This is a genomic window from Mesobacillus jeotgali, from assembly GCF_900166585.1.
In the GTDB taxonomy this organism is placed as follows: domain Bacteria; phylum Bacillota; class Bacilli; order Bacillales; family Cytobacillaceae; genus Mesobacillus; species Mesobacillus jeotgali_A.
The window spans coordinates 634,387-749,729 of the sequence record NZ_FVZC01000008.1; the positions used below are offsets into that span (position 1 = coordinate 634,387).

120 protein-coding genes, 3 riboswitches and 1 other annotated feature (2 of these 124 only partly in view) are annotated in these 115,343 nt (G+C 44.2%); of the genes, 77 read left to right on the plus strand and 43 right to left on the minus strand.

Features of this window, described 5'->3' with window-relative positions:
* The 5 genes from B5X77_RS08200 to B5X77_RS08220 all read right to left on the minus strand — a co-directional run.
* On the minus strand, positions 1-73 hold the 5' end (the start) of the coding sequence (locus tag B5X77_RS08200; RefSeq protein ID WP_079506953.1) for a YwaF family protein. Its footprint begins 656 nt before the window's first position; only the first 73 of its 729 coding nucleotides appear in the window; it begins with the start codon at positions 71-73; its stop codon lies beyond the left edge, outside the window.
* 118 nt (positions 74-191) lie between these two features.
* A complete protein-coding gene (locus B5X77_RS08205) occupies positions 192-824 on the minus strand; it encodes an ABC transporter permease (protein ID WP_079506955.1) in 633 nt (210 codons plus the stop codon).
* A gap of 14 nt (positions 825-838) precedes the next feature.
* On the minus strand, positions 839-1,732 hold the full coding sequence (locus tag B5X77_RS08210) for a glycine betaine ABC transporter substrate-binding protein (RefSeq protein WP_079506957.1): 894 nt from the start codon (positions 1,730-1,732) through the stop codon (positions 839-841).
* 24 nt (positions 1,733-1,756) lie between these two features.
* Positions 1,757-2,413 (minus strand): ABC transporter permease, encoded by a 657-nt coding sequence (locus B5X77_RS08215; RefSeq protein WP_257391753.1) that lies wholly within the window; start codon positions 2,411-2,413, stop codon positions 1,757-1,759.
* Positions 2,414-3,565: an ABC transporter ATP-binding protein gene (locus tag B5X77_RS08220; protein ID WP_079506959.1), complete on the minus strand. Its 1,152-nt coding sequence runs from the start codon at positions 3,563-3,565 to the stop codon at positions 2,414-2,416.
* A gap of 313 nt (positions 3,566-3,878) precedes the next feature.
* On the opposite strand from B5X77_RS08220, the gene B5X77_RS08225 reads away from it, so the two are divergent.
* Positions 3,879-4,442 carry an FAD-dependent oxidoreductase gene (locus B5X77_RS08225; RefSeq protein ID WP_079506961.1) on the plus strand — a complete coding sequence of 188 codons (564 nt, stop codon included), beginning with the start codon at positions 3,879-3,881 and terminating at the stop codon, positions 4,440-4,442.
* Between the two features lie 70 nt (positions 4,443-4,512).
* Here B5X77_RS08225 and B5X77_RS08230 read toward each other — a convergent pair whose 3' ends face one another.
* The 4 genes from B5X77_RS08230 to B5X77_RS08245 form a co-directional block, all read right to left on the minus strand.
* On the minus strand, positions 4,513-4,779 hold the full coding sequence (locus tag B5X77_RS08230) for a DUF2188 domain-containing protein (RefSeq protein ID WP_079506963.1): 267 nt from the start codon (positions 4,777-4,779) through the stop codon (positions 4,513-4,515).
* 116 nt (positions 4,780-4,895) lie between these two features.
* The gene (locus tag B5X77_RS08235) at positions 4,896-5,336 is read right to left on the minus strand and encodes an Hsp20/alpha crystallin family protein (protein WP_079506965.1); all 441 of its coding nucleotides are present in this window, start codon (positions 5,334-5,336) and stop codon (positions 4,896-4,898) included.
* 24 nt (positions 5,337-5,360) lie between these two features.
* Positions 5,361-5,603 carry a spore germination protein gene (locus B5X77_RS08240; protein ID WP_079506967.1) on the minus strand — a complete coding sequence of 81 codons (243 nt, stop codon included), beginning with the start codon at positions 5,601-5,603 and terminating at the stop codon, positions 5,361-5,363.
* Positions 5,604-5,706: 103 nt separating this feature from the next.
* On the minus strand, positions 5,707-5,976 hold the full coding sequence (locus B5X77_RS08245) for a spore germination protein (protein WP_079506969.1): 270 nt from the start codon (positions 5,974-5,976) through the stop codon (positions 5,707-5,709).
* 246 nt (positions 5,977-6,222) lie between these two features.
* On the opposite strand from B5X77_RS08245, the gene B5X77_RS08250 reads away from it, so the two are divergent.
* The 4 genes from B5X77_RS08250 (at position 6,223) to B5X77_RS08265 (ending at position 10,753) form a co-directional block, all read left to right on the plus strand.
* Complete coding sequence (locus B5X77_RS08250; protein WP_373887803.1) at positions 6,223-6,504, plus strand: spore coat protein; 282 nt, start codon at positions 6,223-6,225, stop codon at positions 6,502-6,504.
* A gap of 103 nt (positions 6,505-6,607) precedes the next feature.
* A complete protein-coding gene (locus tag B5X77_RS08255) occupies positions 6,608-7,036 on the plus strand; it encodes a cell wall hydrolase (RefSeq protein ID WP_079506971.1) in 429 nt (142 codons plus the stop codon).
* Positions 7,037-7,178: 142 nt separating this feature from the next.
* Positions 7,179-7,640: a MarR family winged helix-turn-helix transcriptional regulator gene (locus B5X77_RS08260; RefSeq protein ID WP_079506973.1), complete on the plus strand. Its 462-nt coding sequence runs from the start codon at positions 7,179-7,181 to the stop codon at positions 7,638-7,640.
* The gene (locus B5X77_RS08265) at positions 7,637-10,753 is read left to right on the plus strand and encodes an MMPL family transporter (protein ID WP_079506975.1); all 3,117 of its coding nucleotides are present in this window, start codon (positions 7,637-7,639) and stop codon (positions 10,751-10,753) included. The genes B5X77_RS08260 and B5X77_RS08265 overlap by 4 nt, the downstream gene beginning before the upstream one ends.
* A gap of 34 nt (positions 10,754-10,787) precedes the next feature.
* On the opposite strand, the gene B5X77_RS08270 is transcribed toward B5X77_RS08265, so the two are convergent.
* Positions 10,788-11,420 carry a DsbA family oxidoreductase gene (locus tag B5X77_RS08270; protein ID WP_079506977.1) on the minus strand — a complete coding sequence of 211 codons (633 nt, stop codon included), beginning with the start codon at positions 11,418-11,420 and terminating at the stop codon, positions 10,788-10,790.
* A 218-nt stretch (positions 11,421-11,638) separates the two neighbouring features.
* On the opposite strand from B5X77_RS08270, the gene B5X77_RS08275 reads away from it, so the two are divergent.
* Entirely contained in the window at positions 11,639-12,181 is a 543-nt protein-coding gene (locus B5X77_RS08275) for a GNAT family N-acetyltransferase (protein ID WP_079506979.1), read from the plus strand.
* Between the two features lie 281 nt (positions 12,182-12,462).
* Positions 12,463-12,927 carry a hypothetical protein gene (locus tag B5X77_RS08280; RefSeq protein WP_079506981.1) on the plus strand — a complete coding sequence of 155 codons (465 nt, stop codon included), beginning with the start codon at positions 12,463-12,465 and terminating at the stop codon, positions 12,925-12,927.
* A 139-nt stretch (positions 12,928-13,066) separates the two neighbouring features.
* Here the strand turns inward: B5X77_RS08280 and brnQ are convergent, their stop codons facing one another.
* Positions 13,067-14,398, minus strand: coding sequence for a branched-chain amino acid transport system II carrier protein (brnQ, locus tag B5X77_RS08285; protein ID WP_079506983.1), 1,332 nt, complete (start codon positions 14,396-14,398; stop codon positions 13,067-13,069).
* Between the two features lie 97 nt (positions 14,399-14,495).
* Positions 14,496-14,737, minus strand: a binding site (T-box leader).
* Between the two features lie 292 nt (positions 14,738-15,029).
* Here brnQ and B5X77_RS08290 point away from each other — a divergent pair.
* The 3 genes from B5X77_RS08290 to B5X77_RS08300 all read left to right on the plus strand — a co-directional run bounded on the left by B5X77_RS08290 (position 15,030) and on the right by B5X77_RS08300 (position 16,782).
* Positions 15,030-15,923, plus strand: a complete 894-nt coding sequence (locus B5X77_RS08290; RefSeq protein WP_079506985.1) for a selenium metabolism-associated LysR family transcriptional regulator — start codon at positions 15,030-15,032, stop codon at positions 15,921-15,923.
* A gap of 312 nt (positions 15,924-16,235) precedes the next feature.
* The gene (locus tag B5X77_RS08295; protein WP_079506987.1) at positions 16,236-16,508 is read left to right on the plus strand and encodes a ubiquitin-like small modifier protein 1; all 273 of its coding nucleotides are present in this window, start codon (positions 16,236-16,238) and stop codon (positions 16,506-16,508) included.
* A 1-nt stretch (position 16,509) separates the two neighbouring features.
* The gene (locus B5X77_RS08300) at positions 16,510-16,782 is read left to right on the plus strand and encodes a hypothetical protein (RefSeq protein WP_079506989.1); all 273 of its coding nucleotides are present in this window, start codon (positions 16,510-16,512) and stop codon (positions 16,780-16,782) included.
* A 226-nt stretch (positions 16,783-17,008) separates the two neighbouring features.
* Here B5X77_RS08300 and B5X77_RS08305 read toward each other — a convergent pair whose 3' ends face one another.
* A complete protein-coding gene (locus B5X77_RS08305) occupies positions 17,009-18,850 on the minus strand; it encodes an aldehyde ferredoxin oxidoreductase family protein (RefSeq protein WP_079506991.1) in 1,842 nt (613 codons plus the stop codon).
* A gap of 142 nt (positions 18,851-18,992) precedes the next feature.
* Between B5X77_RS08305 and B5X77_RS08310 the strand changes: the two genes are divergently transcribed.
* Positions 18,993-20,021, plus strand: coding sequence for a ThiF family adenylyltransferase (locus tag B5X77_RS08310; RefSeq protein WP_079506993.1), 1,029 nt, complete (start codon positions 18,993-18,995; stop codon positions 20,019-20,021).
* Between the two features lie 87 nt (positions 20,022-20,108).
* Positions 20,109-21,476 carry an FAD-binding oxidoreductase gene (locus B5X77_RS08315; protein ID WP_079506995.1) on the plus strand — a complete coding sequence of 456 codons (1,368 nt, stop codon included), beginning with the start codon at positions 20,109-20,111 and terminating at the stop codon, positions 21,474-21,476.
* A 214-nt stretch (positions 21,477-21,690) separates the two neighbouring features.
* Here the strand turns inward: B5X77_RS08315 and B5X77_RS08320 are convergent, their stop codons facing one another.
* Positions 21,691-22,710 (minus strand): YeiH family protein, encoded by a 1,020-nt coding sequence (locus B5X77_RS08320; RefSeq protein ID WP_079506997.1) that lies wholly within the window; start codon positions 22,708-22,710, stop codon positions 21,691-21,693.
* A 175-nt stretch (positions 22,711-22,885) separates the two neighbouring features.
* On the opposite strand from B5X77_RS08320, the gene B5X77_RS08325 reads away from it, so the two are divergent.
* From B5X77_RS08325 to B5X77_RS08335, 3 genes are all read left to right on the plus strand, one after another.
* Positions 22,886-24,091: an MASE3 domain-containing protein gene (locus B5X77_RS08325; RefSeq protein ID WP_079506999.1), complete on the plus strand. Its 1,206-nt coding sequence runs from the start codon at positions 22,886-22,888 to the stop codon at positions 24,089-24,091.
* Between the two features lie 292 nt (positions 24,092-24,383).
* Complete coding sequence (gene nagE / locus B5X77_RS08330) at positions 24,384-25,760, plus strand: N-acetylglucosamine-specific PTS transporter subunit IIBC (protein WP_079507001.1); 1,377 nt, start codon at positions 24,384-24,386, stop codon at positions 25,758-25,760.
* Between the two features lie 167 nt (positions 25,761-25,927).
* On the plus strand, positions 25,928-26,119 hold the full coding sequence (locus tag B5X77_RS08335) for a hypothetical protein (protein WP_079507003.1): 192 nt from the start codon (positions 25,928-25,930) through the stop codon (positions 26,117-26,119).
* 53 nt (positions 26,120-26,172) lie between these two features.
* On the opposite strand, the gene B5X77_RS23260 is transcribed toward B5X77_RS08335, so the two are convergent.
* From B5X77_RS23260 to B5X77_RS08345, 3 genes are all read right to left on the minus strand, one after another.
* Positions 26,173-26,328, minus strand: coding sequence for a hypothetical protein (locus B5X77_RS23260; protein WP_176167269.1), 156 nt, complete (start codon positions 26,326-26,328; stop codon positions 26,173-26,175).
* A gap of 110 nt (positions 26,329-26,438) precedes the next feature.
* The gene (locus B5X77_RS08340) at positions 26,439-26,741 is read right to left on the minus strand and encodes a hypothetical protein (protein WP_079507005.1); all 303 of its coding nucleotides are present in this window, start codon (positions 26,739-26,741) and stop codon (positions 26,439-26,441) included.
* 50 nt (positions 26,742-26,791) lie between these two features.
* Positions 26,792-28,141, minus strand: coding sequence for a sensor histidine kinase (locus B5X77_RS08345; protein WP_079507007.1), 1,350 nt, complete (start codon positions 28,139-28,141; stop codon positions 26,792-26,794).
* Between the two features lie 139 nt (positions 28,142-28,280).
* Between B5X77_RS08345 and B5X77_RS08350 the strand changes: the two genes are divergently transcribed.
* On the plus strand, positions 28,281-28,829 hold the full coding sequence (locus tag B5X77_RS08350) for an STM3941 family protein (RefSeq protein WP_079507009.1): 549 nt from the start codon (positions 28,281-28,283) through the stop codon (positions 28,827-28,829).
* 143 nt (positions 28,830-28,972) lie between these two features.
* On the opposite strand, the gene B5X77_RS08355 is transcribed toward B5X77_RS08350, so the two are convergent.
* The 6 genes from B5X77_RS08355 to B5X77_RS08380 form a co-directional block, all read right to left on the minus strand.
* On the minus strand, positions 28,973-29,725 hold the full coding sequence (locus B5X77_RS08355) for a (S)-benzoin forming benzil reductase (RefSeq protein WP_079507011.1): 753 nt from the start codon (positions 29,723-29,725) through the stop codon (positions 28,973-28,975).
* A gap of 107 nt (positions 29,726-29,832) precedes the next feature.
* Positions 29,833-30,564 carry an ABC transporter ATP-binding protein gene (locus tag B5X77_RS08360; RefSeq protein ID WP_079507013.1) on the minus strand — a complete coding sequence of 244 codons (732 nt, stop codon included), beginning with the start codon at positions 30,562-30,564 and terminating at the stop codon, positions 29,833-29,835.
* Entirely contained in the window at positions 30,561-31,259 is a 699-nt protein-coding gene (locus B5X77_RS08365; protein WP_079507015.1) for an ABC transporter permease, read from the minus strand. Before B5X77_RS08365 ends, B5X77_RS08360 begins: the two co-directional genes overlap by 4 nt.
* A gap of 45 nt (positions 31,260-31,304) precedes the next feature.
* Positions 31,305-32,165: an ABC transporter substrate-binding protein gene (locus B5X77_RS08370; RefSeq protein WP_079507017.1), complete on the minus strand. Its 861-nt coding sequence runs from the start codon at positions 32,163-32,165 to the stop codon at positions 31,305-31,307.
* A 14-nt stretch (positions 32,166-32,179) separates the two neighbouring features.
* Positions 32,180-33,091, minus strand: coding sequence for a helix-turn-helix transcriptional regulator (locus B5X77_RS08375; protein WP_257391754.1), 912 nt, complete (start codon positions 33,089-33,091; stop codon positions 32,180-32,182).
* Between the two features lie 748 nt (positions 33,092-33,839).
* Entirely contained in the window at positions 33,840-34,622 is a 783-nt protein-coding gene (locus B5X77_RS08380; protein WP_079507019.1) for an undecaprenyl-diphosphate phosphatase, read from the minus strand.
* Between the two features lie 290 nt (positions 34,623-34,912).
* Here B5X77_RS08380 and B5X77_RS08385 point away from each other — a divergent pair, with 290 nt between their 5' ends.
* Positions 34,913-36,088, plus strand: a complete 1,176-nt coding sequence (locus tag B5X77_RS08385) for an FtsW/RodA/SpoVE family cell cycle protein (RefSeq protein ID WP_079507021.1) — start codon at positions 34,913-34,915, stop codon at positions 36,086-36,088.
* A gap of 31 nt (positions 36,089-36,119) precedes the next feature.
* On the opposite strand, the gene B5X77_RS08390 is transcribed toward B5X77_RS08385, so the two are convergent.
* The 3 genes from B5X77_RS08390 to B5X77_RS08400 are packed head-to-tail and all read right to left on the minus strand — an operon-like array spanning position 36,120 to position 39,838.
* Positions 36,120-37,187 carry a Ger(x)C family spore germination protein gene (locus B5X77_RS08390; RefSeq protein ID WP_079507023.1) on the minus strand — a complete coding sequence of 356 codons (1,068 nt, stop codon included), beginning with the start codon at positions 37,185-37,187 and terminating at the stop codon, positions 36,120-36,122.
* Complete coding sequence (locus tag B5X77_RS08395; RefSeq protein ID WP_176167270.1) at positions 37,177-38,274, minus strand: GerAB/ArcD/ProY family transporter; 1,098 nt, start codon at positions 38,272-38,274, stop codon at positions 37,177-37,179. The genes B5X77_RS08390 and B5X77_RS08395 overlap by 11 nt, the downstream gene beginning before the upstream one ends.
* 19 nt (positions 38,275-38,293) lie before the next feature.
* Entirely contained in the window at positions 38,294-39,838 is a 1,545-nt protein-coding gene (locus B5X77_RS08400; protein ID WP_079507027.1) for a spore germination protein, read from the minus strand.
* 233 nt (positions 39,839-40,071) lie between these two features.
* Here B5X77_RS08400 and B5X77_RS08405 point away from each other — a divergent pair.
* Positions 40,072-41,420 (plus strand): IS1182 family transposase gene (locus tag B5X77_RS08405; protein WP_139378312.1). Its coding sequence is split into 2 segments (ribosomal slippage): positions 40,072-40,636 and positions 40,636-41,420, totalling 1,350 coding nucleotides; the frame shifts between segments, so codons are not numbered across the junction.
* Between the two features lie 360 nt (positions 41,421-41,780).
* Here the strand turns inward: B5X77_RS08405 and B5X77_RS08410 are convergent.
* Entirely contained in the window at positions 41,781-42,743 is a 963-nt protein-coding gene (locus B5X77_RS08410; protein WP_079507029.1) for an ABC transporter substrate-binding protein, read from the minus strand.
* Between the two features lie 260 nt (positions 42,744-43,003).
* Here B5X77_RS08410 and B5X77_RS08415 point away from each other — a divergent pair, with 260 nt between their 5' ends.
* The 5 genes from B5X77_RS08415 to B5X77_RS08435 are packed head-to-tail and all read left to right on the plus strand — an operon-like array spanning position 43,004 to position 46,925.
* Positions 43,004-44,008 carry a FecCD family ABC transporter permease gene (locus B5X77_RS08415; RefSeq protein WP_079507031.1) on the plus strand — a complete coding sequence of 335 codons (1,005 nt, stop codon included), beginning with the start codon at positions 43,004-43,006 and terminating at the stop codon, positions 44,006-44,008.
* Positions 44,005-45,060, plus strand: coding sequence for a FecCD family ABC transporter permease (locus B5X77_RS08420; protein WP_079507033.1), 1,056 nt, complete (start codon positions 44,005-44,007; stop codon positions 45,058-45,060). Before B5X77_RS08415 ends, B5X77_RS08420 begins: the two co-directional genes overlap by 4 nt.
* A 24-nt stretch (positions 45,061-45,084) precedes the next feature.
* Positions 45,085-45,906, plus strand: a complete 822-nt coding sequence (locus B5X77_RS08425) for an ABC transporter ATP-binding protein (protein WP_079507035.1) — start codon at positions 45,085-45,087, stop codon at positions 45,904-45,906.
* Positions 45,903-46,661, plus strand: a complete 759-nt coding sequence (gene fhuF, locus B5X77_RS08430) for a siderophore-iron reductase FhuF (RefSeq protein WP_079507037.1) — start codon at positions 45,903-45,905, stop codon at positions 46,659-46,661. The genes B5X77_RS08425 and fhuF overlap by 4 nt, the downstream gene beginning before the upstream one ends.
* Positions 46,662-46,679: 18 nt before the next feature.
* On the plus strand, positions 46,680-46,925 hold the full coding sequence (locus B5X77_RS08435; protein WP_079507039.1) for a DUF2573 family protein: 246 nt from the start codon (positions 46,680-46,682) through the stop codon (positions 46,923-46,925).
* Between the two features lie 1,500 nt (positions 46,926-48,425).
* Here the strand turns inward: B5X77_RS08435 and B5X77_RS08440 are convergent.
* On the minus strand, positions 48,426-48,773 hold the full coding sequence (locus B5X77_RS08440; RefSeq protein WP_079507041.1) for a spore coat protein: 348 nt from the start codon (positions 48,771-48,773) through the stop codon (positions 48,426-48,428).
* Between the two features lie 26 nt (positions 48,774-48,799).
* Positions 48,800-49,084 (minus strand): hypothetical protein, encoded by a 285-nt coding sequence (locus B5X77_RS08445; RefSeq protein WP_079507043.1) that lies wholly within the window; start codon positions 49,082-49,084, stop codon positions 48,800-48,802.
* Between the two features lie 218 nt (positions 49,085-49,302).
* On the opposite strand from B5X77_RS08445, the gene B5X77_RS08450 reads away from it, so the two are divergent.
* A complete protein-coding gene (locus B5X77_RS08450) occupies positions 49,303-50,220 on the plus strand; it encodes a proline dehydrogenase family protein (RefSeq protein ID WP_079507045.1) in 918 nt (305 codons plus the stop codon).
* 158 nt (positions 50,221-50,378) lie between these two features.
* On the opposite strand, the gene B5X77_RS08455 is transcribed toward B5X77_RS08450, so the two are convergent.
* Entirely contained in the window at positions 50,379-50,510 is a 132-nt protein-coding gene (locus B5X77_RS08455) for a YuzL family protein (protein ID WP_079507049.1), read from the minus strand.
* Between the two features lie 293 nt (positions 50,511-50,803).
* On the opposite strand from B5X77_RS08455, the gene B5X77_RS08460 reads away from it, so the two are divergent.
* The 8 genes from B5X77_RS08460 (at position 50,804) to B5X77_RS08495 (ending at position 58,502) form a co-directional block, all read left to right on the plus strand.
* Positions 50,804-53,185 carry a 3-hydroxyacyl-CoA dehydrogenase/enoyl-CoA hydratase family protein gene (locus tag B5X77_RS08460; RefSeq protein WP_079507648.1) on the plus strand — a complete coding sequence of 794 codons (2,382 nt, stop codon included), beginning with the start codon at positions 50,804-50,806 and terminating at the stop codon, positions 53,183-53,185.
* A 57-nt stretch (positions 53,186-53,242) separates the two neighbouring features.
* Positions 53,243-54,418: an acetyl-CoA C-acetyltransferase gene (locus B5X77_RS08465; RefSeq protein ID WP_079507051.1), complete on the plus strand. Its 1,176-nt coding sequence runs from the start codon at positions 53,243-53,245 to the stop codon at positions 54,416-54,418.
* Positions 54,419-54,476: 58 nt separating this feature from the next.
* Positions 54,477-56,261, plus strand: a complete 1,785-nt coding sequence (locus B5X77_RS08470; RefSeq protein WP_079507053.1) for an acyl-CoA dehydrogenase family protein — start codon at positions 54,477-54,479, stop codon at positions 56,259-56,261.
* 196 nt (positions 56,262-56,457) lie between these two features.
* Complete coding sequence (locus B5X77_RS08475; protein ID WP_079507055.1) at positions 56,458-56,814, plus strand: arsenate reductase family protein; 357 nt, start codon at positions 56,458-56,460, stop codon at positions 56,812-56,814.
* Between the two features lie 53 nt (positions 56,815-56,867).
* Positions 56,868-57,248, plus strand: a complete 381-nt coding sequence (gene gcvH, locus B5X77_RS08480; protein ID WP_079507057.1) for a glycine cleavage system protein GcvH — start codon at positions 56,868-56,870, stop codon at positions 57,246-57,248.
* Positions 57,249-57,286: 38 nt separating this feature from the next.
* The gene (locus B5X77_RS08485; protein ID WP_257391755.1) at positions 57,287-57,619 is read left to right on the plus strand and encodes a YusG family protein; all 333 of its coding nucleotides are present in this window, start codon (positions 57,287-57,289) and stop codon (positions 57,617-57,619) included.
* Between the two features lie 202 nt (positions 57,620-57,821).
* A complete protein-coding gene (locus B5X77_RS08490; protein ID WP_079507059.1) occupies positions 57,822-58,178 on the plus strand; it encodes a toprim domain-containing protein in 357 nt (118 codons plus the stop codon).
* A 6-nt stretch (positions 58,179-58,184) separates the two neighbouring features.
* On the plus strand, positions 58,185-58,502 hold the full coding sequence (locus tag B5X77_RS08495) for a thioredoxin family protein (RefSeq protein WP_079507061.1): 318 nt from the start codon (positions 58,185-58,187) through the stop codon (positions 58,500-58,502).
* Between the two features lie 114 nt (positions 58,503-58,616).
* Here B5X77_RS08495 and B5X77_RS08500 read toward each other — a convergent pair whose 3' ends face one another.
* Positions 58,617-59,975 carry an IS1182 family transposase gene (locus B5X77_RS08500; RefSeq protein ID WP_079505720.1) on the minus strand — a complete coding sequence of 453 codons (1,359 nt, stop codon included), beginning with the start codon at positions 59,973-59,975 and terminating at the stop codon, positions 58,617-58,619.
* Positions 59,976-60,344: 369 nt separating this feature from the next.
* Complete coding sequence (locus B5X77_RS23010; protein ID WP_139378323.1) at positions 60,345-60,851, minus strand: hypothetical protein; 507 nt, start codon at positions 60,849-60,851, stop codon at positions 60,345-60,347.
* Between the two features lie 116 nt (positions 60,852-60,967).
* Between B5X77_RS23010 and B5X77_RS08510 the strand changes: the two genes are divergently transcribed.
* The 21 genes from B5X77_RS08510 (at position 60,968) to B5X77_RS08610 (ending at position 83,663) form a co-directional block, all read left to right on the plus strand.
* Positions 60,968-62,233 (plus strand): MFS transporter, encoded by a 1,266-nt coding sequence (locus B5X77_RS08510; protein WP_079507063.1) that lies wholly within the window; start codon positions 60,968-60,970, stop codon positions 62,231-62,233.
* Positions 62,234-62,415: 182 nt separating this feature from the next.
* Positions 62,416-62,757 carry a hypothetical protein gene (locus B5X77_RS08515; protein ID WP_079507065.1) on the plus strand — a complete coding sequence of 114 codons (342 nt, stop codon included), beginning with the start codon at positions 62,416-62,418 and terminating at the stop codon, positions 62,755-62,757.
* Between the two features lie 92 nt (positions 62,758-62,849).
* Positions 62,850-62,952: riboswitch (SAM riboswitch) on the plus strand.
* Positions 62,953-63,034: 82 nt separating this feature from the next.
* Entirely contained in the window at positions 63,035-64,351 is a 1,317-nt protein-coding gene (locus B5X77_RS08520; protein WP_079507067.1) for an O-acetylhomoserine aminocarboxypropyltransferase/cysteine synthase family protein, read from the plus strand.
* A gap of 110 nt (positions 64,352-64,461) precedes the next feature.
* Positions 64,462-64,576, plus strand: a riboswitch (SAM riboswitch).
* Positions 64,577-64,835: 259 nt separating this feature from the next.
* A complete protein-coding gene (locus B5X77_RS08525) occupies positions 64,836-65,861 on the plus strand; it encodes a methionine ABC transporter ATP-binding protein (protein ID WP_079507069.1) in 1,026 nt (341 codons plus the stop codon).
* A complete protein-coding gene (locus B5X77_RS08530) occupies positions 65,854-66,522 on the plus strand; it encodes a methionine ABC transporter permease (protein WP_079507071.1) in 669 nt (222 codons plus the stop codon). Before B5X77_RS08525 ends, B5X77_RS08530 begins: the two co-directional genes overlap by 8 nt.
* A 14-nt stretch (positions 66,523-66,536) precedes the next feature.
* Positions 66,537-67,376: a MetQ/NlpA family ABC transporter substrate-binding protein gene (locus tag B5X77_RS08535; RefSeq protein WP_079507073.1), complete on the plus strand. Its 840-nt coding sequence runs from the start codon at positions 66,537-66,539 to the stop codon at positions 67,374-67,376.
* 114 nt (positions 67,377-67,490) lie between these two features.
* The gene (locus B5X77_RS08540; protein WP_079507075.1) at positions 67,491-67,862 is read left to right on the plus strand and encodes a carboxymuconolactone decarboxylase family protein; all 372 of its coding nucleotides are present in this window, start codon (positions 67,491-67,493) and stop codon (positions 67,860-67,862) included.
* Positions 67,863-68,127: 265 nt separating this feature from the next.
* Positions 68,128-68,280: a hypothetical protein gene (locus tag B5X77_RS23265; RefSeq protein WP_176167272.1), complete on the plus strand. Its 153-nt coding sequence runs from the start codon at positions 68,128-68,130 to the stop codon at positions 68,278-68,280.
* A gap of 833 nt (positions 68,281-69,113) precedes the next feature.
* A complete protein-coding gene (sufC, locus tag B5X77_RS08545) occupies positions 69,114-69,899 on the plus strand; it encodes a Fe-S cluster assembly ATPase SufC (protein ID WP_079507077.1) in 786 nt (261 codons plus the stop codon).
* 18 nt (positions 69,900-69,917) lie between these two features.
* A complete protein-coding gene (gene sufD, locus B5X77_RS08550; protein ID WP_079507079.1) occupies positions 69,918-71,225 on the plus strand; it encodes a Fe-S cluster assembly protein SufD in 1,308 nt (435 codons plus the stop codon).
* Positions 71,225-72,454, plus strand: a complete 1,230-nt coding sequence (locus tag B5X77_RS08555) for a cysteine desulfurase (RefSeq protein ID WP_079507081.1) — start codon at positions 71,225-71,227, stop codon at positions 72,452-72,454. Before sufD ends, B5X77_RS08555 begins: the two co-directional genes overlap by 1 nt.
* Positions 72,444-72,890: a Fe-S cluster assembly sulfur transfer protein SufU gene (gene sufU, locus B5X77_RS08560; protein ID WP_079507083.1), complete on the plus strand. Its 447-nt coding sequence runs from the start codon at positions 72,444-72,446 to the stop codon at positions 72,888-72,890. The genes B5X77_RS08555 and sufU overlap by 11 nt, the downstream gene beginning before the upstream one ends.
* Positions 72,891-73,001: 111 nt before the next feature.
* Complete coding sequence (sufB, locus tag B5X77_RS08565; RefSeq protein WP_079507085.1) at positions 73,002-74,399, plus strand: Fe-S cluster assembly protein SufB; 1,398 nt, start codon at positions 73,002-73,004, stop codon at positions 74,397-74,399.
* 339 nt (positions 74,400-74,738) lie between these two features.
* Entirely contained in the window at positions 74,739-75,587 is an 849-nt protein-coding gene (locus B5X77_RS08570) for a DUF72 domain-containing protein (protein WP_079507087.1), read from the plus strand.
* Between the two features lie 65 nt (positions 75,588-75,652).
* A complete protein-coding gene (locus tag B5X77_RS08575; protein ID WP_079507089.1) occupies positions 75,653-77,035 on the plus strand; it encodes a bifunctional metallophosphatase/5'-nucleotidase in 1,383 nt (460 codons plus the stop codon).
* Between the two features lie 68 nt (positions 77,036-77,103).
* Positions 77,104-77,406: a YunC family protein gene (locus tag B5X77_RS08580; protein WP_079507091.1), complete on the plus strand. Its 303-nt coding sequence runs from the start codon at positions 77,104-77,106 to the stop codon at positions 77,404-77,406.
* Positions 77,407-77,915: 509 nt separating this feature from the next.
* Entirely contained in the window at positions 77,916-79,025 is a 1,110-nt protein-coding gene (locus B5X77_RS08585) for an HD-GYP domain-containing protein (protein WP_079507093.1), read from the plus strand.
* Positions 79,026-79,084: 59 nt separating this feature from the next.
* On the plus strand, positions 79,085-79,843 hold the full coding sequence (gene yunB / locus B5X77_RS08590; RefSeq protein WP_079507095.1) for a sporulation protein YunB: 759 nt from the start codon (positions 79,085-79,087) through the stop codon (positions 79,841-79,843).
* A 66-nt stretch (positions 79,844-79,909) separates the two neighbouring features.
* A riboswitch (Lysine riboswitch) is annotated at positions 79,910-80,092 on the plus strand.
* A 142-nt stretch (positions 80,093-80,234) separates the two neighbouring features.
* Entirely contained in the window at positions 80,235-81,821 is a 1,587-nt protein-coding gene (locus tag B5X77_RS08600) for a Na+/H+ antiporter NhaC family protein (protein ID WP_079507099.1), read from the plus strand.
* Between the two features lie 226 nt (positions 81,822-82,047).
* Positions 82,048-83,556, plus strand: coding sequence for a sodium-dependent transporter (locus B5X77_RS08605; protein ID WP_079507101.1), 1,509 nt, complete (start codon positions 82,048-82,050; stop codon positions 83,554-83,556).
* Positions 83,556-83,663: a methionine/alanine import family NSS transporter small subunit gene (locus B5X77_RS08610; RefSeq protein ID WP_079507103.1), complete on the plus strand. Its 108-nt coding sequence runs from the start codon at positions 83,556-83,558 to the stop codon at positions 83,661-83,663. Before B5X77_RS08605 ends, B5X77_RS08610 begins: the two co-directional genes overlap by 1 nt.
* Positions 83,664-83,695: 32 nt before the next feature.
* Here the strand turns inward: B5X77_RS08610 and B5X77_RS08615 are convergent, their stop codons facing one another.
* Positions 83,696-84,667, minus strand: a complete 972-nt coding sequence (locus B5X77_RS08615; RefSeq protein WP_373887806.1) for a M23 family metallopeptidase — start codon at positions 84,665-84,667, stop codon at positions 83,696-83,698.
* Positions 84,668-84,933: 266 nt separating this feature from the next.
* Here B5X77_RS08615 and lipA point away from each other — a divergent pair, with 266 nt between their 5' ends.
* Entirely contained in the window at positions 84,934-85,848 is a 915-nt protein-coding gene (lipA, locus tag B5X77_RS08620; protein ID WP_176167273.1) for a lipoyl synthase, read from the plus strand.
* A gap of 121 nt (positions 85,849-85,969) precedes the next feature.
* On the opposite strand, the gene B5X77_RS08625 is transcribed toward lipA, so the two are convergent.
* Positions 85,970-86,668, minus strand: a complete 699-nt coding sequence (locus tag B5X77_RS08625) for a YhcN/YlaJ family sporulation lipoprotein (protein ID WP_079507105.1) — start codon at positions 86,666-86,668, stop codon at positions 85,970-85,972.
* 145 nt (positions 86,669-86,813) lie between these two features.
* Between B5X77_RS08625 and B5X77_RS08630 the strand changes: the two genes are divergently transcribed.
* The gene (locus B5X77_RS08630; protein ID WP_079507107.1) at positions 86,814-87,107 is read left to right on the plus strand and encodes a YutD family protein; all 294 of its coding nucleotides are present in this window, start codon (positions 86,814-86,816) and stop codon (positions 87,105-87,107) included.
* 44 nt (positions 87,108-87,151) lie between these two features.
* Here B5X77_RS08630 and B5X77_RS08635 read toward each other — a convergent pair whose 3' ends face one another.
* The 3 genes from B5X77_RS08635 to glpX form a co-directional block, all read right to left on the minus strand.
* Entirely contained in the window at positions 87,152-87,439 is a 288-nt protein-coding gene (locus B5X77_RS08635; RefSeq protein WP_079507109.1) for a cytosolic protein, read from the minus strand.
* 77 nt (positions 87,440-87,516) lie between these two features.
* The gene (locus B5X77_RS08640; protein WP_079507111.1) at positions 87,517-87,783 is read right to left on the minus strand and encodes a DUF3055 domain-containing protein; all 267 of its coding nucleotides are present in this window, start codon (positions 87,781-87,783) and stop codon (positions 87,517-87,519) included.
* Positions 87,784-87,820: 37 nt separating this feature from the next.
* Complete coding sequence (glpX, locus tag B5X77_RS08645; protein ID WP_079507113.1) at positions 87,821-88,789, minus strand: class II fructose-bisphosphatase; 969 nt, start codon at positions 88,787-88,789, stop codon at positions 87,821-87,823.
* 163 nt (positions 88,790-88,952) lie between these two features.
* Between glpX and B5X77_RS23270 the strand changes: the two genes are divergently transcribed.
* The 4 genes from B5X77_RS23270 to B5X77_RS08660 all read left to right on the plus strand — a co-directional run bounded on the left by B5X77_RS23270 (position 88,953) and on the right by B5X77_RS08660 (position 92,757).
* Entirely contained in the window at positions 88,953-89,114 is a 162-nt protein-coding gene (locus B5X77_RS23270) for a hypothetical protein (protein ID WP_176167274.1), read from the plus strand.
* A 952-nt stretch (positions 89,115-90,066) separates the two neighbouring features.
* The gene (locus B5X77_RS08650) at positions 90,067-91,356 is read left to right on the plus strand and encodes an EAL domain-containing protein (RefSeq protein ID WP_079507115.1); all 1,290 of its coding nucleotides are present in this window, start codon (positions 90,067-90,069) and stop codon (positions 91,354-91,356) included.
* A gap of 22 nt (positions 91,357-91,378) precedes the next feature.
* Positions 91,379-91,816, plus strand: a complete 438-nt coding sequence (locus tag B5X77_RS08655; protein WP_079507117.1) for a DUF86 domain-containing protein — start codon at positions 91,379-91,381, stop codon at positions 91,814-91,816.
* 176 nt (positions 91,817-91,992) lie between these two features.
* Positions 91,993-92,757: a TIGR01457 family HAD-type hydrolase gene (locus B5X77_RS08660; RefSeq protein ID WP_079507119.1), complete on the plus strand. Its 765-nt coding sequence runs from the start codon at positions 91,993-91,995 to the stop codon at positions 92,755-92,757.
* 85 nt (positions 92,758-92,842) lie between these two features.
* On the opposite strand, the gene B5X77_RS08665 is transcribed toward B5X77_RS08660, so the two are convergent.
* Positions 92,843-93,352: a phosphatidylglycerophosphatase A family protein gene (locus B5X77_RS08665; RefSeq protein ID WP_079507121.1), complete on the minus strand. Its 510-nt coding sequence runs from the start codon at positions 93,350-93,352 to the stop codon at positions 92,843-92,845.
* Between the two features lie 589 nt (positions 93,353-93,941).
* Here B5X77_RS08665 and yutH point away from each other — a divergent pair.
* From yutH to thrB, 5 genes are all read left to right on the plus strand, one after another.
* Complete coding sequence (yutH, locus tag B5X77_RS08670; RefSeq protein WP_079507123.1) at positions 93,942-94,949, plus strand: spore coat putative kinase YutH; 1,008 nt, start codon at positions 93,942-93,944, stop codon at positions 94,947-94,949.
* Positions 94,950-95,023: 74 nt separating this feature from the next.
* Positions 95,024-96,001: a 2-hydroxyacid dehydrogenase gene (locus B5X77_RS08675; protein ID WP_079507125.1), complete on the plus strand. Its 978-nt coding sequence runs from the start codon at positions 95,024-95,026 to the stop codon at positions 95,999-96,001.
* Between the two features lie 184 nt (positions 96,002-96,185).
* Entirely contained in the window at positions 96,186-97,484 is a 1,299-nt protein-coding gene (locus B5X77_RS08680; RefSeq protein ID WP_079507127.1) for a homoserine dehydrogenase, read from the plus strand.
* Complete coding sequence (thrC, locus tag B5X77_RS08685) at positions 97,481-98,542, plus strand: threonine synthase (RefSeq protein ID WP_079507129.1); 1,062 nt, start codon at positions 97,481-97,483, stop codon at positions 98,540-98,542. Before B5X77_RS08680 ends, thrC begins: the two co-directional genes overlap by 4 nt.
* Entirely contained in the window at positions 98,539-99,492 is a 954-nt protein-coding gene (thrB, locus tag B5X77_RS08690; protein ID WP_257391756.1) for a homoserine kinase, read from the plus strand. The genes thrC and thrB overlap by 4 nt, the downstream gene beginning before the upstream one ends.
* Positions 99,493-99,519: 27 nt before the next feature.
* On the opposite strand, the gene B5X77_RS08695 is transcribed toward thrB, so the two are convergent.
* Positions 99,520-99,756 (minus strand): NifU family protein, encoded by a 237-nt coding sequence (locus B5X77_RS08695; protein WP_023626615.1) that lies wholly within the window; start codon positions 99,754-99,756, stop codon positions 99,520-99,522.
* Between the two features lie 151 nt (positions 99,757-99,907).
* On the opposite strand from B5X77_RS08695, the gene B5X77_RS08700 reads away from it, so the two are divergent.
* The 3 genes from B5X77_RS08700 (at position 99,908) to B5X77_RS08710 (ending at position 101,699) form a co-directional block, all read left to right on the plus strand.
* Positions 99,908-100,234 carry a YuzD family protein gene (locus B5X77_RS08700; protein ID WP_079507131.1) on the plus strand — a complete coding sequence of 109 codons (327 nt, stop codon included), beginning with the start codon at positions 99,908-99,910 and terminating at the stop codon, positions 100,232-100,234.
* 65 nt (positions 100,235-100,299) lie between these two features.
* Positions 100,300-100,872 carry a helix-turn-helix domain-containing protein gene (locus tag B5X77_RS08705; RefSeq protein ID WP_139378283.1) on the plus strand — a complete coding sequence of 191 codons (573 nt, stop codon included), beginning with the start codon at positions 100,300-100,302 and terminating at the stop codon, positions 100,870-100,872.
* Positions 100,773-101,699, plus strand: coding sequence for an IS3 family transposase (locus tag B5X77_RS08710; RefSeq protein WP_257391731.1), 927 nt, complete (start codon positions 100,773-100,775; stop codon positions 101,697-101,699). The genes B5X77_RS08705 and B5X77_RS08710 overlap by 100 nt, the downstream gene beginning before the upstream one ends.
* A 258-nt stretch (positions 101,700-101,957) precedes the next feature.
* Here B5X77_RS08710 and B5X77_RS08715 read toward each other — a convergent pair whose 3' ends face one another.
* On the minus strand, positions 101,958-103,025 hold the full coding sequence (locus B5X77_RS08715; RefSeq protein ID WP_079507133.1) for an NAD(P)/FAD-dependent oxidoreductase: 1,068 nt from the start codon (positions 103,023-103,025) through the stop codon (positions 101,958-101,960).
* A gap of 245 nt (positions 103,026-103,270) precedes the next feature.
* On the opposite strand from B5X77_RS08715, the gene B5X77_RS08720 reads away from it, so the two are divergent.
* Positions 103,271-103,510 (plus strand): YuzB family protein, encoded by a 240-nt coding sequence (locus B5X77_RS08720; RefSeq protein ID WP_079507135.1) that lies wholly within the window; start codon positions 103,271-103,273, stop codon positions 103,508-103,510.
* 70 nt (positions 103,511-103,580) lie between these two features.
* Here the strand turns inward: B5X77_RS08720 and B5X77_RS08725 are convergent, their stop codons facing one another.
* On the minus strand, positions 103,581-104,276 hold the full coding sequence (locus tag B5X77_RS08725) for a DUF2225 domain-containing protein (protein ID WP_079507658.1): 696 nt from the start codon (positions 104,274-104,276) through the stop codon (positions 103,581-103,583).
* A gap of 294 nt (positions 104,277-104,570) precedes the next feature.
* On the opposite strand from B5X77_RS08725, the gene B5X77_RS08730 reads away from it, so the two are divergent.
* Entirely contained in the window at positions 104,571-104,933 is a 363-nt protein-coding gene (locus B5X77_RS08730; protein ID WP_079507137.1) for a HesB/IscA family protein, read from the plus strand.
* Between the two features lie 37 nt (positions 104,934-104,970).
* Here B5X77_RS08730 and B5X77_RS08735 read toward each other — a convergent pair whose 3' ends face one another.
* The gene (locus B5X77_RS08735; protein ID WP_079507139.1) at positions 104,971-105,966 is read right to left on the minus strand and encodes an NAD(P)/FAD-dependent oxidoreductase; all 996 of its coding nucleotides are present in this window, start codon (positions 105,964-105,966) and stop codon (positions 104,971-104,973) included.
* Between the two features lie 375 nt (positions 105,967-106,341).
* Between B5X77_RS08735 and B5X77_RS08740 the strand changes: the two genes are divergently transcribed.
* From B5X77_RS08740 to B5X77_RS08755, 5 genes are all read left to right on the plus strand, one after another.
* Positions 106,342-107,559, plus strand: coding sequence for an NAD(P)/FAD-dependent oxidoreductase (locus B5X77_RS08740; RefSeq protein ID WP_079507660.1), 1,218 nt, complete (start codon positions 106,342-106,344; stop codon positions 107,557-107,559).
* A 147-nt stretch (positions 107,560-107,706) separates the two neighbouring features.
* Positions 107,707-108,189, plus strand: coding sequence for an NUDIX domain-containing protein (locus tag B5X77_RS08745; protein ID WP_079507141.1), 483 nt, complete (start codon positions 107,707-107,709; stop codon positions 108,187-108,189).
* 157 nt (positions 108,190-108,346) lie between these two features.
* A complete protein-coding gene (locus B5X77_RS23275) occupies positions 108,347-108,472 on the plus strand; it encodes a YuiA family protein (RefSeq protein ID WP_176167275.1) in 126 nt (41 codons plus the stop codon).
* A 147-nt stretch (positions 108,473-108,619) separates the two neighbouring features.
* The gene (locus B5X77_RS08750; protein ID WP_079507143.1) at positions 108,620-108,940 is read left to right on the plus strand and encodes a YuiB family protein; all 321 of its coding nucleotides are present in this window, start codon (positions 108,620-108,622) and stop codon (positions 108,938-108,940) included.
* 194 nt (positions 108,941-109,134) lie between these two features.
* Positions 109,135-109,845, plus strand: coding sequence for a 3D domain-containing protein (locus B5X77_RS08755; protein WP_079507145.1), 711 nt, complete (start codon positions 109,135-109,137; stop codon positions 109,843-109,845).
* Between the two features lie 481 nt (positions 109,846-110,326).
* Here the strand turns inward: B5X77_RS08755 and B5X77_RS08760 are convergent, their stop codons facing one another.
* Positions 110,327-111,094: a cobalamin-binding protein gene (locus B5X77_RS08760; RefSeq protein ID WP_079507147.1), complete on the minus strand. Its 768-nt coding sequence runs from the start codon at positions 111,092-111,094 to the stop codon at positions 110,327-110,329.
* 9 nt (positions 111,095-111,103) lie between these two features.
* Positions 111,104-111,583 (minus strand): divergent PAP2 family protein, encoded by a 480-nt coding sequence (locus tag B5X77_RS08765; RefSeq protein WP_079507149.1) that lies wholly within the window; start codon positions 111,581-111,583, stop codon positions 111,104-111,106.
* Positions 111,584-111,709: 126 nt separating this feature from the next.
* On the opposite strand from B5X77_RS08765, the gene B5X77_RS08770 reads away from it, so the two are divergent.
* From B5X77_RS08770 to B5X77_RS08780, 3 genes are all read left to right on the plus strand, one after another.
* Positions 111,710-112,084 (plus strand): DUF309 domain-containing protein, encoded by a 375-nt coding sequence (locus B5X77_RS08770; protein ID WP_079507151.1) that lies wholly within the window; start codon positions 111,710-111,712, stop codon positions 112,082-112,084.
* Between the two features lie 85 nt (positions 112,085-112,169).
* Positions 112,170-113,681: a leucyl aminopeptidase gene (locus B5X77_RS08775; protein ID WP_079507153.1), complete on the plus strand. Its 1,512-nt coding sequence runs from the start codon at positions 112,170-112,172 to the stop codon at positions 113,679-113,681.
* 365 nt (positions 113,682-114,046) lie between these two features.
* Positions 114,047-115,343, plus strand: the 5' portion of a protein-coding gene (locus B5X77_RS08780; protein ID WP_079507155.1) for a Na+/H+ antiporter family protein. The gene runs 14 nt beyond the window's last position; the window shows 1,297 of its 1,311 coding nt (coding positions 1-1,297); the start codon lies at positions 114,047-114,049; its stop codon lies beyond the right edge, outside the window.

Below are 115,343 nucleotides of genomic sequence, written 5' to 3' on the forward strand. Positions count from 1 at the left end.
TTAGAGTAATAAGATGAGCGGTTGAAAACAGCTGAAAGACATTTTCCTTGCCTGGATCAAAGTATTGGCTCATACCCGTTCTCCATTCTTAATAAGTTCCGGTTTGATTCCTCTTACTTTAACATATTCACATAAAGCATATGCATACCAAAGCAAAAAGCAGCATCGGTGTTCGATGCTGCTTCTTAAAACTATAGCTTTAATTTTCTCTCGATTGTACCCAGGCTCAAATCAGCGATGATCGCCAAAATAGATGCTGGAATAGCTCCGACATAAATGCGAATGTCATTTCTAGAATTGATGCCAGAAAATATTTCGCGTCCCAGCCCATCTCCGCCTACGAATGGAGCAAGTGTGGCGACGCCGACTGCAATGACTGCGGCGATACGCAGGCCAGCCATAATGAAAGGCATTGCCAGAGGAAGCTGGACTTTAGTCAACAGTTGAAAATACGTCATTCCGATTCCATGCCCGGCTTCAGTGATGGATCGGTCGACCTGTTGCAGGCCAACATAGGTATTCCGGATGATCGGCAAAAGTGAGTAGAGAAAAAGTGCGACTACTACAGTATAAAAACCTAGCCCGAAATAAAGCATCAACAATGCAAGCAGGGCTAAACTGGGGATAATCTGAATGATATTTGCAACTGATAGGATAACAGGTGCGAGCTTAGGGTATCGATTGCAGAGGATTCCCAGCAAGGTTCCAACAATTAGGGCGGCTGCTACCCCGCAAAGTACCATCAGCAAATGTTGTCCAGTATATAGTAAGATCATATCAAGGTTATCCTTGATATAAGTGAATAGTTCCTTTAAAAAAGTCATTTTCTTCACTCCATTTATTTTTTAAGGAGGCCCTTTTGCTGTAAGAATTCTCGTGCTACATCTCGTTCACTTCGATTATTGATATCTACTTCATAATTAAGCCTGGTGATTGTTTCTTCATCAATCTTGCCTGTAAGTTCCTCGATGATTTCGTTCAATTCCGGATGAGCTTCCAATATTTCATTCCTTGCCACCATCGAAGCATCATATGGCGGGAAGAAGCGCTTGTCATCCTTTAAGGTTTTTAATTTGTATTCAATCAACCTCGGATCAGTAGAGTAGGCAAGGACAACATCGACATTTTTGCTGGCTACTGCTTCATAGACAAGGTTAACATCCATTGAATAGGCCTTTTGAAAATTGAAATCATAATGCTTAATAAATGCCGGATAACCATCCTGCTTCCTCTCCATCCATGATGAATCCACTCCAAACTCCATATCAGATTGATATTTTTGCAGATCTGATACATTGTTAAGGCCCTTTTCCTTCGCCACATCCTCTCTGACGGTAAGGGCATACGTATTTTCCCAGCCAAGCGGATCAAACCATTTTAAATTATAGTGGCGGTCGAAACCCTCCTGCGCCTGCTTCAGCACAGCTTCCCGGTCAGTGGTTTGTTTTACGGGAAAAAAATTATTAAAGATAACGCCAGAATACATTAAGGCCATATCGATATCATCTCGGCCCATCGATTTTAAGATCATGGAATTCGATAGCAGGTCTGGTATGACATCGACCTTTAAATTTGTACGGTCTTCAATGAGTTCTTTATAAATCGCAGCCATGATCTTTGTCTCTGTGTATGTGGCGGCGCCGATTTTAATCGTATCTTTTGAACTGCAGCCTGATAGCGATAAAAGCAAAGCCAAAAGGGCAGCAGCTAGAATAGTGATAGCTTTAGGCATATTTTTCTCCCCATTTTTAGAATTTTACATTGCCTGCCGGCTTTGTTCTCTATTTTTTCGCGTAATGAACCCAAGAATGAAATCTACAAGAAGTGCTAGGATAATTGCGCTGATTGTACCTGTGAAAATAAGAAAGTTATCATTATTCGCCATTCCGGCAATAATTAAATCTCCAAGTCCCCCAGCACCGATCAAAGCGGCAAGTGTGGTCCAGCTAATGATATAAACGGTAGTAAGACGGATACCGGACAGAATGAACGGAAATGCGAGAGGCATTTCGATTTTCCACAATCGCTGCATGGAACTGTAACCAATCCCTCTTGCTGATTCAATGACCCCCTGGTCGACCTCTTTAATGCCCGAATACGTATTCCGCAATAAAGGGAGGAGGGAGTATAGGAATAAGGCAAACACGGCAGGTTTTAAACCAATTCCCATCAGCGGGATTAACATAGCCAGAAGGGCAATGGTTGGTACTGTTTGGAATATATTGACGATGCCGAAAACAAGGGCTGAAATAGGTCCCTCTTTAATGCGGGTAAGGATAATACCTGTTGTGATGGCAACCAGGCACCCCAAAGCAACGGCAAGGCCGACAATCATTAAATGCTCCCCCGACCGGGCAGCAATATCAGGCATACGCAGCTGCAAAAATTCAAAATAATCCTGAAGGAGCTTCACTTAAACCACCTCATGTTCATTAGGAAAGATTTCTTCGATTGGGAAGACCTCCGCCATCAGCCGTACCATGCTGCCGCGGGTAATGATTCCCACCAGCTTCTGTTCATTCGTTACTACTGGAACATAGGGAAGATTATGCTGGCTCATGTATTCGAGTGCGACGGTAAAGGGAATATCAGGCTCTACGGTATAGGTAAATGGAAGCATCACATCTCCTAATGTTTTCGTTTCGTCCTGGTAGTGGCCAAGAACATTTAGGATTGGAGTATATCCCAGCAGCCGTCTTTTTTGGTCGACAATAATAAGGGAATCCACTCTTCTTTGTTCCATTAGCTTTAATGCCGCGGCCAATCCCCGCTCAGGATAGGCAGTTGCCGGATTATCAGTCATTACTTCTTTTACTGTGGGGATTTCCTGCTTTTCCCGCAGCCTGTCCTTACCGATGAAGTCTTTAACAAAGTCATTTGCGGGATGTCGTAAAATATAGTCTGGTGATCCAACCTGAACGACTTCACCATCCTTCATGAGGACGATATTATCGGCAATCTTGATCGCTTCATCCATATCATGCGTTACAAAAACAATGGTCTTTTTAAGTTCCTCTTGAACGTTGACTAATTCGTTCTGCAGCTGTTCTCTGCTTATAGGATCGAGAGCGCTAAATGGCTCATCCATTAAAATGATTTCAGGTTCTGCGGCAAGGGCTCTGATTACTCCTACTCGCTGCTGCTGGCCTCCGCTAAGCTCGCGCGGTTTCCTGTCCCGATATATGCTTGGATCTAAATGAACCATGGAAAGCAGTTCATTGACTTTTGTCTGGGTTTTTTGTTCATCCCACTTCAAAAGCCTTGGTACCGCGGCAACATTATCCGCAATTGTCATATGCGGAAATAACCCTATGTTCTGAATGACATATCCGATTTTGCGGCGGAGCTGGACTGGATCAATTTTTGAAATGTCTTCGTTATTGATAAACACATTTCCATTTGAAGGTTTGATCAAGCGGTTGACCAATTTCATGGTTGTTGATTTTCCACAGCCGCTTGGCCCGATTATGGCGTGGATCTTTCCAGACTCGAGTTCCAGATCTATATTTTTCAATGCTTGGAATCCATCATTGTATTTCTTGGATACATTTGCAAACCGTATCATGTTAGTTCCTCCATCTCAGTCTGATGTACTAGTTCTTAGAAGTTACTTAGCAACCTAGTTAGCATTTAATACCCCTTTTTAGGGAGGCGAAACAATTTCAGGACTCTTACCGATAATTCCCTGACGTGGGAATCATACTTGAAAAAGTGAGAAAGGGACCGGGGATAGCAGATTTATAGTAATCAGAAATCACAAAAATTGGCCAACCAATTAGAAGACTATAATATGGCCAAACTGCTAGTTTTAAAATATTCGCTTATGGAAACAAATTTGATATGATAATAGTGGATCAAATAAAAGGAGGAATTTTCCTATGTATGATGTGGCAATTATCGGAGCTGGCCCTGCAGGCGGAAGCGCAGCCATTTTCGCAGCGAAGGCTGGCAAGAAAACAATCGTATTGGACAACAATAAAAGTGTGACAAAGCGCGCATGGATGGAGAACCATTATGGCGCTCCTGAAATCGCTGGTCCTGACTTAGTCGAAACTGGCATCAAGCAGGCCAAGAAATTTGGTGCTGAGTTCGTTGAAACTACTGTAACCTCTGTGAGCAAAACAGAAAGCGGCCTTAAAATCGTTACTGAAAATGGCGAGTATGAAGCAAAGCATGTGATCATCGCTTCAGGCATGATGACGGATGTAGCTGAAGCATCAGGTCTTGCCACAAAAGATGGCACAGAGCCAAGAATCAAGACCATTTTCGATGTGGATGCTGCCGGAAAAACAAATGTTGACGGTGTTTGGGCTGCAGGCACTTGCGCAGGCGTAAGCATGCACACCATCATCACAGCTGGCGACGGCGCGAAGGTTGCGATCAATGTGATCAGTGAACTGAACGGTGAGCGTTATGTGGACCACGATGTTCTAAAAGCTTAATGGTTAAAAGCCTTGCAGTAATCTGCAAGGCTTTGATTATATTATAGGTTTTGCCAATCAGGGTTAAAATCTAGTTGCTATAATTAAACTGTTCCTCAATCTTGCCATCTTCATCATGAATATAAGCCATTGTGCCGGCTTCTTCAGCCATTCGTTTGGCTTCATCTGCAGCCTCGGATTTTGAGCCTGAAGTAAATTCAGGGTCATCTTGTCCCTCTTTTTTGACTGCCCACCCCTCTTCATCATGGGGTACGGCATGGAATCTTGCTTCATCAGTCCCAGCCCGGTCCTTGAAATATTCCTCGCGTTCCATACTATCATTCTTATTTTGAGCCATCTTAATACCTCCTTGGTTGTATTAGTTTTTACCTGAGAAAGGTATTAAGACTTTACCCGCAAATAATCCCTAAAAACGCATCGGCACATGATGGATATTTTTGGAGTTAAAAAGGTTTATAGTATTCTATCATCCTGGCTGTCTGCATTTGCAGCAAACTGCCGTGGATAGGTAATCTGTAAAATGCCATCCTGGAAGCTGGATTGAATGAACCTGGCCTCGGTAGGTTCGGGAAGCGGAATCAAGCGTTCGAATTCACCGTAAAACCTTTCCCTTTTGACCTCCATATCAGGCGGAAATAAAGATCTCACTTTTCCTTTTACCACCAGAGTGTCTTCCTGCCTTAGTGCAACAGACAGATCGCTTCTGCTTAAGCCTGGAACCTCGATGACCAGGCAGATGGCGGATTCATTTTTATAAATATCGTATAAAGGGAAATCATCACTTGCATGAACCACTCTCTCCGGGATCCCATGATTGAATAACCCCCGCCAAAAATCATCTTTTGGATATTTATTCGTCAACTCGAGCCACATTTTCACTTTCTCCATATCCATGTCATGGCCCTCCCATAGAAGTTTCTATATTTGATTCGCAATAGGAGCTGAAGGGTTCGCGATTTGATCCTGGTCGCTGACATCTGGATCCAAAATCCCGGTATTCTGCAAAGAAGATGATGGCGAGAAATCACCTAGAGAAAAATTGACTCCGAAGTTCTTGCTGTTAGACGTGTGGCTATTATGGACGGTAGGTCCTATATCCAGGTTTCCGTTTTGAGTGATTCCATTGACTTTGATATTGAAAATATTTATTTGGTAAGGCATCGAAAACCTCCTTGTTTTACTCATGACAGCTGTTTGTCTTCTTGCTGCTCCAGGTTAATTTAATCAAGAGGCGGCAATGAACCCCTCATTTAGACCAGGGAGACTATATGATGGGTTCATCGACCGGGACCAGAGGGACTCCCTGGAAGGTTGAATCCGCAGTGGCAATCGCTGCTTGATCATTTACATCCGGATCAATATAGACATTATCCAGTAATGCTTCAGTTGGTGATGCATCTCCAAAAGAAGAATTTATTCCTTGTGACTTATCGTTAGCAGTATGGCTGTTATGGATGGCTGATCCAATGGTGATGGAGCCATTTCCCGATACGCTGTTCACTTTGAAATAAAAGAGATTGATCGTGACTGGCATAGCATTTCATCCTTATTTCGTCTTTGAGGTACTATATGCAGTCCTCTGCCCAAATGTTCTTTTGCATTAAAAGAGGGGGATTATCCGGGAAACTGGATAAATACCTAAATAATCCATTCTTCAGATGGATAAACACCCAGGAAATTTCTTTGTTTTTGCATAATCTTTAGTAACCTTTTGTAAAAAGGAACATTTCTTGCTGTTTAAACTGTAAGAAGACTACAAAAAATAGAGGAGGAAAATGCAATGACTGTTTCAAATCAGTATTCACATGCAATCAACCAGGTGCCATTTGATCAAAATGATATGAGGTTTGGAAGGCCGTTTGGCTTCGGAAGGCCGTTTTTTGGCCGGCCATTTTTCGGAAGACCCTTCTGGGGGAGGCCATTCTTCGGAGGGCCATTTTTAGGCGGGCTAGCCGCAGGATTGCTGGGTGCGGCATTGTTCAGTCCGTTTTATGGATATGGATTCGGCTATCCATATTATGCCCCGTACCCATACTATGCTCCATACCCTTATTATTGGTGAAAAATAAGCCCCTTCCTGGTTTTCTGGGACTAAAAATAATATTATGTGATGGCACAAGCTGTTTGGAAATAAAATGTAATATTAACTAGCGGAGGTTTAAACCATGGCAGTAGTAAAGCATACAGAGGCAGATATAGACCTGCTGGCGAGACTCCTCAGGGCGGAGGGTGAGGGGGAAGGCCAGCAGGGAATGCTGATGATAGGAAATGTGGGAATCAACCGAATCAGGGGGAATTGTTCTGACTTTAAAGGATTAAGGACGATTCCTCAGATGGTCTACCAGGAACATGCATTTGAGGCTACCCAGAAGGGCTATTTTTACCAGAGGGCCAGGGAATCGGAAAAGAGGCTTGCAAGGCGTGCAGTAAAAGGCGAACGGATATGGCCGTCCAAATTCGCTCTCTGGTATTTCAGGCCGCCGGGAGATTGCCCGCCCACCTGGTACAATCAGCCGCATGCGGGGCGTTTTAAGCTGCATTGTTTCTATGAACCTACTGGCGAAGAATGCGAAAATATTTATAATACCTTTTAATGGGCTGGCGATAATATTCGCCATCTTTTTTTTGCTATCTTGACTTCAAAACCAATAAGGAGTAAAGTTTAAAAAGGTTAATAGTTAAACAGTTTAACAGTTAAACGATAGAATTAAATAAAGGCGAGGTGAATACATAAATATGAGTGATAAATTAATAAAGGATTTGGTTGATCACTATATCGATGTTTCCTTTTCGGTCAATAAGGTTGCAGAGGGGATGATCAAGGAAGAAATTGGGTCTGACCTGACGAATGATCAGCATTATACATTGCGTTATATCAACAAGGTAGGCTCTTGTACATCATCCGAGCTGGCTGAGGTTTTTGATGTCAAAAAAAGTGCCATAACAGCCATTATTACAAGGTTATGGGAAAAGGGGCTCATCCAGAGAACAAGGGATGAACATGACCGTCGTCTGGTCTATCTGGCTTTGACGGATAAAGGAAATGAACTATTCCAGAGGACAGAGGAGCGGATTCATGCACTGGTAGAATCGATTATAACAAGATTCGATCAGGATGATATCATCCAGTTCTTAAAGGTATACGACAAGTTGAATGAAATTTTAACAGAAAGAAAGAGTAGGGTGGAATCATCATGAAATTCATTATAAAGCAAAAATGGTTTGTCATTATTGCATGGATACTTGTAGCTGCAGGCTTGTTCATGGCTGCACCAAATATGGCAGAACTTGTGAGGGAAAAGGGACAAATTACTGTGCCTGACGAATACTCCTCGACGCTGGCCGGCAAAATTATGGATGAAGTCAGGGAGCAGGAAGGAGGAGGCGATGAAACCCAGGTCGCACTCGTCTTCCATAGCGAAAAAAAGTTGACGGAAGAAGAAATCAAGGAAGCGGAAACAGCAATCCGTAAGCTTGAAGATAATAGGGAGAAAATCGGGATTACCGATATCCTGACACACTTCAATGAGGAGAGCCTTAAGGAACAGCTTGTTTCAGATGATGGTAAGTCAATCCTGACATCTGTGACAGTCAGCTGGAACGATCGTGAACCAAGTGAAATAAGGCAACTGCTTTATGAAACCATTGAAGACGTAAAAGTAGACCACTATTACACGAGCCAGTGGCTGATCAATGAGGATCTGATGACCAGCTCAGAAGAAGGCTTGAAAAAAACAGAGGGAATCACGGTTGTTTTTATTCTTGTTGTTCTCCTTCTAGTGTTCAGGTCGGTCATCGCTCCGGTCATTCCGCTGCTGACAGTCGGTATGGCATACCTTGTGTCACAGTCGATCGTAGCAGTGCTCGTTGATCAATTCAATTTCCCGCTTTCAAACTATACGCAGATTTTCCTTGTTGCCGTATTGTTCGGAATCGGAACGGATTACTGTATTTTACTGCTCAGCCGCTTTAAGGAAGAGCTGGCACATCATGAAACTGTTGGGGCGGCAATTGTCGCGACTTATAAAAATGCAGGGCGCACCGTATTTTTCAGCGGTGTAGCCGTTATGATCGGCTTCGCCGCAATTGGATTCTCACAATTCATTTTATACCAGTCCGCTGCTGCCGTAGCGATTGGTGTAGCCATGCTTTTGCTGGGATTATTTACTATTGTCCCGTTCTTCATGGCGGTATTAGGACAAAAGATTTTCTGGCCTTCAAAGCAAAGCGCGGAGCATGGTGAAAGCAAGTTATGGGGAACAGTCGGAAGATTCTCACTGGCACGACCATTCCTGAGCCTGCTGATTGTCGCTGCAGTTTGCGTACCGTTCCTGATTGCTTACGACGGAGACCTTAGCTATAACTCGCTGGATGAAATCAGCGGAGATGTAAACTCCATTAGGGCCTTCAACGCTATTGCCGACAGCTTCGGCCCAGGCGAATCCATGCCGACTCAGGTCATTTTGAAAAATGACGAGAGAATGGACTCAGCAGAATACATTGAATTAGCTGAAAAAATCAGCACCGAGCTTGAAAAAGTAGACCTGGTTGACACGGTCCGATCAGTCACCAGGCCAACAGGAGAGCCAATTGAAGACTTCTTCGTTTCCAAACAGGCCGAAACACTAGGTTCAGGACTTGGAGAAGGAAAAGAAGGGCTAGATAAAATCAGCGAAGGACTTAACGAGGCTGAAACTGAATTGTCAAAGTCCGCTCCAGAATTGGAGGGAGCAGCTGACGGCATCAATGAGCTTATTAATGGAACAACCGCAATCAAGTCCGGCCTTGGGGAAATCCAGACGAACCTTGCAAAAATCGAGGACGGCATCCGCCAGGGCTCTGCGGGCTCCGATCAGATTCAGGCGGGGCTGGCAGAAGCGAAGACTGGAGCTGAGGAGTTGCTCGCCGGGTATAAACAGCTGCAATCCAAGTATGTGGAGATGCAGGCAGGCCTGGCGCAGCTTGAGGCTGGTTATAAAGAGGCTGGTAATGGCTTATCAGGGTTATCAGCTGGAATATCACAGGCACAACTATCATTATTTAACCACTTAGAAAACAGCTACGATGTAGAAAGTGATGGAAAGTATCAGGAGCTAAAATTAACCCTTGCAAAATATCAGGAGGGGCTAGCTCAAACATCCACTGGAATAAACCAATTAAACCAGAAGCTTCCGTTGATTACCGGCGGCATGGCCCAGGCAAACGAAGCCTTTGCAGGAGCACTGGCCCAGCAGGCTAAGTTCAGCCCAGGGCTCGAACAGCTCATCAACGGAATCGAGAAACAGCAGGCAGGGCTTAATCAGCTTGCTGACGGCCAGGGGCAAATTGTTGATAATTTCCCTAAGCTGACAAATGGATTAACAGGAATCAACGCAGGCCAGCAGCAGCTTTTGGCTGGCTTTGGCGGACTGGGGACACAGCTGAACCAGCTCACAGACGGACTCAGCCAGAGCACCGATGGTTTGAATCAGGTGTCTGAAGGCCTTGGCTCGGCTCAGGAATATCTCGATGGCCTGGCAAGCTCAGATTCCAATGGTTTCTACCTGCCGGAGGATGTACTGGAAAGCGAGGACTTCGCACAGGTATTTGATGTCTATTTTTCAGAAGACCGCAAAGTCATGACGATGGATGTCATTTTTGAAGCAAATCCTTACTCTAACAAGGCGATGGCACAGATTCCAGAACTCAAAGATGCAGTGGATCGCGCTACGAAAGGAACAAAGCTGGAAAACGCCGATGTAGCCATTGGCGGGATCACGAGCACGAATGCCGACCTTGACACGATGTCCGGCCAGGATTATTCCCGTACTGTGATTCTGATGCTGCTGGGGATTGGCATCATCCTTGTATTCTTGTTCCGTTCGATAATCATGCCAATCTACATTATTGGTTCATTAATTCTAACGTACTATACTTCAATGGCGGTCAACGAAGTCATCTTTGTTGATATCCTTGGATACACAGGCATCAGCTGGGCGGTTCCATTCTTCGCCTTTGTCATCCTGGTTGCCCTTGGTGTCGACTACAGTATCTTCCTGATGGACCGTTTCAATGAATATAAGGACCTGTCAATCTCGGAAGCCATGCTGCTTTCGATGAAAAAGATGGGGACGGTCATTATCTCGGCTGCCGTCATTCTTGGCGGAACTTTTGCTGCGATGATGCCTTCCGGAATGATGTCATTGCTGCAGATTGCATCGATTCTCCTCGTAGGATTGTTCCTGTACGCATTCATCATGCTGCCGCTGTTCATCCCGGTATTGGTGAAGAACTTTGGTGAAGCAAACTGGTGGCCGTTTAAAAGAGTATAATTAATAAGAGGCAGCCATTTGGCTGCCTCTTTTTTTAACAACCATCCACTCCGCATGACATCCCTTCATCCGGGTCATCCATTTGTGAAAGGATGATTTGCTCCAATGCCTTTTTTGACCTCATCCCTGGAACCACCCGGTCTCCGACAATGAAAGTTGGAACGGCAGTGATGTCCACCTCATTATAAGCATGGTTCAAAGCTTGTTGATGTGCTTTTTTATACTGCCTTGTTTCCAGCGCATGGCGATATTTATCCTGATCAAGACCAACTTCACCAGCAAGCAATGTTAAAACCTCGACATCCCCGATATCTAACCCTCTCTGGAAAAATGCCCTGAGCATATGGTCATTGTACTCATTTCCTTTTCCTTTTTCCTTCGCAAACTGGTAGCCCTCAAATGCAAGATGCGTATATGGCTGGGGAGACACATCCGGAAGGACAATCTCTACTCCCATCCGCTCGGCCATAGGATAAACCGATTGCTCCCAAGTGCTTTGCAAATAATGTTCTTCAGGCTTCAGCGTTTTGTTTGGATATGGCCTTAATTCAAAAGGCATCCATTCCAACTCGACATCCTTCCCCTTAATGGCTTCCTTCAGCGGAAACTCCGCCAAAAAGCAAAACGGTCAAACATAATCAGAATATATTTTGATTTTGAGTGTCATGATTTCCTCCTTAAAAATAGTAACGATAATAGGTTTCGTTTGAATTTTACCTTTATGCACCAAGGTTAAACTTGAAGTGAACATTTCATTGCTAAAAATCAGGCTAAACCATATGATGGAAATATCATACTTCAAAGGGGATAGAATATTGCGTACATATAAATTGGTTTTTTCATATGAAGAGGTGAAATTTTTATAAAAGAATGGGAGACTAAAAAATGACAACAAATCTTTTTCGCGGAAAAAACTTAAAGCTAACAGCAAAAAAAGAAGGGGATATAGAAATCATCGCTTCCTGGGATGAAGATCCCGAGTACTTGAGAAATGTGGACACTGATATTGCAGTACCCCGTCCGGCTGAGCATTTTGAAGGTGAGGGTGATCCTCGGTCAAATAGCTTCTACTTCCGCTTAAGGACAATTGAGGATGACAGATTAATCGGATTTATCGTCATCCACAGTATTGAATGGAATAACAGAGCAGGTATGCTTGCGATGGGCATCGGCAATGCCAATGACCGTGGCAAAGGATATGGATCGGAGGCCTTGCAGCTTATCCTTCGTTACGCCTTCCATGAACTCAACCTGCATAGAGTGGGCCTGGATGTAATTGAGTACAATAAACGGGGAATACGTGCCTATGAAAAAGCCGGCTTTCAGGTCGAAGGCAGGATGAGGCAGGCTGTGCATAGAGATGGCAAGATTTATGACCGAATTACGATGGGAATCCTGCGGTCAGAATGGGAGAAAAATCAACTATAGCTTTAAAAATAGTTAACAGAATCGCTATTGAGGTTCCGTTTTCGGGATAATTAGATATTGGCATTAGAAATGGCATGTGTATGGGCACACATCATTTTGCTAATTAAATAGGCCTTTTTTTCAGCTTATCAATTAACCATATGCAGATATAACATGGCTGTCCAGTGGCGGGCGAAGCCAAAGATCCTGGAAAAAGAAAGGCACAGAAGACAAAAAAATTATACAGCTGAATATTATTAGAGTACAGAAGAAAGCTATAGGTTAAAAAGGAGCCCTTACATATGTTTGGACTTATAGCTGCAATTATCCTTTTTAACTTAATTGCTTTTATGACAAATAAGAGGCTGACAAAAAATCAAATTGTACATATCTGGATGTTTACAATTGCTTTCCAGGCTGTTGCAGAGACATTCATAGACTTTAAATACCTGGGCTACTGGTACTTCTATAAAGAAATAAATTGGGGAGTACTTCCGGCTCTAACGGTTTTGATTCCCCCCGTTAATATGATATTTCTGAATTTCTACCCGTTTGGACATCGTTTTTATAAACAACTACTATATATCGCTATATGGGTTTTAGCCATTACGGGTTATGAAGCGATCACCTTATTACCCGAACCATGGGGGTATTTTAACCATGGGTGGTGGAACCTGTGGTACTCGGCAATAGTTAACCCTTTCTTGCTGGGCATTGTCGCGCTTTATTATAAATGGATATGCAAAATTGAAAAGGGAATTTACTAGGCATATCGATTAGCAAGGGTAAGGTAGGGAAAAGCTTCTGAAGAAAATTATTGAACTAAATGGAGCTTTTGCTGATAAAATAACAAAAAAACTCGCCTTTGTGGGCGAGTTTTCTAATTATATGGGATTTGATCTGAGGTTACTCAGATGCCGGATTCAATTCTTTTGCAGATATAAACTTATCGAATACCCATCCAGCGAGGCCGCCGATCAAAGCTGGCAGAAGCCAGCCCAGTCCTTCAGCATAAAGCGGAAGCGATTGAAGCAGGGCCATAAGTGCTTCTGATTCAACGCCAAATGTTTTCAGTCCATCCACAACACTGACCATTCCAGCTGCCAGAACAGCTCCAACATAGACTCCTCGTGCACCTTTGAAAAAACGGTCCAGGAAGGAAAGGATGACAAGGACAATCGTTATTGGATAAAGCACAATCAATACTGGTACTGAGATAGAGATAATCTGGTTCAGGCCAAGGTTTGAAATCAATAAGCTGACCAATGTCACGGCTAATGTGAAAGTTTTATAAGAAACGTTTGGTATCATCTTGTTGAAGAATTGACTAGTTGCCGCAACAAGACCCACAGCTGTTGTGAAACAGGCAAGCGTTACAATCAAACCCAAAAGCAGCATTCCCGGTACACCAAAAATCAACTCGGCAGCTGCCGTTAAAATTTCACCGCCATTTTCGAATTGGCTGCCTGAAGCCATTTTAGCTCCAAGCAATCCCACTGTTACATAGACAAAAGACAAACCGACCCCAGCAATGATGCCTGCCTTTAATGTTTCTCTTACAACCATCCTGCGCTCCAACGCTTTTTTCTGCTGGACAGCTCCAACTACTATAATTCCGAAGGCGAGTGCTGCGATCGTATCCATGGTTAGGTACCCCTCCAGGAATCCGGTAGCAAACGGTGCATTCGTATACTTTGCTGAAACCTCTCCAAATGACCCCTCAAGCTTGAAAACGCTTCCGAGTACCAGCAGAAGAATCGCAGCCAGCATAACAGGCGTTAAAATACTTCCAATCCGTTCCACCATTTTTGACGGATTCAATGTCACCCAGTATACAAGAGCAAAAAACACAACAGTGAACAATAAAAGAAACGCAGTATGTGAGCCGCCTTCTGCCAAAAATGGCTTAAGGGACATTTCAAAAGCAACGTTCGCACTTCTCGGGATTCCAAAGAATGGCCCAATCGACAGGTATACCGCTGCGCTGAAAACAACCGCAAAAACAGGATGTACCCTTGAACCAATTTCTTTAACACCATCCTTCGCCATTGAAATGACAACGACAGTCAATAGAGGCAGGCCAACTCCAGTTACAATGAAACCAAGCATTGCAGGCCAAAAATTCGCTCCTGCTTCCTGCCCTAAAAATGGCGGGAAAATTAGATTCCCTGCTCCAAAAAACAATGCAAATAACATCAGACCGATTGTGAGTGTTTCTTTACCCTTTAAGCTTCCCATCCTTAATCTCCTCCTAATATAATGTTTTGGCACTGAGAGTATAGGAATTTCAGAACGGATTATTATATAATCAAAAATAAAAACCCGCCCCCTAAAAACTAGGGACGAGTTATGCTCGCGTTACCACCCTGATTCCGCAAAAACATGCGGCCCTCATCAACGTACCATCATACGTGTTCCCTTTAACGGCGGACACCCGGCAAAAGCTTACTGCTGTTAAGGTTCAGCTAAGCATCTCAGAGATGATATCCCTCTATAACCTGAACACCGGCTTGCAGCTAATCACCGGCTCTCTTTGGATCAGTTCCATAAAGGACGTGTTCTCGTCATCGATTTTATTATTTTGAAATATATTTACTTGAACTATAATAATATTCAGATAATAAAATGTCAATACTATTTCCTAAGGAAAATTTTTTATTAAAAATTCGATCACCTAAAGGATTCCATTTAATGGACAAATTGCGGCCAGGTATGATTCGAAATGTATAAGAAGAGCTGTTACTAGACATTTTAGTGGGTGCCAAGCTCAGAAATCTCTATTAAAATCTTTGATAATAAAATATATTATTCATAATATGACAATCCGTATTAAAATTGGGATATATAAGTCAGAAAATGGAGAAATGCCATGAATTTCAAAAAGCTCGATGCATTTATGATGGTTGTTGAAAAAAACAGTTTTTCAGAGGCGGCAGCTGCCCTGAAAAGTTCCCAGCCATCGGTTAGCTTGAAAATTAAGAGTCTCGAAGATGAACTGGGATTTGAATTGCTCGATAGAGGAGCGGCTGGTATCAGGCCAACATCTGCAGGGATGCTGGTATATGGTGCGGCCAAGGACATTAAGAGCAGGTGGAAAATACTCGAAGATCATCTCAGTGAATTTCAGGGTACACTGACTGGCACCTTGTCCATTGGAGCGAGCACGATACCGGGAACCTATCTGCTTCCGGGCTGGATTAAGAAATTCCGCAGTCTGTATCCGAAGGTAGATGTAAAGATAAACATTGGTGACTCCAAAAAGGTGCTGGATCAGCTGCAGAATCATCAAATTGATGCCGCCATTATCGGGATGAAGGTTGACTCCCGCCTGCTGACAAGTAAGCCGATCGCCTCTGACTCACTTGTGTTGATCACACCTGAGGGGCATCCGCTAATTAATGCAAAATCACCTGATTTTACCCAAATCCAGCAATATGATTCCGTCCTTCGTGAAGAAGGATCAGGAACCAGGAAAATGATGGAGCATTATTTGATTGAAAAAGGTATGTCAGTCGATGACCTGAATGTTGCTGTTTCCATCGGAAGCACGGAATCCGTCATCGCTGCAGTGGAAGCAGGACTTGGCATCAGCTTTGTTTCAAGGCTTGCGGCCATGCCCGCAGCAAAAGCTGGCCGCATTTCGATTATTAATAACTTTGAACCCTACGAAAGGGAATTCTATCTTGTGTCACATTCAGATGCTGAAAACCGTCCGTTAATCAAGCAGTTCACCGAAGCGGTTATGGACTTTAGGACAAAGTAAGGGCGCGTGATCAGGAATTTGTCCGAAGTGACCCCATGTTCAGGCAAAACCAAAGGTCCCACCCCGGGTTTTGTTCGAAGAGCCCCATGTTCAGACAAAACAAAGGTCCCACCCCGGGTTTTGTCCAAAGTGGCCCCATGTTCAGACAAAACAAAGGTCCCCGCTCTGGTTTTGTCCAAAGTGACCCCGTGTTCAGACAAAACAAAGGCCCAAATTAGAATATTTGTCCCAAATGGCATCCTGTCATGATAAATATAAAGACATCTTTAAATTTTCACATTATTATTAGAGTAGGAGAAAGGGGCGTTTGCGATGCAGGTAAAGGTATTTGCTAATCTGAGGGAAATATGCGGAGGCGTGACAGTCGAGGTACTTCCTGATGGTGACCGGGTAATGGACGTTCTGGACAAGATGTGCGAAATGTTCCCGGATTTGCATGAGGAAATTTTTACAGAAGAGAAGAGGCTGAAGCCATTCGTCCATGTTTATATTAATGGCCGCAATATTGTCCATGATCAGGAACTTGAAACGATCGTGAAAAACAGTGACCAATTTGCCTTGTTCCCACCTGTTGCTGGTGGCTGATATGGTTGATAGAATACTAGAGTTCCGCGGAATTAACCGTGATCATCTTGGCATGTATTTTGAAGAACTGGGCGGCAGACTTGTGACGGAGTCCTTCCCGTACGTGTATGAGGGAGAACGATGGAGAGGGGAAATCTTGAGCGAAGACGAACTCGCTTTTACCAAAACGTTCATCGTCAATGCTGTACATATCCGTTTTGCGGCGAAAACCCTTGAGGAGCTTGAACGATTGATCAAAAATTACCGTTATAAAACAACCCGGGTAGGCGGGTAGGTTTCGGCATCTGATTGCCGGAACCTTTTTTTATCTGAAAAAATGGAAGTGGTCGATATAATGCAAAAAGTGGTCGATATATCGTAAAATGTGGTCGATAAAATCAAAAATCCGCTTATATATTGCGAAAAGTGATCGATATATTTTATTTTTCGCCAATAAATAAAAACCACCCCATATCAAAAACAAAAAACCAGGCAAATTCGCCTGGTTTCCTTCAAAACTGTTAAACTTCTTCTGTAGCTGGAGCTGTTTCTTCACCGATGATGCCCAGTTCGCGAAGCTTTTCTTCGGTAACAACGCCGTCTTTCCAGCCGCGGACATTATAATAGTCTTCTAGCATGATATCCATACGGGAGACAAGTCCTTCACTGTTTCCAGAAGCACCTTCTTCAGTGAAGCGTTTTGGAAGGAAGTCATCCTCACGCTTGTTGAAGCCGGCAAGGTTATTGTAGTAACGCTCAAGATTGTAGATTCTTTCTCCTGCAAGCATGACATCATCCGCTGTCATTGGGATGCCTGTCATTGTGCTGTATTGCTCAGCATAGTGCTCAGCATTTTCAGAGAAAGAAGAGAATTTACAGATATTCATAGAGTCAGAGAATGAAAGCAGGTTCTGGAATACATTCAGAAGCTCAGCTTTCCCTTCTGCTACTGTACGGTCAGTTGGCTCTGGAATACCGGCGATTTCAGATGCGATTGTGTAGCCGCGAAGGTGGCAGGCACCACGGTTACTAGTCGCATAGCCAAGGCCGATTCCCTGGATTCCGCGTGGATCGTAAGCAGGGATGGATTGGCCTTTAACTGACATTGACAGTTCAGGTACTCCCCATGCAGCTGTCGCGCGTGCAGGACCTTCAGCAAGGATGCCACCGAAGCCTTCACGGAACGCAATTTTTCGTGCGATCTCGATCATGCCGTCAGCATCGCCCCAGTCAAGCTTCTCTTCAACAATTCCTTTTTCATAGGCTTCCATTGTCACAGAGATGGCATGGCCAAGCTCGATTGTATCCATTCCATATTCGTTACAGATATCGATTAAGTATGCAATCGCTTCAGAGTTGCTCAATCCGCTGTTTGCACCAAGCGCCCATGCAGATTCAAACTCAAAGCTTTCTACGCGAGTCTTATATTTTCCTTCCTTGACTTCAACCTCGATCTTACAGCCGACCGGGCAAGCGTGGCATGTGTTGTTGGCAACGAGAATATGCTCGTTCACCCACTCGCCGGAATGCTTTTCTGCTTCATCCCAGTGTGTCAGTTGAGAGTTGCGTGTTGGAAGCGCTCCCACTTCATTGATCAAGTTAGTAAGGACGTTTGTTCCATATACGGACAAGCCGCCTTTGTTAGGAGCAGTCAGGCCGCCTTCAAGAATCGCTTTAACAGCTTTCTTGTTAGCCTGATTGTAATCATCTTTTTGAGCAGGCTCAGGCATGTTGCCCTTCTGTGCTGCCTTGATTACGATTGCTTTAAGCTTTTTATATCCTGCAACCGCACCAGTTCCGCCACGCCCAGCCGCACGGTCATGCTCGTTCATGAAACCGGCAAAACGTACGCCATTTTCACCAGCCTGGCCAATCGTCATAACGCTGAGGTTTTCTTCGCCATGAGCATCTTTCAAAGCCTGTACAGTCGCGCGCGTGCTCAATCCCCACAATTGAGAAGCGTCACGGATTTCTGCCTGGCCATCCTCGATATACAGGTAGACAGGCTTGTCGCTCTTGCCTTTGAAAATCACGTTGTCGATTCCAGCCCACTTCAGACGGGCAGCTGTCCAACCGCCCATATGAGAGTCAGTAACCGTGCCAGTAAGCGGTGACTTTGTTACGACAGCAAGACGTCCGCTCATTGAAGAACGAGAACCGGTGACAGGGCCAGTCATAATACATAGAATGTTTTCTTCTGATAGAGGCTCCACTTCTGGTCCGTTGTCCAGTACATACTTGACTCCAAGGCCGCGGCCGCCGATATATTTCCTTACATCTTCTTCATTGATGCCCCGGTAACCGACAGTGCCATTGGTTAAGTCAACTATGACTTCTTTGTTTTTAAATCCCCCAAGATTCATCTTAACTAATCCACCTCTTTCACTTTTAATAGTAAAATATCCCTAAGAGGGTAAACCCTCTTAATATTTAGTATAGTGAAAATTTTCTCTAAAAAAAAGCTTTATTTAAAGATATAATTTAAATAGAAGTGAGGGGATTACCATGAAGGAAATGGAGCGTTATTCAAGACAAATGTTATTTAAGCCAATTGGCAGCCAAGGCCAGGAGAAACTGCTGAATAGTTCTGCAGTCATCGTCGGCATGGGCGCGCTTGGTACAGTGATTTCCAATCATCTGGTGCGCTCAGGTGTGGGACATGTCCGCATCATCGACCGCGACCTGGTCGAGCTTTCCAATCTCCAGCGCCAGACACTATATGATGAAGAGGATGCGCGCGAAAACCTGCCCAAGGTCATCGCCGCTGAAAAAAAACTGAAGAAAATCAATTCAGAGGTAAGAGTTGAGGCAGTCATTGCTGACCTGACGCTCGACAATGCCGAGGATTTGCTTGCTGGCTTTGATGTGATTGTCGATGGAACGGATAATTTCATGGCCCGTTATCTCATCAATGATGTCGCAGTGAAATATGGTATTCCATGGGTGTACGGAGGTGCCGTCAGCTCGCGAGGCATGTTCGCTGTAATCAAACCGGGCGAGACTCCGTGTTATCGCTGTCTTTTCCCGTCTATCCCCGCAGGCCTTGGAGAAACATGCGACAGCATCGGTGTGCTTTCCCCAATTACAGATATTATCGGATCGTTTGAAGCGGTTGAAGCATTGAAACTTCTTGTGGGAGCTGATTCAAATCCTAATCTAGAACAGATGGATATCTGGTACAACTCGAATTTTCAAATGGATATCAGCCAGGGACTCAACCCTGAATGCCCGGCATGTGTCCATCATCAATACGAATTTCTCGACCGTTCATCTGACCAGCAGATCAATTATGCATCACTTTGCGGGCGCAACACCATCCAGATCAAACCACGTCAGAAGGCGAAAATGGACCTTGAAAAACTGGCAGCCCGTTTGAAAAATAATGGCGAAGTAAAAGGAAATCCATTCCTGCTGCGCTTCATGCCGGATGAAGATATCACCATGGTCATTTTCCAGGACGGAAGGGTACTCGTCCACGGTACGAATGATTTGGTAAAAGCAAAAACCTATTATGCGAGGTATTTGGGCACATAGTTGTTAAAATTGGCCAGGTTGATTATGGCGGCTGCAGCGAGATGCTGAGATTGCCCGGTTAAATTTTCGTCAAAGGGGAAGAGGAGTATGGCAGGCTATATTAATGAGTTGAAGAGTGTGATAGGGGATGAACTTGTAAGTGTAAATGAGACGATATTGGAGCTTCATGGCCGCGATGAGTCTTATCACGAACCGCGCCTGCCTGATGTCGTTGTTTTTCCGAAAGATAAAGCCGATGTCAGCAAGATTCTTAAATTTGCGAACGAACGGAAAATACCAGTTGTCCCTTTCGGATTGGGCACCAGTCTAGAAGGGCATGTCATCCCTGTTAATGGTGGCATTTCCCTTGACCTATCGCAGATGAATTCGATTTTGGAAGTGAAGGAAAACGACTTTCTTGTAAAAGTACAGCCTGGCGTTACCAGGTCCGTTTTGAATAAAGAGCTAAAAAAATATGGCTTGTTTTTCACCGTCGACCCTGGTGCTGATGCAACCCTTGGCGGGATGGCTGCCACCAATGCGAGCGGTACGACTTCCGTCAGGTACGGCATCATGCGGGACCAGGTGAGGGATCTGGAAGTAGTCCTTGCCAATGGGGATATCATCCATACTGGCACCCTTGCCGCCAAGTCTTCTTCAGGAATCCATCTGAACGGCATGTTTGTCGGGTCTGAAGGAACGCTTGGGGTCATAACAGAGCTCACTTTGAAGGTGTATGGAATCCCGGAAGCGATTACTGCAGCCCGCGCTGTTTTTCCTTCTGTAAAAAGCGCCGTCGATGCAGTTGTTGGAATATTAGCCGGCGGCATTCCCGTTGCCCGAATTGAGTTTGTCGATGCGGAATCAGTCAAAAAAGTGAATGAATACATGGAAACTCAGTACGAAGAAGACACCACGCTATTCATGGAGTTTCACGGGAACGAAGCGGGCTTAGCACAGGATGTAGAGTTCGCCAGTGAAATATTAAAGGACCATGGCTGCACAAGCTTCCAGTTCGAGGCCGATTCCAAAGCACGCAACCAGCTTTGGGAAGCCAGGCACAATCTGCTTTACGCATATAAACACACTGCCGGAAAAAAAAGCATCATGCTGACAGACGTCAGTGTCCCAGTTTCCGAATTGACAGGAGCAATCCTGCGCACCAGGGAACTGATTGATGAATCAATGATTGAAGGATCGATCGTCGGCCATGTCGGTGACGGCAACTATCATGTTTTGCTGCTGCTGGATAAAGAAAATCCTGAAGAGGTAAAGATGAGCGAACAGATCAATGAAGCAATCGTCCACTATGCGCTGGAGCGCGGCGGAACCTGCACCGGAGAGCATGGAGTAGGATTGGGGAAAGCAAAATACCAGCGGCTCGAGCATGGGACAGCCTATGAAGTAATGAAAACCATCAAGAAAAGCCTGGATCCGAACGGGATTCTGAATCCGGGTAAGATTTTTATAGATTAAATGCAATAAAGCGGCCAATGGCCGCTTTATTTTTTGAACCCGCTAAAATTTCTCTTCGAAAAAAGCAATTACAAAGATAATCTCTCCGTTATGCCCGATAATCTCTCCGGTTATAGAGATATTCTCTTCAGTTTGCTGCATAATCTCCCCGAAAAGTGAAATAATCTCTACGTTTTACACCATAATCTCTACTTTTTCCAAAAAATAGAACCAATTAATAAAACAGCCTCACCAGCAAATACCCAAACACCGAAAGCAGCACGGAGCCTGCAAGTCCTGCTGACAAAGCTTTACCGCCCATTTGCCGGAATGACTTAAAGTCAACGTTCAATCCTAGTCCAGCCATTGCCATCCCGATTAGCAAATAGGCGAAACTGACGATAGCCGATGCAGCTCCTTGGCTGATGAGTCCAGTCGTATTGAATGCGCTGACCGCCAGGAATCCAAGGATGAACCATGGAATTGGGAGAGAGGCAAATGTCACTTTTTTGCCTGCTGCCCCAGTTGCCTTCCGCTGAATCAGAAATCCAATTAGAATGGCGACAGGAACAAGCAGCGCTACTCGCGTCAACTTCACGATAATGGCAAGATCCAAGGCTGCCTGTCCAGCCGGATCGGCAGCTGCGACAACATGTGCGATCTCATGCAAAGTCCCTCCGGCAAAAACGCCATAGTCCAGAGTATTCAACCCTAGATAAGAGAATATCAGGGTGTATAAAATCGTGAAAATCGTACCAAGTACAGCTACGTTCGCTGCACCGACGGCAGTTTCTTTTTCATTGGCTTTGATGACCGGTGCGATGGCAACGACAGCGGCAGCTCCACATATGGCTGTTCCGCAGGCAGTCAGGATGCCCAGCCTTTTCTCAACCTTAAAAACACGGCTCAGTCCGTAGACTGCGAGCAATGCAAAAGTCAGGTTCGCAAATGCGATGAAAAATACAGTCGTGCCGGCATTGTAAATATCAAACAGATTCAGCCGGAAACCAAGTAAAATGATTCCGAGCCGAAGCAGCTTTTTGCTGGAATAAGAAGCCCCCTCCAATAGTCCGCTGTCCACTCCGACAGAAGCACGCCATACCATTCCGAGCATGATGGCGATGACGAGCTGGCCCATGATCGCGAAAAAAGGCAGTCCAGCGATCAGGCGCGCGGCCAGTGCCAGAACAAGAGTCAAGGCAATGCCTTTTAAGACTGGCACTGTAAAACGAGGCAAAAGATCATTCATTTTCATTACTACACTTCCTCCAAAACTATCTTAAACGATAAAAGAAAAATAGCAAACCCCATACGTGTATGTGGAAGAATTGTCAATATTCACAAAACGGATATATGTAGGCTAAGCTCAGGTACGGAATGATGATTATAATAAAACTAACAATACAATCTCCAAAAGCAGGTGAGCTAAAATGGAGAAAAACATGTCGGAGAGAAGGTTCCTTGTCTTAGTCATTGCGGCAATCATGCTGTTTATGCTGATTCATCTTTATCACGGGGACCTTTCAGCTTATTTGAATCCTGAAAAATATATCGCCATTCATATCATTTTGGAACTTTTCAGTATAATTGTTTCCTTTTCGATTTTTTCCTATGGATGGAAAACCTTTGGCTTTACTCAGTCCAGAAAAACCCTGATGCTGGCTTTCTTGTTTTTCAGTGTTGGAGTTCTTGATGTTTTACACACGCTTACTTTTAAAGGAATGCCTTTTTTTATCACCGACAGCTCGATTGCAAAGGCAACATGGTTTTGGGTCACAGCCAGGACGATTGAGTCATTGATGATGGTGCTTGTCCTAATTTCGCCCGAATACAAGCTGACACTCGATCCTAGGCGAGTCTGCCTGGCTTCGTGTACCGTGCTTCTCGCTGTCATCATGTATGTGATTTTTAAGTATGAACAAAGTCTGCCGCTGCTTGTCATTGAGGGAGAAGGAACAACTGTTTTAAAAAATGTCATTGAATATGGTGTCAGTTTCCTCCATTTTATTTCGATCGTGATTTCACTATATTTTTACTACGAGGGGAAAAATGGCCAACATCTGTATGTGGCGCTGGCGTTTACATTTTTACTCCTGTCCGAGCTCGTTTTTACCATCTACCAGAGCGTTTATGACATTGACAATTTTACAGGCCATCTATACAAAGCAATTGGTTACTTCTTCATCATGAGAGGATTTTACTTCTCGACAATTGCCAACGACAGCCTGCTGAAAGATTCTCGTGAAAAAGTATGGTCCCAAACAGAAGAGATGATCCAGAGTCACTATGGAATCCTTTTTAGACTGGCAAAACAGGGAAATAACTACATCCATCAAATTGTCGGAGGCGGTTTGCTGGATGATCTCGGCTTCACCATGAATGAAATCAACGGCAAGACCCTGGGAGATTTTTTACCTGAAAAGGCTGCTGGAATCGAGAAGTATTATGAATGTGCCTGGAAAAATAATGAGAAGATCGTCTTTGAAATCGAAATTGGCGGGAGTACCTATGCCATTTCACTTATGCCAGTTTTGAAAAACGGGGAAGTTGTCGAGATTGCTGGGGCAGTTATGGGAATCGTCAAGTATTCACGGTTGGACCGCTGTTCAAGAAGTACAAAGGCAAGTGCCTTGTGAGAGTAAAGAAAACCTGCTTCCAGGCAGGTTTTTTTCTTTATTGTTAATCAGTCCTTAATGGAATTTTAGAAAACTCAGCGAATAAGCTATTAGTATCAGCCCTGTCCGTTCTTTAGGGTGACCAACTCAAGAAGGGAGCACTTTTTTCAGTACTCAAGAGGTTGTAAATAGTCTTTTTACAGGATGTTATTTAGCAGAAGGAAATGTTAATTTGGTTATGTGTTTACAAATTTCAACAATGTTTCCGAAAAAAATGTAAGCACTTACAATTTTAAAGGAAGAGGTGTTGATAGTGCTGGGATTTTTACAAAGAATCGGGAAGGCTTTAATGCTTCCAATCGCTGTTTTGCCTGCAGCGGCTTTGTTGCTTCGCCTTGGGCAGCCGGACTTATTGGATATTGCTTTTATTTCTGCAGCAGGTGATGCGATTTTTGCCAATCTTGCGCTGCTGTTCGCGATCGGTGTGGCAGTTGGCATCGCGAAGGACGGGAATGGCGCTGCAGGTCTTGCCGGTGCAATTGGCTATTTCGTTTTGACTAAGGGTGCCGGCGCCATTAATGAAGATATCAATATGGCCGTGCTTGGAGGTATTTTATCCGGGGTAATCGCAGGATTACTTTATAACCGTTACCATGATATCAAGCTGCCAGACTATCTTGGCTTTTTCGGGGGCAGACGTTTCGTCCCGATCATTACTTCCCTGGTGATGATTGTATTGGCAGGAGTCTTTGGTTATGTATGGCCGCCAATCCAGGCTGGCATCAACAATATCGGAGAGTGGATCGTTGGAGCTGGCGCGCTTGGCGTTGGGGTATTCGGTTTCCTGAACCGCTTATTGATCCCATTGGGTCTTCACCATGTTCTAAATGCACTTGTATGGTTTGAATTTGGTGAATTTACGAATGCAGCAGGAGATATTGTAAAGGGGGACCTGAACCGTTTCTTCGCAGGTGACCCTAAGGCCGGGATCTTCATGAACGGCTTCTTCCCAGTGATGATGTTCGGTCTTCCAGCTGCGGCGTTCGCGATGATTGCGGCGGCAAAAAAAGAGCGGAAGAAAGCAGTAACAGGCGCACTGGCCGGCGTTGCTTTCACTTCATTCCTGACAGGGATCACAGAACCGATTGAATTCTTGTTCATGTTCTTGTCTCCTTTATTATATGGGATCCACGCTGTCATGACTGGCCTGGCCATGTCCATTACCTACTTGCTGGATATCCACCATGGTTTTGGATTCTCAGCAGGGGCGATTGATTATGTCCTGAACTATGGGATTGCACAAAAGCCGTTATTGCTGCTGGGTGTCGGGCTCTTATACGGTGTACTATATTTTGTGATTTTCTACTTTTTGATCATCAAACTAGACCTTAAAACACCAGGACGTGAGGATGAAGTCGAGGGAGAGTATACAGAAAGCGGTGCGGCAAAAGGGAATTACGCTGAGCTTGCAGATCATTATCTTGCTGCATTGGGAGGCAAAAGCAATCTTAGGGAACTAGACAATTGCGTGACTCGCCTTCGTTTAAAGGTCGATGATATATCGCAAGTGAATGAGGCAGAACTAAAACGGCTCGGCGCGAAAGGGGTACTGAAACTAAACAAAACAGATCTGCAGGTGATTGTAGGGACAGATGTGGAGTACCTGGCAAATGAAATGAAGCGAAAATAAGAATCATCAGTACTAAGATGTATCATCTTATCCATTCGCCCCGTCGCAAACGACATGTTATGTGCAGATGGCTGCGGCGATAATCCCTTATTTTGTAAGTTCCAATCAGCAATTATCCGGGTAAAAACAAACACGGCCGCTGATACTAACTTTAGGAGGGATTCATCATGGATAAAGATAAATTTGTGAACATCGACCCAAATGCACAGCCGGTGAATCAACGTGAATTGGAAGAACAGCTGAAGACAACAGAGGCGAATCAAAAGCTTCAGGATGCTTTTTACGATGAAAACAAAAGCAATGGCGTAGACCCAGCAAACCTGAATAACCAGTCAGCGATTCTTACCGACATGGACTAAAAGCCGGCAGATGTTTGCCGGCTTTTTGCTTATTTGGACGAGACAATCTTCTTTTATTGATGGCGGTCTGTTTTATCGCTCTGGTCTTTGTTGCGTTTATTGCCCTTGCTGTTATCCCCACTGGTCAGCTCGCCGGAGAATTCGGCCATCTGGTTCCCGCGTTTAGGGGAATTTTGGTTTTCGCTGCCTTTATTGAACTTTTTGGTCACTGTTAGCCCTCCTATTGGTTAGTTCGGCTTAGTTTTCCCTGAAAGCAGTGGGCTATATGTACATTTTCTCGATAAAAAAGAGGCAGCTATTTGACGGCTGCCTCCTCGGTTTACCCTTTTATTAATTGTTCAATTTCTTTTTCGCTTACGTTTTCTACCTGGGCAGATCCTTTTAATTCCTGGATCAGCTCATTGGCTTCCTCATAAAGCGTGTCATCGGTAAATTCCTCGGAATAGTACAAGGAATCATCCAGCAAAGCCTTTACCCGCAGCCTTGTTCCAGATTCCGTGTCCTCATCTCCAAGTGTGACTGCAGAGCGCGAGGTTTCGTGCTGGCTTAGCAAAACTTTATTCGCATTTTCATCCTTCTTTACAGCTTCAACAATTTCCGCCAACGAATGAACTCGTTTCAATGACATCACCCCTCTATTATGTATTCCATATTTGAGGAATTTAAAACCAATCAAATGACAATTTCGAAAATTGTCCCTTTGCCGACCTCACTTTTAATACTAATTTTGCCGCCATGCGCCTCTACTAGTTCTTTTACAATCGCAAGACCGAGACCAGAGCCGCCTAGAGCTGTTGACCTGGACTTGTCAACGCGGTAAAAACGGTCGAATACCCAGGCCTGATCGTCCTTTGGTATGCCTTTGCCTTGATCTTCAATAGCCAGATGGGTGCGGCCGCGCTTTTTAAAAGCATGGATTGTGGTCTTAGTGCCTGCATCTGAATACTTACGGGCATTATCGAGCAGGTTGATGATGATCTGCTCAAAACGGACTGGATCAGCCTCGATATAGATTTCCCCTTCACATATGAAATTAAGCTTAATATTTTTTTCATTAAAAGAAGGAAGCATTTTCGTCTGGATACCTTGCAAAAGTTTACAAAGTTCCACAGATTCTTTTTGGATGGAAAAAGTATTTTCATCCATTTTGGCGAGCTCAAATAAACTCTTGACCAGGCCGGAAAGCTTGGTTGCTTCCTCATTGATAATCTGCAGATATTTGCTCCTGTCCTCTGGATTTGTCGATTCTTTTCCTGCAATATCAGCATAGCCTTTTATATAAGTCAGCGGGGTCCTTAGTTCGTGGGAGATACTCGCCAGAAACTCACTTCGCTGGCGTTTTATATGATTTAGGTCATTTGCCAGCACCTGAATTGATTCCCCCAGCTCCCCTAGTTCATCGTTCCCAAGGTGGGGCAACGCGACTGAATAGTCCCCCTGACGGATTTTCAAGGTAGCCTCATTCATTTTAATCACAGGCTTTGTAATGAACCTGGAGAGAAAAAGCGTGATGATCACCATTGAGGAAAGCAGCAGGATTCCGGCAAGCCAGAAGTGCCTGTTAAGCTTGGCGATAAGCCCCTGGACACGCTCGGTGTTCTTGAACATATAGACGTTTCCGGTTTCCTCTAATGGACTGACCGAAGCGATGTATTTCATATCCCTCCAGTCATCCTCAAGGATCAAGCCTGATCGCGGAACATCTCTGGGAGCTGCCGCCACGATATTCTGCATCGACTGATCCATCGGAATCGAGGAAGTAACTACCTCTCCTTTTTGGTCTGTAATAACAACATGAGTCTCCGTCCTTGATTCCATCGTCGTGATGTGGTGAATTGTTTCCGGTGTATAGGAGGTTTCCAGAATATCGCGATGGTTATTCCCGCGGGTTTGCAGGGAATTCAGCTCTTCATCAATCCTTGAATGAATGATTGAAAAGTGAAGGTAATAAAACAGTATGCCCTCAACCATCAAGATCGTTATGAAAAATACTATGCCTATTTTAAGTGAAATACGGTCCATGTCTGCTCACTCCAAAGGTTCTTTGCATTCATCATACTAAAAAACACAGGTAAGAATAAGTGGTTCTTAAGTGGAATAATTTGGTTTATAATTGCTTTATGTAGATAATTTATTCGATAGTGCATAGGGGGAGTGGAGCATGGAGAAAGATTTTCATTTTTCCAAAATGAGGATAGCGGTCCTGTTCAGCTTAGTCTGTATGACGACCATAGGGTTTACCTGGGGATTCCTGGACATGCTTTCAGAGCCGGGGAATGGGGGAGTACTTATTCTGTTTGGGGCTATCATTTTATTTTTCGGGTGGGTCCTGGTTTTCCTCGGGAGGACCTTTTTCCAAAATGAAGCGAATGTGACAATAAGTGACCAGGGACTCATCTTAAGAGGGAAAGCAGGACCGGGGTTCATCCCGTGGGAGGATATAGAAGGAATCCTGCCATATGAGGCCCACGGCAATGCAACACTGGGAGTAATCCTGAAGGATGAGGAACGCTATCTGAATTCGATGCCAAAGGGAGGCCAGCGTCTCGCAAGACTAAATGTCAAAACCGGGTTTCCTGCCTTTAACATAGGCCTGAGCAATATTAAAGACAAGCAGGGACTGCTCGATCTCCTGCTTGAAATGAATGTTCCTTTCTTTATTGAAGGGAACGGGACGGAGCATAGCGAACAGGAATCTAATTTAAAATAGTATGGTAAGCGGAGAAGCCGGGTTCTCCGCTTTTTGTTTTATCGGAACTTCGAAAACTGACTAGCTTCAAGTGTTTCGGGGCTGATCAAGGTGCCTGAGCCTTTCTCATTATAATAAGTCATTCACCTTGTTGAAACATCCCGTTATAATAAGTCATTCACCCTGTAAATCATCCCGTTTTCCAGGCTGTCCGCCAATATTAATTTGACGAGCGCTCCTGCAACAACGTCAGGACTGCGCAGGCTGCCGCTTTCTTTGTATTTTCTGAAGGTCTCCAGATCGGCGAATGCCTCCTCATTGGATGAGCGGATGGTTGACTGCATATCGGTATCCATGATACCAGGGCTGAAAGCAATGACTCTGCTCGGACTTCCGTTTTGCTCCAGCTCCAGGCCGGCTGTCATCGTAAACATATTGACAGCAGCCTTCGTGCTGCAATAAATGCTCCAGCCGTGGATTGGCCGCTCGGCAGCGCCTGATGTCACATTCGCAATCACAACTTTACAGCCAGTATCCTTTGCTTTTTGTAAAAATAAGTTACTGATGAGAATGGGTGCAGTCAAATTGACGTGGACATTTGTCTGGACGAGTGAAGGGTCAAGTTCTCCTCCGACCTCAATAGGCTCAATCACGCCGGCATTGTTGATAACATAGACGATTTCCGCATCCTTAAAAACAAACTCAGCAATCTTTGAGAAAACACTCTGAACCTGATCAGCAGCAGCGAGGTCACAGCTAAAATGTGAATAGCTGCCGCCGGCATGCTCTGCAGCCTGCTTCAGTAAGCTGCTTTCATTTCTTGATACAGAAACGACATGAATATCTTTTTCCAACATTTGTTGTGCGGCTGCGGCCCCGAGTCCCCGGGAGGCACCAGTGATGATTGCGTATTTCATAACAGACACTCCTATATTGATAATTTTTCCTGCAAGACAAATCTTTATCTTTTCTATTTTATCAAAAAACAAAAAAACATGGCTTTATGGCCATGTTCAGCAAAATTCTAATGGATAAGGCTTTTCCAATCATTTATAAAAGGGGAAGCAGATGCGTTGGGGGATGACAACACTTCCTCTGTGGGACCAGTCTGTTTCAGCTCGCCATCCATCAGGATCGCAAGTGTTCCAGCAAGGTATTTGAGTTCCATAAGATCGTGGCTGACAAACACGGTTGTCGTTTTTGTCTGCCCGATGATTGACTTAATATCCTTCAATAGCTGCACCTTTGTGGGGAAGTCAAGTGCAGAGAAGGGTTCATCGAGAAACAGGACTTCCGGCTCCAGCACCATTGCCCGCGCAAGGTTGACGCGCTGGGCCTCGCCGCCGGACAAATGGGCCGCGTGTTTTTTTGCAAGGTGGCTGATCTGGAATTTTCCTAGCCAGCAGGCAACCTTCTGTTTTATTTCCTGGCGGGGAAGATTCCTCAGCTTCAATCCTATCGCTACGTTTTGAAAGACTGTTGTGTCAAGAAGCAGCGGCTGCTGCATCGCGACGGCGAACTTTCTGCGCACATCAAGTGCCAGGTCATCAGAGATATCCTGATCCTTGAAAAAGATTGATCCCTGTGCGGGTTTTTCCAGCAGGGACAAGGCTTTGATAAAAGTACTTTTTCCGGCACCATTCGGACCCATGATCCCAAGCACTTCCCCCTGTTGGATCTCAAAATGAGGGATGAACAGCAGATTTTTTTTACCGGCTCTCACTTCCAAATTTTTCACAGTAATCAGTGGGATCATAGGCTCCGCTTCCTTTGCTGTAAGTAAGTCAGGGTAAACGTAATGATGAACGCCAATGTCATAAGGATGAATGAAAGTGCCAGGGCGATGTCAAAATTGCCTTTCGATACTTCCATGACGATTGAGGTCGTAAGAATCCGTGTCTCGCCGCTGATGTTGCCGCCGACCATCATTGCGGCGCCGACTTCGGCAATGACCCTTCCAAATCCAGCGATGATTGCTGCCAGGATCGCGAGCTTGACCTCTTTCATCAAAATCCAATATAACTGGAATCTGGTTGCTCCAAGTGCCTTAACCTGGAGAATCAGTTTAGGATTGATTTGCTGGAATGCTGTGCTCGTCAGTGCCGTCACGATTGGCAGCGAAACGAGAATCTGTGCCATGATGATGGCTGTTGGTGTGTAAAGCCAGGCAAGATCACCAAGCGGGCCTGATCGCCACAGGAAAAGAGTAATCCACAGGCCGGCGACAACAGGAGGGAGCCCCATGCCGATATTGATAATGGCAAGGATGAATCTCCTTCCCGGGAAACGGGCCAGTCCAAGAAACATACCAGCAGGAATGCCAATCATTGTGCTGATCAGAACCGCCGTAACCGAAACCCTCATCGTAAGCAAGGTAATCTCGAGTATTTCCCGGTCTCCCGACATGATCATCTCTATTGCTTTTTTTAATCCTTCTAGTAAAAGTTCCATAAGCAATCAGGCTTTCTTTCAAATTTTGTCTAGTAAAATGAGAATCTATTCGAAAAGGAAGAATAATGGTTCGCCGTATTCATCGACGCCAAATTCCTTGATGATCTTCTTTGTATCTTCTGAAACCATATATTCCACAAATGCTTTCGCACCTTCTGCATTCACTTTATCATGTTTTTCTTTGTTCACTTGCATAACGTGATAAATATTCAGCAGGCTTTCGTCACCTTCAACAAGGATCTCTGTGTCAGGCATGTTCTTTTTCTGGGCCAGGAAAGTAGCCCGGTCTGTCAGAGTATAAGCTTTTTTCTCGGAAGCGATCTGCAGTGTTGCGCCCATCCCTTGTCCAGCTTCGATGTATCCTTCACCAAGGCTTTTCTGATCAAGTGAAGATTTCTTCCAAAGCTCCAGTTCCTTTTTATGAGTGCCGGAATCATCACCGCGGGAAACGAAGGAAGCTTTTGATTCAATGATTTTAGTCAATGTCTCGGGTACTGTTAAGCCTTTTACCTTCGCTGGGTCTTCAGCAGGCCCGACAATAATGAAGTCGTTATACATTACTTTCTGGCGGTTGATGGCATCGCCGCTTTTCACAATTTCTTCTTCCGCTGCAGGAGCATGCACAAGAAGGACGTCCGCTTCACCCCGTGTTCCCATTTCAAGTGCCTGTCCTGTACCAACTGCGATGATTTTGAGATTATAATTGTTCTTTTCTTCAAAATCTGGCTTCAGGACCTCCAGCAATCCGCTGTCCTGGGTACTTGTAGTGGTAGCGAGGATCAGGTCAGTTTTTTCAGGTTTAGTTTCTGGTTTTTTTTGCGTTTCCGTTGTGGTTGAATCAGAACAGCCAGTTACGAAAGCGAACATTAATACAAGCAAAATGGAGATTAACTGTTTTAATTTCATTTCCTATGCCTCCGTTAATGATTTACATAAATGATTTTGCCAAAATCCCCGGCATCATAGCCATCAAGATCTTCGATGCTTTCTTTAAAATTGGTGAGCTGGATCAGGTCGATCATGTGCTGGAGCGATTCTGTGTTGGCAGGTGTCCAGCGAAACACTAGGTCAAACTGTTCTTTGGTGAGCGGGATGAAATCGAGGCCAAGCTGGCTTGCTGCGCACCTGATGCCAAAAGCGACGTCCGCTGTGCCCCTGCTGATATGTGCAGCTGCACCCAGATGGTTCCATTCTTCATTTTCGTAGCCTTTCACAGATGTCAGCTCCAGTTTCGCTTCTGCAAGGAAGGAATCCAGCAGGAAACGGGTACCGGCACCTTTTTGACGATTGACAATGGTAACATCGTTCCTTGACAGATCCTTGATCCCTGTAATGCTTTTTGGATTGCCCTTTGCCACGATTAAACCCTGTTCTCTAGCTGCAAGCCTCATCACAGTAATGGGCTCGTGGACAAACAACTGGCGGATGAAGGGCAGATTATATTGCTGCGACGTCGGGTCGAGCAGATGGACGGCCGCGATGTCAGCACTTCCGCGGTAAAGCATCATCAAACCTTCGAGACTGCCAATGTAGGAAGGAGTGATTGAGAGACCTGTACCTTCTGAAGCTATGTACTTAACAAGCTGCTCGACCAGAAAGTCATGGCTGCCCGCGAGCTGTAAAGAAAGATTGACTCCGGATACTTGAGTACCCCGGTTTCTAGCTGGCAATGAGGCCATGCTGGCTTTATATCTTTCAAACTCGCTTTCTTCTATCCGCATTTTATTGCCCACTTTAAATGCGGCAAGGTCGCCGCGCTTAATCATTTCATAAACCGTATGCTTTGAAATTTTCAGCATGGAAGCGATTTCATCTGGAGTATAGATTTGCAAAGGTTTCCCTCCTTTTCTTCCTAATTCAAATATAATAAAATATTTAATAGTTAGATATAGTTTTTGTTAAGTTTTGTTTGGTTTCGTTTAGTTTTGTCAGAAATTCATCATATTTTGTTCACAAAGAAGGAATTATTTTTCCAGATAAAACCTTAACAAAATACTCCGGGCAGTATTATGTATTTCTCGGCCATTTCATGATAAACTAAACACTACTCATATTTGATGCAGAAAGGAAACGAAAGAATGCAGATTTCAGATAAAGCGCGCGACATTTTAAAAGAAATCCTCGCTGAGCGCAATGCAAATGGTATCCGTGTCTACTTTGGCGGCTTTGGCTGAGGAGGACCTCAGGTTGGTCTGGCTCTGGAGGAGCCGGAAGAAGAAGATCATGTAACGGTAATAAATGAAATCCAGGTAGCAATTGAGTCCAATATCGTCGAGTATACAGAAGGTATGTCACTTGAATATGACGAGTACCGTGAAGGCCTGGTCCTGATGGGCGGCGACGGCGGCTGCTGATAAATACACACAACTGTGTGGATTGCCTGAAATGAAAAAATGCACACCATCTCTGAATGGTGTGCATTTTTCGTAATTAAAAACTGGAAAAAAACAGCCGGAATTTCCAATTCGCTATAAAAAATAAAAATTCGCTATAAAAAGTATAAAGTCGCTATAAAAAGAAAAAATTCGCTATAAAAAATAAAAACTCGCTATAAAACCAAGATTTTCGCTATAAAAAATTTCAGAACTGGCCGCTATACTGAAAATACAACACAACAAGGCCGATTAACCACACATAAATCGCAAAAGGTTTCAATGAATTCTTTTTTAGATAGCCAATCATCCATTTTACAGCGATGTAACCAAATATCGCAGCTGAAATGATGCCAATCAGCAATGCCTGAAGTGAAATGGTTTCGCTGCCGCTGGTGAAAAGGTCTTTTCCTTGCAACACGATTGCGCCAAGGATTGCAGGTGTCGAAAGCAGAAAAGAGAAGTAGGCTGCTGTTTCTCGGTCGAGTTTTCGCCAAAGTGCAGCGACAATGGTCAGGCCTGAGCGCGAAATCGCCGGAAATATAGCTGCGGCCTGGAAGCTCCCGATAACCAGGGCATCAGTATAGCTGATGTCTTCCATCTTCTTGCGGCCATCTTTAATCGAATCCGCGAACCACATTAACGTTCCGGTAATCAGGAATTCCCAGCCAATCGTAACTCCCGTCTTGGATATTTCATCAAAATAATCCTCAAACAGCAATCCGACAACCACAGCGGGAAGTGTGCCGACAACAAGCAGGAAGGTCAGTTTGCCGAATGGGTCTTTCAAAATCTTGATAAATTCATTTCTGTAAAACACAAACACTGCAAGCAGTGTTCCGACATGGAGCATGGTGTCGAGCAGCAGGCCTGCTTCCTCGAGTCCAAACAGGTTCCTGCCGAGATAAAGATGCCCAGTCGAACTGATCGGCAAGAACTCGGTCAGTCCCTGAATCAGCCCTAGAATGAAAGCTTCAATTTTAGATAGCATGAAGAATCCCCACTTTTCTTTTCATAGACTTTGTCCCTTACCAAGCTATGAAACATGTCCCTGTGGTATGCAAGCTATTTTTGATGACAGTTCCAGGATGGCAGCATCATCCTTATCACTATGTCTATTTGCCCGATTACTGTAAATTTGTATATGTAATAATAACCATTTCAGAGTCAGAAGTTGTGATTTATTGTCGAAAAAAATATAATGAAGTATTGAACAGTTCTTCAACAAGGCAGATAGGAGCAACGTACAAAAATCGCCTTCATTTAAAAAGGGGAATAAACATGACAACGAATCAAAAAACGAATTCCCGGCTCGACTATGGGCTGGTTACGATATTGATCCTTTTATTTCTTGCCAGCTGCATTGCCATTTACAGTGCCCAGACAACGGGGCAGTATGGCTCTGAAAACTTTCTGATCAAACAGATTATCTGGTATGTCATCGGTGCCGGTATCATTACCGCAGTCATCACACTGGATTCGGACCAGCTGCAAAAACTGAGCTGGTATGCGTACGGCTTTGGACTGGTGCTGCTGGCAGGGCTGATTGTTGCTCCATCAGGTATCGCGCCGGTCATCAATGGGGCAAAAAGCTGGTACAAGGTGCCGGCAATGGGGACTCTGCAGCCGTCTGAACTAGTCAAGGTGTTCATCATCCTGGCGCTTGCGCGGGTGATAGTCGATCATCATCAGAAGTACCGCTTAAAGACTATCCAGACAGATTTATGGCTGCTGATTAAGATCGGCCTGGTGACACTGGCACCGCTCATGCTTGTCATGCAGCAGCCTGACCTTGGGACTTCACTTGTGTATATTGCCATTATGCTCGGGATGATTTTCATCTCAGGCATTACCTGGAAGCTGCTTGTCCCGATTTTTGGGACAGGGCTGACATTGATATCGATCATTTTTTACTTTGTCATTTGGAAGCCGGAAATCCTGGAGAAATACCTTGGGGTAAAAGAGTACCAGTTTGGCCGGATCTATTCCTGGCTTGATCCATATAATTACCAGAGTTCAACGGGCTTCCAGCTGACGAGATCGTTACTGGCGATTGGCTCCGGCGAAACGGTAGGGAAGGGCTATGGAACAAGGGAAGTATACCTTCCTGAGAGCCATACCGACTTCATCTTCAGCATCATCGGTGAGGAATTTGGCTTCGTTGGCGCAAGTATCCTTGTCAGCTTATTTTTCCTGCTGATTTACCAGATCACGAAAATTGGAATGGAGACCAAAAACGATTTCTACACCTATATTTGTGTCGGTGTCATCAGTATGATCACCTTCCACGTCTTCCAGAATATCGGCATGACAATCGGCCTCCTGCCGATCACGGGAATCCCGCTGCCATTCATCAGCTACGGGGGAAGCTCTTTGATGGGAAACATGCTGGCAGTAAGCCTGATCTTTTCAATACGATACCATTACAAAAAGTATATGTTTTCGACTTCAACATAAAGGAGCAGGAATCATGTGATTCCTGCTCTTCTTATTCAATAATCCCCACTTCTGTAATGATGACGTCCGTATTTACATGGACAGTCATATTCTTGTATCCATCTTCCCATCTTTTAAAATCAAAGCCTCTTGTTTTGCTTTTGACAAAATGACCGAATCCAACAGGATCGATTCCCTTCTCCTGAAAATCTTTGATCATCGCTGTGGCCTCTTTATTGACCTTCGCTTCAAATGCTTTTTCGATTTCTTTGACAACCGCTGGTGTTACCAGTTGCCCTGTATATTCACGGATCAGCCCATGTATCTTTATATCAACCGTTACACTGTATGGATTCCGTCTGACCACTTTCATTTTATGTTTTGAATCTAAATTCTTAATCAAAGCCGTGTCCTTACCTAATTCGAGTTTATATGATCCTTCACTGAACTTATCTGTCAGCAGCTTGAAGAAAAACATTTTTTCTGGAGAGAGTTCGCCCATGAGTTTATCATCCTTGAATAGAGCAATTCCTACTATATCAATGACTTCAGGCTCCACCTTTTTAAATATTGGGAGGTAGGGATCTTTCCCTTCCTGATAAAGATCAAGTAAATAGAGATGCATATTGGTCATGGGCAGATTTTTGGTTTTCATATTGTGCTCGATCAGTTGAGACAAATGAACGGCGTTGCCCCGGTTGCCATATGTACCAGTTAATATGCGTTTAGACGATTCATCTGCTACTGCAAAATAAACCCCTGCACCGATACTTGCGTCGCGCTGAAAGGCATCGGTAAAATCGTTGATTCCTTTTCTGGCAACATCCTTCCCAAACAACGCTATTTCCAGGGATCCTGTGACAATCGGCTGGGGAGATTTCCGCTGTACTTCCTGGACAAGATCCCTGGCACTTGCAGCCCTGGCAGAGTATGTGAAGTTGCCGATTTTTTTATCAGGATTGAATATGGGAATCATGATGGTACCTTCAATCAAGTCATCCTCAACCATGTCATAGCCCACGCCCATTTCAATATTGACATCATCAATAATTTCTTTTTCCACACAGCCTGAAAGGAGGACGGCCGAAACAGTGAGCAGAAATAGTTTTTTAATTATCATTTTTACTTCTCACCTTCTTGGCGATGAATGTGCCGATAAATAAAATTGGTATATAAATATAGGTCAATGCGAAGCCGATTTTTGCGGTCCAATCATTCAGTAAATTAATTTTGGCACGACTATCAAAAAATAACATCGCAAACAAACTGATGAGCGCGAGAAGAATGACGCCTTTTTTTTGCTGCAGCTTGAATGCCCTTTTTAAAATCATGCTGGAACCCCATAATGCTATGCATATATTTGGCAGGATGACCAAGTTCCAGTTGGCAATTCCGATGTATTCAAACCTTTCGACGAACGGCATGGTAACGATTTTCCACATTTCCAGGGTGGCCCAGATGGATTTGGCCAACTGGGCTTCTGAAAAATAAACAAAAGTAATAATAGCGAGAGCTGTGTAAATAATCGTTGTCAAAAATACACCCAAATGAGCCCATTTTTGGGACTTTGGCGCATCTTTGATAAATGGATAGAAAAAGAGCGGGACTTCGAATCCAATATAGGTGAGTGCCATATTATAGGCACCCATAGATAACTCTTTAATAGAATGATCGAATACCGGCAGAAGATTTCTAAAATCTGCATATTTTAAAGCAAAAAAGAATGTAAGAAGAAGATAACTTGGCAGGACGAGACAGAAAAAAGCAATCCCGGTTACTGTACGAAATCCCCCGAACACGATATAGACAGACAGAATCATAAAAACGAAACTATACCAGAACACACTGATTTCGGGAAACATCCAAACCTGGATTACTTCCAGATATGTCCGCAAGACCGCCAGAATTAATATCATGAGATAAACGATGAATAAAGAACTTAAAGCAGCGCCGATTTTCTTCCCGAATACAAAAGCGTTTGCAGCTACAATATCCCCATTAACTGTTCCGCAGATTTTATAGATCATCCATATGATAATGTGGATGCTAAAACCAGCAGCCAGGACGGACATCCAGGCATCATATCCAGCATCCTTGGCAATGATGCGCTGATAACCAAGCACTCCTATGCCGATTTGCATGGACATAATCAAATAGAGAACGAGAAAAGGGGAAATCTGCAATCTTTCTGGTACTTGCTGCTGCATTATTCATAACCTCCAATTCTCATTCATCGATGTCCTTCTTTTCCTTCGCTTTTTTCTCATTAAAGCGTTTGGGATTTTCGGTTCTCAAATATTGTGGCCGGTTGTACTGCATGGTAAAAGGGAGACGGATGATTGCATCTTTAAAGTCAGTGACCCTTGGCGGGTAAAGAGGCTCCAAAAAGGGCCTTCCCAGTGATGTCAGTCTAATTAGGTGAGTCAGAAGGAATGAAAATGCGACAACGATCCCAAGCAAACCCCAGAGTTCAGCAAAGAACAAGAAGGGGAAACGCAGCAGCCTGATTGTGTTGCCCATCCGGTAGACAGGTGTTGTAAACGATGCCAGTGCAGCCAGGGCAACGATGATCAGCAGTACGTTACTGGTCAGTCCGGCTTCAACGGAAGCTGTACCGATAACGATACCGCCTACGATACCGATTGTCTGGCCAACCTTGGTGGGCAGCCGGGCTCCTGCCTCACGCAATAGCTCAATCGTCAGCTCAAGGAATAATGCTTCCAGGATCGGAGGGAGCGGGATTTCCCTTCTCGACGTAATCAATGTGCTCAAAAGATCTTTTGGAATCAGCTCATAATGATAGGATAAAGTTGCCACATAAATGGGCGTAATCAGAATAGAGAACGCAACCGCAAATAATCGAATCAGACGGAAAAAAGAAGAGAGTAAATAATTCAGGAAATAGTCTTCAAATGAACCGAAAAATTCTACCAGTGTTGTTGGGCCAATCAGCGCATGGGGTGATCCGTCGACAAGGATGGCGACTTTTCCTTCTGCAAGTATGGCGGCAATCCGGTCAGGCCTTTCCGTATCAAGCAACTGCGGGAAAGGGGAATTCTGATTGTCGGAAATTAACTGGACAATATAGGAGCTGTCTGTAATTTCGTCAAACTCAATCTCCTTTACGCGCTGGATCACGGTATTGACATTTTCCTTGTTCGTGATGCCCTCTATGTAAAGGATGGCGACACCGGATTTAGATATTGAGCCAACGGTATAATTTTCAATCACCAACTCTTTCACAGGAACCCTTTTCCGAATCATATTAAGATTTTGGTCAATTGACTCGACAAAAGATTCTTTTGGACCGATGACGCTGAACTCTACTTCTGGCTGGCTAACTGACCGGACGATTTCCTTTTGCGCGGCAATGAAGGCAAAATACTTTTCTTCATTTTCCAGTGTTAGCAATACATATCCATTAAATAGCTTTGTTTCAATATCCTCGTTTTTGTCTGAAATTTGTACATCTGCAATAGGAAGAAGTTTTTTGACATCTGCAATGGTATGAAAATCGCCTTCAAGCAGGTTAGGAAGGGCATTGTTCTGAAGAACACTTTCGTCCACAAGAGTCGATATAAAGGAAAAACAAAATTTCTTTGCGCTCTTTTGGTTCACATAAAAAGTCTTTCGATAATCGTGCGACTTGAATAACAGGTTTTCCCACTCGTGGTCGTTTAGATATTGATCAGGCTTTTGGCCATTAGTATCCTGTCTTGCAGCTTCTTTTTGGATGTCTTCCATCAATTTTTTCTTGAATAGCTTCTTCATTGCACTCTCCGCCAATCTTGATTTACGTTTATCATTTCCGAAAATGGGAGGATTATGAAAGTCTTTTGAAGTTGTTAGGTTCAAAAGGTACGAAAAATAAAAAACCCGCAAATCATTGCGGGTTCAGGCTGTCGAGAAACTCTCGACAGCCTATATTTTTTATTAATAACTTCATCAATTCACCGCGTTAATTTGTTATAATATTAGTAATACTACTGAGGATGGTGGATTGGATGTTCAGACCTAGAAGAGATTCACAAAATGAAGCTGAATTTGTTTTCATTGAAGACTTGGTCCCTGAGGACCACTTTCTACGAAAGGTTGATAAGTACATAGATTTTTCTTTTATCGAGAAAAAAGTCCGTCCATTTTATTCTGAGAATAACGGTCGCCCTTCGGACCCTATTATGCTTTTTAAGATGATGTTCATTGGTTATTTTTATGGCATTCGTTCTGAACGACAATTAGAACGGGAAGTTCAGATGAATGTTGCCTACAGGTGGTTCCTGGGTTTAAAGCTGAATGATCCAGTACTAGATCATTCGACAATCAGTTGGAATCGACGAAAACGTTTTAAGGATACGAACATCTTTCAAGAGATCTTTGATGAAATTGTCCTTCTGGCCATTAATCATAAAATGGTGGGTGGAAGGGTGTTATTTACTGACTCCACTCACCTTAAAGCCAATGCAAATAAACACAAATTTACTCGTGAAGAAATCGAAATCGAGACTAGGGAATACATAGAAGAACTCAATAAAGCTGTTGATGAAGATAGAACAAACCACGGAAAAAAGCACTAAAAGAAAGAGAGGAGGTGACAGAGACCAAGGAAATTCGAAAAAGTACAACCGATCCTGATTGTGGCTTCATGTCCAGAGATAATAAGCAGGAAATGTTCTGTTATCTGGACCACCGAACAACAGATATGAAGTTTAATATCATAACAGATGCCTATGTAACACCTGGAAATGTCCATGACTCTGTCCCTTACCTTTCTAGATTGGATCGTCAAATTGATCGTTTTGGATTTAAAGTAGAAGCTGTGGCGCTCGACTCAGGATATTTAACAAATCCAATTTGTAAAGGTCTACACGACCGAAGTATTTTTGGTGTAATTGCCCATCGGAGATATCAGCCAACAAAAGGTCTTTTCCCAAAATGGAAGTTTACATATGACAAAGAACAAGACATCTATACTTGTCCTAATGACCAAGAGTTGGTTTACCGCACCACAACAAGAGATGGATACCGTGAATATAAGTCCGACTCTAAAAAATGTTCAGAATGCCCACTCCTGAAGGAGTGCACAAGATCAAAAAATAAACAAAAGGTCATAACTCGTCATGTGTGGGAGGACTTCAAGGAAAAGGTCCGCCTAAACAGACTCTCCCTCTCCGGAAAAATGCTTTATAAATATAGAAAAGAAAAAGTCGAGCGAAGCTTCGCAGATTCGAAAGAACTGCATGGGCTTCGCTATTGCCGGTTGCGGGGCTTACACAATGCGAGTGAGCAGGTGTTACTCACCGCAGCGTGTCAGAATATAAAAAAGATCGCCACACACCTAGCCAAGCTAGGATAATGGTGGCGATCAGTCGTTTCCTAACTCAAAAGGTGAATATGTCCATAAAAAAGAAAGTTACCCAATAAAAAAAAGCTTGTGGAAGAAAAAAATAGTACCTTTCTCCACAAGCTGAACCCGCAAATCATTGCGGGTTTTTCGATATGCGGGGGATAGTTTAATAAAATCTTGGGGGGATTTTATTAAATGATGCTTTCGTAAGGATAATGTTAAAATCCTAAAGCCGATTTTAACGTATATAAGGCCACTTTGCTGGTCGATATTAAGTTTTGCATGCTCTTTTCTCATAAGAGTCAAGTTTGCAAACAAAGTATGGCATTCAATCTTATGTTGTAATCAAGAGCAACAAATCAAAAGAGCCTATTTCAACATATGTTTTTCAAGATCATCCAGCATCAAGTTTGCAGCCATTACGCCGCCGGCGGTATTCCAGATAGCATCATCTACCTTATGGACTTCACCTTTTTTCGCTACTTCAAGGTTTTGGAATAGAGGATCCTCGATCCAATCCTTTTCAACATCAGTTGCTTTGCCGTCGCCCTCATCATATGTGAAGTAGAACAGGATATCACCGTCCATCGCCGGGATCCTTTCCTTTGTTACACCTTTTTCAGCAAAGTCATCTTTATTCTGATTTTCTGGACGAGCAAGACCAATTTGTTCAAGGATTACTCCGGAGAATGAATCTTTGTGATAAATACGTACATCGCCAGCCATGAAACGGACCATTGAGACCTCTGTATTTACTTTATCTCCAAGCTTTTCTTTTAAATCTTCGATGCGCTGATCATACGCTGCGAGTACTTCCTTGCCCTTTTCCTCTTTGTTTACAGCTTTTGCATAAAGCTCAAAGTTATTTTTCCAGTTTCCGCGAAGGTCCTCTGCAAAAACGGTAGGGGCGATCGCTTTTAGCTGCTCATAAATATCTTCCTGGCGCATTTTGTTGCCGATGATTAAATCTGGCTGCAGCGCAGCTATAGCTTCTACATTAACCTGGCTCTCGACACCGACAACCTGAACATCTTTCATATCTTCTGCGATGTGGTCATACCACGGGTCTCCAGTCCAGGATTGGACAGCTCCAACAGGAGTGACTCCAAGTGCCAGAAGGGCTTCTGTTCCTTCATTTGTCAGGATGACAATCTTTTTGGGAGTCTTTTCCAGAGTAGTCGTACCCATTGCATGTTCAACTGTGTAGCTTTCTTCCTTTTGCTTAGGTTCCTCTGCTGTATCCTTAGCTTTTTCTTCACCGGTTCCGCATGCTGCCAGAAGCAGGATCGTGAACATGCTGATAAGCATAAGCAAATTTTTTGTGACTTTCATATGTATATCCTCCTAAATGTTATTGATAATCATTTTCAATGACTGCATCCTTATGATAAAATGCAATTAGATACGATGTCAATAATAATTGATAATGATTTTCATCATCAATGAAGTTTTTGTGAACATGTTACTGAACGGGTGAAAAACAGCTTCTTTTTACGTAAAGTTGAAATGAACAAAATAAGCATCTTTTGAAGATTCTATTTTAGAATTTTCAAAGCTTAGTTATTAGTATTAGGGAAAGAAAGGTAGACATCATGCTTGTGAAAACCAATGGGCAAAGATGGATCGGGTTAATGGCGGCCATCTTATTAATTTTATTTTTAATATCCGCAAGTATCGTCTATGGCTATACAGATACATCATGGGACACAGCTTTTGCTGCTTTCACCAACTATGATGGTTCGAATGAACATATTATCATTCAATCCGTCCGGCTGCCGCGCGCTCTGATTGCAGCTGCTGTCGGTGCCAGCCTGGCGATTGCCGGTGTCCTGATGCAAACATTGACGAAAAACCCGCTTGCTTCACCAGGAATTTTTGGCGTCAATGCCGGAGCTGGATTCGCTGTGGTAGTAGCTGTGACGATGTTTTCAGTCAGCAGTCTTCAGGCATTTGCATGGATATCCTTTTTTGGTGCTGCACTGGCGGCTCTAAGCGTCTATGTGATTGGTTCTGCTGGCCGTGAAGGTTTGACTCCGATGAAGTTGACACTTGCAGGGGCAGCGATGTCAGCGATGTTTTCATCCTTCACTCAGGGTTTGCTCGTACTCGATGAAGCAGCGCTGGAACAGGTTCTCTACTGGCTTGCGGGCTCTGTCCAGGGGCGCAGGCTGGAAACTCTCATCAGCGTCCTGCCTTATTTAGCATTTGGCTGGCTGGCAGCAATCCTTATTTCCTCAAAAATGAACGTTTTATCAATGGGTGAGGATGTAGCAAAGGGGCTTGGTTTGAATACAGGTCTTGTAAAGCTTGCTGCAGGCGTGATCATTGTTCTTCTATCTGGCGGAGCTGTTGCGGTAGCAGGACCTATTGGATTTATAGGAATTGTCATTCCCCACTTGACAAGGGCGGTGGTCGGCATTGATCACCGCTGGGTGATACCTTTCTCGGCGCTATTTGGAGGAATGCTGTTATTGGCGGCGGATATCGCTGCCCGATACGTATTGATGCCGCAGGAAATTCCTGTGGGTGTCATGACGGCGATGATTGGGACTCCATTTTTCATTTATATAGCGAGAAAGGGGTTCAATGGAAAATGAGCAAGTATAAAAGCTTAAGGTTTTTTAAGGGTAATATATCTTTTTTGATAGATAAAAAGGCAGCCGGGATATTCTTCGGATTGCTGGTTGCGGCACTGGCTGTGTTCGTCATCGGTACAGGAATGGGGGATATGGCCATTAGTCCATTGAGTGTGGTTGCCGTGTTTTTTGGCGGGGGAAGCGATATGGAGCGACTTGTCGTGCAATCCTTCCGCCTTCCGAGAATCATCGTCGCCTTGATGGTTGGCATTAGTTTGGCCGTCGCAGGAGGGCTTCTTCAGGGGATGATAAGAAACCCGCTGGCTTCGCCTGATATCCTTGGCATAACCGGCGGGGCATCGGTGGCGGTAGTCGGCTTTCTGGCCGTTTTCAGCGGTGATAATAATGCATTGACTGTAAGCATAGAATGGATGCCTGTAGCAGCTTTTGCAGGTGCTTCGATCGTAGCGTTCCTTGTTTATTTTCTTTCCTGGAAAAATGGGGTTTCACCTGTGCGCCTTGTTTTGATTGGCATAGGCATATCCGCTATGATGCAGGCTTTGACCACTTTAATGATGATCATGGGTCCGATTTACCGGGCAAGTCAGGCAAATATCTGGATTACAGGAACGGTGTATGGTTCTACCTGGAGTAATGTCTCGGTGCTCGTTCCTTGGACAGTCATCATGCTATTGATTGCTTTCATCCTTGCACGGAATGTGAATGTACAGGAACTCGGGGAAGACATAGCCACGGGGGTCGGGGGACAGGTCCAGAGGCAGCGTTTTGTCCTGCTGCTTGTCAGCACTGCACTCATCGCCAGCTCGGTCGCTTTTGCCGGCGGAATCGGTTTTGTTGGCCTTATGGCTCCGCATATGGCAAGAAGGCTTGTCGGATCGGCATTTGGTGCTCTTTTGCCCGTATCGGCCGTCATTGGCGGGATCCTTGTCATGCTTGCTGACTTGATCGGACGTACGATGTTTTCGCCATTAGAAGTGCCGGCGGGCGTTTTTACGGCTGGAATCGGAGCACCATATTTTATATATCTGCTTTACAAGACACGCAATTCTTAATTCTGACAGAAAGGGGAATCGGCCATGAACCATGCAATTGAAACGGAAAAACTGACGCTATCATATGGAGATTCCATTATCATAAATGAATTAGACATAAAGATTCCCAAGGGAGAAATCACCGTTTTTATTGGAGGCAACGGCTGCGGAAAATCGACTTTGCTGCGCTCGATTGCCAGGCTGCTTAAACCCCAGGCGGGATCCATCCTGCTTGAAGGCGAGGCAATCTCAAGGCTTTCAACCAAACAGGTAGCCCGTAAAATGGCGATTCTGCCCCAATCTCCTGCAGCACCGGAGGGTTTGACAGTACTGCAGCTTGTCAAACAGGGCAGGTACCCTTACCAGACCTGGCTGAAGCAATGGTCGGTAGAGGATGAAAAAAGTGTGGAGAATGCTTTGAAGGCCACAGGCATAGAACATCTGAAGGACCGGACAGTTGACTCATTGTCTGGCGGACAGCGTCAGCGTGCATGGATCGCGATGACCCTGGCACAGGATACAGATATTATCCTCCTTGATGAGCCGACAACCTATCTGGACATGACTCATCAAATTGAAATCCTGGATTTGCTTTATGAATTGAATGAAAATGAGGGCAGAACGATTGTCATGGTTTTACATGACCTGAATCTTGCCTGCAGATATGCTCATAATATCGTTGCAATCAAGGATCAGAAGATCTTTGATCAGGGAAAGCCGGAAGTCGTCATTAACTGTGGGCTTGTGAAGCATGTCTTTGGAATGGATTGTGAAGTGACGATCGACCCGCTATTCGGCACACCGCTGTGCATTCCGCACGGCAAAGGGCGCCGAATCCTTAAGGATAAAATGGGAGTCTTAACATGAAATCCGAACTGACAGGCAATGAAATTGCGACTCTCGCCAACTATCGATTTGCCGTTTCTGAACCTGAAAAGGAGGTCCAAATCGATTTCACACCTTTCACAGATGAAGCGACAATGGGCGTTTATCTGGAAAGGTTCAATGAAGGGTTGAACGCTCCGGATGCCAAAACAGCAGCATCTGTGTTTATGAAACGTCATGCTTTTCTCGCTGTCCTCTACTTATATTCAATGACCGCTTTTAACAAAAGGCTGGATGTTTCACCTGGAAATATTATTCTTGCGGATTCCATAAAGGATGGTCTTTGGCTGCCGGAGTTTTATCTGAAGAGCAAAAATACCGATGTCTGTCCGGATGGGCATCGAGATACATGGAGGACGGAAGCGGTCAGGCACTTATTCATGGATAATCTGTCTCCTGTTATAGACGCCATCTCTAAATCTGCGAGAATCTCGAAATTGATTTTATGGGAAAATGTTGCAGTCTATATGTTTTGGCTATATGAAAAGATTCTGAGCGAAACCGATGATCCAGATGTCAAAATAAGGGCGGCGGAGGATTTTTCTTTTCTGGTCGAATCAGCACCCGGTAAACTATTCGGAAAGTACCATAAGAACCCAATTACCCGATTTTACCGCGAACCGGTTTATCAAGAAGAAACCGATTCTTTTATCAGAATCCGGAAAACCTGCTGTTACAGCTATAGGCTGAAAGAAAAAGGCAGTTACTGCAAAACATGCCCACGAACATGTGGATGAGGATATAGGAGGATATAAATGAATAACGAAATTGCTGAGCAAATCAATGGTTTGCTTGAAAAATACACCGAGTTGCTCGTTGGCGAAGCATCTTCCGAGAATATCGATAAAGTTAAAACCTGGATCATGTACAGCCATATCGCCAAGTCAATGCCACCACTCGCTAAGCACTGGAACGCTGAATACCCAGAGGCCCGGGAACAGATCAAGAATGTGATAGCAGAAGTCAAAGAAATGAATGAGCTGAACCGGCAGAAACAATGAACCATCTCAAAGCGAGGTGGTTTTTTTAGGCTCAGTTCCCGAGTGAATTTGAAATGAAGACAATTAGGCAAACAGAGTTGCATTAAGCGAAGGAAGCTGAAAAGTAAAGGGAAGAACAAACATTGTGTTTGTGCTTGAAGGTATTGAAGGCAAGTCATAAGTGAAAAAGGGGAACACAGACACCCTGTTATGTGCCCTAAAAACGGAGGAAGCGAAGAGTTCGGTAACAAGTAAGGGGAACATGTGCCCTAAAAACGGAGGAAGCGAAGAGATCGGTAACAAGTAAAGGGAACATGTGCCCCAAAACCAGAGGAAGCGAAGAGTTCGGTAACAATAAGGGGAACATGTGCCCCAAAAGCGGAGGAATCGAAAAGTTCGGTAACAAGTAAGGGGAACATGTGCCCCAAAAGCGGAGGAATCGAAAAGTTCGGTAACAAGTAAGGGGAACATGTGCCCGAAAAGTGGTGGAAGCGAAGAGTTCGGTAACAAGTAAGGGGTACATGTGCCCCAAAACCAGAGGAAGCGAAGAGTTCGGTAACAAGTAAGGGGAACATGTGCCCCAAAACCAGAGGAAGCGAAGAGTTCGGTAACAAGTAAGGGGAACATGTGCCCGAAAAACGGAGGAATCGAAGAGTTCGGTAACAAGTAAGGGGAACATGTGCCCGAAAAGTGGAGGAAGCGAAGAGTTCGGTAACAGGTAAGGGGAACATGTGCCCGAAAAGCGGAGGAAGCAAAGAGTTCGGTAACAAGTAAAGGAAACATGTGCCCGAAAAACGGAGGAAGCAAAGAGTTCGGTAACAAGTAAAGGGAACATGTGCCCGAAAAGTGGTGGAATCGAAGAGTTCGGTAATAAGTAAGGGGAATATGTGCCCCAAAACCAGAGGAAGCGAAGAGTTCGGTAACAAGTAAGGGGAACATGTGCCCGAAAAGCGGAGGAAGCAAAGAGTTCGGTAACAAGTAAAGGGAACATGTGCCCGAAAAACGGAGGAATCGAAGAGTTCGGTAACAAGTAAGGGGAACATGTGCCCCAAAACCAGAGGAATCGAAGAGTTCGGTAACAAGTAAGGGGTACATATGCCCGAAAAGCGGTGGAAGCAAAGAATTCGGTAACAAGTAAGGGGAACATGTGCCCCAAAACCAGAGGAATCGAAAAGTTCGGTAACAAGTAAGGGGAACATGTGCCCGAAAAGCGGAGGAAGCAAAGAATTCGGTAACAAGTAAGGGGAACATGTGCCCGAAAACCAGAGGAATCGAAAAGTTCGGTAACAAGTAAGGGGAACATGTGCCCCATAACCAGAGGAATCGAAGAGTTCGGTAACAAGTAAAGAGAAGATGTGCCCGAAAAGCGGAGGAAGCGAAGAGGCCGGTAACAAGTAAGAGGAAAATGCTCTCGAATAGCGGAGGCGCAGTAACAGAAAAACAAGAAAGTCAGCATTTTACCACTTACTAAAACCAATAAGAACCGGGCGATTTTACCCGGTTCTTTCCTAGCAGATACAATTATTGAATCTGTTGCCCGCCATAAGGGAATTGGTTGGTATACCCCTGGAACTGCTGGTGTGATTGCTGCAGCTTTTGCGCTTCGGCTGCTTCTACTGCATACCAGCCTTTTTTGAACATCAGGTTGTAAAGGCTCCGCTGTGCGTTTGCTGTCTCTGTGTAGATGGCAAGTACATCCTGGTACAGTTCGTCGTGGCTGACTTCATGAAGTGCCTGGGTGTACGCATCGGTCATATATTTTTCGGTCGTTAGAATATCATTGATGAAATCTCGTTCGTTCATTTGCGGTGTTTTTTGGACCTGTGTTTCTGGGTTTTGGATTTTTTGCTGATTCTGGTTCTGATTCATCCGCTTTTCCTCCTTTTTATGTTCGATTATTGCATTCCCGGCGTTCCGGAATATGCCTGGTTTTCGGGGCTGTTCAAGTGTGAAAGCATTTTCTCATAATGTCTCTGATGCATTTGTCCGCATCTCTCAATTTCCATTTTAAGTTCCTGGTCATGGCATTGTTGTGCAAAGAAATGTGCCTTTTTCATTGCAAGTAAATTCCATGAAAGCATATCTGTTAAGTATAAAGAATCTTTAGTGGATACAACTGATGGCGGCGTCTGCATGATCCCTTGCTGCTGGCCTTGAAAATTCATGTTTTGCTCCTGCATATTAATACCTCCTGTTTATATGATCATTCCTACGGATACTATCTTTCCCGGGGGGAATTAAAGTATGCAAGACAGGATTCGTCAAAAAAGAACATTTTCGTACAAAAGTAATATTCAAAGCTGTAAAAAAGTGATAAAATGATTTTGCAAAATATATATAGATGAAGCAATTTTTTTAAAGAGATTTGTATACGTTTTCATTAAGGGGAGGAAAAGCTATGGAACAATTAATGAGGAACTTCTTTCTTTTTCTATCGAAAAATAAATTCTTTACCAAAATGGCAAAGCGATACGGCCTTCGATTAGGAGCGAAACGCTTTGTTTCAGGCGAAACGGTCGAACAGGCAGTGGAAGTCATCAAGGAACTTAATCATAAGAACCTTGCAGCAACTGTCGACTATCTTGGCGAATTCGTGGACAATGAAAGAGAAGCAAACGAAAGAGCTGAAAGTTCAATTGCGATGATAAAAGCGATTGGCCGTGAAAAATTGGATGCGCAGTTAAGTGTCAAGATGACATCGCTCGGTTTTGACATTTCTGAAAAAGTCGTCATGAACAATATGCGCAGAATCATGGATACAGCCAAAGAAAATAATGTGTTTGTGACCATCGATATGGAGGATTACGAACGCTGCCAGAAGACGCTGGATATTTTCAAGCAGCTTAAGTCTGAATACGATAATATCGGCACGGTCATTCAGGCCTACTTGTACAGGACAGAAAAAGATATCGAGGATCTGAATCAATATTCTCCTAATCTCCGTCTAGTAAAGGGAGCTTATAAAGAGTCACCGGAAGTAGCTTTCCCTGAGAAAAAGGATGTCGATGAAAACTTCAAGAAAATCATCAAGATGCATCTGATGAATGGGAATTATACTGCAGTTGCCTCACACGATGACAATATCATCAACTTCACAAAGGAATTTGCAAAAGCAAATAATATCCCGAAAAGCCAGTTCGAGTTCCAGATGCTATTTGGAATCATGCCGGAAAGGCAGCTCCAGCTTGCGGAGGAAGGCTATACAATGCGTGTTTATGTGCCTTTCGGAACAGACTGGTACGGCTATTTCATGCGCCGCCTTGCAGAACGCCCTGCAAACGTAGCATTTGTTTTAAAAGGAATGCTGAAAAAATAAACTTAAGGCTGACGAATGTCAGCCTGTTTTTTATTCTAATCCAGCATCCAGCGCCAAGCCCCTCGAGAGGCTTCTGCCCTGCCAATGAGTTCATACAACGACTTCACTCAGGACTCCTGCGCTTGTCGGGGCTGAACGAGGCGCTTCCGCTTTTTGTTTTATTTTTTGTACTGACTGTTCTGGCTGTTTTGCTTTCTTTCCCCGCCCTGTCCCATTGAAGGGCCGGCATTTCCTTTCACACTTGCAGCGCTGACACCAGCTTTTGAAGGATCCTTTTTTAATCTTGCCATGATATGACCTCCATCTTATTTAATTATTGAAAAGTGAAAGCTCTAACGTCTGATGCTTCTGCTTTCCATTGAACAGCGGTTAGCCACCGCTTTTTTAGGGTGCCCAAGTCGAAAAAAATAAGCAGAACGGGTAAAGATTCAAAAAATTTTATTTTTTCCGCAGCTTATTATTGCGCAAATTTTTTAAATATTTTATAGTAGTAATTAACAGAGCTCATTTATATGCATATTTTTTTTGATGCAAAAATGAATGAGTATTCATTCAAAAAGAGTCAAAGGGGGAGACAAATTTGATGCGACAAATTCAAAAGGCAGCGGTGCTTGGTTCAGGTGTCATGGGATCAGGAATTGCCGCACATCTGGCAAACATCGGAATCCCGACATTGCTGCTGGATATTGTACCTCGGGAATTAACGGAACAGGAAAAGGCAAAAGGCCTGACACTCGATGATAAGCAGGTGCGCAACCGGATCAGTGCAGGGTCACTCCAAAAATTACTGAAGCAGAAACCAGCACCTTTGGCCTCCAAGAAGAATCTTGCTTTGATTGAAGCGGGAAATTTTGAAGATGATATGCAAAAGCTCAAGGATGTTGACTGGGTTATAGAAGTCGTAGTTGAGAACCTTGACATCAAAAAGAAAGTTTTCACTGATGTAGATAAATACCGCAAGCAGGGAAGCATCATCAGTTCCAATACGTCCGGAATTTCAGTAGAGGCAATGGCTGAAGGACGTTCCGATGATTTCCGTAAACACTTCCTGGGAACACATTTCTTCAATCCGCCTCGCTATCTGAAGCTGCTTGAAGTAATCCCTACGAAAGATACAGATCCGGGTGTCCTTGCATTCGTAAAGCAGTTCGGCGAAGACCGGCTTGGAAAGGGTGTCGTTGAAGCGAAGGATACACCGAACTTCATTGCTAACAGGATCGGAACTTATGGATTGCTGGTAACCGTAAGGGAAATGGTGAAAGGCGGCTACAGTGTTGGTGAGGTTGATTCAGTTACCGGCCCGATGATTGGACGCCCTAAGAGTGCAACCTTCCGTACCTTAGATGTTGTCGGACTTGATACTTTCGCGCATGTTGCGAAAAATGTCTATGACCAGGTTGAAGGAGAAGAAAAGGAAGTTTTCGAAGTACCTCAATTTATGAAGAAAATGCTTGAGAATGGCTGGCTTGGCAGCAAGTCAGGTCAGGGCTTCTTCCTGAAGCAGGGCAAGGAAATCCTTGAACTTGACCCTGCAACACTTGAATACGGTCCACGCAAGAAATTAAAGACAGCGTCAACTGAAATGGCCAAACAGGAAAAAGGCCTGGCCAATAAAATGAAAGCGCTTGTTTATTCAAAGGACCGGGCTGGCGAGCTGTTATGGAATATTTTCAGTCCAGTACTTATTTACTCAGCTGACCTTATGGGCACGATTGCTGACGACATCGTTGCGGTTGACCGTGCAATGAAATGGGGCTTCGGCTGGGAAATGGGTCCATTTGAAGCATGGGATGCACTTGGTGTTGAAAAAGCGATTAGCAAAATGGAAGCAGAAGGCAAGACTGTCCCTGCATGGGTAAAAGAAATGGTCGAAAAAGGCTTCACTTCATTCTACAAAGAAGAGGAGGGCAAGCTGAGCTATTACCATAATGGGGAATACGTTTCGATAGAGGAAAATCCAAAGGCGATCAACCTGAAGCTTTTGAAAAAGCAAAAGGGTGTCATTAAAAAGAATGGCGGCGCCAGCCTGATCGACCTTGGAGACGGCATTGCGCTTCTGGAATTCCATTCTCACAGCAACTCAATCGGACCTGATATCCTGCAGATGATCAATTTCGCGATTGACGAAGTCGAAAAGAACTTCAAGGGTCTGGTTATCGGAAACCAGGGCAAGAACTTCTCAGTTGGTGCGAATCTGGCCATGATTCTTATGGAGGCACAAGACGATAACATTTGGGATCTTGATATGGTCGTTCGCCAATTCCAGCAGACGACTATGAGAATTAAATACAGCTCCAAACCAATAGTGGCTGCTCCTTTTGGAATGACACTTGGCGGCGGGGCCGAAATGTGCTTGCCGGCAGCCCAAATCCAGGCTTCGATGGAAACGTACATGGGACTTGTTGAAGCGGGCGTAGGTCTCATCCCTGGCGGAGGCGGAAACAAGGAGCTATACATCAAGCATCTTGAAGGCCTGCCAAAAGGCATCGATTTTGATCTGCAAAAGGTTGCGAACAAAGTATTCGAAACAATCGCGATGGCGAAAGTGTCTACTTCAGGCGAAGAAGCCAGAGAAAATAACTTCCTGAATGAAGCAGATGGCATCAGTGTCAACAGCGATCATTTGCTATATGACGCAAAACAGGCTGCCTTGAATTTATATGAAAGCGGTTATAAGGCACCTGTGAGAAAGAAAGTCCCTGTAACTGGCGAACCGGGATATGCAACCTTGCTTCTAGGTGCTCAAACCATGCATCTGTCAGGTTACATTTCTGAGCATGACCTGAAAATCGCCAAGAAACTTGCTTATGTTATCTCCGGCGGCAAAGTGCCATACGGAACAGAAGTAGATGAGCAATATTTGCTTGACCTTGAAAGAGAAGCGTTCCTTAGCCTGGTGGCTGAACCGAAATCACAGCAGCGTATGCAGCATATGCTCGTAAGAGGCAAGCCATTGCGCAACTAATAGATTGATAGTTTCAGTGAAATACATTTTAACATCCGAGGAAAGAGAGGGAATGAGATGAGAGAAGCGGTAATCGTAGCCGGAGCCCGGACACCGGTCGGAAAAGCAAAAAAAGGAACTCTTGCTAACGTTCGGCCCGATGATCTTGGAGCTCTTGTAGTAAGAGAAACCCTTAAAAGAGCAGGGAATTATGAAGGGAATATTGATGATTTAATCATCGGCTGTGCAATGCCGGAAGCAGAGCAGGGCTTGAATATGGCGCGTAATATTGGTGCACTTGCTGGATTGTCACACGAAGTACCTGCAATTACCATCAACCGTTATTGTTCATCTGGCCTTCAGGCTATTGCCAATGCATCCGAAAGAATCATGCTTGGCCACGCGGATACCATCATCGCAGGAGGAGCAGAGTCAATGAGCCTGGTACCGATGATGGGTCATGTGGTCCGCCCTAACTCGAAGCTGGCAGAGACAGCTCCGCAATATTATATGGGAATGGGCCATACAGCAGAGGAAGTTGCCAAAAAGTACGGCATCTCCCGCGAAGAGCAGGATGCATTTGCAGTCAGAAGTCATCAGCGCGCCGCAAAGGCTATTCAGGAGGGCAAATTCGATGAAGAAATCGTGCCTGTCGATGTAACTCTCCGTTCAGTAGGGAAAGACAACAAGCTTGTCGAAAAGACCATTCAATTCAAACAGGATGAAGGCGTGCGGCCTGATACGAATATTGAAACTCTTGCGAAACTTCGCCCGGCTTTCAATATTAAAGGCACAGTTACTGCCGGAAACTCTTCTCAAACAAGTGACGGTGCAGCTGCTGTCATGGTCATGGACCGCGAAAAAGCAGAATCTCTTGGATTAAAGCCGCTTGCCAAGTTCAGGTCATTCGCACTTGGCGGCGTACCGCCGGAAATTATGGGAATCGGTCCTGTAGTAGCCATTCCTAAAGCTTTGAAACTTGCAGGCCTTCAGGTTTCTGATATTGGTGTATTCGAACTGAATGAAGCATTCGCTTCACAATCAATCCAGGTAATCCATGAGCTCGCCCTCGACGAAGATAAAGTCAATGTAAACGGCGGAGCAATTGCTTTAGGCCACCCGCTGGGAACGACTGGTGCGAAGCTTACTTTGACAGTCATCCACGAAATGAAACGAAGAAACGAGCAATTTGGCGTAGTCACAATGTGTATCGGCGGCGGCATGGGTGCTGCCGGAGTGTTTGAATTATTATAAACCAAATAACTGGAGGGGATCTGCTTCCCCTCCCAAAAATAGATAGGAGGAAAAATCAATGAGTAACCAAACAGAAAAGCTTGTAAAAGGCGGAAGCTTCTTAATCGAAGATGTGTCATATGACCATGTTTTCACTCCAGAGGATTACACTGATGAGCATAAAATGATCGCAAAAACGACTGAGGATTTCGTAACAAATGAAGTATTGCCTCAGGTTGAATACATCGAACAGCATGAATTTGACCGCACGGTTAAACTATTGAAAGAAGCGGGAGAACTTGGCCTTCTTGGAGCGGATGTTCCTGAAGAATATGGCGGGCTGAGTCTGGATAAAATCAGTTCAGCTTTGATCGCTGAAAAAATGGCAGTAGCAGGCGGCTTCTCCATTTCACATGGCGCCCACGTGGGAATTGGTTCACTGCCGATCGTGCTTTTCGGAAATGAAGACCAAAAGCAAAAATATCTTCCTGCTTTAGCTACAGGTGAAAAGCTTGCTGCATACGCACTCACTGAGCCGGGGTCAGGTTCAGATGCTTTAGGTGCAAAAACCACAGCGAAGCTGAACGCTGAAGGAACTCACTACGTTCTTAATGGCGAAAAGCAATGGATCACAAATGCTGGCTTCGCAGATGTATTCGTCGTTTACGCTAAAATTGATGGTGAACAGTTCACAGCCTTCATCGTAGAAAGAGAATACCCTGGTGTATCAGTGGGAGCCGAAGAAAAGAAAATGGGTATCAAGAGTTCATCTACACGTACCTTGATCCTTGAGGATGCTCAAGTTCCAGTAGAAAACCTTTTGGGTGAAGCAGGAAAAGGCCATTTGATCGCCTTCAATATCCTGAACATCGGACGTTATAAGTTAGGTGTGGGTGCTACTGGCGGAGCCAAGCAAGCATTCGGACTGACTGTGAAGTATGCTAATCAGCGCCAGCAGTTCAAAACACCGATATCCCAGTTCAACCTTACTAAAGAGAAGCTGGCGACAATGGCATCTAAAATTTATGCAACTGAAAGTTCAGTTTATCGTACAGTAGGTTTATTTGAAGAAAGAATGAACCAGCTGACTGAGGAAGAAATCAACAACGGTAAAGCCGTTGCTGATTCAATTGCAGAGTACGCGATCGAATGCTCCATGAATAAAGTTTTCGCGACTGAAACACTTGATTACGTGGTCGATGAAGGCGTACAGATCCACGGTGGTTACGGATTCATGCAAGAATACGAAATTGAAAGAGCATACCGTGATTCAAGGATTAACCGTATTTTCGAGGGCACGAATGAAATCAACCGCTTGTTGGTTCCAGGAACATTCCTCCGCAAAGCAATGAAGGGCGAACTGCCTTTACTGCAAAAAGCACAGCAGCTTCAGGAAGAGCTAATGATGCTAATGCCAGAGGAGCCAGGCGATGAGCCTCTTGCACAGGAAAAGTACCTCGTTAAAAACGCGAAGAAAATCGGCTTGCTGGCAGCTGGATTGGCTGCACAGAAGTTCGGAAAAGCTTTGGAAAAAGAGCAGGAGATCCTTGTTAACATTGCGGATATCATCTCAAATGCATATTCCATGGAATCTGCAGTGCTACGTACTGAAAAAGCAATCGCTAAGGATGGAGTGGAAAAGAGCAAGCAAAAGCTTCTATACACTCAAATCTTCTGCCAGGAAGCATTCAATGAAATCGAGCGTGACGCTAAGGAAACACTTGTGGCAACAGAAGAAGGCGATGCTCTTCGTATGCTGACTTCCGCTTTGCGCAAGTTCACAAGACATACTCCGATCAATGTCATCGCGAAAAAGCGTCAAGCTGCTGAAAAGCTGATTGAAGCAGAACGTTTTGTCGTATAATAGTGTGACGTCAACACTCCTCTCCGTATCGGGAGGGGTGTTTTTTTCAATATAGGAAGGATTTTTGCAAACTTTGTTGAAATTAATAAAAGGATGTTAAATTCGGGCGCTGAATGATAGTAATTCACCTCCTTAATATGTTACTATCCGTTTAGAGGGATGAATAAATGGGATACTAGCAAAGGGTGGTGAGAATATGGAAAAGACGTTTTATTGGTACCCTAAATGTGGTACATGCAGGAATGCAAAGAAATGGCTGGACCAGCATGAAGTGGCCTATAAAGAAGTACATATTGTTGAAAATCCGCCATCCCAACCACAGCTTGAAGAGATGCTTGAGAAAAGCGGACTTGAGATCAAGAAATTTTTCAATACCAGCGGCCAAAAGTATCGAGAGCTTGGGATGAAAGATAAAATCAAGACAGCATCCAATAGTGAGTTGCTGGAACTCCTGGCATCTGACGGTATGCTCATCAAACGTCCTCTGATGACTGATGGCGAAAAGGTAACCGTTGGCTTCAAAGAAGACGAGTATGAAAAGGCCTGGCTGTAATTTTGGTCCCATCGATATTAATCGATAGAGATATACAATTGGAGGGATAGTCAATGAATACACCAAAAGATTTGCGTTATTCTGCGGAACACGAATGGGTAAAAGTTGAAGGAGAAAAGGTTCGTATTGGCATTACTGATTTTGCACAATCAGAGCTTGGCGACATCGTGTTCGTCGAACTTCCAGAAGTGGGAGACGAAATCACGCTTGATCAGCCTTTCGGAAGTGTTGAATCAGTTAAAACAGTTTCCGAACTATATGCCCCAGTAAGCGGCAAAGTAGTGGAAATCAACGAAGAGCTGAACGACAGTCCGGAATTCGTTAACGAATCTCCATATGAAAAAGCGTGGATGATTACAGTTGAACTATCAGACAGCAGTGAAGTAGAAAAACTTATGACATCTGAGAAATACGAAGAAATGATTAAAGAATAAGACCCGACAGCGCCTTGAGCAATCAAGGCGTTTTAATTTTGCTCTTTGTAAAACTCCTTCATTTTTCCATCACTTCATTCCATCAGTTCGGACAAACTAATGTTAACGACTATTTAAAAAGGGTGAAAATCATGACACTGAACCAGCAAAAACTTGATGTCACAGACAGGGTGACAGGAAAACTGGAGAATGGACAGATTCAGCTTTACATCGAGAATGAACCTATTGGACAAATCAAGCTTCCTGAAGACATCAAGCTGGAACTGGAGCATCACTACGTAGCAGAACAGAATAAGATTTACCAGCATGTATCAGTGCCTGACCAATCAGAGGCTCGGTACACTGATTGTGACGAAGGCGGCTGGTGTTAACAAGCATGAACAGCGGCCAGCCAAGCCGCTGTTTTTATTTTCACCCTAAACCGGTCTCACATTGACCAGGTTCACTATAGACTTAATCTTTGCAATCTTTCCCATAAAAAGTAACAATAGATTTATACAAGTTAAACAGCACAATTTATTTAATAATGTTTATAATGATGTAAAGCAATTATTTTCTGGTGCATAGGTGGTTATGGCGATGGACGAAAATCACAAGGTGATCATAGTAGAGGGTTCGTCAGATAAAAAGAAAGTACAGACCGTGCTAAAGGAACCTGTGGAAATCATTTGTACGAATGGTACGATTGGCGTTTCAAAGCTTGATGAGCTGATTGATTCGCTTTTTGATAAAGATGTTTATATCCTGGTGGATGCAGATGCATCAGGGGAAAAGCTGAGGAAGCAATTCAAAAGGGAATTTCCTGAAGCAAGCCATCTATACATTGACAGAATGTACCGGGAAGTGGCGACAGCACCGGAAAATCATCTTGCTACAGTTCTAATCGGAGCAAATATAGATGTTCATGCAGAGTACTTAGAAAAAGGATGACTGTAGATGGAAGACTGGTCCAAAACAGATATCGAAGCATTTAGTGAAGAAAAGCAAACAGGGTATCTATACTTTTATACACCCATGTGCGGAACATGTCAGGTAGCCAGCAAAATGCTGTCGGTAGTGGAACAGCTCCTGCCTGACCTGCCATCCGGGAAAGCCGACTTGAACTACCTTCCAGAAATGGCAGAACGATTTGAAATTGAAAGTGTCCCATGTCTGATTGTCTTTAGTGATGGAGAGATACAAGAAAAGATCTATGCCTTTCAATCTGTTCCGTATCTATTTGAAAAACTGAAAGAATTGAGTGAACAATTATAAACGGCATTGCCGTTTCAGTTTGTAGACAAAAGGGATTCGGAATGCTCTCATTCCGAACCCCTTTTTGGATCTCATCGGATTTTTCAAAGGAAATAGACTCTATTTGCTATACTTTTAGGCCATTTTTGGACTTCTCCATGTCCAGTTGGCCATCTTCTTCAGGTTCAAGGCAGCGAAAGTAAGCATCGCCTGCATCGACAATTTTTTAAGCCCCCTCAGGGTTGTCCAACGCATGCCATGCTTTTCTTTTGCATCTGCGAATACACGCTCAATGGTTTCCTTGCGCTTCGCATAGATTTGTTTTACTTCTGGTGTATGCCTTAAGTGATCCGCCTCTTCCACATACTCCTGCCAGATATGGCGCGTTACCACCTTTTGGTGGTCTTTGCTTTCTGTGCATTGCCCTAAAAACGGGCAGGTTGCGCAGATCTGTTTGGGGGATTTATATTCACGATATCCCTCTTTCGTTGTGGTCGAATACTTTAGGACCTCACCGGCAGGACACAAGTAACAGTCGAAAAATTCGTCATACACATATTCATATTTGCGGAAAAAGCCATCCTTCGTCCGTGGTCGGGTATAAGGCAAAGCAGGGGTCATTTCGTTTTCCATCAGAAACTTCGTAATAGCTGGAGTTTTATAGGCTGCATCTGCCGCAACGGCATTAGGCTTTCCAACTTTCTCTATCACTTGTTCTACCATTGGCTCAAGGATCAGGCTGTCATGCGTATTCCCAGGTGTCACGATGGTTCCCAAAACAAATCCATTCCGATCTGATGCCGCATGGAAAGAGTAGGCAAACTGCTTTGTTCGCTCGTCCTTGACGTAGTATCCACTCTCAGGATCGGTCGTGCTTTCCTTGATTTCCTTCGTTTCTTCCTTCTCGAATTTATCGGGAGGAAAAGGTTTCTTCCCGTGGTCTTCTCGATCCTGATTGATCTCTTCCTGGAGTTTCTCTTGATACACCCGTGTTTCCTTTCGCACCACTTTCTTCTGGAATTTATTCTTATTCGCACTTGCTTTTACATGGGTTGAATCAATAAAGACATGTTCAGCACTAATAAGTTTCTTATCCGCTGCGGTCTTAAGAATTCGATAGAAGATCTGTTCAAACAAATCGGTGTCTTTAAAACGGCGTTCGTAATTCTTCCCGAAGGTGGAGAAATGGGGCACTTTATCATGGAATCCATAACCCAAAAACCAGCGGTAGGCCATGTTCGTTTCTACTTCGGCAATGGTCTGGCGCATGGAGCGGATGCCAAAGGTATATTGAATGAAGCTGAGCTTAATTAGAATCACAGGGTCAATGCTTGGGCGACCTACTTCGGAATACACATCCTTCACCAAATCATAGATGAAAGAAAAATCAAGGGCTGCTTCCATCTTACGGACTAAATGGTCCTGAGGAACCAGTTGGTCTAAAGCAACCATCTCTAATTGATCTCGTTGGATTGGATTATTTTTCGAAAGCATCTTCATCACCTCAAGCGTTATATGTATCTATTTTAAAAGAGACTTATGGTTAGTTCCACACTAAGTTGAGGAATCCTGTTGATTGAAGTGGAAGGCGCGTAGACTCCTGCGGGATCAGACGGACAGGTGAGACCCCGCAGACGCCAACGGCGGCGAGGAGGCTCAGCGCCGGCCCCGCGGAAAGCGAAGCGCCTGGAACGGAAATCAACGGCCCCATTCCAGCACAAACCAAAAAGACTGTAGACAAGCTCGATCTCCATCAAGTTTGTCTACAGTCTGAAACGGCATTGCCGTTTTTTTTTTTGTCTGAATAAGGCCAATTAGTGCCTATAAATTCTTTAGAAAATGCCGGTCCTATATAGAAAGAATCTAAAGCCTAAATGATGGTGAAGCGCCTAAAAAGGTCACATAGAAAGAATCTATAAGCCCAAATGATGGTGAAGTGTCTAAAAAGGTCACATAGAAGGAATCTATAAGCCCAAATGATGGTGAAGCGCCTAAAAAGGTCACATAGAAAGATTCTATAAGCCCAAATGATGGTGAAGCGCCTAAAAAGGTCACATAGAAAGAATCTATAAGCCCAAATGATGGTGAAGTGCCTAAAAAGGTCACATAGAAAGAATCTATAAGCCCGAATGATGATGAAGTGTCTAAAAAGGTCACATAGAAGGAATCTATAAGCCCAAATGATGATGAAGTGTCTAAAAAGGTCACATAGAAGGAATCTATAAGCCCATATGATGATGAAGTGCCTAAAAAGGTCACATAGAACCATTCTATAGGCCATGATTGAGGTTTTGAGCCCAAAAGGTCACATAAAATCATTCTATAGGCCTTAATTGAAGCTGTTGAGCCCAAAAGGTCACATAGAACCATTCTATTGGCCCTAAGTGAGTCTGTTGAACCTAAAAGGTCCCATAGAAAACATTTACATTTCGTGCCGCATACACTATATTTAGAGTATCGAAATAAACGAGGGGCGAAATAATATAATGGCTCTTTATCAGGAATGGGCAAACCAAATTAAAAGCTACAATCGAAACATAAAATTGACCTTTCTGGCAAATATCCTCACGCAAATCGGACTGGGGATTTTTATGGTGATCTATAATTTTTACATACGAGAACTGGGATTCAATGAGCTGGTAAATGGCAAAGTGATCTCGATGACAGCTCTCGCGACAGCTCTCGTGCTCATTCCAGCTGGGATTTTAAGTGACAGGGCCGGCAGAAAAAAGTTAATGCTGTTTGGAGCTGTATCTACGGGTCTTATTCTATTTACAAGGAGCATGGTTGATACTCAAGCTTTATTGATTTTTTTTGCTTTTGGAACTGGTTTGGCGTCCGCTTTCATTCAGGTGTCCATCATTCCGTGGCTGGCGGAAAACTCCCTTCCCGAACAACGTGTTCATCTTTTTAGCATTCATTTTGCGGCAATGACGGCAGCTAATGTTGTGGGAAGTCTTTTGGGCGGAGTTCTTACGGACTTGTTCTCTATATCACTTCCTGCATTAGACAGTATCCGCTATACACTGATAGTCGGTTCAGGATTGTTTTTGTCCGCCCTTCTTCCTATTTCCCGGTTAAGAGAGGTTCGGAGAGGAAAACAGGAAAACGGAAAGCTGATGGAAATTAAAAAAGGCATTATAAACAAAGCTAGCTTTAAAATCATTCTGCTATTTGCCGTGGCGCAGCTGATGATTGGCTTTGGAGCAGGATTAGTCATTCCCTACTTGAATCTCTACTTTGCCGACAGATTCATGGCATCAAATTCACTTATCGGTCTTGTCATTTCGCTTGGACAGGGAGCAACGGCATTAGCGATGATTATTGGGCCAATCGTTGTCCGCAGGCTTGGTGAAGTCAGGGCGGTAGTGGTTTTACAAATGCTTTCCCTTCCATTTCTGCTGCTAACTGCTTACACTCAACATTTTTGGCTGGCCGCACTGGGTTTTTTATTTAGGCAGGCACTTATGAACGCTGGCAACCCGATTCAAATGTCATTAATGATGTCGAAGGTTGATGATTCGATGAAAGGATTGGCCAACTCTGTGAATCAAATGGTATTTAATCTGGGATGGGCGGTCATGGGTCCAGTCTCGACTGGTATCGTCTTGAAATACGGTTCGTATTGGGGATATGCATCCGTATTCACGATCACCGCGGGCCTTTATTTAGTGGGATCAACCTACTTTTATCTTGTATTCAGGAGGATGGATAAAACAAAATCCGTCATCGCGTCCACTAAAACCGCTTAATCACTGTATTTCTTTGGATATATTTCTCGGGAAATGAAAGACAATGGCGAATTATCATCCGGCATTGTCTTTTTTTATGTTTGTTATGGTGATAAATGTTTTTATTCAAAGTATTTGTCGAAGGATTACAACAGGTTATTCCCTTGCGAAAAAGAATATGTAAGGTAAGGGAGTTGAATGTCATGCGGGAAGATATGAATTATTTTTCGAATGTGATCGGTGAGAAGACTCATATACTGCAATTGATCAAAAAGCTTGACCTTTGCTTGAAATTACAGATGGAACAAGAAGTGGAATACCTTTCATTCAAGGGAGGAAATGTCGAACCTCTTAATAGTAATATCCATTCGCAATTTCAAATTACGATCAGAGGAAATGCTGAATACCTTGCACAGCTGTTCAGAGGAGAATGCAAACTAAGACAAGGGGTCAGGTGGGGCTATTTTACAATAGAAGATGCGCCGTTTAGAGATTTGCTGCTTCTAGAGTCCATATTCTATCTTGCAAGACCGATATCTGCTTAAAATTTTATCTGAAAACTCAAAATATATTGACCTATTTCATCAAATGGTGATATTATCACTTTAACGCAATAAAAAACAAACCAAACTGAATATTCTTATCCAGAGAGGCGGAGGGACTGGCCCTGTGAAGCCCGGCAACCGGTTTGTAAACACGGTGCTAATTCCTGCAGAGTATTAACTCTGAAAAGATAAGGAGAGATGATAAATGGCCCTCTTCTTAAGAAGAGGGTTTTTTGTATCACCTTTCCATTAATTTTTCATGATAGGAGAGATGGAGATGGCAAAGGAACAAAAAAACTACAAACTCGAAACGATTGGTGTGCATGGAGGCCAATCACCTGATCCGGTCACTGGGGCAAGAGCCGTACCGATTTACTCAAGTAATGCATTCCAGTTTGAAAACACAGAACATGCAGCTGATTTATTTGCCCTTAAGGAATCTGGCTATATTTACTCAAGGATCCATAACCCGACTGTTACAGCCCTCGAGGAAAAGGTCTCCCTGCTTGAAGGTGGTGTCGGTGCGCTAGCTCTGGCCAGCGGCATGTCTGCTATCACGATGGCAGTTTTAAACATCGCGCACGCCGGTGATGAGATTGTAGCTGCTTCTAATCTTTATGGAGGGACTTACAATCTATTTGCAGTGACCCTGCCTAAGTATGGAATCAAAGTCCATCTTGTAGATCCGGAAAATCCTGAGAATTTTAGAAAAGCGATTACACCGAAAACAAAAGCTGTATACGCGGAAACCATCGGAAATCCTAGTCTTCGAGTCTTGGATATCGAAGCCGTAGCAGATATTGCCCATGAAGCAGGGGTACCATTGATCATTGATAATACTTTTGCGACCCCTTACCTGTGCAGGCCGATTGAATTTGGTGCAGACATTGTCATACACTCCGCTACCAAATGGCTGCTGGGCAACGGAACTGTAATGGGAGGAATTATTGTAGATGGTGGCAATTTCGACTGGAAATCACCAAAATTCCCGGGCTTCAATGAGCCAGATTCCAGTTACCACGATATAGTTTATAGTGAAGCAATAGGGGCAGCCGCCTTTATCGTTAAAGCGAGAGTTCAGCTGCTTCGTGACCTTGGACCGGCAATCAGCCCACAGAGTGCCTTCCAATTCAATCTGGGAATAGAAACTTTACATGTCCGCATGAAGGAACATGTTGCCAATACCAAGAAAATAGTAGACTATCTTGAGTCGCATCCAGCTGTTACCTGGGTCACCTATCCGGGGGATGACTCCCATCCGGATAAGCACCTGGCAGATCGATACCTTCCTAAAGGTGCGGGTTCCGTTGTTGTCTTTGGCATTGAAGGCGGCAGGGAAGCAGGAGCCAAGCTGATCAACTCACTGGAACTATGGTCACATGTTGCCAATGTTGGTGACGCGAAGAGCCTTGTCATCCATCCTGCAAGCACAACACACCAGCAGCTGGATGCAGAGGGACTCAAAGCTGCCGGCGTACCGGAGGATTTAATCCGTCTCTCCGTGGGAATTGAGAATAGTGAGGATCTTATTGCGGACCTGGAGCAAGCGATCGAAAAAGCAACTGGAGTACCGGGAGTGGCAGCAAGAACATAAATAGCCATTACCTTCCAAAGGTTTTTGAAAATAATTTTATTGACACTCTTTTTTGTTCCGTGCTACAATCACACTCGTAACTATAACCGATTGCATAATTTAATAGCGTGCTCTTATCAAGAGAGGTGGAGGGAAGTGCCCTATGAAGCCCGGCAACCGTCAGTAAGCTTGCTTACGTGAAATGGTGCCAATTCACACAAAGCTTATTGCTTTGGCAGATGAGAGAAAGGATACAGCCTACTACTATGCCTTTCTGCTCTTTTGCAGAAAGGCTTTTTTAATGCTTCTCCAGTATCGGAATGGCTGAACAGGATGTTTTTTCCGACTGATGTCCTTGCTGATAATCAGGCAAAACAACAATCTGGCCCCTTCTTTTAATGAAGTTTGAATTAATTCGCTTAGGGAAAGGGAAACTAGATTGATAAGGTATTTAAGAAGCAATTAACGGTTTTAAAGATTAATCGGAATGAAGAGGGGGAGTCAATTGATTTCGATAAAAAAAGCAAGGAAGATATATCCCTCAAGAAAGGGAGAAGTCAAAGCGGTAGATGACGTAAACCTTGAAGTCAAAGAAGGAGAAATCTTTGGCGTCATCGGCTACAGTGGTGCGGGGAAAAGCACGTTAATCCGGATGCTCAATGGTCTGGAGATTCCAACATCAGGATCCGTCGTGGTGGCCGGCAGGGAAGTTTCCAGAATTAAAGGAGCAGAACTTCGAAAAGCGCGCCAGGAAATCAGCATGATTTTTCAGCACTTCAACTTGCTGTGGTCAAGGACGGTGGCCGAAAATATCGCTTTTCCACTGGAGATTGCCGGTGTCCCTAGGGCAGAGAGGGAAAAGCGTGTAAAAGAATTAATAGCGCTTGTAGGCCTTGAAGGACGAGGAGAAGCCTATCCATCACAATTGAGCGGCGGGCAGAAACAGAGGGTCGGAATTGCCAGGGCGCTCGCCAACAATCCAAAGGTACTGCTAGGGGATGAAGCAACTTCAGCACTTGACCCGCAAACGACAGACCAGATCCTCGACCTTCTAGTTGATATCAATAAAAGGCTGGGTCTTACAATCGTCCTGATCACTCATGAAATGCATGTTATCAGAAAGATTTGCCACCGGGTCGCTGTAATGGAAGGCGGAAGGATTGTCGAAACAGGTCCAGTATTGGAAGTATTCAAAAATCCTCAGCAGCCAATCACCAAAAGGTTCGTCCAGCAGGTAACAGAGCCTGAAGAAACAAAAGAAACAGCAGAACATTTACTGTCACTTTATCCGCATGGCCGAGTTATTCAATTGACGTTTGTCGGTGAGGGAGCAGAGCAGCCGCTCATCACGAGGCTGATTCGGGAATACCCGATCACGGTCAATATTTTACAGGGGAAGATATCCCAGACTCAGAACGGGTCTTACGGTACTCTCTTCATCCACCTGGAAGGCGATGAGAATGAGCTCGACCGTGCCATCGAATTTATTGCGCAACAAGGTGTTGGTGTGGAGGTGATTTCAAATGACTGAGACTTTATTTCCAAATGTGAAATGGGACCGAATGTGGGAAGCGACAATTGAAACACTATATATGAGTGCCATATCGGTAGTAGCAACGTTTATCATTGGGGCAATCCTTGGCCTGTTGCTATTCCTGACTTCAAAGGGGAATATCTGGGAGAACCGACCGGTTAATATCGTACTTAGTGCCATTGTTAATATATTCAGGTCAATCCCATTCATTATCCTGATTGTTCTTCTTATCCCTTTTACAAAGTTCATCCTTAACACAATGATCGGTGAAAATGCGGCATTGCCGGCTTTGATTATTGGTTCTGCCCCATTTTACGCAAGGATGGTTGAAATCGGGCTGCGGGAAATTGATAAAGGTGTTATTGAAGCAGCAAAGTCTATGGGAGCTAAAACAACTGAAATCATTTGGAAGGTACTCCTTCCTGAATCCATGCCTGCCCTTGTTTCCGGAATAACCGTAACAGCAATCGCGTTGGTCAGTTATACGGCTATGGCCGGTGTAATTGGTGCCGGGGGGTTAGGGAATCTCGCATACCTAGAAGGCTTCCAGAGAAGCCGTAATGATGTAACGCTGATGGCGACAATCATTATCTTAATCATTGTATTTTTAATTCAATTCATTGGTGATTTTGCTACAAGAAAACTAGACAAAAGATAGAGGAGAGATTTACATTGAAAAAATGGTTACTTGCATTATTAACTTTGATTTTAACAGCAGGTCTTGCAGCTTGTGGTGCTTCTGAAGACAAAAAAGAAGGAGAAGGCGGCAAGGAAGAAAGCAAGAAAATTGTTGTAGGTGCTTCTAACGTACCTCATGCGGAAATTTTGGAAGAAGCAAAGGACCTTCTTAAGGAAAAAGGCTTTGAACTTGAAATTGAAACGTTCAATGACTATATCGTCCCTAACCAGGCACTTGATTCAAAAGAACTTGATGCAAACTACTTCCAGCACATTCCTTACCTGGAAGCACAAATGGCTGAACACGGCTATAAGTTCGAAGTAGCGGGCGGAATCCACATCGAGCCAATCGGAGTTTACTCAAAAGAATACTCAAGCCTTGATGAACTGCCTGAAGGCGCGCACATCATCATGAGCAGCTCTGTTGCAGACCACGGACGTATTCTGACAATGCTTGAAAAAGAAGGTTTAATCACCCTTAAAGATGGTGTAGAAAAAGTTAAGGCGACAATTGATGATATTGCTGAAAATCCAAAGAAACTAAAATTCGATACAGAGTATGAAGCAGCATTGCTTCCTCAAATCTATAACAATGGCGAAGGCGACGCAGTACTAATCAACTCTAACTACGCAATTGACGCTGGATTGAACCCATTAAAAGATTCTATTGCAATCGAAGAAAGTGATTCACCTTACGTAAACGTCATTGCAGTACGTGAGGGAGACAAAGACAAGCCAGCAATCAAAGCCCTTGTTGAAGTTCTTCACTCAAAAGAAATCCAGGATTTCATCCTTGAAAAATATGAAGGTGCAGTAGTACCTGTAAAAGAATAATGTTAAAGGAAAGCAGGCAGCCAGCCTGCTTTTTCTTTTTGCCAGACAATCCCGCATAACCAGCTCCGAAATCTAACATACTAACCGAGAAAAAGTAAGTTAGGAGTGGAAGCAATGGAACATCATTATGAGCCAAGAAATTCTACAGAAGCAGCATTGCATGAATACAAGCAGGGTCTTGGTGTATTTACACAGAAAATGCCTGAATTAGCGCATCACTATAATGCGTTTACCGAAGTATGTTTCCAGGAAGGCACCTTATCACAAAAAGAAAAACAGCTGATCGCTTTAGGGATTTCATTGTACTCGCAGGATGAATATTGTATTATCTACCATTTAAAAGGGTGTCTTGACCAGGGTGCGTCAGAAGAACAAATTTTGGAGGCTGTTGGAGTTACAGCTGCATTTGGCGGCGGGGCTGCCATGAGCCAGGCAGTCACACTTGTCCAGGAAGCAATGGCAGAGCTGAATACTTTGAAGCAGTAAAAGCCCTTTTAGGATCAATAAATGGCTGAAAACTCATAGGAAAGGCTTCATTCGGGAGGAATTTGCCATTATTCTAAGAATGCCAGAGCTGACGTAACGGTAAGCCTCCATATTCCGCTACATCCAAAATTTAACGGTTTTAAACGCTTTGATAGTGGTAAACAGAAAGTGTTAACATTGCACTATCAAATAAAACGCTTATTAAAGCGAAAAACCGAAGGGATGATTCACTATTAGTCAGCTAAAACTGAACTACACAAGTGAAATGGAAAAAGCTATGCATGGAGCTCACGGAATTAGTTATGAAGTTTACAGCATGAACCATGACGCAAGAATGGAAGTCGAGAGAAAACGCGAAAGAGACTATATTAAAAGCCAACGGATGGTCGCTGACCTGGATAGAAAAATCCACTCGTAAGCGAGAATATATATAATAGAAGTAACAAAGCGAAACCAGTGTATTTTTTGCACTGGTTTCTTTATTATCTTTTCACGATTTAATGGGCCTTAAGATGGTCGAATGGATATTAAATGAGTAAAAATTTTGTTCCGATCTCGTGGTAGCTTCGGACAAAGTGTGACGAGACCTGCTCGGTTTTGTCTGAACCTGAGGTGACTTCGGACAAAGTGGGAGGAGCCCATCGAGAATTTGTCCGAACTCGAGAATTCTGGTTATCTCCGTTGCAGTGCTGGCAGCCAGAAACCTAGACATCAGTGGCAGAACAGCTATTCGAGTACATTTTTTTATAGCAACAGGTTAAAAATAAAATGATGTACAAGCTGTGAGCGGAATATCCGACTTTAAATTGCTTGTTCTGGTAAAATAGAAATGTATTGTGTCGTTGCATGTCGCCATTCAGCGAGCTGAATGGCGGGGTGGGGGAAGTGGAAAGAAAACAAGGAATCATCTGCAGATCTGATTGTTTATCAGAGCTTCTGCTGATTTTTGGCTCACTGTCGTGAAGCTTATGCTTCACTGGCTTTTCATCTAACGCTGAAAAGCTGCCGAGAGCGAATGAAACGCTGCGGGCAAATGAATTTGCCCGGTCGTTTCCTTCCCACTCGGCATGAGCCAAAAATCTATAAGGTTACTGACAGTAATCTACAGGGTTCGTTGTATTTCTTTCCACTTCTAAAGTGTTGCTATCACTTTTCATTTGTTATAAGATTGTAATGAGAATAAAATGAGAATAGAGCTAAAGTCGGCTGGGGTCGGCTTAATATCTTTTCTATATTGACGGAGGTAATATTATGGCAGGATCTGTATTATCAATTAAGGACCTTCAAGTTGAGATTGAGGGCAAACAGATATTAAAAGGTGTGAACTTGGAAGTTAAGGGTGGGGAAATCCATGCGATCATGGGACCGAATGGTACTGGTAAATCCACTTTATCTTCTTCAATCATGGGTCACCCTAAGTATGAAGTAACAAATGGAACAGTTACGCTTGATGGCGAGAATGTTCTTGACATGGAAGTTGACGAAAGAGCACGCGCTGGTCTTTTCCTTGCTATGCAATACCCAAGCGAAATAAGCGGTGTGACAAATGCTGACTTCCTTCGTTCTGCTTTGAACAGCCGTCTTGGCGAAGGAAATGAAATTTCGCTTATGAAATTCATCCGCAAGATGGATAAGCAGATGGAATTCCTTGAAATGGATCTTGATATGGCACAGCGCTACCTTAACGAAGGATTCTCCGGCGGAGAGAAGAAGCGTAACGAGATTCTGCAATTAATGATGCTTGAACCGAAAATCGCAATTCTTGACGAAATCGACTCAGGTCTTGATATCGACGCATTGAAGGTTGTTTCTAAAGGAATCAATGAAATGCGCGGCGAAGATTTCGGCTGCTTAATTATCACTCACTACCAGCGCCTTCTTGATTATATCACTCCTGACTACGTACACGTTATGATGCAGGGCCGCATTGTGAAGTCTGGCGGACCAGAGCTTGCACAGCGCTTAGAAGCAGAAGGATACGACTGGATTAAGAAAGAACTGGGCATCGAAGACGAAACAGTTGGGCAAGAAGCTTAAGCGTTGGGGGGATTTATAATGACTACGGAAACGAAATGGGCTTTTGACCAGGAGTACATTACTTCCTTCTCAAAAGAAATGAACGAACCGGCATGGCTTACAGAGCTTCGTGTGCAATCTCTTGAAAAAGCAGAAGATCTTTCTATGCCAAGACCGGATAAAACGAAAATCGATAAATGGAACTTCACTCAGTTTGAAAAGCTTCTTGTGAAGAGCGATGTTTTCTCATCTATCGACCAACTTCCTGAAGATGTAAAAGCGCTTGTAGACCAGGAAGCTAAAGAAAACAGCCTTTATGTGCAGCGCAACAATAAGCCTGCCTACCTCCAGCTTTCAAAAGAAATGCAGGAGCAGGGCGTTATTTTTACTGATATTTTCACAGCAGCACGTGAATACAGTGATCTGCTGAAGAAGTACTTCATGACGGCTGTTAAAAACGACGAGCACCGCTTGACTGCTCTTCACACTGCATTCATGAACGGCGGGGCTTTCCTTTATATACCTAAAAATGTTCAGCTTAAAAACCCGATCCAGGCAATCTTCCTGCATGATGATGCGGAAGCCAGCCTTTTCAACCACGTACTTGTGGTTGCTGAAGACAATAGCTCTGTGACATACGTTGAGAACTATATCTCCACAACTGGAAAAGTGAACGGATTGGTGAACATTGTAACAGAAGTAATCGCTGGCCAAAATGCGAAAATCCAGTATGGTGCAGTTGATACTTTGGCTGAAGGTCTTACAACTTATGTGAACCGTCGCGGCCATGCTGGAAGAGATGCTCGTATCGAGTGGGCTCTTGGCATGATGAACGATGGCAACACAATTTCAGAAAACACTACAAACCTTGTTGGTGACGGTTCATACGGCGATACGAAGACAGTTGTTGTCGGACGCGGAGAACAGACTCAGAATTTCACAACAAGCATTATCCATTTTGGTAAAAATTCTGAAGGTTATATCCTTAAGCACGGTGTTGTAAAGGATAGCGCTACATCTATTTTTAACGGGATTGGAAAAATCGAGCACGGGGCTTCTAAGTCAAATGCAGAGCAAGAATCACGTGTACTGATGCTTAGCGAAAAAGCACGCGGGGATGCTAACCCAATTCTTCTGATCGATGAAGATGATGTAACAGCAGGTCACGCTGCTTCTGTTGGACGCGTAGATCCATTGCAGCTTTACTACTTGATGAGCCGCGGTATTCCTAAGCACGAGGCAGAGCGCCTTGTCATCCACGGTTTCCTTGCACCAGTTGTAAATGAGCTTCCGATCGAGGGAGTTAAAAAGCAGTTGGTCGAGGTCATCGAAAGGAAAGTTAAATAATGAACGCCCGCGAAATTCGTGAACTGTTTCCGATTTTAAAACAGGAAGTCAATGGCAGCCCGCTTGTCTATCTGGACAGCGCGGCAACATCACAGAAGCCGGTGCAGGTAATCGAGGCACTGGATAAATATTATCGCGAATACAACTCCAACGTACACCGCGGTGTACACACTCTTGGAACAAGAGCGACTGATGGGTACGAAGGAGCAAGGGAAAAGGTCCGTAAGTTCATTAATGCAAAATCCATTGAAGAAATCATCTTCACCCGCGGAACTACTACTGCAATCAACACGGTAGCTGCAAGCTATGGCCGTGATAATCTCAATGAAGGCGATGAAATTGTCATCTCCTACATGGAGCATCACAGCAATATCATCCCGTGGCAGCAGGTGGCGAAACAAACGGGTGCAACATTGAAATATATCGATCTGCAGGAAGACGGCACGATTTCACTTGATACTGTGAGAGAAACTGTTACAGAGAATACGAAAATCGTTTCGATCATGCAGGTATCCAATGTATTGGGTGTCATGAACCCGATCAAAGAGATTGCCGAGATTGCCCACCAAAATGGTGCAATCATGGTTGTCGATGGTGCTCAAAGCGCTCCGCATATGAAAATCGATGTTCAGGACCTTAATTGCGATTTCCTCGCTTTTTCTGGACATAAGATGTGCGGGCCGACAGGTATCGGCGTATTATATGGCAAGAAGGCACTTCTTGAAAAAATGGAGCCGATTGAGTTTGGCGGCGAAATGATTGATTTTGTAGGTCTCTACGAGTCAACCTGGAAAGAGCTGCCTTGGAAATTCGAAGGCGGAACACCGATCATCGCTGGAGCGATCGGTCTGGGAGCCGCAATCGACTTCCTGAATGAGATCGGGCTCGACAATATTGAAAAGCACGAACACGCTCTTGCGGCTTATGCGATGGATAAAATGTCTCAAATCGAAGGCATGACCATTTATGGGCCTAAGGAAGCCGGCAAGCGTGCAGGACTTGTAACATTCAATATAGATGACGTCCATCCACATGATGTAGCGACAGTACTTGATGCTGAAGGAATCGCTGTCCGGGCGGGCCACCATTGCGCCCAGCCGCTGATGAAATGGCTGAAAGCATCCGCGACAGCACGTGCAAGCTTCTACCTGTACAACACAGAAGAAGATATTGACAAGCTCGTAGCAGGCCTTGTCAAAACAAAGGAGTATTTCAGCGATGTCTTTTAATAATTTAGATAACCTTTATCGGCAAGTTATTATGGATCACTATAAGAACCCCCGCAATAAAGGTGTTTTGGAAGAAGGCAGCCTGACAGTCAATATGAACAACCCGACATGCGGCGACCGCATCCAGCTGACGATGAAAGTCGAAGACGGCAAGGTAGCGGACGCAAAATTCGAAGGGGAAGGCTGCTCGATTTCCATGTCCTCTGCTTCAATGATGACGCAGGCGGTAAAAGGAAGGCCTATCGAAGAAGCTTTAAAGCTTTCAACGGTTTTTTCTAACATCATGCAGGGAAAAGAATACGAAGAGGATGATCTTGACCTCGGGGATATCGAAGCACTGCAAGGTGTCGCGAAATTCCCTGCCAGGATCAAATGTGCTACTCTTGCATGGAAGGCAATGGAGAAAGGCCTTAAGGAAGAGGAAGACAGCCAATAAAAGTCATCGCAGGATGATTTATCCGAAAGGGCTGCGGGGGATTGGCCTGCGGCGAACAACTACAAAGCAGGAAACCTGGTTTCTATGCTTTAAGAATGGAGGAATTCGACGATGGCTAAAAAAATGCCAGAGATCGGTGATTATAAATACGGATTTTCCGATAAAGACGTTTCCATCTTCCGGTCTAAACGCGGCCTGACGCGTGAAATCGTTGAAGAAATTTCAAAAATGAAGGAAGAGCCCCAGTGGATGCTGGACTTCCGTTTAAAATCATTGGAGCATTTCTACAACATGCCAATGCCTCAATGGGGCGGAGACATGGCTTCATTGAACTTTGATGAAATCACATATTACGTTAAACCATCTGAGCGCTCTGAAAAATCATGGGATGAAGTACCTGATGAAATCAAGGCGACATTCGATAAGCTCGGGATTCCTGAAGCTGAGCAAAAATACCTTGCAGGTGTTTCTGCGCAATACGAATCAGAGGTTGTATACCACAACATGAAGGAAGAGCTTGAAGAGCTGGGAATCGTTTTCAAAGACACAGATTCAGCTCTGAAAGAAAACGAAGACATTTTCCGTGAGCATTTCGGAAAAGTCATCCCTCCAACAGACAACAAGTTTTCAGCATTGAACTCTGCAGTCTGGTCTGGCGGATCTTTCATCTATGTTCCAAAGGGAATCAAAGTGGATACTCCGCTTCAGGCGTATTTCCGCATTAACTCTGAAAACATGGGCCAGTTCGAGCGTACACTGATCATCGTTGATGAAGGCGCGCACGTACACTATGTTGAAGGATGTACAGCTCCTGTTTACACAACGAACTCCCTTCACAGTGCGGTCGTTGAAATCATCATCAAGAAAGACGCATACTGCCGTTACACAACCATCCAGAACTGGGCAAACAACGTCTTCAACCTTGTTACAAAACGTGCGGTCTGTGAAGCGAATGCGACAATGGAATGGATCGATGGCAACATCGGCTCCAAGCTGACAATGAAGTACCCTGCAGTCATCCTTAAAGGTGAAGGCGCACGCGGTATGACATTATCAATCGCAATCGCTGGTAAAGGCCAGCACCAGGACGCAGGTGCGAAAATGATCCACCTTGCTCCAAACACATCATCAACCATCGTATCAAAATCAATCTCAAAGCAAGGCGGAAAAGTAACTTACCGTGGTATCGTCCACTTCGGACGCAAAGCTGACGGTGCCCGCTCTAACATTGAGTGCGATACATTGATTATGGATAACAAGTCTACATCAGACACAATTCCATACAATGAAATCCTGAATGACAACATTTCTCTTGAGCACGAAGCGAAGGTTTCCAAAGTATCAGAAGAGCAATTGTTCTACCTGATGAGCCGCGGAGTCTCCGAAGAAGAAGCAACAGAAATGATCGTCATGGGCTTCATCGAGCCATTCACAAAAGAATTGCCAATGGAATACGCAGTCGAAATGAACCGCCTGATCAAGTTCGAGATGGAAGGTTCTATCGGTTAATACTGATAGCCACGAAAATCCACCTGCCTAGGCAGGTGGATTTTTATGTTATGAAGAGATTCATCCTGTTTTCGTAGAGATTAACTATGAAATTGAAGAGGACTACATCGATTTTGTGGAGATTAATAAAAAAACGTAGGGGATATCGTTAAAACCATAGAGATTATCCGAACAGCCGGTAATGACAGAGCAAAGGAATCATCCGAAAAGCATGCTAACTCCATGAGACCGCCATTGATGTTTTCCTGTTTCTATAAACGGGAAATAAGTTGAAACGGTATCTTAGTTCTTATTCAGAGCTTAATTGTGCTATTATGAAGAAAAAATGGAGGTGCACAGATGATTATTGTTGGCTTAACGGGCTGGGGAGACCATGACAGTTTATATGATGGCAAGGTTTCGCCCCGTGATAAACTAAAGGAGTATTCCAGCCACTTTCCTGCAGTCGAGGTCGATGCCTCTTTTTACGCTGTGCAGCCTGTCAAGAATGCAGCGAAATGGGTGGAAGATACACCCGAGCAATTCCAATTCATCGTAAAAGCATATCAGGGAATGACCGGCCATCAGCGCGGCGAAATTCCTTTTAACGATAAAAATGAGATGTTCACAGCCTACAAAGAATCTTTGAAGCCTTATCTTGAGGCAAACAAGCATGCTATGACCTTATTCCAGTTTCCTCCGTGGTTTGACCTGCGCAAGGAAAATGTTGATTATTTGCGCTGGTGCCGTGAGCAGATGGGGGATATCGACTGTGCTCTCGAGTTTCGAAATCAGTCATGGTTCGAAGATGGTATGCGTGAGAAAACTCTAGATTTTATGAAAAAGGAAAAATGGATTCACAGTATCTGTGATGAGCCACAGGCAGGGGAGGGGTCGATTCCGACTGTGCTGGAATCCACATCCCCTGAAAAGGTCCTTGTCCGTTTCCATGGGCGTAATGTCCATGGATGGAATAAGAAGGGAAGAGGCCAGGATTGGCGGGAAGTCAGGTACTTATACCGCTATAATCAGGAAGAATTGAAGGCGTGGGCTGAGGATTTGCGAAAGCTTGATGAAGGGACCACAAAGGTGTTCGCCCTCTTCAATAACAATTCCGGCGGGGATGCGGCTGACAATGCCAAACAGATGGTGGATTTATTGGATATCGAATATGAAGGGTTGAACCCGAGACAGCTTGATTTATTTTAAGATACTGGATTCCCCTCCTGCCAGCAGCGAGGGGACACTTCATTTTAAAAGAGGATTGATGGGTAATGGAAGAGATAATTCATATTTACCATACGAATGATTTGCATAGCCATTTGGAGCACTGGCCAAGTATCCGCAAGCTGCTAGCTGAACGGAGGCGCTGGCATGAGGAAGCGGGTGACGATGTGTTTGTATTCGATATTGGCGACCATATGGACCGCTGGCATCCATTATCAGATGCGACCAGAGGGAAGGCGAATTGCACATTGCTGAATGAAGCCGGCTATGATGCCGCGACGATCGGGAACAATGAAGGCATTACTCTCCCATTTGAGGACCTGGACTCCATGTATCATGAAAAAGATTTCGAGATGCTGGTGGCAAATCTATACAAACAGGATGGGAGCCGTCCCGAATGGGCAAAGCCTTATCATGTGTACATAAGCAAAAAAGGAACGAGAATCGGCGTTATTGGTGCCACAGTCAATTTTGGGCGGTTCTATGAGCAGCTTGGATGGAATGTTACAGACCCTATAGAGGAAATAAAAAAGTGTATCGAGGAGTTAAAGGAAATAACAGATATTATCATTCTTTTATCCCATCTCGGAATTCATGATGATGAATTGATTGCAGCACAGTTTCCGGAAATTGACGTCATTCTTGGCGGGCATACCCATCATATTTTACATGAAGGAAAAGAAGTGGGAACTATCTTGCTTGCCGGCGCCGGTAAGTTTGGCTACTATACTGGCCATGTGACCTTGAAGCTCGACCAGGAGAAAAAGCAGATTTTAGACAAAAAAGCCGTGTTGTATGACATGAATGAAGAGGACCAGGCAGATGATGAAAAGGCAATGTCGGAGAGCTATTATATGGAGGGGAAAAAACTGATGGGCGAGGTTGTCACCAGTCTTTCTGCCGAGTTAAAAGCAGACCCGCTGCAGCATTCCGACCTCTCAAAACTGCTCACTCAAGCTCTTAGGGAGTGGTGTAGTGCCGACTGTGCGTTCATGAATGCCGGTATGATTCTTAGAGGACTAAAACAGGGGAATGTGACGAAGTTCGATTTGCTCGAAATATGTCCGCACCCAATCAATCCATGTACGATCAAGATATCAGGTGCGGAGTTGAAAGAAGTTCTCCTCCAGACAATGGATGAAAAATGGCCGCATCTGCAGATAAAAGGCCTCGGATTCCGCGGCACTGTCATGGGTGTCATGGAGTACGACGGAATCCAGTTTCATAAAAAAGGAAATGTCCGGCAGGTATTCATTAATGGCCAGCTGATTGACCCAAAGAAGCAATATATACTGGCGATACCTGATATGTTCACGTTTGGACGATTTTTCCCGGAAATCCAGCGTGCTGAGGAAAAACAATATTGGCTTCCCGAGTTCCTGCGTAATCTGCTTGAGTGGAAACTTGCAAATGCAGCAACGAATATTTGACCAAACTATCACGCTTTCCCTCTCTCCTTCATAAAGTGTTATTGGGATTGAAGGAGGGAGTTGTAGTCATGATCGATATGTCCCCTATTGAAATAGAAGGAAGGACATTTTTATGCATCTCTGTAAAATTGCCAAAGACGAATCTTCTTGTTGTTACAGGTGATAAAGGATATATTATGTGCGGCGCTCTGGATGTCGCATTGCTCAATGAAAAGCTGAAGGCCAGGAAGGTCATTGCAGGCAGGGCTGTGGGCGTAAAAACGATTGAAGAATTGCTCGAAGCCCCGCTTGAGTCCGTCACGTACGAGGCGGAGAATCTTGGCGCAACAAAGGGCATGATCGGAAAGGAAGCATTGCTGCTAATGAATTAAATGAGTTCTTTTGGTAATGCTGTTTTCGTAAAGATTGTTGTTAACACCTAAAGCCGATTTTAACGTAATAAAATTCCGGTATGTAGTTCGGTATTAAGTGTGCAAGCTCTTTTCTCATAATAAGCTTTAATTTTTTTGTGTAGAAACATAGCTCATTCAATCATATTCCGTTGTCAATAGGAACTTGAGAAAAGAGTCTTTGGTAATTGTTCGGTAAGCAAAGAATGTTGCAAAAACAGCCATTAAAAAAGACAGTCCGCATTGGGTTGTCTTTTTTTGTACACCATGTGAATTTATTGCTGAAGCTGTAAAAGAAATAAGGTTTCAATCCGATATATTAATTGACTGCAAAGGTAGCTGGAGTTTTCCCAACTCAAAAATCAAAACAACTCACTCAATTATTTATAAATATGATAAACTATAAGAAAAAATTGTCGTTTTATGTAAAATTTTCTTCATGAATGATCAGGCAAAATAGCCGTCAACTAACAGATAAAGTGGGAATAGACATGAGACTCGTAGCCACCACATCGGTAGAGGAAGGGGCTTTACTTGGAAAAGCCATCTATAATGACAAGGGCCAAATCCTGCTCAATGTAGGCGCGCGCCTCGAGCTGAAGATCCTGGACCGGCTTGAAGAGTTTGGGATTGATTATATATATATCAAAGACCCGGATACTGATGACATCATAGTGAAAAACTCAATTCCAGATGAATTACGGATTAAAGCGATTATGACTATCGGTGATACCTTCAAACAGATTCAGGTAGATTCAAAGATATCGCAGGCCTTCGTTATGGAAAACTCGGCAAGAAAATTTAAGAAGCTAATTGTTGCTTTACTAGATGAACTGTACAGCAGCAAAGAGCTTTTGAACCTGCTTTCTGATGTATTCCTGCATGATCATTATATATTTTCGCATTCCTTGAATGTCACGCTGTACGCTCTGGCGATAGGGATTGAAATGAAGCTTTCGCCAAAGGAACTGGAGCAGCTGGGGCTTGGGGCCATTTTGCATGATGTGGGGAAAATGAAAGTTCCTGAAGAAATTTTATCAAAACCGGGCAAGTTGACTGCCGAGGAGTTCCAAATCATCAAGGCGCATGCTGAGGACGGGTTCCAGATGCTCAGGAATATTCCCACTGTGCCGCTGATTGTTGCCCATTGTGCTTATCAGCATCATGAACGTTTGAATGGTGCTGGATACCCGCGTGGACTGAAAGAGGATGAGATACATTTATTCGGAAAAATCCTCGGGGTAGCGGATGTATTCGATGCTGTTACCTCAAATCGGGTCTACCGGCCGGCAATGCTTCCGCATGAAGGACTGGAAATCCTTTATTCCGGTGCAGGCAGCCTCTTTGATCAGAAGGTTGTAGACGCCTTTAGACGGGCTGTGGCAATCTATCCAATCGGTCTGACTGTCACCCTGAGCGATGGCCGAAAGGGAGTAGTTGCAGAACAAAATAACGGTTTGAGCGAGCGGCCCGTTGTCCGTATTCTCGAGGAAAATGGGCGTAGAGTAGAACCATATCACCTGGATTTAAAATCAAATCTCTCATTGATGATTATCAGCTGTGACACCATCATAAAATATGAGTACGCCAACAATTATTAGATTTTAAGGCTAGTTCCCCCCTTTTAAGCATACATATAGCTTTAGAGGGGGGATTTGTTTTGCCAAAATTCGGGCGGCGGCTGCCTCGCAAAGGTCCTTTGCCTTTCAGGTATGTATTCCTGCTGACTTTCGTCTTTTTTTCCTTTTCAACAGCAGCAGGACTCTGGATCATAGATAAAGGGCTTGAACCGACATTGATGAGATATGCGGAATCCCAGACCAGAAAAATCGCTACCCTGGTCATTAATAAGGCGATCAACAAGAAAATTGCCAGCGGGATGGATATTGATAAAGTTATTGAATTTGTGCCAGTAGATGGAGGAACAACTACAGTTGTGAAGTTCAATACAGAAATTATTAATCGGGTAAAAGCCGAAACTACCAATATCGTTCAAATGAACCTGAAAGAAGCGGAAAGAGGGGATTTAACCTCTCTCGAGATGCTTTCAGACGTGGAGCTCGTCACAGACGAAGAAGACAGGGAAGAAGGAATCATTTATTATGTGCCTCTTGGCCAGGCAACGAATAATGCGCTTCTTGGAAACATGGGCCCGAGGGTTCCTGTCAAATTCAACGCAATTGGTGATGTGACAGCAGATATAGTCTGGGATACAGAAGAACATGGAATCAATAACACTCTTATTAATGTATCGGTGAGGGTAAAAGTGAATGTGCAAATCATTATTCCTTTTGCGACGGAAATTGCGACCGTACAGGAAGATATTCCGATAGGCAGCTTCTATTATCCTGGAAAAGTTCCGCAGTTTTACAATGGCGGCGGGGATACATCACCAGCAATCCAGCTTCCTGGCGAATAATAGCAGTTGTCAAGTTAGCGATATTATTATATTATAAAACCAATTGAATAATAAACCACATCATTCCGATGGGGTAGAGGCGCAGGGTTCAATAGTAAACTGTGTGAGGATGACAACTTTGATCACAGTTGAAAGGGAATTTTGCCGAAGCAATTTTAAATGTGTCGCATTTTTTTTGTTGGGGATACTTTGAACAAGAGTATCACTGTCATTATGGAGGTATATCCATAATGGGGAGCTACAGATCGTGATGGAGACATTAGTTGCTTATTAAGGGCGGCGATAGATTGTTCTCTATCGTTGCCCTTTTTTATTTTTTTATAGAAAGTGGCTATTGCTCTTCTCATGGAACAGTTTCCCCCTGTCAAAAAACAAGGAGGAGAAATAAAGAATGGAAAATACCATTTTTTCATTGCTGCCGCCATTATTGGCTATTTTAATGGTAGTAATCACAAGGCGGGTGCTATTGTCTTTAGGGACAGGCATTGTTGCTGCGGCGTTTTTGCTAGCCGAATTTAATATAACGGAAACATTTGCTATCATGTGGGACGCGATTAAGGGAGTGGTGATCGCTGATGGAGAACTGAACACATATAGCTTGTATATTATTCTATTCTTATTATTACTAGGTATCATTACAGCGTTCATTTCCATCTCAGGCGGAAGCCGGGCATTCGGCGAATGGGCAATGAAACGTGTTAAAACAAGAGCTGGAGCTCAATTGGTCGGTGCTTTTCTTGGTATTATTATCTTTATTGATGATTATTTCAATGCGCTGGCTGTTGGCCAGATTACTCGTCCGATCACGGACCGCCAGAAGGTTTCACGCGCAAAACTGGCCTATATTATCGATTCTACCTCAGCACCTATGTGTGTCATTTCACCAATTTCCAGCTGGGGTGCCTATATTATCGCTTTGATTGGTACAATCCTTGCAGCTCATGGTGTAAAAGAATACAGTGCCTTCTCGGCATTCATGCAAATTGTACCGATGAATTTCTATGCTTTGGCGGCATTGTTGATGGTCTTTATCGTTGCACTGCGCAATGTTGAAATTGGCCCAATGAAAACGCATGAGGAGCGTGCAATCACCAAAGGAATAGTTGTCGATCAGGACAAGCCTGTGCCAGGTGAATTGAAGGATGACCTTCCAACAAGCGTGAAGGGCACTGTCGGTGATCTTGTTTGGCCGATCATTACCCTTGTGGTTGGAACGGTAGGCATGATGCTTTGGTCTGGAGCACAGGCTGCCGAAGGCAAGATTACGCTCTTCAGCATATTTGAAAACACAGATGTAACAAAATCACTCGTCATCGGCGGTTTGCTGGGCCTTGCTGCTGCAGTGATCCTGTTTTTTAGACAAGCACTTGTTTTAAAGGGAATCAATGCGGATGTTTTCGGCAGAGGACTTGCAGAAGGGACAAAATCAATGCTTCCTGCAATTTACATCCTGTTCTTTGCCTGGGTCATCGTTGATTTGATTGGCAGGCTTGAAACTGGAACGTATCTTGCAGGTCTAGTGGAAAGCTCTAATATTAATATATCATTCTTGCCTTTCCTGCTGTTCGTTGTCGCAGGCATTATGGCGTTCTCAACAGGGACATCCTGGGGCTCATTCGGAATCCTGCTGCCGATCGCAGGGGATATTGCGGCAGCTTCCGATATCAGCCTTCTCCTTCCGGCATTGGCTGCGGTTCTGGCTGGAGCGGTTTTTGGAGACCATTGCTCTCCGATTTCCGATACAACGATCCTTTCATCTACAGGTGCCGGTTCTAACCATATGGACCATGTAATGACACAGCTGCCGTACGCTCTTGTTTCAGCAGCGATCTCATCAGTCGGCTTCCTGATTCTGGGGTTCGCTGGAAGCACATTCGCTGCGCTGGCTGTAGTATTACTTCTGCTTGTGGCATTCGCCTTTATTTTTGGAAGCAAAAATACACACGAAGAAATTTTACAACAAAATCTAGCAGAATAACTTTCAAGCTGTCCGGAATCTGGACAGCTTTTTTTGAAACCTGATTAATAGGATTGTTTTTATAGTTGGGAAAAAAATTTAGAAAAATATTTATTATGAGTTAAATAATATTTTGACAACCCAATAAAAACTAGCTATACTATTCCTAGACTAAATAATCTGAATATATTAAACTTTCAAATCTCAGTTATTTTTCAGATGATTTGAACAACGAGGGGGATTCAAAATGGAAAATCGTCCACAGTGGGGTACAAGGGCGGGGTTTATTTTAGCAGCGATCGGTTCTGCAGTTGGGTTGGGAAATATTTGGAGGTTCCCGGCAGTAGCCTATGAAAATGGGGGAGGAGCATTCTTCATTCCTTATTTGTTTGCATTGCTGACAGCCGGTATTCCGCTGCTGATCATGGAGTTTACAATCGGGCATAAGTATAGAGGTTCTTCACCATTATCCTTGGCCCGCATGAATAAAAAATGGGAATGGCTCGGCTGGTGGCAGGTTGCTGTTTCGTTTGTTATTTCTACCTATTATGCAGCAATCATTGCATGGTCTGGTTCATATGCGTTTTTCTCATTTGGTGAGAAATGGGGTAAAGATCCGGAAGGCTTCCTTTTCGGAAGTTATCTAAAGCTTGCAGAAACTCCAGGGGATATTGGCGGGATTGTGCCAGGAGTATTCTGGCCAATGGTCCTTGTTTGGGGAGTCACGTTCTTTGTTCTTTTGAAAGGTGTTAAAAAAGGAATTGAAGTTGCAAACAAAATCATGATTCCTACTCTAGTCATTCTTTTCATGATTATTGTTGTCAGAGCGTTGACACTAGAAGGTGCCGTACAGGGTCTTGATGCTTTCTTCAAGCCAAACTGGGATACAATTGCAGACCCTAAAGTATGGGTGGCTGCATATGGACAAATTTTCTTCAGTTTATCAATCGGTTTTGCTATTATGATTACTTATTCTAGCTATCTGCCTAAGAAGACAGATTTAACGAACAGTGCATTTATAACAGGTTTTGCTAACTCTGGCTTCGAATTATTAGCGGGTATCGGAGTTTTCGCTGCTCTTGGATTCATGGCTAATCAGGCAAACGTACCTGTAAGTGAAGTAGTAGCAGGAGGCGTGGGACTGGCATTCGTGGTCTTCCCGCAAATTATCAGTGAGTTCCCGGCGTTTAACGGATTCTTTGGATTTGCGTTCTTTACATGCCTTGTTCTTGCCGGCTTAACATCATTAATTTCTATTGTTGAAACGTATGTTGCAGGTGTGCAGGAAAAATTCAAGGTCAGCAGAACGAAAGCAGTACTTATTGGCGGCGGTTTATCCGCGTTGATTTCAATCCTGATCGCAACAAGAGGCGGCTTGTACTTCCTTGATGCGGCGGATTATTTTATCAATCAATTCGGTGTTGCTCTTGCAGGCCTTGTTGAAGTTATTGCAGTTGCATGGATAATGAAGGAATTGAAGAATCTTCAAAATCATACTAATGAAATTTCTGACGTAAGTGTAGGTGCATGGTGGAGAATATGCCTTGGCATCATCACTCCTATCGTCCTGGGATACATGATGGTACAGAACATCATTACAAACATCAAGGAAAATTATGAAGGCTATCCAACCAGCTTCCTGCTGTACACTGGATGGGGAGTTGCCGTTGCTGCGATTGTTTTTGGTTTTATCTTTGCAGCAATCAAATGGGATAAAGATATTTCAATTTCCTCTAAGAAGGGAGTTTCTCAATAATGTCAGCTAGTGCTATCGCAATGATGCTTATAGGAATGGTAATTATTTGGGGCGGCCTGATTGCAAGTGTGGCCGTGGCAGTAAAAAAAGGAAGAGAAGCAAAATAAGTGTTAAGGGCTGCCAATTGGCAGCCCTTTTGTTATTTCTTTAATCTTGCCCGTTCCTGCCTCGCCCACATTCTCAAATGAGGATAGGGGTCAAAAGACCATTCAGTATAGCCATTGTCCTTGTACATTCCATAATGAAGATGGGGCGGGAACTTCCCGCTCGTTCCAGGAGGGCCGTATCCGGAGCTGCCGACACCGCCAATTATGGTTCCAGGCTCGACAATTTGCCCTACCTTAAGATCCTTTGCAAAGCCGCTCAGGTGTGCATAATAATGGTAGGTATTATTAATATCACGTATACCGACACGCCAACCGCCGTACTTATTCCAACCCTTCATTTCAACGATTCCGTAGCCTGTTGCGCGCACCGGAACCCCATAGCCAGCAAAAATATCTGTTCCTTCATGGATGCGCCTGCCACCCCAGCCACGGGCATCTCCCCATGTATTGTTATAGCTATGGTTGCTCCTCAATGGCATTGGAAAAACATGCATATCGAGATCCAACCGGCCGAAATGCCTGTAAATCATTGCTTTGCCAATGATGATTCCGACTGTTTTATCCCGCTTATAGTAATTCCAGAGGCCGATTTTAATATTCTCGTGGTCTGTGCCATAATTCAGGAGGTACTGGGCAAATGCCTGCATCACATCTTCATCATCCTTCAGGCTTGCTTTGCCATCACCATTTCCATCGAAACCTATCCCATTGAAAAATTGAATGGAAACTGGACTAACATCTGCACGATTAGGATTCAGCAGACCAGTCCACTCCTCAGGTTTAAAGTAAATACCGGCTATTCCTTCCGCTTTCGGCAAATCCTTTCTTGCCTGTCGGACATTCCGCTCGTACTGATCCACGGCAGCAATATAATACCAGGGAATCTGGGTAACAGCTTCAACTTTGGAGTATAGATCCATTCTTTTTTTATAAATGTCCTGGTCTTGCTCAGCTGCAGATGCGGGATCTACAGAAAGGACAGGGCAAAGTAAAAAAAGAACGATAACTGCTTTTAGGAATTTCACCGTAATCCTCCCTTCATGGTTTTGCTCCTTTAATTTCCAGCTTAGGCATAAAACACTGCCTTCGCTTTTCTTTTGTTAGTTTGCGATGATGGAGACATTTCATAAATATCAAATAATGGTAATCGCGAAGTTATCGTACTTGTCGATAGTATTTCATTATGTTAAAGTGACATCAGAAGCTGTATGCCAGCCTTGATCTTTTCATGGTGTTCTTGAGGAAGTGCAGCAGGAATGGAGTGAAAATAATGAGCAAAAAAGAGGTACAGAGAAAGCCTGATTGGCTGAAAATAAAGTTAAATACGAATGAAAACTATACTGGCTTGAAAAAGATGATGCGTGAGAAAAACCTACATACAGTATGTGAAGAAGCTAAGTGCCCTAATATTCACGAGTGCTGGGCAGTAAGAAGAACTGCAACGTTCATGATTCTCGGTGATGTATGTACACGTGCATGCCGTTTTTGCGCTGTAAAAACCGGCCTGCCAACTGAGCTTGACTGGCAAGAGCCTGAAAGAGTGGCGGATTCTGTTACACTAATGAATCTTAAGCACGTCGTCGTTACAGCAGTGGCCCGTGATGACCTGAAGGATGGAGGGGCAGCTGTTTTTGCTGAAACTGTAAGAGCGATCCGCAGGAAAAACCCGTTCACCTCAATTGAAGTATTGCCATCAGATATGGGCGGTATTGCGGAAAACCTGCAAACACTCATGGATGCCCGCCCGGATATCCTGAACCATAATGTTGAAACCGTAAAGCGACTGACACCAAGAATCCGTGCGCGTGCAACCTATGAACGTTCACTGGAATTCCTGCGCAGGGCAAAAGAAATGCAGCCGGACATTCCTACAAAATCAAGCATCATGGTTGGCCTGGGGGAAACAAAGGAAGAATTGATTGAAGCAATGGATGATTTGCGTGCCAATAATGTGGACATCCTTACATTGGGCCAATATTTGCAGCCATCCAAGAAGCATCTTGATGTTCAAAAGTATTATCATCCAGATGAGTTCGCCGAGCTAAGGGAAATCGCGCTTGCGAAAGGTTTCAGCCATTGTGAAGCTGGCCCGCTTGTCCGTTCATCCTACCATGCTGACGAACAGGTCAACTCAGCAGCAAAACATAAACAACAGCTTGCAGAGCAGGAAGCTCAACAGGCATAACTTTAAAGCTGAAGGTCCTTCCGAGTCCAGACAAACTTGAGCAAGGATGTTAACTTAAAAGAGGCTTACCATCTAAAACCCTTAAAAAGAGTTCAGCATGCATCACGCTGAACTCTTTTTGTTATTTCCCTTTATTCATCTGCCTTGATAGATCATCTTTGTCCGTTTCTTCATTGAGTTCACCCTTGGCCTCGCCATTGGCGTTTTCGCCTGTACTCATATCGCGGCCTTGCGGGGACTTAAGCATATGCTTGATGACGCCATCAACCATGTCGTCAACATTTCGACTATCGGTATCCAGTGACGCAAAGTTCTCCACGTCATTACGCAGGCTAGTGTCATCTGAAACGTATACATGGAACCAGCGAGGAACCACTGACATCGCCATCCGTTTAACCTGGTCCGCAGTCTCATTGCGATTTTCAGAATCTGTTTGGTATACGATCAGAACTTCCTCGTCAGTCACAAGGGTTGATACATCATCTACATTTTGTGCCATCAGACTGAATCTGCTGATCATGTCCGCCATCCGTTCGCGGTCGATTGCTTCATATGCGTTTTCCGGATTATCCGCACCCATGACACCAGTTCGCTGCTGGCGGACATATCCAAAGTCCTCGCTTCTGTCCTTTAATCCTTTACGTCCGCCTTCATTATATAACTCTGGACGATCATCGTTAACATTGAGTGTATTGCCGCTTCGCTGGTAAATTCCAGCTCCGCCATCACGACCGCCTTGTGAGGCATTATCATCTCCGGCTGCACAGCCAGTCATTGCCACAGTTCCGCAAATACCAAGAGCCATTAATGCTTTTTTCAATTAAAACACCCCCTAATGATTAGAATGGCTTCGAAATTATTTTTTTTGCTTAGTAATTGATGGGGAATAAGTTATAATTAAGAAAACGCAGGCAAGGAGCTTGCCATAAAAACGGATCGTTAAGGAAAAAGAGGTGGACCTATCAATGATTTGCATCAATAACTTATGTTACGAAATAGTGGATGAAGGACGGGATGGCTTTAATGAAGAAGCCTTTCGCGCCAGATACAGCGAGATTTTGACGAAATATGATTATATAGTTGGTGACTGGGGATATGGCCAGCTCCGGTTAAGAGGATTTTTTGATGACCAAAACCAGAAGTCAACCTTCGATACAAAGATCAGCACGGTGAGCGAGTATTTATACGAGTACTGCAATTTTGGCTGTGCCTATTTTGTCGCCAAGAAGGTCGCAAAGCAAGGGCAGGATAATAAATAGAATAAAGAAATGCTCCAATCCTGGCGATTGGAGCATTTTTTCGTTTATAGATCGCTATATGGCGGCTGTTCACTTTCAGTCGGGTCATCATGGGTTGGGTGGGCACCTGCTTCTTTTCTTGGGGTCCCCTGATGAAGGGACTTGAACTCATAATTGAAATTACTGTAGGTCCGCTGTCCTTCACGCCAAGGTGTGCTTTTTCCCTCTACAGGTTCATCCTTCCGGAATGGCGACCCGTATGCTCCATCAGGAAAGTCTTCAGCCGTTATATAGTTCTTTTGCTTTTCCACATTTGAAAAATCGGAGTACTTTTCGCTGTCTTCCTTGCTCATGAACTCACCTTCTTTTGCTTGTTGTCTTTTTATTATTTCTTTGAAAAGACAAATCAAACAAACAGTTCGTTCCAGATTTAAAGGATTGGCCGCAGGAATATGCGAAGTTCCTCAGCATCTTCCTCGGATAAGTTGTAGGCATATTCAAGATATCCTTCTTCATCAAGGTCATCCTGGCCAAGAATAGCGAAGCGGCTTCCCTGGATATCCAAAACGATACTCTTTCCATAGTATCGGCTTGTCTGCATAATCGCCAGGTCAAAACGCTGGTTTTCGCCTACAAAACTTGTATAGCGTGTTTTAGTGTCTTCTGTTTCATCATATAAAAAAAATCGTTCAGTCATCGTTATCCTCCTAAGTACTGTGAAAAGTATGTATTGGCTAAACCATCACAAGATGAGGCTTGTGTTCGAGGTGATGGTGTGCTGTAATGTATCGGACAGTTTTGGTCTTTGATCGCATGACAATAGAGTGTGTTTCGACCAGATCGCCTCCCAGGAAATGCACCCCGTCAAGCAATTCTCCACTTGAAACGCCAGTTGCCGCAAAAATCGCATCCTCACCGGAAACCAGATCATGGAGCATCAGCAATTGTCTTGGATCCTTTAAACCCATGGCGATACAGCGTTCTTCTTCCTCGATCGTCTGCGGAACAAGTCTAGCCTGCATATCTCCGCCAAGTGCTTTAATGGCTGCAGCCGAAATGACACCCTCCGGCGCGCCTCCCGTACCGACAAAAAGATCGACACCGGTGTGCGGGAGGGCAGTTGCAATTGAAGCACCTACATCACCATCGCCAAACAACTTGACCCTTGCGCCTTTTTGCCTGACACGTTCAATCAAGTCATCGTGGCGGTCACGTTCCTGGATGATTACGGTCAAATCCTGAATCCGTTTATTGTTCGCTTTAGCGACGATTTCAATCGTCATTTCAATCGGATCATCCAGGCTGATTTTGCCAGCTGCACTTTTGCCGACAGCAATTTTCTGCATATACATATCCGGTGCATGGAGGAGGGTGCCTTTATCCGCGACCGCAATCACAGCCATCGCGTTATTATGTCCTTTGGCGACGATATTTGTCCCTTCCAGCGGGTCAACGGCTATATCAACTTTTGGTCCCATACCGGTACCCAGCCGTTCCCCAATAAACAGCATTGGAGCCTCGTCCAATTCCCCTTCACCAATCACGACAATACCATCCATATTAACCGAATCAAACATCTTCCGCATAGCCGTTGTGGCCGCATCATCCGCTTCATTCTTCTTGCCGCGCCCCATCCATTGGGCAGAAGCCAGTGCAGCAGCTTCAGTAACTCTGACAATCTCAAGTGCCAACTCGCGTTCCAAATGTCACTCCCCCATTTTCGACAGCATTCTCACTCAACATCAATCTTACCAGAAAAACTTTTATTTCTGAATTTTATCGAGGGATAATTTGATTAAATTTATTGGCCATAGAAAAACTTAATCGGAGCGTAGAGCAGAAACCAGAAGTGATTGGAGGATAGGGTTGAAGGTCAGATTCCAGCTTGCCAAGTTTGGACAGCTTTGGCGGGAAGGGAGGAAAAGCTGTCAGAAGAAGCCTGATGTTTGGACAGCTTTGACGGGAAGGGAGGAAAAGCTGTCAAAAGAAGATCGAAGTTTGGACAGCTTTGGCGGGAAGGGAGGATAAGCTGTCAGAAGAAGCTTGAAGTTTGGACAGCTTTGGCGGGAAGGGTGGAAAAGCTGTCAGAAGAAGCCTGAAGTTTGGACAGCTTTGACGGGAAGGGGGGAAAAGCTGTCAGAAGAAGCTTGAAGTTTGGACAGCTTTGGCGTGAAGGGAGGAAAAGCTGTCAGAAGAAGCGTGAAGTTTGGACAGCTTTGGCGGGAAGGGAGGAAAAGCTGTCAGAAGAAGCCTGAAGTTTGGACAGCTTTGGCGGGAAGGGAGGAAAAGCTGTCAGAAGAAGCCTGAAGTTTGGACAGCTTTGGCGGGAAGGGAGGAAAAGCTGTCAGAAGAAGCCTGAAGTTTGGACAGCTTTGGCAGGAAGGGAGGAAAAGCTGTCAGAAGAAGCCTGAAGTTTGGACAGCTTTGGCAGGAAGGGAGGAAAAGCTGTCAGAAGAAGCCTGAAGTTTGGACAGCTTTGGCAGGAAGGGAGGAAAAGCTGTCAGAAGAAGCCTAAAGTTTGGACAGCTTTGGCGGGAAGGGAGGAAAAACTGTCAGAAGAAGCCTGAAGTTTGGACAGCTTTGGCGGGAAGGGAGGAAAAGCTGTCAAAATAAATCCGGAAATATGACAGGTTAGAAGGAGGACCAAGAAAAGCTGTCCAAATAAGTCCTGAATTAAGACAGGTTAGAAGGAGGACCGAGAAAAGCTGTCAAAATAAAACCGGAAGTAAGACAGGTTAGGAGGAGAACCAAGAAGAGCTGTCCAAATAAATCGAAAACGTCATTCGAAGCTCTGCTATTAATCGATAATACGTCACCAAAAACCAAACTCAATAATTCTACCTGACTCCTCCCCCCTAATTTCTAACATCAAAAGAGTGAAAATATTTCGAAATAACTATATAGGAAAAAAGGTCTATTTTAGCGAAATATGGTACAATTAAGAAAAACTTCTAGTCATCTTCTGAGAGGATTGAAATATATGGCCCGCCGCTTTACTAGCATATTGGACAACCTGCTTGGTTGGGGAAAAATAATGCTGCCTCATTCATCGATTTGTTATTATCCGCCCCAGTTTATTTTGCGGAACCCTTTGGTAGCAGGGGTGAAGAAGGCTATTAACAGTGGCTGTGAAGTTGCAGTCATTGCCTATACAATTAAAAACCACCGGGAGCTCGTTGCTCAGCTGGGTGAAGAAACGTGGAAGTATCATAAAGCTTTAAAGCGCCATTTCAAAGATGTCATAGAAGTGGAAATTGATAAGGAAGACATGATTGTCCTGCATGATTATTATAGTGACAGTCTGAGCCTGTTCATGAGAATTGACCATAACAGGCATTGTATATCCGAGATCGATGCAAAAATGAAAAAGATCCTCAGGGAAGCGGAAAGCAGGATTTTTCATCAGTATCCAACAGTCCAGCCGGTTTTTGATACGGGTTTTATTTTCATCGATAAATCAGTAGGTTCCCTTCATGAAGCGGTACTGAAGGCGCATCAGCAGGCTTTTGCGATGGCTGAAAAGCGGATACAGTCCGAATTCAATGAAATGGTCTATGAAATGAATAAAATCATCGCCCAGCAAAATATCAAACTTCTGGCACAGCCAATCATTGATGTTGCCACGAAGGAAATCCGTGCCTGGGAAATGCTGACCAGGGGGCCGGAGGGGACATCTCTTGAAAGTCCTTTACAGCTATTTTCAGTCGCCAGACAGACAAATATGCTGTATGAGCTGGAAATGATCGTCTTGAAGAAAACGCTTGAGCAAATTACGTCAACAGGCTGCCCTGATGATATTTTCATCAATTTCACACCAATCACCCTTGGGAATTCCCGTTTCGTCCGGGACCTGAAGACGATGATGAAATCCTACGAAAGCATCAAGCCAAATCAAATCACATTTGAAATTACCGAGCGGGACTCAATTGAGGGAATCGACAATTTTATCTATAATATAAAGGTGTTAAGAGGAATGGGTATCAAGATTGCGGTGGATGATACCGGTGCGGGATATGCAAGCCTGAATACCATCAGTGAAATCATGCCGGACGTCATCAAGATTGACCGTTCCGTCATCCAGAACATCGACAAAAACTCCGTCAAGGAATCGATGCTGAAAGGGCTTCTCCTTGTTGCAAGGGAAGCGGGATCCACAGTCATTGCGGAAGGGATTGAAAACGAGCATGAAGCTTCAGTCCTTTCACGGAACAAGGTTGAGCTGGCACAAGGTTATTTCTATGCCCGTCCCGGATTATTGAAAACCGTCTAGCATCTTTGAGAGGTGATGAGGAATGTATTTTGTCGACAGGGATCAAATCGAAGTAACATTAGAGTTTTTGAACAGGCAGATCGATTTTTTTGAAAGCAATGAAACATGGGAAACGCCAATGGAAAAATCGGCTTTGGAGCGTGCGGCACATACAATGGTAGAAGCCGTTCTCGATGTGGGCAATGCGATGATTGATGGCTTCATCATGCGCGATCCGGGAAGCTACGAAGACATCATTGATATATTAGATGATGAAAAAGTGGTGACAGCTGAAATGAGCGCAGGATTGAAAAAAATCGTCCTATTCAGGAAGATGCTTGTCCAGCAATACACTGCTGTTGACCATGCCAGCCTGATTGAAACTTTCAAGTCTGAGCTTCCGCAACTCAAGCTTTTTCCGGTAAAGGTCAGAGAGTATCTAACGAACGAGCTGGGGCCTGTTTCCGCTTTTAAAAAGTAAACGGCTGAAGAGACTGATAAAGTGAACTCTAACTCAATTGGGTTGGGTAAAGTTCCCTATTTCGGTCTCTTTTTTCATTAGTGAGGTTTGTCCTTTGCACTCTCAGCTTTGCTTATATAAAATGGGAGTATTCGTTTTCTAACAACAAGGGAACAGTAATCATAGGAGTGATCAATATGAAAAAATATAAAGGGTATCTGATCGATTTGGATGGAACGATGTATCGCGGCTCAGAGCGCATCGAGGCAGCTTCTGATTTTATAAAAAGGCTGATTGAAGCGGATATCCCTTATTTATTCGTAACGAATAATTCATCGCGCACACCTGCACAGGTTGCCGAGAAGCTGCGCGGCTTTGATATCCCGACGACTGAGGCGCAGGTTTTTACAACAAGCCAGGCCACGGCCAACTATATCTATGAGCAAAAACAAGATGCAACCGTATATGTGATTGGCGAAGAGGGAATCCAAACAGCGATTGAAGAAAAAGGCTTGAAGTTTGCTGGAGAAGATGCAGATTTCGTTGTTTCTGGAATTGACCGGGGCATTACCTATGAGAAGCTTGCAGTTGGCTGTCTTGCGGTAAGGAACGGGGCAACCTTCATTTCGACAAACGGAGATATTGCCATCCCGACAGAGCGGGGCCTGCTGCCTGGTAATGGGTCTTTGACATCAGTCATCGCCGTATCGACACAAACAGAACCTATCTTCATCGGCAAGCCAGAATCAGTCATTATGGAACAGGCCTTGAAGGTTCTCGGAACAGCAAAAGAAGAAACGCTTATGGTTGGGGACTATTATGATACCGACATTCTTGCAGGCATGAGGGCAGGCATGGATACCCTGCTTGTTCACACTGGTGTCACAACGAAGGAATTGCTTAAAGGTTATAATGAAATGCCAACCTATACAGTGGATTCTCTGGACGAATGGGAAGTATAAAACATAAAAGGGACTTGAGCGATCTTTTGGCTGCAAGTCCCTTAATACTTATCAGGATGACGTTTGTTGGCCGTCCAGTATTTTCTTAATTCTCTACATTTGCCGCTCTATGGGCAAGACGGCTTGACGCAGCAGCGGCAACTGCTCCCACGATATCATCAAGGAAAGTATGGCACTTGCCTGATGCTTCTTTATCATTAAGAATCTTCAGGATACCCGGCTTTGCCTTATCGATGAACCCATAGTTTGTGAAGCCGATCGAACCATAGATATTTACAATGGAGAAAGCGAGGATTTCATCCACGCCGTATAAGCTTTCATCTGTTTCAATGATCGACTGGAGCGGTTCTCCAAGCTTCTTCTGCTCAGCAAGGATATCAAGCTGGATTCCTGTCAGAATCGCATTCTGTACCTCACGCTTAGACAATACTCTTTCCACATTCTCGATACAATCGTCCATTTGCAGGTTCGGGTGGTACTTCTCCTGCAGGAAAAAAACGAGTTTGGCGATATCTTCTATTTCAACCCCGCGTTCATGGAGCCATTTTCGGGCAGTTTCCTCGGTCATATGGATGGCGCGTTTCTTTTCTAACATCTGCATCACCTTTCTATAATTTAATTCAGATAAGAAAGTGAGTATCTCACTTTGGGAATTGTCTAGCTCCAGCGCCTAGCCAGTTTTCATCTCCGAATTCGCTTCTCGAGTATCTTGCGAGAAGCGTTAGCTTTGAGCAGCTCGAGTCGTTTGTCTAGCTGCGGCTCCTAACTCCTCGAGACGCTTCGGTCCTGCCAATGAAGTCAAAGAACGACTTCACTGACGGGCCCTCCAGCGCTTGTCGGAGTTGGGCAGTCGCCTCCGCATTTCGAATTCGGTCCGCCCGGTGAAGTCAAAGAACGACTTCACCGGTCGGCCCTCCGTGGCACACGATGTGCTAGACCCGCCAGCCACAGGACGTGGCGTTATTAGGCGGGCAACGCTTGTCGGGGCTGACCAAGGCGCTTACGCTTTTCTATCAGCATTCTCAATATCTTATTTAACCTAAATTATTCCGCTTAATCCGTTTTAGTGAAAGAATTCATACCTTTAAATCATTTCCAGATTCAAGCCAGTTATTCATTTTCATTGTTTTGCAATCCTGCACATATATTTGTAAAAGAATGGCTTGGAAATGAGGTGGTATTCGATGTTTCAAAAGATGTTAAAAGAAGTATATGGGATTTTTCCGGATTCAGAAGTGTCTCTTGGAAGATATCATGGATACAAGCAAAATGAAGGGCTATATTTGATTATGGACGCTAATGGGACAAAAGAGCAAGAAATAAGCGAGCTTTCAAAGATTGCTGACCATATGCAAAAAGCTGGTGACCGAAACGTATCCAAGCTGCTTTCAGACAAGGAAGGGAGGCAAGTTTGCGACTGGGAGGGCAGGAAGTATTGTGTGCTGCTGAATCGCGCAGCTCCAATGCCGGAAAAACTGCGAACTGGCAGGAAGCTGGCCAGATTCCATGCAAGAGGGCGGCAAATCCCCTTTAAGGTGGAAAGCTTGAACAGGGTTGGACAGTGGAAACAGCTCTGGGAAAAACGGCTTGACCAAATGGAAAAAGTATGGAGCGGAAAGCTTTATACTGAACCGGAGAACGAGTTTGAGAGACTGTTCCTGGAATCTTTCCCTTATTATATGGGTTTATCGGAAAATGCGATTCAATACCTGGCGGATACTGAGATTGATGATAAACCGACGAAAATCGACCATGGCACAGTTTGCCACGAACGCTTCACCAATACAGTCTGGAGAGGGCCTTATTTTGTCAAGAATCCATTCGATTGGGTATTCGACCATGCAAGCCGCGACCTGGCGGAGTGGGTTAGGGAGCGGTACTTTGCAAACATCCAGACGAGCCAGCCAGAAATTAAAAGCTTCCTTACCGAGTATCAAAGCATGACTGTGCTATCCCCATTTTCCTGGAGGCTCCTGTACGCGAGGCTGCTGTTCCCGCTTCATTATTATGAGACGGTTGAAAACTACTATATTACTCAATCAGAACAGATGAAGCGCCAGCTAGAGGACCAAATGCGGAAGTACCTGAACCAGAGCAGTGACTATGAGAGGTTTTTAAGCCATTTTTACCAGATTGGCGATGCACCGGTAAAAATCGGAAAGCTTCCTCCAGTCGACTGGTTATTACGGTAGTCGAAGCTTTAACGGGTATATGATAGAATAAAATTATTCTATTATATTAAACGTTTACAAAAAGGAGCCAGACTATGAAGCCGTATGTATTTATCACGAGGAGAATGCCTGAAGAAACCATTGCTGATCTCACCGATAGATTCGAGGTTAAAATGTGGGATCATGAAGATATTCCTGCACCAAGAGAGGTTCTGCTTGCAGAGGCGAAAAAAGCAAGCGGAATGATCACGATGCTATCTGACAAAATTGACGAGGAGCTGCTGTCAGCGGGTGAAAACCTGAAAGTCGTCGCAAACCTCGCCGTCGGTTTTGACAATGTTGACCTCGAAGCGGCCACTAAGCGAGGAATCGTTGTGACCAATACACCGGATGTGTTGACAGAAACAACCGCTGATCTTACTTTTGCTTTGCTGATGGCTGCTGCAAGGCGCATTGTCGAAGCAGCTGATTATATCAAGGCAGACAAGTGGAAAGGCTGGGGCCCGTACCTGCTTGCAGGGAATGATGTCTATGGAAAGACAATCGGAATTGTCGGCATGGGCAAGATTGGTGAGGCCGTGGCCCGCCGCGCCAAAGGCTTCGGCATGGACATTCTTTACCATAACCGTTCCCGAAAGCCAGAAGCTGAAAAAGAAATAGGCGCTATATACAGCTCCTTTGATGATGTTGTTACAAAAGCTGATTTTGTCGTATCACTCGCCCCGTTGACAGCTGAAACTAAAAACCTTTTTACAGCAGAGGTCTTTGCCAAAATGAAAAAAAGCTCGATTTTCATCAATGTTGGACGTGGCCCGGTTGTGGACGAGCAGGCATTATATGAAGCACTTAAACGCGGGGAGATTGCGGCAGCAGGACTTGATGTTTTTGAAAAAGAACCCATTTCCGCCGGACATCCGCTGCTCGAACTTCCAACCGTGACAGCCCTCCCTCATATCGGCTCAGCAAGCACGGAAACCAGGACGACGATGATCAGGCTTTGTAGTGCAAATGTAAAAGTAGTCCTGAGCGGAGACACTCCTAAGACAGTTGTTAATAAGGAAGTGCTCCAATAACCGATTAAACCTTCCCTTCAAGCGGGGGAGGATTTTTTTTACACTTAGAGCCCCTTGTGATAAAGCGTTTACATGGGGGAATGCTCGTTAATTATTCCTTGTAAAAGCTGTTAGTCGTCTTTATAATGTCTACTATACAAAAACAAATGTACTTTTGAAAAAGACAATGAGAGGGGAAGAGAAAATGCAGGCAATCTCGGTTGGGCTTCTTGGTTTAGGAACAGTGGGGTCGGGGGTGGTGAGAATCATTGAGAACCACCAGGATAAATTGATGCATCAGGTTGGTTGTCCAGTGAAGGTAAAAAAAATCCTCGTCCAGGATGTCGAAAAAGAAAGGTCAGTGAAGGTTGCCCCTTCCCTGCTTACGATGAACCCATACGATATCATCGAAGATCCTGAAATAGAAGTAGTCATTGAAGTAATGGGCGGAATCGAAAACACCAGGACCCATATGCTGCAAGCTTTGAAGAATAAAAAGAATGTGGTGACAGCTAATAAAGATTTGATGGCTGTCCATGGTTCGGAGTTATTGACGGCTGCGAAGGAAAATGGCTGCGATCTCTTTTTTGAAGCGAGCGTGGCAGGAGGAATTCCAATTTTGCGCAGTCTCGTTGACGGACTCGCATCTGATAGAATCACAAAGATGATGGGGATTGTAAATGGAACAACAAATTATATTTTAACAAAGATGAGCCAGGAGGGACTGGCATATGATAGCGTGCTGAAGGAAGCGCAGGACCTGGGATATGCGGAGGCGAATCCAGCATCTGATGTGGAAGGACTTGACGCGGCTAGGAAAATGGCAATCCTCGGAACACTCGGGTTCTCGATGCAAATTGACCTTGATGATGTAAAAGTAAAAGGAATCACAGAGGTTACGGAGGATGACCTCCAATATGCGAAGCAGCTTGGCTATACAATGAAATTGCTCGGTATCGCTGTCCGCGAAGGAGATAAAGTCGAGGTGTGTGTGGAGCCTGCTTTACTCCCATCATCCCATCCGCTGGCCTCAGTCAATAACGAGTACAATGCGGTATATGTATATGGTGAAGCGGTCGGGGAGACCATGTTTTACGGACCTGGCGCTGGAAGCCTGCCAACCGCAACAGCTGTTGTTTCAGACCTGGTTGGTGTCATTAAGAACATGCGTCTTGGAGTAAATGGGAGTTCTATGATAAAGCCGCAATATGAAAAGCAGCTGAAGGACGATGGTGAAGTGAATTCAAAGCATTTCCTCCGTCTCCATGTCCACGATGAAGTTGGTGTCTTTTCAGAAATAACCTCCCTTTTTGCAAATCATAATGTCAGCTTTGAAAAAATCCTTCAAATGCCTCTGAAGGAAAAGGAGCTTGCGGAAATCGTGGTTGTTACACATCGGGCTTCTCTTAAAGACTATCAAAATATACTGATGGAGCTGGGTGACCTGGGTGTAGTCAAGGAAATCAAGAGCTCCTACAGAGTCGAAGGGAGTGTCAGTCCATGAGATGGCGCGGGCTGTTGCATGAATACCGAGATTACCTGCCAGTCAGTGCCCATACTCCCATTCTGACGCTGCATGAAGGAAATACTCCGCTCATCAGGCTTGACCAGCTGTCAGAGGAGTGGGGCCTGGATTTATATGCAAAAGTCGAGGGAGCGAACCCTACTGGTTCATTCAAGGACCGCGGGATGGTAATGGCAGTTGCCAAAGCCAAGGAGGAGGGGAGTGATACGGTCATCTGTGCCTCAACGGGAAACACCTCCGCTTCGGCTGCGGCTTATGCGGCAAGAGCTGGGATGAGATGCATCATTGTTATCCCAGAAGGGAAAATTGCCATGGGCAAACTCGCCCAGGCAGTGATGTATGGAGCGAGTATTGTTTCAATTGAAGGCAATTTTGACGAGGCATTGAAAATGGTCAGGGCCATCAGCGAAAATGAACCAGTCACCCTCGTCAATTCTGTGAATCCTTATCGGTTGGAAGGCCAAAAAACGGCTGCCTTCGAAATATGCGACCAGCTTGGCGGCGCACCTGATATTCTGGCGATCCCAGTGGGGAATGCCGGAAATATCAGCGCCTACTGGAAAGGTTTTAAAGAATATCACGCGAGCAGACAGACTGGCTTGCCGAGGATGTTCGGTTTTGAGGCAGAAGGTGCCGCTGCAATCGTACAGGGCAAGCCGATTGAGCAGCCGGAAACCATCGCAACAGCTATTCGAATTGGCAACCCCGCCAGCTGGAATCTAGCTGTTGCTGCCCGGGATGAATCAGAAGGAACCATTGATTTCGTCACCGATGAAGAAATTTTACAGGCGTATAGCAGCCTGGCATCCACAGAAGGCATTTTTGCTGAACCGGGTTCCTGTGCATCACTGGCAGGTATTCACAAGCTCTTAAAACAAGGGGGAATCCCTCGGGGTTCCAGGATTGTTGCTATACTGACGGGAAATGGATTGAAGGATCCTTCCACTGCAATCGATATCAGCTCCATCTCACCTGTTCGGCTGCCAAATGACGAGAGAATTGTCAGCGAGCATATCAGGGGTGTGGTAAGACAATGAATGGAGTCGGGGAACCATATGCTGCTGGCATCTCGCCAAAACAGATATTTTCGGTAAAAGTCCCGGCAAGCTCTGCGAACCTGGGGCCTGGTTTTGATTCCCTTGCTGTTGCCTTGAGCCTCTATCTGGAAGTTGAGGCTGTGCCTAGCGATCAATGGGAAGTTGAGCCGCTATCTCAGTCTTTAATGGGTTTTCCCCGGAATGAAAAGAATTATATTTGCCAGGTTGCCATTAAAACTGCTTTAATGTACAAGCAGACGATGCCTCCACTCCATATTTCTGTAAAAAGCGAAATTCCGCTGGCTAGAGGGCTGGGTTCCAGCGCCGCTGCCATCGTTGCGGGCGTGGAACTGGCCAATGAGTTCTGTGACTTAAAATTATCACTGCGGGATAAACTGGCGGTCGCTTCCGGATTTGAAGGCCATCCGGATAATGCCGGAGCCTGTCTTTTTGGCGGAGTAGTGGTAGGCACTCAAATAGGGGAAGATGTTGACTTGACAGTGCTCGACCAGATTCATTTTGATCCGATTCTGGTTGTCCCCCGGAAGGAATTGCTGACAGAAATTTCACGTGAGGTATTGCCGGCAGCCGTTGACTTCCAGCGCAGCGTCCAGGCGAGCGCCATTGCCAATCAGCTTCTTGCTGCTTTAATGACACAGAACTGGGCGCTTGCAGGCAAGATGATGGCTTCCGATTTGTTCCACCAGCCATACAGAAAGGTACTTGTGCCATTTTATGAGGATGTCCAGAAAAAAGCCATTCAGTCAGGGGCTTTTGGCGTCGCACTAAGCGGAGCGGGACCATCGATCCTGTGCCTTGCTGAACCAGGCAAGGGGGAGGCCATTGCAACAGACTTGAAAACTTTTTTTGAGGAAATGGAAACTTACAGTTTGGTGATCGATCGAAATGGATGCAGCTCCAGCATGAAAAAAAGCGGTTTTGCCACTTAGAGCAAAACCGCTTTATTATTGGTAAAATTAGAATACCTGTTCAACCTCAACTACGCCAGGTACTTCTTCTAAAAGGGCGCGTTCGATTCCAGCTTTAAGCGTGATTGTGGAGCTCGGGCAGCTTCCGCATGCACCCAGCAGGCGAAGTTTTACAATGCCATCTTCAACATCAACCAGTTCGCAGTCTCCACCGTCGCGAAGAAGGAATGGACGCAATTTATCTAATACTTCCTGTACTTGCTCAAACATTTGCTGTTCAGTCATGCAAATCGACTCCTTTCATAATACTTATTATAATCTCATCAGCCGGAAAAATCTATCCAATTGAATGAAAAACCTGAGACCGCAGTTTTTTCCTTATGAATCCATTTCATCGTATAGTAAAATAAAAGAAAATAACAGGGGGTAATTGATAATGGAGCGGAAAGAAGTAGAAATTGTCGTTTACGGTGCAGAAGTTTTATGCCCGAGCTGTGTGAATCTTCCATCTTCAAAAGAGACGTATGAATGGCTAGAAGCTGCAATCGGCCGAAAATACGCAGACCAGCCTTTTAAAATTACTTATGTTGATATTTATAATCCTCCAACAGAGGGAGATAAAAAGGAATTCGCTGAAAGAGTGATTGAAGAAGACATGTTTTACCCTGTCGTCCTGCTCGAAGGCAAAATCGTTGGCGAAGGAAATCCAAAATTGAAAACAATTTATGCAGAATTAGAGAAATATGGGTATGTACCAGCTTAAAATGATGAAAAGCATTCTGAAAATGTACTGCACCCCAAAAGTTAGAGTGAAATTTAACTTTTGGGGTGTTTTTTGTGGTCAAATATAGCGAAGGATTTAAATTAAAGTTAGTTAAAGAGTATCTAAGTGGGAAATCAGGTTATAAATTTTTAGCTAAAAAGTATGGCATGAAGGACAGTACACCAATTCTGAGATGGGTCAAATCCTATGAGAAATTCGGAGAGGAAGGATTAAGAAGAAAGAGAAATAAAACAGTTTATTCTGTTCAATTCAAGCTAGAAGTATTAAGCTTTATGAAGAGAACAGGTTCTTCAGAAACGGAAACGGCCCTCAAATTTGGGTTAAAGAATCCTCCTTTGATAGCCTCATGGAAGAAAGCTTTTCTTGAGGGTGGTACTGAAGCCCTAGATAGACTGAAAGGACGGTCATCCATGTCTGAAAAAGCTAAGAATAAAAAAAGTAAACATATCGAAGAGAAAGAAATGACATATGAAGAAAAATTAGAACGGGAAAACGAACTTCTTCGGTTAGAGGTAGAATACTTAAAAAAGTTGCGAGCTTTTCAGATGGATCCGGAAGGCTATCTCGAAAAGCACAAGCAGCGTTATCATTCGAACTCAAAGAAACCTTCAAACTAAAAGATGTGTTACTGGTAGTTGGCATGCCTGAATCCTCGTACCATTATCATATAAAAATGATGAAGAGGGCAAATCCAAACCAGCAGCTGGAGGAAACTATCCAATCCATTTTCGAAGAAAATAACGGAAATTATGGTTATCGACGCATCAAATTAGAATTGAAGAATACTGGGGTAAAGGTGAACCACAAGAAGGTCTATCGCATCATGAATAAACTTGGACTCCAATGCGAAAAGTTCAGTAGGAAATCTAGAAAGTACAGTTCTTACAATGGAGTTGTTGGAACTATTGCCAAAAACCGTATTAATCGTCGTTTTCACACAAACGTGTGCCATCAAAAATTGACAACAGATATTACAGAATTTAAGTGTTCAGACGGTGTGAAACTATACCTTAATCCAATTATGGACATGTTCAATGGTGAAATTCTTTCGTATGGGATGAGTATGCGCCCTACCTTAGAATTAGCGCTCAGACCTCTCGAGGAAGCACTAGAAATTGTCAAAGATTCAAAGTTCAGAACTACTGTACATTCCGATCAAGGTTGGCATTATCAACATAATAAATGGGTTAAAACGCTCAAGGAACATAAGGTATTCCAAAGTATGTCGCGAAAAGGGAACTGTTTGGATAATTCCCCCATGGAGAACTTTTTTGGATTAATGAAACAGGAAATGTATTATGGGGAAGCGCTATGCCCATTTGAGGATTTAAAAAAGAGAATTGAAGAATATGTCAATTATTATAATAACAAACGCATAAAGCAAAAATTGGCCGGCATGAGCCCGGTTCAATACCGTATTCATACCAGCCAATTAGCTGCTTAATATAAAACTCTAACTTTTAGGGGTCACATCAAAAATGGGTGCTTTTTCTATTTTTCATCAGATAAATATTTAAAATGACGAGCTCTTAAAGTGTGAAAATTTTTTTATAGCGAAAATCTTCTTTTTATAGCGACTTTAAAGATTATATAGCGAAAAATACAATTATATAGCGAACTGGAAATTTCACTGTATTTTTACCATTTTTTTATACTCGTTTGAATCAAAAAAACCGGGCATCCTCGCCCGGTTTCTAATGCATCATCCATTATGATACTTATACATCCACAAAATACCTGACTTCAGCAAGCGTGCGACGCGGCCGGTAATCGGGCGTTCGTTCACCAGTCCGAAGCCGTGCTTTTTGCCGAGTGAACCAATGACGCCTTTCAGCTTGATTGGCGGGAATGATTCTGGCGGTTCTTCGCCTTTCCAGCGCTTTTGCAGGACCTGAACGATTTGTTCAGCCTGCCCTTCTGCAAGCTGTGCACTTGGTGCATGAGGCAGACTCGCACAGTCTCCGACTACATAGACATTTTCATAACCAGGAAGATTATGCTGTGGCGTGATGACAGCCCGTCCCATGCCGTCTTTTTCGATGTCCATCTGGCGGACGAGTCGGTTTGCCTGGATTCCTGCAGTCCAGACAATTGCGTCACAGACAATTGGTTCATCGTGATTGTAAAGGACATTCTTTTGCACTTCGGTGATATTTGCATTGTTGATGATTTCAACATTGTGATTGTCAAACCAATTTTCCACGTAAGTGCTCAGGCGTTCAGAGAATGCTGACAGAATGTGGTTGCCGCGATCAAAAAGCTTGATCTTCAAGTCTTTGCGGCTTTCAGCCAATTCACTTGCAAGCTCGACACCGCTTAACCCTGCACCGACAATTGCCACACTTGAACCTGCCGGCAAATTATTCAGAGCCTGGTAGGTTGCACGTGATTTCTCGATGGATTGGATACTGTACGTAAACTCATCAGCTCCGGGAACATTGTGGTATTTATCTTCGCAGCCGAGGCCAATGATCAGGTCATCATATTCCACAGCCTCAGTGCCTTGCAGTTCAACCTTCCGCTCATTAAGATTGATGGTGGTCACTTCTGCATATTTCACCTGAAGGCGGGGATGTTCAGGAAACGACACTCGGATATGCTGGTCTGAAATCGTCCCTGCTGCCAGGGCATAATATTCAGTTTTTAAGCAGTGATATGGAACCCGGTCTATCAAAGTAATGGATACATCTTCCGGCAGGTCATTCGGCAGCAATTTATGAAGGACACGCATGCCGCCATAGCCGCCTCCAAGAATAACGAGATTTTTCATATGAATTTCCCCTCTTTTACTCATCACGGACAGTCATGATGTTTTTAAAGCTCGTTCTTGTAATCAGTAAACGGATACATTTTTCAAAATTATTCTACAATATTTTTTCTGGTTCGTTTTAACCCATAAAAAGTATAACGAAATTGTGACAAAATAACAACAATTTTATGGGTGTCCTGAGCAAGAGAAATTGACGATTTACCTGAAAAAGGGTACGATTAAAAATTAGTAGAGAGGTGAAACAAATGATTAAGCCGATCATTGAATTTTGTATCAGCAATCTTGCGAGCGGTTCTCAAGCTGCAAGGGCAGAACTCGAAAGAGATCCTGACCTTGACGTCATTGAATATGGTTGCCTTGGTTACTGCGGAAAATGCGCAATGTCAATGTTTGCGCTGGTAAACGGGGATCCGGTAGTCGGAGACACTCCAGAAGAACTTGTTGAAAATGTTTATAAATACCTGGATGAAAATCCAATGTTTTAATATATAAAAAGCTGGCGTGGTGCCGAACCATCGCCAGCTTTTTTCATCAATTGCCCCCAAAGGAGGAGGCTTAGCTGCTCGCCGCAGCTTGCTCTTCCCGCATCTCCTGCCAGCGATCTTTAGCCATCTGGATGATTTGCGGTTCGACAGACTGGCGTTGTTTTTCTATTACTCTTGAAAAGAAACGGACAGCATCCTGAGTGTGGCCGATTCTTCTTGATAGTTCACCAATAAGGTACATGAGACGCAGCTCTGAGACCTGAGTTCCTTTATAGTCACCGGTACTGTATGACTCTGTATATTCTTTTAAGGCAAGTTTTAAAAAACGCATTTCCTGATCATGATTTTCATTCGAGCGATACAGCCAGCAAAGCCTCATGTAAAGTCCTGCTGTAACAATATGTTTCTCTTTCTTTAGTGTGGAACTATAGGCTGCAAGCTTAAAAGTGTTCAGTGCCTCCTGAACTGTCCGAGTTTCTCCATAGTTGTGCGGGACCCACTGACTGGAGATTTTGGCTTCGATTACTTGTTTCACACCAGGCGGAAAATAAGTGCTGAAATCGTCGGTGAATGAATAGCCGCAATCGGGGCAGACATTGACATAGTAATAGTTAGGGTTTTCAAATCCATCGGCGTACAGAGGGGCAAAGTCTGTATCATAACTGAGGACTTTTACAAAACGGGAGCGGACCTTCTTGGTCGTAAAAGAATTCTCACATATGGCGCATGTGTACTTTTTATCGTATAAAGGTACTAGTTGGGACATCATCAACACCTGCCGATTCTCCTGTGATTTTTAAAAGAGGTTTGGGTACATTATACCAATTTATTAAGGGTTAGAGTGGTAAAATATGAAGAAAATTCTTTTTCGGCTTGATTGGTTGAGGATTGGAAAAATGCTGAGTATACTATAGGAAAGCGTAAGTGCCATGGTCAGCCCCGACAAGCGCTGGAGGGCTGACAGTGAAGTCGTTCTTTGACTTCATTGGCAGGACCGAAGCGTCTCGAGGGGCTTGGCACTGAAGCTGGACAATGAAAGGGATCAAGGAGGTTTTAATAAGTGGAAAACATTGTGATTCTTACAGAAGAAGCTGCATTGCAGGTTAAAGATATGATGAAACAAAATGAAACGGAGGGTGCCTTCCTTCGTGTGTCTGTAAAAGGCGGCGGCTGCAGCGGCCTGTCTTATGGAATGGGTTTTGCCCATGAAGTGGAAGAGGGAGACACTCAGCTAGAACAGCATGGAATCAAGATCCTTGTTGATAAGGAGAGCGCGCCTGTTTTGAGGGGGACCACCATCAGCTACAAGCAATCACTTATGGGTGGCGGTTTCACGATCGACAATCCTAACGCAATTGCATCATGCGGCTGTGGTTCTAGTTTTAAAACAGCGACTCGTGAAGGAACACCGGAAGAATGCTAAACAAAAACGCAAGGTCCTCTGACCTTGCGTTTTTATATTATTTGAACATCGATGAGCTGTGCAGCGGCTGTGTCTTCGCCTTTGGATCCATATAGGATTTAGCGTTGTTGACAGCTGTCGGAGCTTCACCGAATCCTGTCGCAATCAATTTTACCTTGCCTTCGTATGTGCAGATATCGCCTGCAGCGTATACGCCAGGGACATTTGTTTCCATTTTGGAGTTGACGACGATGGAGTTCTTTTCGATTTCAAGACCCCATTCTTTGATCGGTCCAAGAGATGAAACGAAACCGAAGTTACAGATAACTGCGTCAACATCAACAGCAACAGTTTCCTCGCTGTTTGCGTCCTTAAGAACAATCTGGCTGATTTTTTCTCCATCACCGATAAGCTCTGCAGGTACATAAGGCGTCTTGATATCAACCTTTGAATTTTGCAGATTTTCTACGCTGTGTTCATGAGCGCGGAATTTATCACGTCGGTGGACGATGGTTACCTGTTCAGCGATCGGCTCGAGCATCAATGCCCAGTCAACTGCTGAGTCGCCGCCGCCCAATACTGCGACTTTCTGGCCAGCGAACTGGTTCAAATCGTCGATGAAATAGTGCAGGTTCTTGCCTTCATATTGTGCAGCGCTTTCAAGTTCAAGTCTGCGTGGCTGGAAAGCACCATTTCCTGCAGTGATAATGACTGTTTTTGTATAATGAACTTCTTTATCAGTAGTCAGCTTTATTGTTCCGTCTTCCAGTTTTTCCAGCTTTTCAACCGATTGCTCTAGAGCGGTCGTTGGCTCGAATTTCGCCATTTGCTCCTTAAGGTTGTTGATCAGCTCCTGGGCACGGACTTTTGGAAAACCAGCAACATCATATATGTACTTTTCAGGATAAAGTGCTGATAATTGTCCGCCTAATTGTGGCAAACTTTCGATAATCTTAACCGATGCTTGTCTCATTCCGCCGTAGAAAGCAGTGAACAGACCAGCCGGCCCCCCGCCGATAATCGTGATGTCATAAACTTTTTGATCTTCTTTCACTCCATATCCCCCTCACTATGTAGTAAAATTGCTCCAATTTTTATAATACCATAAATTATAAAAATAAACTCCTAATCATAATAGAAGAATCCTTGTGGAACAATATATTTCATAGAAATTTCCCTTTACAAAACAGGAATACAGTGAAATCTGACTATTTTCTGAATATTTCCAAGTTAGCTTAATCGCTTGAAAATGCGGCGCAAAAAGCATAAGATGGATTGTAGGCAAGAATGTTAAGATTTTGTGACATTTTCAGGACATTTTTTTGAACATTCTAGTGAATAATATCACAAACTTATCCGGAAAATGATGGCGGCAGATAGAGATGAGCCAGTCGACCAAAAATATTTTAAAAAGGTGGAAGTGATCACTTTGAGAAAGCCAAAGATCGTAATCTTAGGAGCAGGATACGGGGGATTAATGACAGCTACCCGTTTACAAAAAGCTGTTGGAGTAAACGAGGCTGATATTGTCCTTGTCAATAAAAATGATTACCACTATGAAACTACATGGCTGCATGAGGCATCAGCAGGAACTTTGCATCATGACAGAGTCCGCTATGATGTCCGTGATGTAATCGATCGCCATAAGGTTGAATTCGTCCAGGGGTCTGTTGAAGAGATCAAGATGGACGAGAAGCGTGTAATCCTTGAGAACGGTGACATCGTATATGATTATCTTGTCATCGCCCTGGGTGCTGAACCTGAAACTTTCGGTATCAAAGGCTTGAAAGAGTATGCTTTCTCTATCGTCAATGTCAACTCAGCCAGACAAATCCGTGAGCATATCGAATATCAATTTGCAACATATAATACTGAAGCCGAGAGGAAAGACGAGCGCCTGACAATCGTTGTTGGCGGTGCGGGCTTCACTGGCATCGAGTTCCTTGGCGAACTGACGAACCGCGTGCCAGAACTATGCCGTGAATATGATGTAGATTATCATAAAGTTAAAATCGTTTGTGTCGAAGCTGCACCAATGGTTCTTCCTGGTTTCGACCCTGAGCTTGTAAACTATGCAGTTGCGACGCTTGAGAAAAAAGGTGTGGAATTCCGCATCGGTACAGCAATCAAGGAAGCAACTCCTGAAGGCATCATCGTTGCCAAAGGTGAAGAGGAAGTCGAAGAAATCAAGGCTGGCACAGTTGTCTGGGCAGCAGGTGTACGCGGCAATTCTGTCATCGAAAAATCAGGAATTGAAGCAATGCGCGGCCGTGTGAAAGTCCAGCCGGACCTTCGCCTGCCAGGTTCAGAAGATGTATTCATTGTCGGCGACTGCTCATTGATCATCAATGAAGAAATCAACCGTCCATATCCACCGACTGCACAAATCGCGATGCAGCAGGGTGAAGTGTGTGCAAGGAATATTGCTGCGTTAGTCCGCGGCAAATCCGAGCTTGAAACCTTCACTCCAGATATCAAAGGAACAGTTTGTTCACTTGGTGAAGATGATGCAATTGGAGTAGCATTCGGCAAGAAAATGGTCGGAGCGAAAGCGTCCTTCATGAAAAAAATGATCGACAATCGTGCGCTTTATATGATTGGCGGACCTTCAATGGTTCTTAAAAAAGGCAAATTCAACATTCTATAATAGTGCGTTTAAACAGGCTCCTATGAGGGGCCTGTTTTTTTATTGTATTACATTGCGCAAACGGGCCCGTGGCCAGACGGATTGCAGGACTAAGCTATATTCGATAGTGTACAATATTGGAAAAATGAAATCATGGATGTGGATTGGATGGGCAAACGCGAAAATGTGTGGCTTGGTGTTGCGGGGGTTGTTATAGCGGACGATGGCCGCTGGCTGGTTGTTAAAAAGCGCTATGGCGGATTGAAAGGGAGCTGGTCCCTGCCAGCTGGCTTTGTTGATGAAGGAGAAACAGCAGCTCAGGCTGTCCTCAGGGAAGTCAGGGAGGAAACCGGAATTGCATGCACTGTCACCGGACTCCTTGGGATGCGCACTGGTGTAATCAGGGAGTCTGTCAGCGATAATATGCTTGTTTTTCTGTTAAGCCCTTTACCTGATCAAATTGTGACTGCACAAGATAAAGAATTGTATGAAGCTAAATATATATCACCTGAAGAGTTAAAATCAGACTCAGAAACTTCCATGCTGATGCATTACCTTTTGAGCAAACCAATAAGTCAAGTGATTGAAGGCAAAGAAGGCATGGACCCAGGAACACAATTCCATTATAGTGCATATCAATTATTTTTATAATTTTCTGAAATTTTAAGTAAGTGATAGATATTCAAAGAAAAAAGTGGATGTATCCGTTTTCAATGGGTATTTTCGGTTGAATTTGGACCTTTTCAAAACTGAATAATCTCTGATATATTATCAGAAAATTCGATAATATAAAAGGAGAGATTCATTTATGAAAATGCAGGCACATGATTCAAAGGAATGTCCATATTGCTCAGGTAAAGGTTACTTCCAATTGCTTCTTGGCGGCTCAGAAACTTGTACTTGCTGCAGCGGTTCAGGAAAATCAAAAAAATAATGAAAAAGCACCTTTGACCTTCGCATCCTGCGGGGTTTTTCTTTTTGTCCTGAGTGTGAATACTATGTGACAAGCCCGCATCATTTCGTTGACTCGAAAACAGACAAACAGTAAACTAGAAATGATGTTTAATGGGGGGATACAGATATGATGACGGTTGTCACACTGATCATTTCGATGTTATTGTTTTTTGTCCTTTTCTTCGGGATTGGATTTTTATTGAATATGCTGTTGAGGATGTCATGGGTAATGGCGATCGTTTATCCTTTGATCGCAATATTCATTATTGATAAATATCGGTTGATTGACTATTTCCGCAACAGTGGTGAAGCTTTCAGTGATTTAGGAAAACGGATTTCACTGCTTGCTATGGCCGATGTGCTGATTCTGAGCAGCGGGCTTGCAGGTGCAATCCTAGCTGGCGTAGTCATTAAACTTTTGCGTAAAAAAGGATATCAAATGTTTTAGCAAAAACTGACCTTCATTTTTGAAGGTTTTTTTTATGCATAAATATTGTTGTTCGTCAGAAACTATTTCTAAGCAACAGTATTTTTTTACTTTTAATGGAAGTGTAAATAGGTATTTAGACACTTTTTTGCTCCTTTTGGAATATTTCTTGTTTTGTTGGGAAATTAATAGATTTGGGAGGAGTGAAAAATTATATGAATATTTTAAAAATATGGGCCAAGCGCTCTGCCATGGCAGTTTTATTTTTTGCTGCTATAACTTCAACGTTCCACTCGATTTCAGGAGTGGAAGCTTCCACTGTTTCTACATACGTTTTTGACAGTGCTGGCACACAACAAGAGGAAAATTCAAGTTTTGATCATAAGAAGAAATCCATAGGTCTTGCCTTTAAGGTTTTGAAAAAAGTATCAGAGATCACGACAAAAATATCTTCAAGTGAAAAGGTATCCGGCGCACCGCCGACGCTTGAGGAATCAATGAACTGGTCACAATACCCGACAAAGCAAATCATTGCTACGGGGTATACAGCCGGAATTGAATCCACTGGCAAAAATCCTGGACATCCAGGTTATGGAATCACTTATTCAGGTGTCAAGGTAAAACGTGACCTCTATTCAACGGTTGCGGCTGATCTAAACGTATTCCCAATTGGGACAATCCTTTTCATCCCAGGATACGGCTTTGGAGTTGTCGCAGATAAAGGTGGCGCAATCAAGGGAAACAAAGTGGATTTATATTACGATACCGTAAAGGACGTATACGAACAATGGGGCAAAAAGACGCTGGATGCATACATAATTGAAATGGGTGACGGCAAGCTTACAGAAGCTGACCTGAAAGCACTCAACGAAAATGAATCAATGCAGGTTTTCCGCCAGCAATACATTAGTGGTAAAGAATCATAATAAGCTTAGGCACTTTCCTCGGGGAAGTGCCTTTTAAATGTTTACCCTAGAAATGATGATTTAGAGCCAAGATGCACTTCTTAGTGTTTCGCAGGAGCTACATAGCCCGAGATGGAGAGGGAAGCTTAGAAACGGTAAAAGGAGAGAGGCTGCTTTGCCCGAAATGCAGGCGGAATCAGGAAAACGGTAAAAGGAGAGAGGCTTCATTGCCCGAAATAACTGCGAAGTCTGAAAAACGGTAAAAGGAGGAGCCCTGCATTTACCGAAATGGCTGCGCCAAAATCAAACCGGTAAAAGGAGAGAGGCTGCATTGCTCGAAATGCAGGCGAGATCAGGAAAACGGTAAAAGGAGAAGCCCTGCATTTACCGAAATGGCTGCGCCAAAATCAAACCGGTAAAAGGAAAGACCATCTCTTCGAAAGAGATGGCCAAATTTTTGATGGTTGAACCTAATTTCACTTGGATCCTGGATGTTAGTGAATTAGCCGTGAATGAGAGAATGCAATTTCTCAAGTCCATCTAAAAGACGTGGAGATGGACGGCAATATAGCTCTTCTTCGAGGATGAAGATTCGATCCCCCTTTATCGCGTCTAGTTCTTCCCAGCCCGGCCTGTTTGTGATCAATTCTTTCTTCACCTTTTGCTTCCTGACTCCAACCCAGGCAATGCATATATAATCTGGCTTCCGGGATAATACATCATCCCAGTCGGTTTGTACGCTTGCGAGCTCAACATCCTTAAAAACATTTTCGGCACCGGCAGCATCGGATACTTCTGTGAGCCAATTAATGCCCCCAGGAGTGAATACTGGCTTGGGCCACCACTCCCAATAAAGCTTTGGTTTCCAACGGGCCAATGACCCTTTTTGCCTGATGTTCTCCAGCCTGTTCCTAAACTGGGCAGCGGCTTCTTGCCCTCGCTCAGGCATGTTCAATGCCTCAGCTGTAGTAATTAAATCATTTTCTATATCCTGAAGGGATTGCGGATTCAAAATAATGTGGGGAATCTTTCTCGCTTTCAGGCCTTCTACATTCTTTTCCATTCCCGGGACGCTTAGCGAAGCAAGGACGAGGTCTGGCTTCAATTCTTCCACAAGATCCAGGTCAATGGAAAGATCAGGGCCGAGCTGGGGCAATGATTTTACCGCCTCCGGCCAATCAGAAAAATCATCCACTCCGACAAGAAGATCCGTCAATCCGAGAAACTCCATGATTTCGGTGTTGCTGGGGCATATAGAAATGACTCTCATATCATTCACCTACCTTAATAAGAGATAATGCAGCAGCAATGTCAGCAAAATGCCAGTCAATCCACCGAAAAAAACTTCTATGGGCTTGTGTCCAAGCAGTTCTTTCAACTCTTTTTGTTTCTCCTTTTCAGGCTTATCCTGCCAGCCCTTTGCCTCCTGGGCGAAGCGGCCAAAATCAGCCACCAGCTGATTCAGCACTATGGCCTGCTCCCCGGCCTGCCTGCGGACCCCCGAAGCGTCAAACATCGTGATGATTGCGAAAACGGCTGAAACAGCAAAGACAGCAGAATCCATTCCTGTTTCAAGAGCCACTCCTGTAGCCAAAGCGGTCACGGCAGCGGAGTGGGAGCTTGGCATTCCGCCAGTACTCGTCAACAGCGACCAGTCAATCCTCCTCGTTGCAATATATTGGATTGGCACCTTCACAAACTGCGCGAAAAAGATTCCTGCGAGTGATGCCCATAAAGGAAAATTCGAAAATAATTCCATGGCTATTCCCCCTCTATTTATAGAAAAGTACCTTTTTCAGTAATACCCAAGTTCAATGATAACATTACAGCTAGTCGGCGATGTTTGATAAAATAGTTTTAATACTTCGGGATGGAGGTGAGGGATTTGACGGACTACCCTGAAGAGTACTATGAGTTCTTTATTAAATTCAACGAAGGTGACTATTATACCTGCCATGACTTACTCGAAGATATGTGGATGACCGATAAAGGCAATCTTTTTTTAAAAGGGCTGCTGCAAATGAGCGTTGCAATCTACCATTATAGCTACGGAAATGTAAAGGGGGCGCGGCTCATGATGCAGGCAGCGCATGATTACCTTCAGACCTATCGTCCGCGATATTGGGGACTTGATATGGAAAAAATATATCCCTTCATCGAAGAGTGCCTTAAAACTTTCCCTGCTGTTGACCGCGTTCCATATGAGGAAGTCAGGAAACTGCCCGAGCTGCCGGTTTTATACTTGTATCTAGAAGATTAGCAGGTTGGTTAAAAATAAAGTGAGGGAGTCGAAATATTTTGATGGTTTCGATATAATGAAACTATAAATTATGAGGGGTGAAAAGATGTTTACAGTGAACGATCAATTTAATCTTACAAACAGTCACGATTGTCTGGTAATTGGCCTGTTCAATAAGCCGTCAGGTCTTGAGGGTGTGGCTGGCGAAGCAGATAAGCTTTTTGATGGACAATTGACTGAACTAATCAAAAGCGGGGATATTTCAACCAAGAAAAAAACGATTTCAAAAATACATACTTTCGGTAAAATTGGTGCAAAAAAAATATATTTTGTCGGCCTCGGGCATGAGAAGGAATATAAATTCGAGACATTGAGAGACGCACTTGGCCGCCTATTCAAGACTGCAAAGAAGGAGAAATGGACAGAAGCAGCAGTGCTGTTGGATACATTTACAAGCGCTACCGTCGAGTTAAATGATGCAGCGCATGCGCTTGGAGAAGCTTTCCCGCTGGCAACATATGAATTCGAAGGCTACAAACAGAAGACCAATGAGCCGGAAAAGCGAATTGAAAGCCTGACTATTTACAGTGCAGATGGAGAGGGCGAGGTGGAAGCAGCTTTCGAAGTTGGCTTTGTTTTTGGCAAGGGAACGAATTCAGCACGCACGCTTGTCAATACACCTGGCAATCTTTTGACTGCCACAGACATGGCAGAATATGCAATGAAGCTGGCAGAAAAATATGAGTTCGAAGCAGAAGTTTTAGAAAAAGAAGAAATGGAAAAGCTCGGCATGGGAGCGTTGCTTGCAGTAAACCAGGGTTCTGCGGAGCCGCCTAAAATGATTGTCCTCAAATATCAGGGCAAGGAAGAATGGAAGGATGTCATCGGCCTTGTAGGAAAGGGCATTACGTTTGACACAGGTGGTTATTCCATCAAGACGAAGGCTGGCATCGTCGGCATGAAATCGGATATGGGCGGTGCAGCGGCTGTGCTTGGTGCGATGGAAATCATCGGGGAACTAAAGCCGGAACAAAACGTGGTAGCGGTAATCCCGTCTACAGACAACATGATCAGCGGCACAGCATTCAAGCCGGATGATGTCATCACGTCAATGAGCGGAAAAACGATCGAAGTGCTTAATACTGATGCAGAAGGCCGTCTTGTGCTTGCCGATGCAATGACATACGCAAAGCATCATGGAGCCGATTACCTGATTGATATTGCAACATTAACAGGTGGAGTCATTACTGCACTCGGCCTGCATACGTCAGGTGCATTGACAAATAACGAGGAATTGTTTGAACAAGTTCTCGAGGCTTCCTATGAATCCGGAGAGCCAATCTGGCGCCTGCCATTATTCGAGCGCGACATTGAGCGTGTAAGAGGCAGCAAGATTGCTGACCTGAACAACTCTCCAGGTGCAGAAGGCCATGCAATCATGGGCGGAGCCTTTGTCGGTGAGTTTGCGGAAGGCACACCATGGGTGCACCTCGACATCGCCGGAACAGCAACCACAAGCAAAGAGCACGACCTGGGCCCAGCAGGAGCAACCGGAGTTATGGCACGAACACTCGCATTGCTCGTTGAAAGATTTGAGACTGCGGCTGATAAGGAATAAATAGATAAATTGATGATCCCAAAGCCTGAGAGGCTTTGGGATTTTTTATTGAGATGAGGAGATATTTTTGGTTGAGTGATTAGAAGAAGATATGAGTTCAGACAAAACAAAGCCAGGAGAGAGGTGTAATTGTAGGTGTGAGTTCAGCTAAAACTGCGCCAGCAGAGTGGTGAATTGTCCGAAGCAGGAGTGGGTTCCCCTCCTGAATTTTCCTTAGCACCCTAAAATCCTCTTAAAATTGTTTAAACAAACCCGTTGACATAAAAAGTGATTCTATGATAATTTAATACTTGTCTTTTTAATTCTTTACCAATTTACCAAACTAAAGTAAATATTCAAGATTATCATCGAGAGGGGCACACATAATGAATGCAGTTCTTATTGCCGTGCTGGCGATGCTGATCCTTAGTCTGCTTCGTGTCAATGTTGTATTGGCATTGGTTGCGGGGGCTTTGATCGGCGGGCTGACTGGCGGCTTGAGTATAGAGAAGACGATAGAAGTTTTTACAGGAGGACTTGGAGGCAGCGCCGAGGTTGCGCTTAGCTACGCGCTGCTTGGCGGATTCGCAGTGGCTATTTCCAAGACTGGATTGCCTAACCTGATCGTTGACTGGATGATCAACATGATTGGGAAAAAGGGCGAGTCCAAAGCAAAGACCTATTCAAAAGCAATTATTGTCATCCTGATTTTAATGATGTCAATTTTCTCACAGAACTTGATACCAATCCACATCGCTTTCATCCCGATTTTGATTCCGCCATTGTTGATTATTTTCAATGAGCTGAAAATCGATAGACGTTTGATTGCATCGGTGCTGACATTCGGTCTGACGGCGCCCTATATTTTGCTGCCGGTAGGCTTCGGGGCAATTTTCCACGAAATCCTGGCAACGAACATGGCTGAAGGCGGGATGAAGATCAATATGGGTGATATTCCGACAGCGATGCTTATTCCTACTGCAGGCATGGTTATTGGATTGCTGATCGCTATTTTTGTTTATCGCAAACCAAAAAGCTATCAAAATCATCAAGTAGTCGAAGTTGAGAAGAATGAGTATTCAAAAGCAGGAATCATTTTCTCATTGGTTGCAATTATTGCTGCTCTTGCAGCACAGCTGTATTTTGAATCGATGATCATTGGCGCGGTTGCCGGGATCCTTGTTGTATATGCGAGCGGTGCAATAAAGTGGCGCGAAGCTGACGATCTTTTAACAGAGGGCATGAAAATGATGGCGTTCATCGGATTCGTCATGCTGGCTGCATTCGGATTCGCAGATGTGTTGAAAGAAACGGGAGATGTGGACTCACTTGTCACTCAGTCTGCTAATGCCATTGGCAATAATAAAGCCATGGGCGCCCTGTTGATGCTGGTTGTCGGATTGCTGGTCACAATGGGAATCGGGTCTTCGTTCTCGACAATACCAATCATTGCTACAATTTTCGTACCGCTAAGTATCCAATTGGGTTTCAGCCCGATGGCTACGATTGCTATTGTTGGAACAGCAGCTGCACTTGGTGATGCCGGATCACCTGCATCAGACAGTACACTTGGACCAACTGCTGGTTTGAATGCAGATGGCCAGCACAACCACATCTGGGATACAGTCGTCCCGACGTTCATACACTACAATATTCCTTTGATCATTTTCGGCTGGATCGCCG

Bases quoted from the DNA above. Each gene is read 5' to 3' on its own strand.
- B5X77_RS08205 (WP_079506955.1), bottom strand. From the start codon at position 824: ATGACTTTTTTAAAGGAACTATTCACTTATATCAAGGATAACCTTGAT.
- B5X77_RS08210 (WP_079506957.1), bottom strand. From the start codon at position 1,732: ATGCCTAAAGCTATCACTATTCTAGCTGCTGCCCTTTTGGCTTTGCTT.
- B5X77_RS08220 (WP_079506959.1), bottom strand. From the start codon at position 3,565: ATGATACGGTTTGCAAATGTATCCAAGAAATACAATGATGGATTCCAA.
- B5X77_RS08225 (WP_079506961.1), top strand. From the start codon at position 3,879: ATGTATGATGTGGCAATTATCGGAGCTGGCCCTGCAGGCGGAAGCGCA.
- B5X77_RS08230 (WP_079506963.1), bottom strand. From the start codon at position 4,779: ATGGCTCAAAATAAGAATGATAGTATGGAACGCGAGGAATATTTCAAG.
- B5X77_RS08235 (WP_079506965.1), bottom strand. From the start codon at position 5,336: ATGGATATGGAGAAAGTGAAAATGTGGCTCGAGTTGACGAATAAATAT.
- B5X77_RS08240 (WP_079506967.1), bottom strand. From the start codon at position 5,603: ATGCCTTACCAAATAAATATTTTCAATATCAAAGTCAATGGAATCACT.
- B5X77_RS08245 (WP_079506969.1), bottom strand. From the start codon at position 5,976: ATGCCAGTCACGATCAATCTCTTTTATTTCAAAGTGAACAGCGTATCG.
- B5X77_RS08250 (WP_373887803.1), top strand. From the start codon at position 6,223: ATGACTGTTTCAAATCAGTATTCACATGCAATCAACCAGGTGCCATTT.
- B5X77_RS08255 (WP_079506971.1), top strand. From the start codon at position 6,608: ATGGCAGTAGTAAAGCATACAGAGGCAGATATAGACCTGCTGGCGAGA.
- B5X77_RS08260 (WP_079506973.1), top strand. From the start codon at position 7,179: ATGAGTGATAAATTAATAAAGGATTTGGTTGATCACTATATCGATGTT.
- B5X77_RS08265 (WP_079506975.1), top strand. From the start codon at position 7,637: ATGAAATTCATTATAAAGCAAAAATGGTTTGTCATTATTGCATGGATA.
- B5X77_RS08275 (WP_079506979.1), top strand. From the start codon at position 11,639: ATGACAACAAATCTTTTTCGCGGAAAAAACTTAAAGCTAACAGCAAAA.
- B5X77_RS08280 (WP_079506981.1), top strand. From the start codon at position 12,463: ATGTTTGGACTTATAGCTGCAATTATCCTTTTTAACTTAATTGCTTTT.
- brnQ (WP_079506983.1), bottom strand. From the start codon at position 14,398: ATGGGAAGCTTAAAGGGTAAAGAAACACTCACAATCGGTCTGATGTTA.
- B5X77_RS08290 (WP_079506985.1), top strand. From the start codon at position 15,030: ATGAATTTCAAAAAGCTCGATGCATTTATGATGGTTGTTGAAAAAAAC.
- B5X77_RS08295 (WP_079506987.1), top strand. From the start codon at position 16,236: ATGCAGGTAAAGGTATTTGCTAATCTGAGGGAAATATGCGGAGGCGTG.
- B5X77_RS08300 (WP_079506989.1), top strand. From the start codon at position 16,510: ATGGTTGATAGAATACTAGAGTTCCGCGGAATTAACCGTGATCATCTT.
- B5X77_RS08305 (WP_079506991.1), bottom strand. From the start codon at position 18,850: ATGAATCTTGGGGGATTTAAAAACAAAGAAGTCATAGTTGACTTAACC.
- B5X77_RS08310 (WP_079506993.1), top strand. From the start codon at position 18,993: ATGAAGGAAATGGAGCGTTATTCAAGACAAATGTTATTTAAGCCAATT.
- B5X77_RS08315 (WP_079506995.1), top strand. From the start codon at position 20,109: ATGGCAGGCTATATTAATGAGTTGAAGAGTGTGATAGGGGATGAACTT.
- B5X77_RS08320 (WP_079506997.1), bottom strand. From the start codon at position 22,710: ATGAAAATGAATGATCTTTTGCCTCGTTTTACAGTGCCAGTCTTAAAA.
- B5X77_RS08325 (WP_079506999.1), top strand. From the start codon at position 22,886: ATGGAGAAAAACATGTCGGAGAGAAGGTTCCTTGTCTTAGTCATTGCG.
- B5X77_RS08335 (WP_079507003.1), top strand. From the start codon at position 25,928: ATGGATAAAGATAAATTTGTGAACATCGACCCAAATGCACAGCCGGTG.
- B5X77_RS08345 (WP_079507007.1), bottom strand. From the start codon at position 28,141: ATGGACCGTATTTCACTTAAAATAGGCATAGTATTTTTCATAACGATC.
- B5X77_RS08350 (WP_079507009.1), top strand. From the start codon at position 28,281: ATGGAGAAAGATTTTCATTTTTCCAAAATGAGGATAGCGGTCCTGTTC.
- B5X77_RS08355 (WP_079507011.1), bottom strand. From the start codon at position 29,725: ATGAAATACGCAATCATCACTGGTGCCTCCCGGGGACTCGGGGCCGCA.
- B5X77_RS08360 (WP_079507013.1), bottom strand. From the start codon at position 30,564: ATGATCCCACTGATTACTGTGAAAAATTTGGAAGTGAGAGCCGGTAAA.
- B5X77_RS08365 (WP_079507015.1), bottom strand. From the start codon at position 31,259: ATGGAACTTTTACTAGAAGGATTAAAAAAAGCAATAGAGATGATCATG.
- B5X77_RS08370 (WP_079507017.1), bottom strand. From the start codon at position 32,165: ATGAAATTAAAACAGTTAATCTCCATTTTGCTTGTATTAATGTTCGCT.
- B5X77_RS08380 (WP_079507019.1), bottom strand. From the start codon at position 34,622: ATGCTATCTAAAATTGAAGCTTTCATTCTAGGGCTGATTCAGGGACTG.
- B5X77_RS08385 (WP_079507021.1), top strand. From the start codon at position 34,913: ATGACAACGAATCAAAAAACGAATTCCCGGCTCGACTATGGGCTGGTT.
- B5X77_RS08390 (WP_079507023.1), bottom strand. From the start codon at position 37,187: ATGATAATTAAAAAACTATTTCTGCTCACTGTTTCGGCCGTCCTCCTT.
- B5X77_RS08395 (WP_176167270.1), bottom strand. From the start codon at position 38,274: ATGCAGCAGCAAGTACCAGAAAGATTGCAGATTTCCCCTTTTCTCGTT.
- B5X77_RS08400 (WP_079507027.1), bottom strand. From the start codon at position 39,838: ATGAAGAAGCTATTCAAGAAAAAATTGATGGAAGACATCCAAAAAGAA.
- B5X77_RS08410 (WP_079507029.1), bottom strand. From the start codon at position 42,743: ATGAAAGTCACAAAAAATTTGCTTATGCTTATCAGCATGTTCACGATC.
- B5X77_RS08415 (WP_079507031.1), top strand. From the start codon at position 43,004: ATGCTTGTGAAAACCAATGGGCAAAGATGGATCGGGTTAATGGCGGCC.
- B5X77_RS08420 (WP_079507033.1), top strand. From the start codon at position 44,005: ATGAGCAAGTATAAAAGCTTAAGGTTTTTTAAGGGTAATATATCTTTT.
- B5X77_RS08425 (WP_079507035.1), top strand. From the start codon at position 45,085: ATGAACCATGCAATTGAAACGGAAAAACTGACGCTATCATATGGAGAT.
- fhuF (WP_079507037.1), top strand. From the start codon at position 45,903: ATGAAATCCGAACTGACAGGCAATGAAATTGCGACTCTCGCCAACTAT.
- B5X77_RS08435 (WP_079507039.1), top strand. From the start codon at position 46,680: ATGAATAACGAAATTGCTGAGCAAATCAATGGTTTGCTTGAAAAATAC.
- B5X77_RS08440 (WP_079507041.1), bottom strand. From the start codon at position 48,773: ATGAATCAGAACCAGAATCAGCAAAAAATCCAAAACCCAGAAACACAG.
- B5X77_RS08445 (WP_079507043.1), bottom strand. From the start codon at position 49,084: ATGCAGGAGCAAAACATGAATTTTCAAGGCCAGCAGCAAGGGATCATG.
- B5X77_RS08450 (WP_079507045.1), top strand. From the start codon at position 49,303: ATGGAACAATTAATGAGGAACTTCTTTCTTTTTCTATCGAAAAATAAA.
- B5X77_RS08455 (WP_079507049.1), bottom strand. From the start codon at position 50,510: ATGGCAAGATTAAAAAAGGATCCTTCAAAAGCTGGTGTCAGCGCTGCA.
- B5X77_RS08460 (WP_079507648.1), top strand. From the start codon at position 50,804: ATGCGACAAATTCAAAAGGCAGCGGTGCTTGGTTCAGGTGTCATGGGA.
- B5X77_RS08465 (WP_079507051.1), top strand. From the start codon at position 53,243: ATGAGAGAAGCGGTAATCGTAGCCGGAGCCCGGACACCGGTCGGAAAA.
- B5X77_RS08470 (WP_079507053.1), top strand. From the start codon at position 54,477: ATGAGTAACCAAACAGAAAAGCTTGTAAAAGGCGGAAGCTTCTTAATC.
- B5X77_RS08475 (WP_079507055.1), top strand. From the start codon at position 56,458: ATGGAAAAGACGTTTTATTGGTACCCTAAATGTGGTACATGCAGGAAT.
- gcvH (WP_079507057.1), top strand. From the start codon at position 56,868: ATGAATACACCAAAAGATTTGCGTTATTCTGCGGAACACGAATGGGTA.
- B5X77_RS08490 (WP_079507059.1), top strand. From the start codon at position 57,822: ATGGCGATGGACGAAAATCACAAGGTGATCATAGTAGAGGGTTCGTCA.
- B5X77_RS08495 (WP_079507061.1), top strand. From the start codon at position 58,185: ATGGAAGACTGGTCCAAAACAGATATCGAAGCATTTAGTGAAGAAAAG.
- B5X77_RS08500 (WP_079505720.1), bottom strand. From the start codon at position 59,975: ATGCTTTCGAAAAATAATCCAATCCAACGAGATCAATTAGAGATGGTT.
- B5X77_RS23010 (WP_139378323.1), bottom strand. From the start codon at position 60,851: ATGGTTCTATGTGACCTTTTGGGCTCAACAGCTTCAATTAAGGCCTAT.
- B5X77_RS08510 (WP_079507063.1), top strand. From the start codon at position 60,968: ATGGCTCTTTATCAGGAATGGGCAAACCAAATTAAAAGCTACAATCGA.
- B5X77_RS08515 (WP_079507065.1), top strand. From the start codon at position 62,416: ATGCGGGAAGATATGAATTATTTTTCGAATGTGATCGGTGAGAAGACT.
- B5X77_RS08520 (WP_079507067.1), top strand. From the start codon at position 63,035: ATGGCAAAGGAACAAAAAAACTACAAACTCGAAACGATTGGTGTGCAT.
- B5X77_RS08530 (WP_079507071.1), top strand. From the start codon at position 65,854: ATGACTGAGACTTTATTTCCAAATGTGAAATGGGACCGAATGTGGGAA.
- B5X77_RS08540 (WP_079507075.1), top strand. From the start codon at position 67,491: ATGGAACATCATTATGAGCCAAGAAATTCTACAGAAGCAGCATTGCAT.
- B5X77_RS23265 (WP_176167272.1), top strand. From the start codon at position 68,128: ATGGAAAAAGCTATGCATGGAGCTCACGGAATTAGTTATGAAGTTTAC.
- sufC (WP_079507077.1), top strand. From the start codon at position 69,114: ATGGCAGGATCTGTATTATCAATTAAGGACCTTCAAGTTGAGATTGAG.
- sufD (WP_079507079.1), top strand. From the start codon at position 69,918: ATGACTACGGAAACGAAATGGGCTTTTGACCAGGAGTACATTACTTCC.
- B5X77_RS08555 (WP_079507081.1), top strand. From the start codon at position 71,225: ATGAACGCCCGCGAAATTCGTGAACTGTTTCCGATTTTAAAACAGGAA.
- sufU (WP_079507083.1), top strand. From the start codon at position 72,444: ATGTCTTTTAATAATTTAGATAACCTTTATCGGCAAGTTATTATGGAT.
- sufB (WP_079507085.1), top strand. From the start codon at position 73,002: ATGGCTAAAAAAATGCCAGAGATCGGTGATTATAAATACGGATTTTCC.
- B5X77_RS08570 (WP_079507087.1), top strand. From the start codon at position 74,739: ATGATTATTGTTGGCTTAACGGGCTGGGGAGACCATGACAGTTTATAT.
- B5X77_RS08575 (WP_079507089.1), top strand. From the start codon at position 75,653: ATGGAAGAGATAATTCATATTTACCATACGAATGATTTGCATAGCCAT.
- B5X77_RS08580 (WP_079507091.1), top strand. From the start codon at position 77,104: ATGATCGATATGTCCCCTATTGAAATAGAAGGAAGGACATTTTTATGC.
- B5X77_RS08585 (WP_079507093.1), top strand. From the start codon at position 77,916: ATGAGACTCGTAGCCACCACATCGGTAGAGGAAGGGGCTTTACTTGGA.
- B5X77_RS08600 (WP_079507099.1), top strand. From the start codon at position 80,235: ATGGAAAATACCATTTTTTCATTGCTGCCGCCATTATTGGCTATTTTA.
- B5X77_RS08605 (WP_079507101.1), top strand. From the start codon at position 82,048: ATGGAAAATCGTCCACAGTGGGGTACAAGGGCGGGGTTTATTTTAGCA.
- B5X77_RS08610 (WP_079507103.1), top strand. From the start codon at position 83,556: ATGTCAGCTAGTGCTATCGCAATGATGCTTATAGGAATGGTAATTATT.
- lipA (WP_176167273.1), top strand. From the start codon at position 84,934: ATGAGCAAAAAAGAGGTACAGAGAAAGCCTGATTGGCTGAAAATAAAG.
- B5X77_RS08630 (WP_079507107.1), top strand. From the start codon at position 86,814: ATGATTTGCATCAATAACTTATGTTACGAAATAGTGGATGAAGGACGG.
- B5X77_RS08635 (WP_079507109.1), bottom strand. From the start codon at position 87,439: ATGAGCAAGGAAGACAGCGAAAAGTACTCCGATTTTTCAAATGTGGAA.
- B5X77_RS08640 (WP_079507111.1), bottom strand. From the start codon at position 87,783: ATGACTGAACGATTTTTTTTATATGATGAAACAGAAGACACTAAAACA.
- B5X77_RS08650 (WP_079507115.1), top strand. From the start codon at position 90,067: ATGGCCCGCCGCTTTACTAGCATATTGGACAACCTGCTTGGTTGGGGA.
- B5X77_RS08655 (WP_079507117.1), top strand. From the start codon at position 91,379: ATGTATTTTGTCGACAGGGATCAAATCGAAGTAACATTAGAGTTTTTG.
- B5X77_RS08660 (WP_079507119.1), top strand. From the start codon at position 91,993: ATGAAAAAATATAAAGGGTATCTGATCGATTTGGATGGAACGATGTAT.
- B5X77_RS08665 (WP_079507121.1), bottom strand. From the start codon at position 93,352: ATGTTAGAAAAGAAACGCGCCATCCATATGACCGAGGAAACTGCCCGA.
- yutH (WP_079507123.1), top strand. From the start codon at position 93,942: ATGTTTCAAAAGATGTTAAAAGAAGTATATGGGATTTTTCCGGATTCA.
- B5X77_RS08675 (WP_079507125.1), top strand. From the start codon at position 95,024: ATGAAGCCGTATGTATTTATCACGAGGAGAATGCCTGAAGAAACCATT.
- B5X77_RS08680 (WP_079507127.1), top strand. From the start codon at position 96,186: ATGCAGGCAATCTCGGTTGGGCTTCTTGGTTTAGGAACAGTGGGGTCG.
- thrC (WP_079507129.1), top strand. From the start codon at position 97,481: ATGAGATGGCGCGGGCTGTTGCATGAATACCGAGATTACCTGCCAGTC.
- thrB (WP_257391756.1), top strand. From the start codon at position 98,539: ATGAATGGAGTCGGGGAACCATATGCTGCTGGCATCTCGCCAAAACAG.
- B5X77_RS08695 (WP_023626615.1), bottom strand. From the start codon at position 99,756: ATGACTGAACAGCAAATGTTTGAGCAAGTACAGGAAGTATTAGATAAA.
- B5X77_RS08700 (WP_079507131.1), top strand. From the start codon at position 99,908: ATGGAGCGGAAAGAAGTAGAAATTGTCGTTTACGGTGCAGAAGTTTTA.
- B5X77_RS08715 (WP_079507133.1), bottom strand. From the start codon at position 103,025: ATGAAAAATCTCGTTATTCTTGGAGGCGGCTATGGCGGCATGCGTGTC.
- B5X77_RS08720 (WP_079507135.1), top strand. From the start codon at position 103,271: ATGATTAAGCCGATCATTGAATTTTGTATCAGCAATCTTGCGAGCGGT.
- B5X77_RS08725 (WP_079507658.1), bottom strand. From the start codon at position 104,276: ATGTCCCAACTAGTACCTTTATACGATAAAAAGTACACATGCGCCATA.
- B5X77_RS08745 (WP_079507141.1), top strand. From the start codon at position 107,707: ATGGGCAAACGCGAAAATGTGTGGCTTGGTGTTGCGGGGGTTGTTATA.
- B5X77_RS23275 (WP_176167275.1), top strand. From the start codon at position 108,347: ATGAAAATGCAGGCACATGATTCAAAGGAATGTCCATATTGCTCAGGT.
- B5X77_RS08750 (WP_079507143.1), top strand. From the start codon at position 108,620: ATGATGACGGTTGTCACACTGATCATTTCGATGTTATTGTTTTTTGTC.
- B5X77_RS08755 (WP_079507145.1), top strand. From the start codon at position 109,135: ATGAATATTTTAAAAATATGGGCCAAGCGCTCTGCCATGGCAGTTTTA.
- B5X77_RS08760 (WP_079507147.1), bottom strand. From the start codon at position 111,094: ATGAGAGTCATTTCTATATGCCCCAGCAACACCGAAATCATGGAGTTT.
- B5X77_RS08765 (WP_079507149.1), bottom strand. From the start codon at position 111,583: ATGGAATTATTTTCGAATTTTCCTTTATGGGCATCACTCGCAGGAATC.
- B5X77_RS08775 (WP_079507153.1), top strand. From the start codon at position 112,170: ATGTTTACAGTGAACGATCAATTTAATCTTACAAACAGTCACGATTGT.